Raw genomic sequence first — 114447 nt, forward strand, 5'->3', positions numbered from 1 at the left:
GACGCAGACCCATCTTCTAGCGATAGCTTACATGTAGAGGCCATCTTTCTTGCCTAAGGTATGCACCTTAGGCATCACATTCGGTATTAGCACCACTTTCGCGGTGTTGTCCCCAGCTAGAAGGTAGGTTGTCTACGCGTTACTCACCCGTTCGCCACTAGGAGTTATTGCTAACTCCCCGTTCGACTTGCATGTGTTAAGCACGCCGCCAGCGTTCGTCCTGAGCCAGGATCAAACTCTCCAAAAAATTGTATTCTTTGGAGCCTTTGATGGCTCGTTTGAATCGATTGTGTCTTTTTTGACTACGCTCCCGAGGAAGCGCAGCCCGCACATCTGGCTTAATTTTACCTACATTGTTCAGTTTTCAAGGAACACTGTCCGGCGTTTGACCGGATCTTTATGTTAACATATCCTCATCGGCTCTGTCAACACTCTTTTTTTTCCATCTTTGCCGCTGCTTGCCTCGGCTGGCCTTTTCGTCCAGCCCGCTTGCGGCGACTTTGTTATATTAACACGTCCCGCCGGGCCGTGTCAATAGGCATCTTTTGGTTTTTTGCGCCGTTTGTCCGTTTGCGGCGGCGCTTTATTAATATATCATACCGGCAGTTATTGCTCAACCGCCGTAGACGGCGATTATCGAAGAGGGGCGGCCGAATTTGTGCATGTGTTTACAGCTTTGATTATATGCTTGTATATGCTAAATTATGCTCTTGCTTGGATAATAAGTTAGCCTGCCATGTTGCAGGCAGGCTTGTCCTTACCAGAAGGTCCGCGGCATGATGCGCTCCAGGGGCCAGACAGGATTGCCGACGGCGTCGGCGGGACCAATTTGGTCGGCGATTTCCCGGACGGCCGAGGTGGCGACGACGGGAAGGCCGAGGATTCTGGCCGCTTCGGCGACGCCTGCTGCGCCTTTTTGGACGATTTCGACGGTGGTCTCTTCGGCCATGTGGGTGTTGTTGAGGAGGGCGTCGACCCTTCCCAGGGTGGCTACGTATTCAAGGATGTTTTCGACGGTGGAGGTGAAGGGCCGCGACATGTTGATGACGGCGATTATCTTGAGATGGGGGTTTTCGAAGGCGCCTTCGATGAGGTTGAAGATTCGCGCGCCGTGGACCCCATAGCCCACATCCATGATGATGTTGCCCGGTCGCCGGAGCACCCAGCGCATCGATCCTTTGATGACGCTGCCGGCTTCGCCGAGGCCTACGGTGTCGCGCGTTTCCCAGGCGACGACGTCGATGCCCATGGCCTCCAGTTCTTTTTTAATCGGGCGGATGGTGTATACGGGTTCGACGGTGTCGAGGTCGACGAGTGTGACCGGCAGGCCGCGACGGCACAGGTCGATGGCCCGGTTAACGGCGTTTTCGCTTTTGCCGCTGGCGTATTCGCCGACGTATGCTTCGATGATCGGTTCCATGTTGTCACCCCTTGTCCAGCGAAAGGGCACTTCATACCCGGGTTCGGTCCGGGCATCAAGTGCCGCGCGCGGTCATTTTCTTTAGTCTACCATACCGTCGCTGAAAAAACCAATCAGGCGATAAATAATTTGAAGAGGATGAGCAGGATGACGCCGGGTATGCCGAGGAAGCCGGCGACAAGGGCGGTGATAGGGTTGATGGCGATGGCGAAGCCGAAGTGGCCGCCGACGAAGTTGACTATCCACAGCATTATGCCGCCAATGATGGCGTTGTAGACGAGCTTGAGGATGAGTCTGATGGGCATGAGAAAAAGCCGTCCGATGAGGTAGAGAAGGAATATCCCGAAGACAAAAGCGATGATGACGTTCCAGTCCCAGGCAAGTCCGGGTATGCTCGGCATGCTCATTCTCCTTTCGGCAGATGCCTATTCCTATTGTAATCGAGATTTCCCGTCCTGTCATGCGCCGGGTTATCTTCCTTACAATATATCTACTGCACGTCCCGGGTATGCCAAAAAAACGAGGCTGTCTGAGTTTTTCAAACAGCCTCGTCCCTGTCAGCAGTATTTGTTGTTGGTGATTCCCTCGCTGCGAGCTTTTTTCAGAAGGTATATGTATTTCTTTTCCGCCGCCTGCATCAGGTAGACGGCATGGTCGACTAGGTCGCTGTCGGATACGGAGTTGTAATAGTGCTGGGCAGCCAGCCACTCCCGCCTGGCCTGTTCGACGATGTCGGCGAGGGCGGGCATGGGAGCGGCGGGGCACGGGTCGCTGTCGACGAGGTTGGATAGCAGCCGTTTCGTCCAGGAGATTTTCATATGTCTTCCCCTCCCGGTAATATTATTACCAGAAAGAGGGATATTTATTCCTGTTATTTGCTCCGGCTTTTGAGGCTACATTTCTCGGCGGTTTTCGAGGGCCTTGGAGAGCGTCACTTCGTCGGCGTATTCGAGGTCTCCGCCCACGGGCAGGCCGTGGGCGATGCGGGTGACTTTGACGCCGAGGGGCTTGAGGAGGCGGGCGGTGTACATGGCAGTGGCTTCGCCCTCCACGTCAGGGTTGGTGGCCATTATGACTTCCCGGACCTGGCTGTCGTTCATCCGGGCTAGCAGTTCCTTGAGGCGCAGTTCGTCAGGGCCGACGCCGTCAAGGGGCGAGAGCGAGCCGTGGAGTACGTGGTAGAGGCCGCGGAATTCCCGCGTTCGTTCCATGGCGGCCACGTCCTGGGGTTCTTCGACTACGCAGATGAGACCGGAGTCGCGCGTGTCGCTCCGGCATATCTGGCAGGGGTCGCAGTCGGTGAGGTTGAAGCAGATCGAGCAGTAGCCGATTTTCTCCTTGGCTTCAATGATGGCTTCGGCGAGGTCGCGGCTCTGTTCCCGGTCCATGGCTAGTACGTGGTAGGCCAGCCGGGTCGCCGATTTGGGCCCGATGCCGGGGAGGCGGCGGAATTGTTCGACCAGCCTGGCGAGGGGGGCGATATGCGGCATTTAAAACATCCCCGGTATTTTCATCCCGCCGGTGAGTTTGCCCATTTCCTGGGCCATCATGTCGTCAACTTTTTTGAGCGCTTCGTTGACGGCGGCCATGATCATATCTTCAAGCATTTCGAGGTCCTGGGGGTCGGCGGCGGCCGGGTCGATCTTGATGGACAGGATCTGTTTTTCGCCATTGACGACGATTTTTACCGCTCCGCCGCCGGCGGTGGACTCAAGGGTCCTGGTTTTGAGCTCCTCCTGCAGTTTGGCCATATCGGCCTGCAGCTTCTGCACTTTTTTCATCATGTTGGACATGTTGCCCATGTTGCCGAACATAATCAGACCTCCTCGTTCTTTTCTTGTTTGATTATTTTGCCGCCGAAGATCGCCAGAGCCTGGTCGAGGACCGGGTGCCCCTCGCCGGCGGGCGCGGGGGCGACGGGGGCGGTCGGGGCTGCGGACGGTTGCGGGACGGCTGGCACACAGCTTAGTTTCACCGGGTGGCCGGTGATCTGGGCGAGACTCTTTTCGACGATCTGGCGGTAGTCGTCCTTGTCGCTGCGCTCTCTGGCGAACGAGGATATGAATTGCACGGTCGCCTGGCTGTCGGTGAGGGATACGATATCTCCCTGGGATACGCAGGCGTGGACCGAGCGCTTGCCACCGGCGACGAGTTCTTTCAGGACGGCGTCCCAGACTTCTCCGGGGTTGGCGGCTGGCCTGGCTTCGGGCGGGGACAGTTTTGTCTCCGGAGCCGCGGGCTGAGATGCAGACTGCGAAGCAGGCTGCTGTATCGGTGCAGAAGCGGCCGGGGTCGGACGCGGCTTGGGGGGCGGTGGGGCCGGGCGGACCGGTCTGGGGTCTGCGCCGCCGGCAAGAGCGGCTTCGAGGGCGACGACCCGCTCGACAAGGGCGGCCAAATCGCTTTCGCCGCCGCGGCGGCAGACGGCTAGCAAGGCTATCTCGGCAGTGATGCGCGGCTCGGCGGTCCATTTGGCTTCGTTGGCCGCGTTCTGGAGCAGCTGGATCATCCGCACCAGTTCGTCGTGGCTGAAAAGGGCGCTCTGGGCGGCTATAACGGCCCGGTCTTCGCCGTATGTTCCGAGGTCGGCGACTTCGGGGGCGGCCTTGTAGAGCATGAGGCTGCGTGCGTGCTGAGCGAGTTCGAGAAGTAGTTGCCGGATGTCTTTGCCCAGGGATATGAGTTCCTCAAGGGTCAGCAGAACGGCGGAAGCATCCCGTGCCGCCATGGCCGCGGTCAGCTGCGCTATCCATTCGTGGCCGACGAGGCCGAGAAGCCCGCGGACGGCGTTGGCGCCGACGGGGCCCTCGCCGAGGGCGGTGCACTGATCAAGGATGCTGAGGGCGTCACGCAGGCCGCCATCAGCGTGCAGGGCGATGAGGCGCAGCGCTTCGGCGGAAATATCGAGACCGCTGTCGGCGGCGACGACGGCGAGGCGTTTTTCGATGTCGGCGACCGGAATGCGGCGGAAATCGTACCGCTGGCAGCGGGAGTGAATGGTGGCCGGTATTTTGTGCGGCTCGGTGGTGGCCAGCACGAACAGGACATGGGCAGGCGGCTCCTCAAGGGTCTTGAGGAGGGCGTTGAAGGCTTCCGCCGTTAACATGTGTACTTCGTCAATTATGTATACTTTGTAGCGTCCTTCGACCGGCGCGAACTTGACGGCCTCGCGGAGGTCGCGGATTTCGTCGATGCCCCGGTTGGAGGCGGCGTCGATCTCGAATACGTCCATCGAGTTGCCGGCGGTGATCCGCTCGCAGTTGGGGCATTGGTTGCAGGGCGAGGGGGTGGGCCCGTGAACGCAGTTGACGGCTTTGGCGAGGATTTTGGCGGTGCTGGTCTTGCCGGTTCCGCGGGGACCGGCGAATAGGTAGGCGTGAGCGACCTTGTTGGCGGCGATGGCGTTTTTCAAGGTGGTGTTGATATGCTCCTGGCCGATCAGGTTGTCGAAATCCTGCGGCCGCCACTGGCGGTAAAGCGCTACATAGGCCATGGTCAGACACCTCCATAACAGGTGAATAGATTCCACACGCGTCCCGGCATTCCCTTTTTCGACACCGGCGGCAAATAGAAGAAAAGCAGCCCCCTGGAGGCTGCCGCAATTGATAACATCGGCCCAAGGCAGCCGTCAGGCTCCCTCGCGGCACATAAGAATTGTCACTTACCGTTGCTTCCTTCCGGACCTGGCGGGGTTCATGAGTTCCTATTGCGCAAGACCCAACGGCTACCGTGGGCCGACCTTTGGTAAAGTGGCGGAGAGAGAGGGATTCGAACCCTCGGTACCTTTCACAGTACACACGATTTCCAATCGTGCTCCTTCATCCACTCGGACATCTCTCCGTGTTGGCGTAAATGACTTTTTTCATTATATATGAATTTAACTTGGTTGGCAATATGGCGGAGAGGGTGGGATTCGAACCCACGGTACCTTCCGGTACACTTGATTTCGAGTCAAGCACCATCGACCACTCGGACACCTCTCCGTATTTAGCGGCGGCAGATAATGACCGCCTTTTTGTCCTAGCCTTCTTTACTGCGTCTTTCCCGGAAGAACTGTTTCATCAAGGCCGCGCATTCGTCAGCCTTAACGCCGGCGAGGACTTCCGCCCTGTGGTTGAGAGCGTCGTTCCGGGCTACGTTGAAGATCGATTCCACTGCGCCTGCCTTGTAGTCGGGGCTGCCGTACACCAGCCGGTCGATTCGGCTCATGACGAGCGCGCCGGCACACATGGGGCACGGTTCTATTGTCACATAAAGCGTAGCGCCGGTCAACCGCCATCTGCCGAGTTTGCGGCAGGCTTCGCGGATAACGATGATTTCGGCGTGCGCGGTGGCGTCGTGCCACGTCTCGCGCATGTTATGGGCAGCGGCAATCACCTCGCCGTCCATGACGAGAACCGCTCCGATGGGCACTTCGCCGATGGCGTAAGCTTTGCGGGCCTCCGCCAGCGCCAGCTCCATATAATAATCATCGTTCGGCATCCGGTTCACCACGCTTTTGGAAAGCCTGGTGCGCCCGAGACGAATCGAACGTCCGACTCGCGGTTTAGGAAACCGCTGCTCTATCCCCTGAGCTACGGGCGCGTCATATTTTGGGTCGAGACTATTTAGAGTAGCGCCCGCAGGGACGACTACTCTACCGGAAGAATTATAGCACTCCGGCCCGGTGTTGTCAATAACGGTTATCCTGGCAATTTGTGGCGGGAGAAAAAAACACGGGCCAGTTATCCCGTGTCATGTCTGTATGTGGCCTGCCCGGGAGGATTCGAACCTCCGGCCTTTTGATTCGTAGTCAAACGCTCTATCCAGCTGAGCTACGGGCAGATATTCCCGCCTCGCAGGCAAAGTGGATTATAGCATACCGGCAACGGTGCGTCAAGTGACCGGCAGGCTGAGAGTTATTAACAACTCCCCGCCAAGTTCACCATAATCACACCAAAACGCAACTCGACTCACGTTTTTATCCACAATTGTCAGCGTTTTGTGGATAGTTCTGTTGATAACTTGGCGACAGAGCTATTTCGTCCCGTTCAGGAAGTCGGGACGGGGCGGCTCCAGTCCACATATACGCCGGTCTGCTGCCACAGCCCGGTGAGTGCAAGCTTGAGGGCAGCAAGGCTTTCCGTCGGGAAGGCGGTTCTTTCCCGGAAATCGCGCAGCGTGCGCTGCGCCTCCCGCAGCAGGTGTTCGCTGTGCAGGAAGGCTTCGACCGTTTTGCGGGTGACGGCGTCGGCCAAAACGACCGTGACTTTCTTTGTCTCGATGTCGTATTCGATGTATCCGCAGTCGTTGTCGTGGTGAATGGCTACCCGGTATTTTTCTCCCATCGTACATCCTTCCCTATTCGCGCAGTATGGCAGTATTAATTATACTTCCCGGGCCGGCGAATTCCTGCACGTTTACATATATTTTTTCCGCGAAGCCGATGTTTTAGAAGGAAAACCGGCAGGATTGCTCCTGCCGGCTGTGGATTTTTATCACTTACAGCTTGAATTCGCCGACCGGCTTGCCGGGAGTGATGACGTGAACGGCGCAGGCCAGGCAGGGGTCGAAGGAGTGGACGGTGCGGACGACGGCCAGGGGGTTGTCGGCGTCGGGCACCGGCAGGCCGACGAGGGCCTGTTCGAGGGCGCCCGGCTTGCCGCCGGCGTCGCGGGGCGAGGCGTTCCAGGTGGTGGGCACCACCGCCTGGTAGCGTTCGATGCGGTGGTTCCTGACGGTAATCCAGTGGCCAAGGGCTCCCCGCGGGGCTTCGACCAGGCCGACGCCGGTCGCGGCGTAGGGGATTTCGACGGGCGCTTCGCACGGTGCGCCGGGATCGAGTTCGTCGAGCCAGTTCGCCAGCGACTTGGTTATAAGGGCGGCCTCGAGGGTGCGGGCGACGATGCGGTCCATGGCGGATACGCCGGAGGTGTAGCGGCCGGCTATCCACATGCGGGCCAGCGGGCCGACTTCGCATACTTCGCCGCCATAGCGCGGCGCTTTGACCCAACTGTACGCGCCTGCTTTGCCGTACCTGGCGTTGGTGGCCGTTTTGTCGGGCGACCCGTCGGCGGCTTTGTCGTACCAGGAGTGGGCGGCGTCTTCGGTGACCTTGCCGATGTCGACGCCCGCCGGCTTGCCGCCGATGTAGACGCCTGCGCCGATGAGCTTGTCGCGGCCGTAGTCGTCGAGCGGGAAGGCGCCGTAGGAAAGGAAGTTGGCCGGGCCTTTGCCGACCTGGAAGTAGTCGCTGTAGGCGTTGGCGAGGAGGCGCGTATCCTCGGCATATTCCTTTTCCACGAACTGGGCGATTTCAGCCAGCAGCTTCCGGTAAGCGTCGATTTTGTCCTTTTGGGCGGTCATGGAGGTACCGCCGGCGATGATGGCCACCTGATGGGGCATCTTGCCGCCGAACAGGGCGACCATCTCGTGGCACTTGCGGCGGATTTCCAGGGCCTTGAAGTAATTGCCGACGAGGCGCTCGTTGGTTTCCTTATTGAGGCGGTAGTCGCCGGTGTAGTGGCGGGTGAAGGGGGCAATCGCCGGGAACTGGACGTAGTCGGGCAACGACAGGTTATAGAAGTGGATTATGTGGGACTGTAGGAAGTTGCCACCCAGGATGAGATTCCTGATTATGCGGCCATTCGTCGGCACCTGGACGCCGAAGGCGTCGTCGAGGGCAAAGGCGGCGGCGGTGGCGTGGCTGACAGGGCAGACGCCGCAGATGCGCTGGGTGATGTAGACGGCGTCGCGCGGGTCGCGGCCGGCGAGGATGGATTCGAAGCCGCGGTACATGGTGCCGGCGGCTTCGGCGGCCACTACTTTGCCGCCCTCCGCCATGACTTCGACCTTTAAATGGCCCTCCAGGCGGGTTACGGGGTCAATTACGATTTTGCGCATTATTTGTCACCCCCGATGATTTTGCCCTGGTGGGGCTGCGGCGACGGCGTGCCGGCAGGACCGTATTCGGGCATGCGCTCGAAGAAGGGGCTGGTATGGTCGGGGAAGCCGGGCTCGACGCAGGCGACGCAGGGGGCGTTGGCGGCGACGCACCAGCTGGTGTTGTTGTTGTATCGGCGGGTGGGGCAGTCGTTGTAGGCCATCGGCCCCTTGCAGCCGAGTTTGTAAAGACAGCCCTGCTCGGACAGGCGGGTGGCGAATTTACCCTCGTCGAACATCGGCCGGCGCTCGCAGAGGTCATGGACGCATTTACCGAAGAAGACGGTCGGCCGTTTGAGATGATCGAGCTCGGGCATGCCGTATTTGATGGCGTGGACGAGCGTGCCGAGCACACGGTCAGGGTGGATGGGGCAGCCGGGGACGTTGATGAGCGGCACGCCGCCGATTACGTCGCTGACGGCCTTGCTGCCGGCAGGGTTGCTGCCGGCGGCGGGGATGCCGCCGAAGGTGGCGCACGTGCCCACCGCGATCACCGCTTTGGCGTCGGCGGCCATCGTTTTGACCCATTCGGCGAAAGACACGGGTTTGCCGTCCCGTTCGCCGAGGGTGGAGTACATGACTTTGTCGCCGGTGGAGACCGAGCCTTCGACGATCAGGTAGTATTGCCCGGCGTATTGCTTTTTGACCGCTGGCAGAACGTCCATAGCCGGCTCGCCGGCGGCGGCCATGAGGGTCTGATGGAACTGGAGGCTGATGACATCGGTTAGCACCTTGCCGATCTCCGGCTGTACGCTGTTCAGCAGCGATACCGAACAGCCGCTGCACGAGCCGCCCTGCAGCCAGACGATGGGCGGCCGGCCGCCGGCGGGGCCGGCGAACGCTTCGAGGATTTCCGGCTTTATCGCATGGGTCAGGCCAAGCGCGGCTCCGGTCGCACCGCACAGGCGCAGGAATTCACGACGGCTTAAATTTCGCATCTTTTTCCCTCCTGGCGGCTATATGATGTAAAGGAGCGTCGGTCTGGTGCCGAAATCCGGCCTGAGCGGCTTGGCTTTAGCCAACTGTTTGGCGAATTCTCCCGTGGGGTTGTCGAGATCGCCGAAGTAGCGGGCCTTGGTAAGACAGGTGGCGACGCAGGCAGGCGCCTCGCCCTGTTTGACCAGCGACAGGCACAGGTTGCAGGCCTGGACAACACCCTCGTCTTTGAGGTAGGTGCGGGCGTTGTAGGGGCAGGCGGCCACGCAGCGACGGCAGCCCATACACTTGTCTTTGTCGATCATGGTCAGGCCGTTGCTGTCTTTGTGCGACGCGGTGGTGGGGCAGACGGGCACGCAGGGAGCGTCCTGGCAATGCTGGCACTGCAGGGGAACGATGACGTATTTGGGGTTCGGATATTTGCCTGTTTCCCGGTCCTCGAAGCGGATAAAAGCGTTGTCCGGCCCCAGTTCGTTCTGCATCTGGCAGGCGACCTGGCAGGCGTAACAGCCAATACACTTCTTGGCGTCGATGATCATCGCGTAGCGCGGCATGATTATTCACCCACCTTTCTGACGGTGACGAGAACTTCCATCATCATGGCGTGACCGGATATCGCTTCCGCCCGGGAGGGGGTGAAGTCGTTGGGGCTGATGCCGAAGCCGACGCCCGTCTTGAGGAAGGGGACTAAACGGCCGTAGCCGGCGGGAAGGTACGCGGCTTCGGGGTGGACGCGCTCGGTAACTTTGACCCGCACCCGCCCTTTGGCCTGCGGTGAGGCGACTTCGACAAGGTCGCCGTCTTTGATGCCCATTTTTTGGGCCCGGTCGGCGTTGATCCACAGCCGCTCAAGCCCGTCGCGCCTGGCGATGGCCAGCAGGTAGGGGTCACTGGCGGTGACGGTGTGGGACATGAAGCCCTGTTTGCCGTGGATGAGAACGAAGGTATCCTTGCCGGCCTTGGAGTAAGGCGGCTCCCACTGGGGAACGGGAGCGAAGCCGTGGTCGGCGAACGCTTTGCAGTAGAGCTCGACCTTCTTCGATTTGGTTTTGAAGCTGAGTGGCTTGGGAGCCGGGGCTTTGACCTTGATCGTACCTTTGACCCTGAGCTCGTCGAGCTTGACGCCCAGCGGCTTGATTATGGCGTTGGCCACGTCATCCTGAGTGAAGTTGAAATACTTGGCCGCTCCTATATAGCCGGCGAATTCGGTTACGATCTGGGACAGCGGCTTGCATTCGGAGTGGACGAGGCCGATGGCGGCCGTGCGCATCGTCACGGTCGAGCTGACGACGGCGGGCAGGTCCTCCCGCTCGGCCGGGCAGCACTCCGGAAGGATGTAGTGGGCGCACAGGGCGGTCTCGGACCATTTGACGTCGCAGACGACGAGGAGGTCGAGGGCCTTGTAGCCTTTGGTCAGCAGTTCGGGGCCCGGAGCGTTGCGGGCAACGTTGATGCGGTAGAGAAAACCGGCCTTGGCTTTGCCCTCGAGGGCCCGCTGCGGCATCAGGTGGACGATGCCCTGGCTGGTCTGGCAGAGGGGGAATTCGCCCTTGATGCCGGCGCCGTCGCAACGGGCAGCTTTGGGTTTGGGCGGGGCCGGATATTTTTTGGCATCGAGCGAGCCGGCCTTGGGGGGATTGGAGAACTTCATGCCGCCGTCCTTGCCATAGTTGCCGAGGAGGGCGTTGACGCAGGCGACCATGCGGAACATCTGGGTGCCGTTGGCATAGTTGCAGCCGTTGGGGGCTTTGTAGCCCTGCTCGATACAGCTGGCGGGCCGGTTGTTGCCGAGTCCGCGGGCGATGGCGTAGATGGTTTCGGCCGGGATGTCGGTCATCGTCGAGGCCCACTCGGGGGTGTACTGTTTCATCCCTTGCCGGAACTCGTCGAAGCCGACGCACCACTCGTCGACGAACTCCTTGTCGTAGAGGTTCTCGGCGAGGAGGACGTTGGCGATCGCCAGCAGGAGAGCGAGGTCTGTGCCGGGCCTGATGGGCACCCACTGGCTCGCGAACAGACAGGCGTTGCTGTGACGGGGATCGACGACGATCATGGTGACGCCGCGGGCGTGGGCCGCTTCCATATTGGCCGCCGTAGACGGCGAAAGGCCCTCGACGTAGTTGCGGCCGAGGAAAACGATGTACTTCGTTTTGCCGATGTCGGCGGTGGCCATGCCGCCGGTCGTCCATTTGTAGGCGACATCGCGGCCAGTGCTGCACATGGAGTGGTGGGACTGGATAGTGGACGAGCCGACTGCCGCCATCAGGCGCGGCCAGTAGAATTTATTGGTGGGGCGGGGATTATGGGAGAAAAAGACTTTCTCCGGGCCGTGTTCCTTGAGGACAGTTTTGAGCTTGGCGGCAATTTCGCCGTAGGCCTGCTCCCAGGTTATCGGCACGAAATGGTTGTCAGCGATGCGTTTCATGGGGTGAGTGATGCGGTCCTTGTGGTAGGCCATCGCGATGCCCGCATGGCCGCGGGCGCATATGCGGCCCTTGCTCTGGGAATGGTCCTTTTGGCCGGTCACCTTCCATATCCGGCCGTTTTTGACGTGCACCCACATGCCGCACGCCGCAGAACAGGTCTCGCAGAGGGACGGAATCTTGGTCACCGGAGCGGCATTGGCCTGTTTCATCCACTCGCCGATCGAAAAGACATCCCCCACCCCCACGGCGGCCGCTGTTGCTGCCGTGGCCTTGAGGAAGGTCCGTCTGGGGAACTTGTTGGCCCACATACTTGTTCTTCGCCTCCCGTCCAGTTTGTGAAACAATTCACTGAAATCGTTGATATATTTTCTGAAAATAATGTTTAAACTTTGTTTGCTTATTCCCCTCCCAAAAAATGCTTATACCTACATCGTATTAGCTTATGAACCTATAAAAATCATCTATCGTCCGGACGGCATCGGGTGGAGGAAACAAAAAAGGGCGCGTCAGCGCCCATGCAGGTCAAATGATAGAATTCTACCAGTAGAAGTTGGGACCCTCGCCGCCGTCGGCAACCTTGTCGCCGTTCATTACCTGTTCGGCCTTGGCGAGGTCGTCGACCTTCAGCACCACCCGCGCCTCCTCGGCGGCCGGGGCGGCGAAAGCGTAGACATACTCGATGTTGATGCCGGCGGCGGTAAGTTTTTGGACTTCCGCCAACAGGCCGCCAGGCTTGTCGGAAACCCGCATGGCCAGCACAGGCGTCGTTTTGACGGCGAGGCCCGCGCCTTTGAGCGCCTGCTCCACTAGGTCGGGCTCGTTGACCACCAGCCTCAGGATGCCGAAATCGGCGGTGTCGGCCACCGACATGGCCCGGAGATTGATGTTGTGCTCACCCAGCACGGACAGGACTTGCGCCAGCGTCCCCGGCCGATTTTCAAGAAAAACCGAGATTTGCTTGATAATCATGCTTGTCGCTCCTCCTTTACAGTTTGCGGTTGTCGATTACCCGTTTGGCCTTGCCTTCACTGCGCTCAATGCTTTTCGGGCCCACCAGCCGAACCTGGGCCGACACGCCGAGCACGCTGCCCAGGGCGGCTTCGATCTTGTGTTCCAGCGTTTCCAGCCGGCGCACCTCGTCGGAGAACATCGCCTCGGTGACTTCGACGAGAACGGTAAGTTTGTCGAGATTGTCCTCGCGGTCGACGATGAGCTGATAGTGGGGCGAGGTTTCGCCCAGGCCTAGGAGCACCGTCTCCACTTGGGAAGGGAATACGTTTACGCCCCGGATGATGAGCATGTCGTCGCTGCGGCCGAGCACCTTGCCCATGCGGACGAGCGTGCGGCCGCAGGCGCACGGTTCGTGGGTGAGTACGGTGAGGTCGCGGGTGCGGTAGCGGATCATGGGCATGCCTTCCTTGGTGATAGTGGTCAGGACCAGTTCGCCCTTTTCACCGTCCGGCAGCGTTTCGCCGGTCTGCGGGTTGATTATTTCAGGGTAGAAGTGATCTTCGTTGATGTGCAACCCGTCCTGGCACTCGCACTCGCTGGCGACGCCCGGCCCGATGATCTCGCTGAGGCCGTAGATGTCGATAGCCTTGATCGAAAGCCGCGCCTCGATCTCCTTACGCATGCGCTCCGACCACGGCTCGGCGCCGAAAACCCCGGCGCGGAGAGAGAGGTCCTTGGGCTCGAGGCCCATTTCGCCGAGCGTTTCGGCGATATACAGGGCGTAGGACGGGGTGCAGGCCAGCAGTGTGGTGCCGAAGTCCTTCATGAGCATTATCTGGCGGGCGGTGTTGCCGCTGGAAACGGGGATGACCGACGCGCCGACCAGTTCGGCGCCGTAGTGGGCGCCGAGGCCGCCGGTGAAGAGGCCGTAGCCGTAGGCCACCTGGATGAAGGATTGCCGGTTGGCGCCGGCCGCGGTGAGAGTACGCGCCATGACCTCCGCCCAGATGCCGATGTCGCGCTTGGTGTAGCCGACGACCGTCGGTTTGCCGGTGGTGCCGCTGGAGGCGTGGATGCGAACTATTTCGGCGAGCGGAACGGCGAATAGGCCGTACGGATAGTTGTCGCGCATGTCCTGCTTGGTGGTGAACGGCAGTTTCCCGATGTGTTCGAGGCTGGCGATGTCCTCGGGCAGCAGACCGGCCGCCTGCATGCGGCTGCGGTAGAAGGGCACCTGGCGGTAGGCCCTTTCGATGGTGTCGCGCAGCCTGGCCGCCTGCACGGCTGACAGTTCGGTACGGACCATGGTTTCTATCGGTTTATTCCAAAACAATTAAATCCCTCCTGCTTATTGGTTGAGCGGCTTCACCCGGCCGGCAGCGGCAGAGTGTCAGCGGCGTGTGGCATGACGGTGACGGTGTAGCCGCCGCGCCCCAGCCGGGCCTCGGCAAGCGCCAGGGCGACGTCGAAGTCGTCCGCTGGCGTCATGCCCGCTTTTTCGATGAAAGCCCTGTTTTCGGGCAGAGTAACGATTATGTGTTGGATGCGCCGGGCGTCGAGGCCGGTTTTTAAGGCCACGTAACCCGGCACGGTAAATCGTTCTCTGAGGGCCTGCTCCCGCTCAATTAGCGTGGGAATGTCGAACCAGCCGCTAAAATCGGGCGGTTCGGCGATATTGCGGCATTCCATGAAGGCGATGACAACGCCGCCCTCCTTACAGGCCGCCAGCGCGTTCTCGGTAGCTTTGGTGGCCTGGTAGAAGTTGATGTCCTTGGGATAGCCCCCCGCCGAGGCGATTACAAGGTCGGTCCGCTCGCGGACAGGAGCGCCGTAAATAGCGGCCACCCGTCGGCAGCCCTCTTCCCACGCCTCGCGCCAATGGCCGGCTACAAAGCCGGCGATGCCGCCCCCGGGCGCGGAAATGACGTTGAGCAGGAAGGCGGGAGCGAGCATGGCGGCTATTTCCGTCTGATCCTCGTGCAGCGGGTTGCCGGCCAGCCGGCCGCTGCCGCACAGGGGATTGACGCCGCCGCCGGGAGTCTCGCTCAGGCAGAAGCGGTGATTGGCCTGAATGGCGGCGTAGCTGGCGACCCCCGGAACGATGCTTTTCCGGCCGCCGGCAAAACCGGCCATGGGGTGGTAGGCGATGCCGCCGGTGAGGATGACCTTGTCGGCGGCGGCGACGTGGCGGCTGATTTCGGCCGCCACTCCCCGGGAGGTTGTGCCGAGACGGACGAAGTCGGCCCCGTCGCTGGCAAAGCTTTGTTCGATACGGACGCGGCCAACCACTTCCCGGCCGTAGGTCGCGGCGTTTTCCTCAGGGGTATGGCGGCGGTGGGCGCCCAACGCGACGACGAGGGTGATGTCGTCGTCGGGGACACCGGCGGCGTTGAGTTCGTCCAGCAGCGCGGGCAGGAAAAGGTCGTGGCGCAGCCCGCTGCGGGTCATGTCGCTGGCGACGACGGCCACGCGGTCGCCGGCCGCCACGACCTCGCCGAGAGGCGGCGCGCCGATGGGGCTGGCAAATGCCAGGCGCACAGCGGCGGCCACGTCGTCGACCGCTGGCGTCGGCCTGCCGTCGACCAGCTGGATTTGCCGCGCGGCCGGCAGCGAGATCACTGCCGCACCGTTACCGAACGGGAGGGAGAATTCCGTCATAAGCGCTACACTCCTGAGTTGAGAGAATAGAAAAACCCCAGGGGAAATTTCCGCGTGGAACTTTCCGCTGGGGTTTTTTGTACCCACGGTGTCGACCCTGACACAGGGTCTTGCGCCGCTCGGACCTGGCGCCGCCGCAGCGGCCGGAACCCTAGGCGCACTTCCATCAAGCCGTTGTATACATTATACATGTGTTCCATTATAGTATAAGTTTTCAAGCCGGGACCGTCAAGGGATGACGGGCAGATGACCGGGGAACGGCTATATGTTGCGGCGGTAAGCCGGCCTCAACCGTTTTTCGAGCGGCAGTTCTTCCCGCAGCGCGGCCTGGTGCGCCTGCTGAAGGAATTCGGCCTGGCAGCTCAGGGGCCTGGCTCGCTTGTCGGCGCGGCGGTAATTGCCGTCGTTCCTCATGGTGTACGCCTTCTGGTTGTCCTGCAGCATGAGGTCGAGGATGCTCCTGATGCGTTCTATGTGGGCGGGGGAATCCACCGGGAAAAGCAACTCCACCCGCTCGCCAAGGTTTCGGGTCATCCAGTCGGCGCTAGACAGGAATACGCGCTCGTCGCCGCCGTTGGCAAACATGAATATCCGGCTGTGCTCTAGGAACCGGCCGACGATGCTCCGTACGGTGATGGTTTCGCTGACGCCGGGGATGCCGGGCTTGAGCTGGCAGATGCCGCGCACGATCAGGTCGATCTTGACGCCGGCGTGCGACGCTTCGTAGAGCTTGCGGACAATTTCCTTGTCGACGAGGGAATTGATCTTGGCCACAATGCGGGCTGGTTTGCCGGCGCGGGCGAAGCTTATTTCGCGGTCGATCAGTTCGTAAAATTTCTGCCGGAGACTGATGGGCGCCACGGCAAATTTATTCCACACCGGCGGGTCGGAGTAACCGGAGATGACGTTGAAAAAGGCTGAGGCGTCGGCGCCGACCTGGTCGTTGGCCGTGAACAACCCCAGATCGGTGTACAGCCTCGCGGTGACGTCGTTGTAGTTGCCTGTGCCCAAATGCACGTAGCGTTTGATGCCTGAGGTCTCTTTTCTTACCACCAGGGCAATCTTGGCGTGGGTCTTCAGGCCGACGAGGCCGTAGATGACGTGGCAGCCAGCCTCTTCTAGCCGGCGGGCCCAGAGGATGTTGTTTTCTTCGTCGAAGCGCGCTTTGAGCTCGACCAGCACTGTCACCTGCTTGCCGTTCTCGGCCGCCTGGGCCAGGGCGGCGACGATGGGGGAGTCGCCGCCAACCCGGTAGAGGGTCTGTTTTATCGCCAACACCTGGGGGTCGACGGACGCCCGGCGGATGAACTCCACCACGGGAGCAAACGATTCGTAGGGGTGGTGAAGGAGGATGTCGCGCTCGCGGATGGCGGCGAAAAGGTCTTCTTCGCCGATAAGGTCGGCGGGTTCGGCGGGGGTGAACGGCTCGTAGCGCATGCGGCTGCACCCGGGAAGGTCGGCAAACCGCATGAAATAACTGGTGTCGATCGGGCCGCGGATTTCAAACACGTCCTGTTCGCCGATCTTAAGGCTGTCGACGAGGAACTCCCTAAGCGTGCGACTGGCCGTCCGGGCAATTTCCAGGCGTACCGTCTGGCCGCGCTTGCGCTGGCGGAGCGACTTCTGGACTTCGACGAGGAGATCGTCGGCTTCTTCCTCGTCGATGTCGAGGTCGGCGTTGCGGGTGATGCGGAACGGGGTGACGTCCTTGACGGTGTAGCCGTGGAACAGTTCGCCGCAGTAGGCTTTGATGATTTCCTCGAGAAAAACGAACCGCCGTTTCCGGCCGTTCACCGGGGTCTCGACTATCCTGGGCAATACGCTCGGCACCTGGATGACGGCCGTCTTGGCCTCGCCGTCCTGGCGGAGTTCGACCGCCAGGTTAAGGCTGCGGTTGAGCAGAAACGGGAAGGGGTGGCTGGAATCGACGGCCAGCGGCGTAAGAACTGGATAGATGGTGTTGTGGAAGTAGCGCTCCGTCCAGGCGCGGTTCTTCTCGGGCAGTTCGTCTATGGTGGCGAAGAAGATGTCCTCCTTCTCCATCTCCCGCCGCAGAACCTGCAGGTAGTTGTATTTCTTTTTGACCAGCTCTCTGGTTGCCAGCGATATCTGACGCAGTTGTTCCTCGACCGTCAGGCCGGCCGGGTCGTGTTTGTTTATTCCGTTTTCGAGTTGCCGCCGGAGGCCGGCCACGCGGATCATATAGAATTCGTCGAGGTTCGAGCCGGTGATGCCGATAAAGCGGACCCTTTCGAGGAGAGGGTTGCGCTTGTCCTGAGCCTCACGCAGAACGCGCAGGTTGAACTTCAACCAACTCAGTTCGCGGTTGAGGAAATATTCGGGATTATCGAACACCGCGTTCTCCTCCCTTTCGCACCAGGATCGGCCTGATGCCAAACACGTTCTCGAAGAATTCGGCCTTGTCGATGAAGGTCCACTCTTCCAGGGAAATGTCCTGTTCGGCGGAAACGGTGATGCTGACTTCTTCGCCGCACAGGGATATGTCGTGGACCGTCGCTTTCTGCATGTGGCTGCGGTCGACCGCGTCGGCCATTCTGATGATGGCCGCGAGTTTGGCCAGCGTTATGCGCTGTTCGGGCGCAAGGGCGGCGAAGTTGGCGTCGCTGAGGGATGGCGTCCCTTTGGAATGATAATAGGCGATATTGGCAATAAGCGCCCGCTCCTCCTCGGAGAAGCCGATGATATCCGAGGAGATGATTAGCCGGTAGGAGTAGAAATAGTGCCGCCGCAGGCTGACGTATTTGCCGATGTCGTGGAGGATAGCCGCGATTTTGAGCAGCAGGCGTTCACGTTTGCCAAGTCCGTGGTGCCTGACCATGCGGTCGAACAACAGCAGCGAGGTGTTTTCCACGCTGGCGGCGTGCCTGGCGTCGTGCATGTATTTGCGGCCAAGCGTATGCGCGAAACTGACGACCTGCCTTTCGACGACTTCCAGCCACTTGTCGCCGGCCTTGTCGGCGATATGGGAAATGGTGATGCCGTCGCCGAACTGAGCGCCGGATACAACGATCTGGGCGACGTTGCTCAGGTTGACTATCTGCTTGTAGAGAACGATAGTGGGCAGAACCATCTCCGCCCGGCTCTCCGAGAGGTCGAAGGCCTGCATGAGCTGAGGGAGGTTAAGCTGTTTGACCCGGTCGTAAAGGGCGAGAAATTCGTCGGCGCCGACATAGGATAGTTTGGCGGCTTCGTCCCGGCCCAGCATTTTGAGCAGCAGGCCGGTTTCGACCCCTGACAGCACGAGGTATTTGATCTTATGCTGGTTGAGTTCTATTTCGACAAGGTCGATAGTGCTGTAGATATACTCGGTGAGCGCCTGGTAAAAATGAGCCGAGTCGCGCTGGTACTTTTCGAAGCTTTCCTTGATGCGCAGTGCGCCGATATGGATATTCTGCTGGTACTGAAGCACTCCGGCCTTATACAGTGTGAAGGAAAGTCCGCCGGAGGATATATCGACGAACAGGATGCCCTCCTGCTCGGCGGTCAGACCCTCGGCTTCGATGGCGCGAAAAAGGGCGATGTATTTGTGGTACATCTCCTGGAGCATATCGACGACTTCCAGGGTCAGACCTGTTTTCAGCCTGATCTGGTCGATGATGTATTGCTGGTTGTCCGCTTCGCGGATGGCGGTGGTGGCCAGCAGCCGGTAATCCTTGACGCCATATTCCTGGAGAATGCGCCGGTAGCCTTTGAGCAGCTCGCAAAGCCCCCTGACGGTGGCGAAGCTGACCCTGCCTGTTTTGAAGGTTTCTTCGCCGAGTGTGACCTGGGAACTGGCCCGCTCGACGATCCTCATATCCGCCAGGGAAGTGTATTCCACTATCTGCAGGCTGACCTGCTCCGAACCGACGTGCATGACGCCGAAAAAATTAGACATGTTGTTGCCTCCAAAAACTTATTTTATAAATTTTCGGATGATAGTGGCCGAAATCCTTTTTCCTGGCTGAAGGTTATGTTAATTTAATGTAAAGTCAGCTGGAGCGAATTTGTTTTTCCCTGAGCGGCAAGGTTTTTGCAAAAAAAGCCGAATACTATGGTGGGGAGTGATAGATAATGACGGAAAGAATCGCCATCATCGACCTCGGGTCGAACTCCGCCCGCCTTATCGTAATGCATATCTACGCCAACGGCGCCTATAACCTCGTCTATCATCAGAAGGAAACTGTGCGGCTCAGCGAGGGCATGGGCAAGTCGCATACCATCCGCCCGGACGCGGTCAAGCTGGCAGTCGAGACGATGCGGACATTCGCCCATATGTGCCTGCTGTTCAATGTGGACAAGACTTTGGCCGTGGCTACGGCCGCGGTGAGGAGCGCCAAGAACGGCCCGATGCTCGTGGAACTGATCGAGTCGGAAACGGGTATTCGTCTCGAATCGATTACCGGGCATGCCGAAGCGCATATCGGTTACATAGGGGTCATCAACACAATTGATGTCGATGACGCCGTCGTTTTCGACCTGGGCGGCGGCAGCACCGAACTGACGCTGATCCGCGGCCGTGAACCCAAGAAGGTCGCCAGTCTGCCCTTCGGCGCCGTCAACCTGACCGAACAGTTCGCCACCCAGGACCGGATCACCGATTTGCAGTTGGAAAAGCTCCGCAGCTATATTATGCACCATCTGGAAAAAAACCCGTGGCTAAAGGATGCCGGCCTGCCGCTCGTGGGCGTGGGCGGCACGGCCCGCAATATCGCCAAGATGGACCAGAAACGGAAGAATTACCCTTTCAACAAGGTCCACAATTACCGCCTCGGCGATATATCCATGACCGATCTTTGGCGGGGCCTGACGATGGCCGATTACAAGCAACGGCTCAAGATTCCCGGACTGAGCGGCGAGCGGGCCGATATAATTGTGGCCGGCTCCACCATCGTCAAGTGCCTGTTTGACTATACCCGCGCCAACAGGCTGATTGTAAGCGGCTGCGGCTTGCGGGAAGGCCTCTTCCTTCGCCACTATCGCACCCGCGCCGGCCAGCCTGAGGTGATCGAGAACATTCTCCTGCACAGCACGAATAATATGCTGCTGTTCTATAAGGGCAACGCCCCGCACGCTTACCATGTCGCCGCGCTGGCTGAAGCCATGTTCGACGGCTGGCAAGACCTGCACAAGCTCGACGACCGGGACCGCCTTCTCATGAGGGTGGCGGCCCTGCTTCACGATATCGGTATAACGATCAATTACTACGATCACCAGCGTCATAGCGCCTATCTGGTGGAGAATGCCCGCCTGTTCGGCCTGACCCACCGCGAGCAGATGCTGACTGCGGTGGTGGCGGGGTGGCATGAGGGCGCGACTGCCAAGTACATGCGCAACCGCTTGTATACTGAGTTTCTCGACGACACTGACTGGCAGAAGGCCCGGAAGTTGGCGCTGCTGCTGGCGCTGGCCGAAAGCCTCGATACGACCCAGATGGGAGTTGTTACGCAGGTGAAGGCCAGCCTGAGGCCCAAGACCGCTCACCTGCTGATGACGGTGGGCGGGCAGGGGGCGGCGATCGAGATTCAGGAAGCGGAGCGACACCGCAAATGGTTCAAAAAGGAGTTCGGCGTCGAAATCGCCTGGCAGCAAACTCCGGCCGCGTATCGCTAGCCCTATCGGGAGGAATAATGGCTTCACTATTGACCACAGCCAACAGCCTGAACCTCATTAGACGCTTCGTGAATCAGGTTTTCCCGCTGGTTGACCGCGAGCTGTCTTATTGGCGGCACAGGGCCGCCGGCGCCGAGCCGGAGCTGGCCGTCCAGGCGCTGGCCAGCATCCGGGACAAGCGGTTCCACTGCCAGGGAGGCGCCATTTACAGCCTCTACCCAGGGGTGAATACCAGCCGCTTCGTCAGACTGATCGTCGCCCTGCAGACGATCAGCGATTATCTCGACAACCTTTGCGACCGTGCGGGAGTCGCGGACGAGGCCGCTTTCCGGCAGCTCCATCTGGCGATGACCGACGCCCTCGACCCGGACGGGGAACCCCGAGACTACTACCTGCACTATCCGCTGAAGGACGACGGCGGCTACCTCGCGGCCCTGGTGGCGGCCTGCCGCGAAGAGACCGCCCGCCTGCCGGCGTACGGCCTCGTGAAGCCGGCCGCGCTTAAGCTTGCCGGCCTTTACAGTGAGCTGCAGATTTATAAGCACCTCGACCCCGCGGTGCGGGAGGCGAAGATGCTCGCCTGGGGCGAGCGCCACCTGGCGGCCTATCCCGGCGTGACTCTGTGGGAGTTCGCCGCCGCCACCGGCTCGACCCTGGGGATGTTCATGCTGTGCGCCCTGGCCGCTAACCCAGACCTGACGGCCGCCGAGGCGGAAGCGACCTGCGCCGCTTATTTCCCGTGGATCTGCGGCCTCCACATCCTGCTCGACTATTATATCGATCTCGCCGAGGACCATTGCCACGGAGACCTGAACTTCGTCGCCTATTACCGGAGCCCGGACGAAATCGTCGCCCGCCTGACCATTTTCTGGCGACAGGCCCTGGAGCACGCCGGCCGGCTGACCCAGCCGGGCTTCACGACAACAGTCGTGCACGGCCTGCTGGCTATGTACCTCTCTGACCCGAAAACCCAGGCGCCGCTGGAAAAAAGGGTGAAAGCGGCTCTTCTCGATACCGCAGGCGGCTATGCTCGTCTGCTCCACAACCTCTGCCGGCTGCTCCGCCGCCAGGGAATACTTTGACGCCGCCGGTCGCCGGCGGCCGGCATGCCGAGGGAGGAAACACGCATGGATAACTGGCCTGAATTCATCAAACAGCATTTTATGACCGTTCCCTTTGTCCGCTTTCTCGACGCCGCCGTAGTCGAAACCGGGCGCGGCCGTTCGCTTATTACCGTCCCGCTGCGGGCAGAGTTCGCCAATTCGTACGGCATGACCCACGGCGGCGTGGTGGCCGCCCTCGTCGACATAGCTGCCGGCATTGCCCTCCGTACCCTGAAGGTGCGGGTGGTAACGGTGGAAACGACGGTGAACTACTTCCTGCCTGTAGCCACCGACGACACGCTCAGGGCCGAAGCACGCCTGGTACACGAAGGCCACAAACTTCTCCACGCCGAGGTCGATGTCGCGAACGGCGAAAATACGCTGGTGGCCAAAGGTCGGGCGGTGTTCTACATCACCGGCGAGGATACGGGAGAGTATTAGAAAACCCGGACGGGATATCCCGTCCGGGTTATTTATACGGTGCGAACAGCCATTCAGACCCCGGATGCCAGGAGCACCTAAGGGCGCGTACGCTGCGTACTAGTAACATACGCCAGCAAACGCCCGCCGGAACAACGCATATGGGGATTATCAACGACTGCTTTGTTATGGCTTCGGAGTCTTGGCGGCCTCCTTGATGATCGCCACTACCAGTTCGGCGGTTTTGTACAGGTCGTCTTCCTTGATGAATTCGGCCGTCGTGTGGACTTTGGACATTCCCGTACCCAGCACCGCCGACGGTACGCCGTAGGCATTGAAGAAGTTGGCGTCGCTGCCCCCGCCGGTGGCTTCGAAGACGGGCGTAAGACCGATGCTCTCCGCCGCCTGTCGGGCCAGCGCGGCCACCGGCATGTCGGCGGTCAGCACATACGGGGCGTAAGCGGTCTTTACGGTGACTTCGGCCTTGGCGCCGTTGGCTGCGGCCACCTGCTCGAAGGTGTCTACCATGTGCTTGGTTTGGGCGGCGAGCTTCTCGCGGTTGCGGCTGCGGGCCTCGCAGGCGATTTCCACGTAGTCGGGCACGATGTTGGTGGCCTGACCGCCTTTGATGATGCCGACGTTGGCGGTCGTTTCGTCGTCGATCCGGCCCTGGCGCAGCTCGGCCATGGCTTTGCCGGCCACGACGATGGCGTTGACGCCCTCTTCGGGGGCCACGCCGGCGTGGGCGGTCTTGCCGCGGACTACCACCTTGATGCTGTTCTGGCCGGGGGCGGCGTTGATTATCCGCCCGGGAGCGCCGCCGGAGTCGAGAACGTAGCCGTAATCGGCCTTCAGCCGCCCCCGGTCCATGTTCTTGGAGCCGTTGACGCCGCCTTCCTCAGCCACGGTGAATACCACCTGGATGTCGCCGTGGGCGGCGCCGGTCTCGCGGACGACACTGAGCGCTTCAAGGATGCCCGCCACCCCGGACTTGTCGTCTGCCCCCAGGATGGTGTCGCCGCCGGAGGTTATCACCCCGTCCTTAAGCTGCGGCTTGATGCCGGCGCAGGGTTCGACGCAGTCGAGGTGAGCGCTCAGCATGACAACTGGCGCGGTCGCGACGTTCCCTTTCAGGTAGGCTATAACATTGCCGCAGTTGCCGCCGATGCGGCCGCCGACATCATCCTCATCCACCGCGCACCCCAAGGCGGCCAGCTTGGCCTTGACCACGTCGGCCACTTCCCGCTCGTCCCTTGTCGAGCACTTGATGCTGACCAGTTCGAAAAACTCGGCCAGCATTCTTTGTTTATCAACCACCGTCCATCGCCTCCCCTTACAGTCTGTTCTACTCTTTAGGCGTACAAAGGGTCCGTTCCTGCATCATGACGCCGCACCGCCACATATTTTTTCCCGCAGGGGAAAAACTAGCGCCAGCCGCCGATTAACCGCCGAGGAGCGGATCGAATGATAAAAACCGTAGCTCTCCAGCATCCCGCGACATTGCTGGCCGAAACGCTGGCCGCCAAAGGGTACAGGGTTATAAGCCTCCATGAAGCCGTCAGCCATCGTATTTACACCGACGCCATTCTATACTCCGCCCGCCGGGCGGAGACAGTGCCCGCTTTCCACAGCGGCCTGGAGACCGTCGACATCAGCGTGGGGCACCGCGGTGAAGAAACTCTTGGCGATACCCTGCCTGGCGCTATTATGCTCAACATCGCCGGGCTGCATCCCGAGCAGGTGGCGGCGGAGTTGGAGGCGCGCCTCCGTCACCGCCCCTGGCGTACATAGCTTTATCCCTGATAAATTTTGGGGCGTCCCTCCGGGGCCGCTTTTTATTTTTCTTTTTTCGGCATGAGGCGGCCGCGAGTGATGGCCCCTTCGCCGAACTTGTCCTTGAGGTGGTCGACGGCGACCGAGGCTTTGAGTTTTTTGTCGTCGTCGGTAGCGAACAGGCTGGTCTGGCTGCCGTAAACCTGCAGGTTGGACAGCGTCACCCCCAGGAGGCGCACTCCCTCCGCGAGCTCGATGTCGGCCATGATGGCCTGGGCGGTTTCGTAAATGGTGTCGCCGAGCAGGGTGGCTTCGCCGAGAGTGCGGCTGCGGGTGATGGTGCGGAAGGAGCCGAAACGGATTTTGACCGTTACCGTGCGCCCCGCGTAGCCGGCCTGACGCAATCGGCGGCCGACCTTCTGACTGAGGGCCAGCAGACACGTGCCAATGTCGTCCCGCGAGCGAAGGTCTTCGTCGAAGGTGACCTCGTTGCCGATCGATTTGGGCTCGTGTTCGGGAACCACCGGCCGGTCGTCCTCGCCCCGCGCCAGGCGACGCATTTCGCCGGCCTGCTGGCCGAAGTGCCTCCTCAGGATGACTTCGTCGGCGTCGGCGAGTTGCCCGATGGTATTGATGCCGATTCCTTTCAGCAAGGCGACGGTTTTCTCGCCGGCTCCCCAGAGGCGGGATACGGGCATGGCCCTCAGGAAGGCTGCGATTTCATCGTGACGCACAACCACCAGTCCGTCAGGCTTGCCCCAGTCGGACGCCAGTTTGGCGAGAAACTTGTTGGGAGCCACGCCGGCCGAGGCGGTAAGGGCCAGTTCGTCCCTGATCTTCGCCTTTATTGCGGCCGCGATATCCTTGGGGTCTTTATAGAGCCACTCCATGCCGGAGGCGTCGAGGAAAGCCTCGTCGAGCGACAACGGTTCGACGAGCGGCGAAAAGGCGGCAAGGATCGCCCGAATCTCGCCCGCCACCCGCGTGTACTTCCGGTGGTCGCCAGGCATAAATACGGCGTGGGGGCAAAGGCGCCGCGCCTCAGACATCGGCATGGCCGAGTGGACACCGAAGCGTCGCGCCTCATAGGAGGCGGTGGAAACGACCCCGCGCGGGCCGACGCCGCCGACGACAACAGGCCGGCCGCGGAGGGCGGGGTCGTCCCGCTGCTCGACGGCGGCGAAAAAGGCGTCCATATCGACGTGGATTATCCAGCGCTGCATGCTTTCACCGCCCGGTTCCGCGTATTTCCGCGCGTGCGGGGCAAAAAAATTCACACCTGTCCAACGCCGGCCCGGTGTGAATTTTTCCTACTATTATAATAGAACGCGTGTTCTAATTTGTAAAGACGGTTACGATACGTAGTAGTCGTGGCCACCTAGGGACGACTTGGGGACGGTTACGGGATCGAGCGCCTGAAACCGGGTGGTCTCCAGGATCTTTAGCTCGTCGCCAAGCTTGCTTAGCTGGTTGTGCAGCAGGGTTTTGGTGTAACCGAGGTCTTCCAGCCTGGATTCGGCTTCCTCGAGCTCCTTCATCTTGGTTTCGTATTCCTTGTGCAATTCCACGATTTCCAGCCCGCTCCGCACATTCATGCCGATGCCTCCGTTCGTCGCACTATTCCTGTATAGAATAACCCGGCTCACGGGGAAATATTCCAGCCGGACGGAGAGGCGCCCAAAAGCGCCCGGTGCAGGAAACGCCGCCTGGCCGTCCCAGTCATGGGCCTCTTTTCGTTACCCACTGGTATTTCTTGCGCGGCCGGCCCACCTTCCCGTAGCTGCTCGACACGGTGAGTTCCCGGCGGCTCTGAAGGAACTGCAGGTAGCGGACGATGGTCTGATAGGCGAGGCCGGTGCCTTCGGCCACTTCCTCGGCCGAGAACGGTGCAGCGGCGCCGCCGCAGAAGGACCGCACCAGGCTCAGGGTGGCGTCGTTGATGCCCTTGTCGCAGACTGGCGCCAGTTGTTCCTGCTGCTGCCGCATCTGTATATGGACCTTGATCCTCGCCGCCAGGTCGGCGATTTTTATCGGTTTGTTAGCGAAGTCGTTCGCGCCGGCGTCGAGAAAGCGGTCGGCGATTTCTTGCCGCTCGTCGACGGTCAGGACGATGATCGGCACGCCGCGGTCCTGGGTCCGGATCATTTCCACGGTCGAGAGGCCGTCGAGGCCGGGCATATGGTAGTCGACAAGAATAAGATCGGGCTTCAGGCCACAAACCTTGGCCGCCGCCCTCCGGCCGTCGCTGTCGGTTGTCACCCGCCAGCCGTAGGTCCTGCCGATCGCCTCAAGGGTGAAGAGTATGTCCTGGTCGTCGTCGATCGCCAGGATGGTGACCGCTTTGTCAGTCATTGCCCGCTACCTCCGGAAGGGTAATGATTACGCGCGTCCCTTTGCCGTCCGCGCTGTCGATGACGATCGTGCCGCCGTTTGTTTCGACAGTCTCGCGGACGAACGGCAGCCCGAACCCGGACGAATTCTTGGTGGAAAACCCCGGCTCCCAGACGAGGCGCGACTGGTTGACGGGAATTCCGAAGCCGTTGTCGGTTATCTCAATGACCGCCTGGCAGTCCTTCGCCGACAACCGGATTCTGACCTGCCCGTCATCCCGGGAAACCGCCTCCATGGCGTTTTCCAGCAAGTTGACGATCGCCCGCGACATTTTGATTTTGTTGACCGCCACCGCCGGCGGCAGCCCGACGGCTTCGATGCAGAAGCTGCGCAGGCCGCTCAGGCCGGGTACGTGGGCGGCGGCGTATTCGGCGAGTTCCCGGCTGCTGATGACCTGACGGGTGTCGTCGCGCAGCAGCTCGCTGATCATGCTGCTCATCTTGTCGCTGGCTTCGACGATCCGCGCGGCATACTGCCGGTTCGGCTCGTCGGCGACCGTGACGGTCAGCACCCCGGCTAGTCCCTGGATAGAGGTGAGCGGTGTTTTGAGGTCGTGAACGAGCGACTGCACCTCCCTGAGGGATCTGTTTTCCAGCGTTCTGAGCTTGAGTTCGCTGTCGAGGCGTACCTGCTCGGCGACCTTGAGTTCTTTGGTGTAAACGCTCAGCAGGCGGGCGAGGATGAAGGAGTTGGCGGTGCAGATGATGAACAGGGCGATGCCGGTGATGTTGAGTATTTCCTCCGCCTCGAGAAAGGCGGCGATTTTTTTCAGATCGGTGGAAATCTCGCCGCGACCGAACCAGTAACCGCTCAGAAGGGGCACGGTGTCCAGCCACTCCACCCCGAACAGCAGGAGTGCCAGGACGAGGATTTTGTGGAATACCTTGCGGGTCATGTTCTCCAGCCGGCTCATGAGGAAGATGGCGAGCGTGAGGCTGATGGCGGGGATGCCGAAATCGTAGGCGATGCCGTATATGAGCTTGATCGCCTCATAGGCCGCCGGGATGACAGCCAGCGGCAGGACGTAAAGGAGGTAGCGGTGCGCGCCGGCGCGGAAGACGCCGAGCCCCTGGGCAATCAGGAGCGTGCCGATGTATATGGGCAGGGCGCGGAGGGTGTTGAGCGCGACCAGCTTGAGGGAGGCGGTGAGCAGGGCGCCGCTGCTGGCCTGGAGGACGCTGCGTTCCAGCAGGGGGATGATGCCGAACCCCTTGACGCTCAGGACCGCCGGGGCCAGGAGTCCCAGGAGGATGAGCCCCAGCCCGGAAAAGATGTGGGGATAGTTTATCATTTTCAGCGACACGGTCCGCGCCACCACTCTTTCCTGCGCCCGCCGTACCACAGCGCCCAGACGGCGGCGGCCAGCCAGACGACGGTCGCCAGGCGGGTGGCCGCCGGCACGGTCCGCGTGTACATAACGGCGCTCGTGCCCGGGGGATTATCGGCTTCGATGCCGTTGGCGGCCGCCAGTTGGCCGATGTTGAGGAAGTGGATCACCGGCCGGTTGTTGTCGACGAAGGGGGCCGCCAGTCCGTCGGCGACCCGGCGCAGCGGACTATAGCCGGCGGTGAGGGCCTGCCGGAGGGGCGAGTCGTGGCCCCGGCGGCCGAAGATGACGTGACTGCCGCCGACGTTGACGAGCGCGACGGGCAGTTGCCCATCCCGCCGGTAGGCCGCCAGGCGCAGCGCCACCGCTTCGTCGAGGTCGGCGGGCCGCATCTCGGACACCCCGGTCCGCCTGATGGCCGCCCTGGCAGCGGCAACGCCCTCGGGGGTCAGGCCGCCGCCGACATCGCCGACGCCGCCGACCGAGGCTGCCGCTGACCGCCACGGCCAGATGCCGCCGGCGACTAGCGTCTGCTCGATATCGAGCCAGGTGTAGTCCGGGTCGCTGGCGCCCCAGGTGGAGGAGCCGACCGAGCTGGTTATTACCGGCTCGGCGCCGATGGCCTGGATGGCGGCAAGGACGGCGATGTTGACTGCCGGGAAGGAGCCGGAGAAATTGACGGCCACCCGGTCGCCCGGCCCGATGCCGGCGGCCAGCAGGTAGCGTACCGCGAGGGCGGCGGAGTCGGGGTGGAGGGACAGTTTTTTTGCGGCAAGCGGGCCGAGGGTGGTGGTAATCGCGGTGTATTCCGGACCGATAAGCCGGTCGCCGACGGCCGCCTGCGCCCTGACGGCGGTCGCCACGGCGGCGGCCATGGCTGGGTAAGCGGCATCAGGCTCGTGCCTGACCGTGCCCCGGGCGATCGCGAGCAGCAGGAAGCTGGCGAGCACCAGCAGCGCGAAGCGATGACGGCTCACCACAGCAGCCCCTCCCCCGCCAGCGAGGCGAGCGCGGTCAGCGCCACGGCCAGCGCCAGGGCAAGGGCCGTGGGCACGATCCCCTGACGGGCGAAGTCGCGGGCGATCAGCCCAGGCACGAGGTAGCCGATGACCAGCAGGCCCCAGTCGAAGTGGCCGCCGCCGCGGGTGACGAGCATCGCTCCCTGGCCGACGAGCATGCCGGCGAGGATGTAGACGGCGAACTGGCGCCGGCCGTAAAGGAGCAGGCGCCTTTCCAGCAGACGGCCGGCAGCCAGCGTGACGAGCGCGGCGGCGACCGTACCGGCGAGCCAGACCGGGTGGCCGAGGAAGAGGGCAAGATAGCCGGCGACCACGATGCCGCCGGGGGAAAACCCGGTCAATTCGGCGGTGAGGAGCGAGACTACGATGCCGATGAACAGTACATGCATATCAGCTGTTCACTCCTGCTGTCCGGCAATCGAGAAAACTCTCCAGACCCTGGACGTTGCCGGTCGCGAAGATTGTCAGCCGTCCGCCGCCCGCCGCGCCGGCGAGGTCGGCGGGACTGGCCGGGCGGGCAATGACGCGGATGTCGGCGGCGGCGACGCCCTGACTGATAAGCTGACGCCTGGCGAACGCGCCGTCGCCGGTGACGAGATAAGGGCCGCGGTGCAGGGCGGCGAGCGCCGCGGCGAGCTGAACGGTGCGGTATTTGCGGTCAGGCCGGCAGTTCAGCAGGATGACTGGCGCCCGGCCATCGGCGTACCGCTGCCACAGGATGCTGGTCGATTCGGGGTCGTTGGCAGCCAAGGCATTGACTAGGGTTATTGTCCGATCGGCGGCCGCATATTCGCTGACGGTGACATTACCGGGGTCGGGGCGGGCGGACCGCATGCCCCGCAGGGCTACGGCGCGGTCGACGCCGGCCAGCTCGCACACCGCCAGGGCAAGGGCGACGTTTTCGGGGAAAGCCTCATACGGAAACGCCGCGATGTCCTCAGGCGGCACATCTTCGGGTGCGGCCAGGCGCACCGAGCCTGCGGGGGCAACGCCGGCGACGGTCAGAGCTGCCATTGCGGTTGGGGTGGTGACGAGCGTGCCCAGCCGGGGGATGGCGCCTGCCAACGCCCGGGCGACATCCGGCCCGCCGCCGGTCACTTCCTCGTGATCGGGCCTGACGGTGGTGATGACGCCGATGTGGGCTTTGACGAGCTTTTCCTCGACAAAACGCTGCAGCTCCGGCCGTACGGCCATGCACTCTACGACGACGGCCCCGGCCCCGAGGTCGGCCGCCTCGGCGATGAAAGGGACGAGTTCGCGGATGTTGGCCGGCCCCCTTCTCGCCATGGGACGCTCGCTGCCGTCGGGCAGGATGACGCGCGCGGCCGATCCGGTGGTCTTAGCGACGACGGTTTGCCCCCCAGCCCTAAGCCCAGCGGCGATCAACCGGGCGACCGACGATTTGCCGCGCGTGCCGTTGACATGGATGCGCAGCGGGATGCGGCCGAGGTTGTGCTCGTGCCGTAGCCGTTCCGCCGCGTAGTAGCCAACGATCAGGAGGAAGATGGCGAGCGCCGCGAGGTACTCGCCGGCGAAACCGGTCACTCGGCGTCAACCCCTTCCTGGCGGAGGAGGCTGCGGACGATGGCAACGTGCTGGGCGGCGCGCTCCTCAAGCGGCTGCCGACCGCTTGTCTCCACGGTGAAAGCGGCAAGGCCGAGGACGGCGCCGGCGTGGTAGGCGGCGCTGCCGGGGATGGGATGGGCGCCGAAAGCGAACTTCTTCACCGGCTCGGTGATAAGGCCGTTGATATCGTCGATGGCTGTCAGCGCCATCTCAGCGCTGCGGTCGTTGGCGGCGAACAGGAGCATCTGCCCGAGGGAAGTATGGTCGAGGCGGTGGAAGGTGCGGGCCTCGTGAAGATCGATGAGCAGGGAAACGCGGTATTTAGCGGCAAGCGCTTCGACCGCGGCGGCGATCCGTTCTGCAGGCGTGCCGTCCGCGCGGCCGGGGTAGGCGCGGTTTATGTCGCCGATTTCCGGCAGGGTCCGGATGCCGGCGCTCAGGGCCAGCTTATTGACCCGGGGGATGACGATTAGGGTTCCCCGGCTCACCGCGAACCGGCAAACCTGTTCCGCGGCCAGCGATCCCGCCGGCTCGTTGCCATGCACGCCGCCCATGACGAGGGCGGCGGGGCCGGGAGCGGCGCCGCGGCTGACGTAAACCTCGGTGGCGTAAGGCGTCCCCGGGAGCAGGAGGAATTGCTCCTGCGCAGCGGCGGCGGCGGACGTTAAGAAGACGAGCAGCAGCAGCACGATCAACGGAATGCGCATTTTTCCACCTCTTAGAAAAAATTCCCCGTTTTTTTCCATTCCCCTGCCAAAGTCTGAAAACAACAAGAGGAGGGAGCCGGAACTCCCCCCTCAGCGGGCGATTGTCTAGTAGCCGAATGCCTGGCCGAGTCGCCGGGGATCGGCTGCCCCGTGAAGGCGGCCGTCAGGCAGGATCATGATGCCTTGGGCGCCGCCGAAGTAGAGAGACAGCTCGGGCCGCAGGTTGACCTTGTGGCCCCAGCCCATAAGCTCGTTGACGGTCGCCTCATCGATGGGCTTTTCGAGCTGGGCGACCGAAGCGTTGGGGTTATACATCCGCGGATCGTTGATGGCGGTTTGCAGGTCCATCTTGAAGTCAATCACGTCGATGATGATCTGGGACACGGTGGTGATGATGCGGGGCCCGCCCGGGGTGCCGAGGGTCATGAACGGTTTGCCGTCTTTGAGGACGATGGTCGGCGACATGCTGCTGAGCGGCCGCTTGCCGGGAGCGGGGGCATTCACCGAGGCGGGGTTGTTGGTGACGAAGTCGTCCATCTCGTCGTTCATCAGGATGCCGGTCCCGTCGGGAACCACGCAGGCTCCGAGGAAGTCGTTGATCGTCTGGGTGATGGTAATCATGTTGCCATCCTTGTCGATGATCGAGAAGGAGGTGGTGCTGCCGGATTCATATTTGCCGGGGTCTCCGGGCTTGATACCGTTATTGGCGGTGTCGGGCGAGATCATTTTGGCCCGCTCGGCGGCATACTTCTTGCTGACCAGCCCGGCCATCGGCACGTTGACGAAGTCGGAGTCGGCCATGTAGCGGCCGCGGTCGGCGTAAGCGAGCTTCTGGGCCTCTATGAAGGTATGATGGAAAGCGGTCGAGGTGCGGCCCATTTTGGCAACATCGAAGTTCTCCATGATGTTGAGGATGTTGGCCAACGTCAGGCCACCGGAAGACGGGGTCGGCACGGTCACGAGGTCGTAACCGCGGTAGGACGATTTTACGGGTTCGCGAAGCTTGGCCTTATAAGCGGCCAGGTCGGCTTTGGTGATCCAGCCGTTGGCGTTTTTCGCGTAGTAGGCGGCAAGCTTGTCGGCGATTTCGCCTTTGTAGAATACGTCGGCGCCGCCGGCGGCGACTTTCTTGAGGGATTCGGTCAGTTCGGGGTTCCTGAGGACATCGCCCGCCTGCAGCGGGATGCCGTCCTTGAAGTAGATATTATGGAACCATTCGCGCGACGGCGAGTACTTTTCCAGGCGGCTCATCTGGTCGCCAATGATGCCGGAGAGGTTCTTGGAAACCGGCAGGCCTGCTTCGGCTTGCGCGATAGCCGGGGCCATGAGTTCGGCCCACTTGAGGGTGGCGAATTTTTGGTGGATCATTTCCATGCCGCGCAACATTCCGGGCACGGCGGACGCGTAATAGCCGGTTACGGAGGCGTTGTCCTTGACTTTGCCCTTCTCGTCCAGCGCGTACATGTCCGGGGCCGCCTTGGCCGGCGCCATCTCCCGGTAGTCAACCATGTAGGTCTTTTTTTCCTTGGCCACGTAGACGATGGCGAAGCCGCCGCCGCCCATGCCGGAAGCATTGGGTTCCACGACGTTAAGCATGAAGGCGGTGGCAATGGCGGCGTCGAAGGCGTTGCCGCCCTGCTTGAGGACTTCCACCCCTGCCTGGGCAGCCAGCGGATGCGCCGCTGCCACCATGCCATGTGTGGCGATGAAGTCGCGTTTTTCCGCGGCATACGCGGTGAGGCTACAGTTGCCTACGATGCCGACGGTGAAAACGGCGATCATCAGCCATGCGAGGATGTTGAACTTCTTGCCCTTCACTTGAGTTAACCTCCCTCGTTGTTTTATAAGAAGGCGCCTACGCCTTTCCTGACAATTTCGCCGTAAGAGGGGACACCGGTGATAACCACCGCCTGGCGCGGGTCCTTTTCAAAGGCGTCGCGGATCAGCACCATGGTGGCGGCGACGTGGCGGGCGACCCGCAGGCTGATGGGCTGACCGTTCTTGTCGTACGGGATGAACAGCCGGCCGAGCTTGGCGGCCCGCGCGTACATCCGGTCCTGGCCGGTAAGCACCAGCGCTTCGTCGGTGGCGCCCCGCAGGCGTCCCTGGGCGGGATTGGCGGTTTCCATCAATACGGCCATGGCGGCGGTGGCATCGCCCCATTCGCGGTGCGATAAGCCGCGCAGCGATTTGGGGGAAGGCTCGAGGGCGATCTTGATTTTATCCATTTCCAGGTCGAGAACGGCAACCGCCGCTACGTCCATGGCCCGTTCATGGGCGACCATGGCGTTTATGACCGGGTATTCGGGCGAGGCTTCGTGCAGATCTACGGCCAGGCCGATTTTCTCTTTGCGGATAAGCTGGACGATGCCGTAGGCGATTTTCTCGGTGAGCGTGCCGTCCGGGCGGCCCGGATAGGCCCGGTTGAGGTTGCGGGTCTCGCTGCCGGACAGTCTCTGTCCGGAAGCGGCGTGCACGTAGATATCGGGGTCGGGCCACTGGTGGACGGGGTTGGTCGCCCGCGACCCGTAGCGGAACGTACGCTCGCCGCCGGGCGTCTTCAAGGTGATCCGCTGCGGCGACCCTTCGGAATAGTCGTTATGGGTAAACCCGCTGGCGTTGGCCTGGGGGATGACGATCAGTTTCCCTTTGGCCGGACGCGCCTTTTCCACCAGCAAAATGGCGCTTAGATAACCTGAGGGTTCGTTGGGATGGGTACCGCCGACGACGAGCACGGCGCCGCCGGGTTTGCCGCTGTCGAGTACATATACCGCCGTGTCGCCGGGGGTGTTCCGGAGGCCGGGGAAATAATCGCCCAGCATTTTGACCGCGGTAACGCCGGGGCCGCTGTTGACGGTGTCGGCGACATGCATGGCGGTGAACCGGGGCGTGACCGCGATGAGTATCGCGACGACGGCCACCAGCAGGGCGAGGGCCGTTTTCTTCGTTCCTACCATGGCTGGCCCCTCCTTACACGAGCATGAAGGCCCGCAGCACAAGGGGAATGAGAACCAGTGCGGCGTTGGCCTGCCATTTTATTTCCTTCTGGGAGAAAAGCTCCCAAACCACAAGCAGGGCTACAAGGACGACAATGAGCCGGTAGACGAGAGTTATCATCGCTTTCCCTCCTACAAGACGAGCTTGCCGATCGGGTCGGCGTACATGATCATCAGGATGCCGATTATGATGGCGACAAGCGATGGCAGGATAAGCGGCTTCACGATCCGCAGATAGTTTTCTTCCCCCACCACCTGGGCGGCGATGACCGCCGTTAGCGCGACCGGCGGCGTAAAGCTTCCCATGGCGGCGATGAGCGACAGCCCCGTGGCCGTGACGATGAGGTTCTGGCCGAGGAAGGCAAGGATGAAGGGTACCCCGAGAATGCTGGCGGCGCCGAAAACCGAAATGCCGCCGAACAGCGGCAGGCTGACGGCGATGCTGGCGAGCAGCAGGTAGGACGGCAGACTGAGGCTGCCGACGGCGATATAGCCCCTTACCCCGGTCAGGGTAATGATCTGCAGCAGCATGCCGACCCCCATGAGTATGCCGATAACGGGGAGGATTTCCCTCACCCCGTCCCGCGCCGCCTGGACCAAGGAAAACTTCCGGCCGACGAACAGGCCGGCGACGCTGCCGAGCATAAAGGTGAGTGGCAGCCGCGGATCGGGAAAGATGCCGGGCAGAGCTTTGGGGCCGATCATGAGAACGATGATGAGAACCAGGGGCAGATAAAGCGCCCAGCCGCGGCTGGTGTCGGCATCGCCGAGTTTGTCGACCAGCGCGACGAGGTCGGCCTTCCGGGCGTAGCGGTAGCCGAGGAAAATGGTCGACAGCACCGCCAGCGGCACGATCACGAGCAGGAGTATCAGGTCGAAGCCGACGTACGGCATGTCGATGCCGCCGCCGATGATCATTATGACGATGTTGACCGGCGGAGCGATCATCCCGTATACCGAGGCCATGGCGATTATCGCCCCCGCGATGTGCCGCGGCATGTCCATGCCCAGCAGCACCGGGGCGAGCAGCACGCCGGTGCTCAGCACCGAAGCGGTGCATGAACCGGTGATGGCGCCCGGGAACATTATTATCAGCGTGAGAACGGCGAGCATCGCCAGCGGCGACTGTCCGAACCGGGAGGTCAGGTCGCGCGTCAGGCGCTCCAGCAGTCCGTTCTGCTCGATCACTTTCATGAAAACCATCGCCGTGATGAGAACAAGCGAAACGTCAATATAGCCGAACATGCCCTCAACGAGATGCCGCAGGGGCAGGCCCTGACCGGCCGCGACGGCCAGGGCCGCGCTGGTGGCCGCCAGGGAGAGGCCGACCGGCAGCTTCAGCCAGAGAACGCAGGCCAGGAAGACGGCCAGCATGACGGCGACGAGCATTATTTCCGTCATAGTGCAACCCCCATCAACCGTAACCGGGCAGGATTATTTGAACGCCGCTTTCAGGAACCCGCCGGCTTCCCCGACCGTACCGGGATAATCGACGGGGATGCTGTCGCCGGCGATCTGGCCGAACACGTTGTCCTGGTTGCCGTCGGCGACAACGATCATATAGTCGGCCTTGGGAGCCGCCGCCCTGATGAAGCGGTCGGTGAGGTCGCCGCGCCGGGCCTCGCCGCCGACGTGCATGACCACGATGGCAATACCGGCGCTTTTGGCGGCCCCGATCAGAGCCTGGACGCGCTGTTCTTCCTGGTCGGGGTTGATGCCGGCGGCACCCAGCCCCTTGGAGCTGCCGCCGACGACCAGCACTGCGGTTTTGTAACCGGAAACGGCGTCCGCGCCGGCGAGGGAGTCATAGGTAAAGTTAAGACCCCCGCGTTGGGCGAGAACGCGCACCATCTGCCCGTCGGCGCTCTGGCCGACGCTGGTGATCAGCAGCGGCTGCTCGTATTGGGCGCCTGAAAGGCCGGCCGCCGACGCGGAACCGGCGAGGGCGAAGACGACGGCAAAGACGAGGCCAAGCACGGCGAGGGTCTGTAATCTGACTTTCATTGCTGCATCCTCCTCAAAAAAAGGTTTTCCCTGTTAACACTTTGCCACATTCCGATAAATCCCTATTTTTTCTCATATTTATCTGTTCCCGTATAATGTATTCATCGCTTTTCACCGCAAATGCCGGCTTGGGAAAAAAACAAAGCCGCCCCAAAGGGCAGCCGAAAATACAGGTATGATTGTCGCGTAAAGAAATCAGTTCGCGGACGGCAGCTCCGCCTTGCTGATGTACATGTCGATTTTGCCGTCGGCACCCTTCCTCAGCACCAGTCGACCGCGCACCTTCCACCGCTCGGTGTCGAAGTAGATCTTGTTGTCGTTCGTGTCCCAGCGCATCGCTTTTTCCTGCTGTAATTCCAAGGCGTGCATACACTAACCTCCATCTCCCCCATCGGGGTGATGGAATTAATTGGCTTTATGCAGCCGATAATCCTGCCAACTTTGGTATGCATTTTCTAGGCCTCCGGTCCTATTTTTGTGTTATCACTCGCCTTGCCCCAGCGCGGCAAAAGTGATATTCTGGTTGCGGAAAAACATCGCCCGAAGGAGAGACCCGCCTTGGAAACCGCCGTGCTCGACAACCTTTATCGTTGGTTTTCAGCCTATGTGAAAACTTTTTACTGCGATGACCCCGAAATACAGCCGAAAGTCCTCCAGAAGGAAGAACACAGCTTCCTCGTCGCCGGGCTGAGCCGCAACCTGGCGGGCAGCCTCGGCCTTGACGCCGCCGAGACCCGGCTGGCGGAAGCCGTCGGCCTGTGCCACGATGTCGGCCGTTTCAGGCAAGTAACCGTCTACCGCACATTCCGCGACGCCGATTCGGTCGACCATGGCCTTCTTGGGGTGGAAGAAATGACTGCCGCCGGCATCCCCGACCGCCTCAGCCCCCGCGATTGGGAGGCGCTCGCCTTCGCCGTCCGCTGGCATAATGCGGCCGCCCTGCCCGACAATCCGGACCCGCGCCTCACCCTCCACGGCAAGATGATCCGCGACACCGATAAGCTCGACATCTGCCGGGTACTGCCACCCGCCCCGCCTGCGACGGGTTGCTCGCCGAAGCTTGAAGAGGATTTCCTGGCCGGCAAACTGCTGTATTACGAAGACATCAGGACGGCCGACGACCGCAAGCTGGTGATGCTCAGTTGGCTGTTCGATATCAACTTCGCCTGGACGGGGCGGGAGATCGCCGCGCGCGGCTACATCGACCGGCTGCTCGCCTCCCTGCCGCCGTCGGCGGCCATGCCGGCCATAAGGGAAAAGATCGATGTCTTCCTCGCCAGGCTTGATACCCGTGAAGGTCGCCGTTAGAAAGGAATTCTCCGCCGAAGGGCGAAATAAGCATACAATTTGCCGTGCCGAAAGGGGGCGCCATGCTTATCAAAGTAACCGCCGCAATTATCGTTAAAGACAACGCCATCTTCATCGCCAAGCGGGGCCCCGAAGGGAGGTTCGCCCACCGCTGGGAATTTCCCGGCGGCAAGATCGAGCCCGGGGAAAGCCCTGAGGACTGCCTGAGACGGGAAATGGCGGAAGAATTCGCCATCGACGTCCGCGTCGGCGAATTTTTCACCGAGAGTCTCCATACCTTCCCCGGCGGCGAAATACTCGTCTTTGCCTACTTCTGCCGCTGGACCGGCGGCGATATCCGCCCGGTCGAGCATGAGGAGTACCGCTGGGTGGCTGCGTCCGAGCTGGGCGGGTACGATTTTGCCCCCGCCGACGTGCCGATTGCCGCAAAGCTGATGCGCGAGTTCCCCGGAACAACCGCAGCTACGGAGAAGTGATCTCCATGTATCTCCCAGGGGGCTTAAACCCGCCCTTCGCGAGGTTGATGGTGGAAAGAGGCGACCCCCACGAGCGGGGAGCCTGCTTCCCTCTGGAGCCTGACAGAGTAATCCTCGGCCGGAGCACCGCGTCGTTTTGTCCCGACCTTGCGTTCGCCAGCCTTCTCGTATCCCGCCGCCATTGCTGCCTCGAGCTGCGCGACGGCCGGTGGACGGTCCGCGATTTGGGCAGCCGCCACGGCACGACGGTAAACGGCCGCCCATTAACCCAGGGCCCGTCGGTCCTGACCTCCGGAGACAGGGTAGGCCTGGCGGCTAATGTGGTGCTGCTCCGTTTCTCGCTCGCCGAAGAAGCCGAACAAACCCTGACCTTTGGCGATACCCGGCCGGTTAACGGTCCGCCCCGGCGGGAGCAAGTCGTCGTCGATACGACCCGGAAGGCCTTAATCGTCGCCCAGGCGGAGGTGCCGCTGTCGGTCAAGGAGTGGCGCCTGCTGGAGCTTCTGTACGAACACCGCAACGAGCTGGTACCCTACGCGGTCATCTGGCCGGCGGTGTGGGGCGAGCGCGCCCTTCGGAACGGGATACCCGACGTGGGACCCGACGAGCTTAGCCTCCTCGTATACCGGCTGCGGCGGAAACTCGGCGCTTGCGGTGATGTTCTGAAGACCCGCCGCGGGCAGGGCATTATTTTGACGGTCTGACAGGCGCCGGCTCCTTGGGAGCGACAGCGCCCTTTTTTTGTTCTGTAAGGAAACTGTAAGCCTGCGGCTATTTTTTCCCCGGTCGCCGCCGCGTAGAATAGAGGCAGAACGCGACAAGGGGGAAAAAGATGAAAAAGATACTGTGGTTTTTGTGTGCGCTGCTGCTCGCCTACGCGACAGCGGCCGCCGAGGCTTCGCCGGCGGTCGAAGTTCGCGACGACCTGGGGAAATACTTCCGGGGTTATACCGGGACGATGGTCATTTACGACCAGGCGGGCGACAGGTATGTCGTCTACAACGAGCCGCAAAGCCGCAAGCGGCTGTCGCCGTGCTCGACCTTCAAGATTTACAATTCCCTCATCGGCCTGGAAACAGGGGTGCTGGCCGCCGAAGACGAACAGACCCTCGTCAAGTGGGACGGCACGCGCCACTCCATCGAGAGCTGGAACCACGATCAAACGCTGGCGTCGGCCACCCGGAACTCAGTGGTCTGGTATTACCAGAAGCTGGCGGCGCGGATCGGCGAGCAGAGGATGCAGGAGCACCTTGACGCCATCGGCTACGGCAACCGGGATATCTCCGGCGGCCTGACGACCTTCTGGCTGCGGTCGTCGCTCAGGATTTCGGCCATGGAACAGGTCGAGATGCTCCGCAGACTGTATTCCGGCGAGCTGCCGTTTGCCCCGCGAAATGTGGCGGTGGTAAGGAAGAACATCACCTTGTCCGCCGACGGGAAGACGCCATTTATGGGGAAAACCGGGTCAGGCTTCGAAAATGGCCGGTGGCTGCTGGGCTGGTTTGTCGGCTGCGTGGAGCGGGATGGCAACCGCTATATCTTCGCCGTCAATATCGAGGCCCCCGACGGCGCGAGCGGCGGCGCGGCGCGAAGAATAGCCGAGGCCGTTCTGAAGGATTTCGCCATCCTGCCATAGACAGCCCGGCACCAACAGAATAAAGACTTCCGGGTTGCCCCGGAAGTCTTTATTTCCTATTGCTGTCGCTCCATCGTGTACGTGTTTGTCGCGACGTTGTATGACAGCCAATCGGTCTCTATCTGCCGGCCGTTGTCGTCGATTTTGACATTGTCGCGGAAAATGCCCTGTTTAGTCTGCCAGTTGAAGTCGGCCGCGTCGGCGGTTATGTAGACGCCGCCCCGCTTAAAGGTGACGCCGCCCTTTATCGTGGCGCTGTTCTGGGGCCCGTTTACGTACACGCTATCGCCAGTGAAGTAGGTGTCGTCCTGTTTGAGGGTGATGCCGCCCTCGCCCCAGACCTCGAGCGTCAGCACCTTGACCTTGGCCTCGCCGGCGGTTATTACGCGGTTGTTGGTTTCGACGGTGACGTTGCCTTTCAGGATATACATGCCCTGGGCGAAATCGAACGAGGTGTTGTCGGCTTTTATGACCGGTTTGGCGGCGTGGGCGGTGGCGGCGAAGCCGAAGGCCAGGACCGCAACGGCCAGGAACAGGATAAGTATGTTTCTCATGGGTTCTCCTTTTTGCCAGAATCACTGTTTTCGCTTGTAAGTTCCCTGCTTTGCCCATGTATCCCTCTAGGAATCATTTGGAAAATTTCTTAGCAACTTACCATAGCGGTGGCGAGGCCGCCCTGCCCCGTTTCCCGGAACTCAGGCGCCATAGCCCTGCCCGTTTCCAGCATGGCGGCGATGACCCGGTCGAGGTCTTCCCAGTGTCGGGCAACGAGTTCGCTTTTGGCAATCAGCCAGGCGTTGTATGCCTTGACCGCCCCGAAGGCGTTCCGCTCGATGCAGGGCAGCAGAACGTAGCCGCCGACCGGGTCGCAGGTCATGCCCAGATGGTGTTCCAGAGCGATGGTGGCCGCAATTTCGGTGACTTCGAAGGGAGACCCGGTGGCATGGGCCAACATTGCTGCCGCCATCGCCGAAGCGACGCCGATCTCTCCCTGACAGCCCACCTCCGCTCCGGCGACACTGGCGTTATTCTTGCACAGGAAGCCTATCAGCCCGCCGGCCAGCAGCCCCCGGCGCATTGCGTCGCGGGGAAGCTTGAGATGGTTGCGCATATAATAGACAATCGCCGGCATCGTTCCCGCGGAGCCGAGCGTCGGCGCGGTCACGGCAAGCCGCCCGGCGGCGTTGCCTTCGGAGACGGCCAGGGCGTAGCTGCTTAGCAGGCCCATGAAGCGCTGGTCGGCCTCCGCCTTCAACGACCGTTCGTAGATCAGCTTCGCCTTGCGATAAAACTCGAACGGCGCCGGCAGCAGGCCCTCCTCGCTGAGTCCGAGGCGCACCCCCTTTTCCATCGTTTCCAGCACCTGATCGAGATGGGCGTTTATCTCCCGCTCGCCGACCCCACGGATGGCCATCTCGTTGGCGACCATGATTTCGTCGAGACTTTTGCCGCTCTCCCGCACGATTTCCCTGACCCGCGTCATGCTCCCGTATGGGTAAAGCGGCGCGCCTCGGTCTTCGGCCGGCTGGCCCTTCCAGGCAAAGAAGCCGCCGCCGGTGGAATAGTACTCCCGTTCGCAGACAACGGCACCGTCGGCCGCAAGCAATCGCATCACAACGGTGTTGGCGTACGGAAACTCGTGCCGGTGTCTGTCCCAGACGATGGTCGCGCCGCTAAGCTCAAAGCCCACGCCCCGAATGGCGATGACGTACTTACGCGCCGGGTCCTGCAGTTCATCCATCAGTCGAGTGTCACACGTCTCAGGCTTCTGCCCCATGAGGCCGGCGAGAATGGCGCGGTCGGTGCGGTGACCCTTGCCGGTGGCGCTCAGGCTGCCGTACAGGCGGGCTTCGATCCGGGCGCCGCGGCGGAGGGCGTCCTCCGGCAGGCCTTCAAGCACCGCGAGAAAGTTGTTGGCGATCCTGAGCGGGGCAACCGTGTGGGAACTGGACGGGCCCGGGCCTATTTTGAACAGCTCGGTCAGCGTCGTGCCGATAACCCCGGTGGGCGGACCCTTATAAGACTTTTCGGGAGAAAAGCCGGGGAGGGCCGCGGCCGGTATCCCCCTGGCCCCGGCGGGGTGAATGTCGACCGCCACCCCGCCGGCCAGGGCCGACATCAGGGCAAGCTTTAGAAAGTCGCGCCGTTCCATGGAAATCAGCTCCTATTTGCGTCAATCATTTTTTCTTTCGCGATGTTCCGACATTTTCCTCCTCTGGCACGGACGAAGCCTAATTCATCTATGCCTGTCGGAACGGTCGTACTTCCCGATAGACCAGCAAAAGGCCATCGGCACTTCTGCCGATGGCCTTTTGCTGGTCGGGCTGTGTTGCTGACAACACCGTAACCGGTACTTGGTTAGGAGCTTGCGCGTCTCACGGCTTCCAACAGTATCGCCACTCCTTGGGGAAGCGCGTCTGTGTCGAAGGTCATGTCGGGATGATGAAGGCCCGGGGTGAGATTGCAGCCGAGGCCGATGTAGGCGCTCCTGAGGCCGGGGATCTTTTGGGTGAAGTAGTGGAAGTCTTCGCCACCGGGAGTGATAATGGGGGCGAGGAGGCCGGCTTCGCCAAGGACGGCGCGGATGGCCTCGCCGGCGATGGCGGTAAGACCGGCGTCGTATTCGGCGGCCGGGACGCCGCCTCTGATCTGGACGTCGGCGGTGGCGCCGATGGCGGCGGCGGCATTTTCGATGGTTTGGGGAAGTTTGGCGAGCAGCGCGTCCATGGCGGCGTTGCTTTGGGCCCGAAGGTCGAAGGCCATTTCGGCGAGGTCGGGAATGGCGTTGAGGGTGGGGCCGCCGGCATGGAGTTTGGTGGTTTTGACCGACCAGGAGTCGGCGGGGTTGAGGTGGATGGCGTTGATGGCGCCGACCACAGCCGTGGCGGCGTCAATGGCGTTAATGCCGAGGTGGGGCCGGGCGCCGTGGGCCGGTGCGCCTTTGATGGCGGCGGTGGCGATGTATGAGGCGCCGTGATACAGGGCCGGGGTGGCCTGGCCTGATTTGGCTTCCTGGATGGGACGCAGGTGGATGCCGAAAAGGATTTCGAGGTCGTCGACGGCGCCGGACTTAATCATGGAAAGAGCGCCATCCAGTTTTTCTTCGGCGGGCTGGAAAACAATCTTAAGTTTGCCTTTGGCGGGCGGCTTCTCGGCGAGGACTTCGGCGGCGGCGAGGACCATGGCGCAGTGGGCGTCGTGGCCGCAGGAGTGGACGCATTTTTCCACGCCGTCGACGGTGTGGGCGAGAGCGTCCATATCCGCCCTGAGGCCGATGACGGGGCCGGGGACGCCGCTGTCAAGAACGCCGGTGATGCCGGTGCCGCCGATGCCGGTGCGGATCTGGTAGCCGGCTTTGCCGAGTTCGGCGGCGAGGTAGGCGGCGGTTTTGTGCTCATTGAAGCCAACCTCGGGGATGGCGTGGAGGGTCTGGAATATTTCTTTTACCCGGGTGGTTATGTCCATTGGAAATCCTCCTGTTCGGGTTTATGGATCAGGCTACGAACCGCATAATGAGCATGGCGATGACGGCGTTCATGACCGAGATGCCGAAGAGCATGGGGTAGTAGCGGGTTTGAACGCCGGCGGTGCCGAGGAGGCGGCCCATGTACTGGATCTGGGCGCCCATGAGGATGATGGCGGGAAGGAGGATGGTGACGTGGGTCGCGGAGAGGATTTTGCCGGTGTAGAGCGAGGCGGCGACGCCAATGCCGCCTCCCATGGAAAGCCAGGCGCCCATAAGGACGGTGACGGCTTCGCCGGGAAGGCCGAAAAGGGCCATGACGGGGCCGAATACCTTGCCGAGTATGGTGAGGAGGCCGGTGACCTTGAGGATCTGGATGAGGGCGAAGGCCATGAGGACGTTGGGGAGTATGCTGCTTATGCCTACGTTCCAGCCTTTGCGCGCGCCGTCGACGAATACGTCTACGATGGTTTTGGTTTGCATGGTGATCAGTCCTCCTTAGCGAAGCGCTGCAGATAGAGTCGCATAACGTTGGCGCCGAATATCTTCATGACGAAAATAACGACGAGGGGCAGGATGATGGGAACGGTGAGGAAGGGGAAAAGGGCGGCGCCGCTGGAGAGGTAGTTGGTGACCGTACCGCCGGCGGAGAACTGGAAAGCGCAGAATACGGTCTTTTCCTTTTCTGTTATGTAGTCGGTTTCACGGAGCATTTTGGTCATGCCGGCGCCGGCGTCGGTGCTCTGCAGACTGGTGACAAGGGCAAGGCCGGCGATGCCGGGAATGCCGAGAAGGGGGCGAAGGATGGGGGTTAGGAGCTTTTGGCCGGCTTTAAGGCCGCCGAGGTGGTCGATGACTTCGACGACGCCGAGGGCAAGCATGACGGCCGGGATGAGGCCGAGGGCGAAGAGGAAGCCGGCGCGCGCGCCGTAGCCGCCCTGTCCGGCGAAGGTGGCTTTGGCGGCGTCTTTCATTGTGCCAAAGGCTCCGTTGATGGTGTTAAAGTCGAAAGCGGCAACCCAGCCGGCCTTCTTGGCGAAGATGCCGGAAAAAAAGACGATGGCGAGGATTAGGGCCACGTAGCCGTACCAGGGTACCTTGAGATCTTCGACGATGGAGCTTTTTTTGGGGTCTTCGGACATTTTGCTGCCTCCTTGTTATGTTGTGTGCGGAATCTTGGTGAGAACGGACTGGGTCAATCGGCGACACGGATCCTGTTTTCCCGCAAATAGGAGTAGATTGTGTACTTGGTATTACCCATGTCTTGCGCCAGGGCTTCGATGGACCCTTTAAGAAGGAAAAAGCCTTCCCGGTCGAGCCTTTCGACAAGCTGAATCTTTTCCAGCTTACTGGCGTAGGCGAGGGGTTTGCCGAGATACTGGCGGGCCCGGCGGAGGCCTTCGCCGATCAGGTCGTCGAGCCGTGAGGGCTGGCCGGCGGCGGCGGGGAGGTCGGCGGCGGGAACGCCGTCGGTAAGCCGGGCGATCATGTCTTTAAGGAGCTCAGCTTTGGTTAGGTCGTAGTGGATTGCCAGGTAACCGGCCAAATCCCCGTTGGGGGTGGTGAGCCGCATGAGGCAGGAACGCAGGCGACGGCCCGTGTCGGTGTTTGAAAGGTAGTTGGCCACATAGCCAACGCCTTTTTGCAGGATGTCGCCGATGGCGGCCCGGTCGGCGACGGGGGGGCGGTCGGCTGCGGATAGGCCGACGAGCTGCCCGTTGACAACTTCGACCACCTTCCCCGGCTGTTCGCCGTCCGCCGAATACAACACGATGCAATATTCGGGGCCGAGCATGGCGGCAAGGCCGCGGACAACGGCAGTGAAGCTCCCGTCCCCGGTATGCGGCGTCGGCATATAATGTCACCTCCTTTTGGAAAATTAGGGAGTGGCATGCAGTTCCAATATACAAAAATATTTAATTTACTGTCAATATTTTATCGTAATATTTTGATAACAAAACAAATATTTTCTTGCAGCGCGAAGCTAGATGTGCCTGTCAGTCATTCCTTCCCGCAGGGGGCCCTTACAGACAAAAAGGCTCCCGCCCGTTTCCGGGCGAGAGCCTTCAGTTCATAAGTGTGGCGGAGTGGGTGGGATTTGAACCCACGCACGGTGTAACCCGTCTAACGATTTAGCAAACCGTCCTCTTCAGCCACTTGAGTACCACTCCGTAGCTAACGCTGCCAAAATATTGATCCCGCCGCCAGATACGAGTGGCGGAGGGGGTGGGATTCGAACCCACGGTCCCTTGCGGGATCACTGGTTTTCAAGACCAGCTCCATAAACCACTCGGACACCCCTCCGTGTCCGGCACATATTGTATTATAACAAAAGGCCCTTACCATGTCAATAAAGCCTTGCTGGGAATTTCGGCCGCCACGTTTCGCCGGTAAAAGCGGCCGCCGCGGGAAAGAATATAACCAGGCCGGAGTATTGACTAATCAGCGCCGCGAGGGTATAGTTTAGAAGTATACGGCTCCCAGAAGAAAGGCGGGTGAGAAATATGGATGTAGACCAGTGTAGCGACAGATCATCGCCGTTTTCGCGAAAATTCAGGGGAATATCCATATTTCTTGCCTTTAGTTACGCAAGATAGGATGGCTGTTTCCCGCATGAAGGAGGGAACATCCATGCTGCGCATTTACAAGACCAACTGCGAGGCGCTCCGCGAACTTTCCCTGGCATCACTGGAAAAAGGAGCCTGGTTGAGCCTCACCGCTCCCGATGCCGATGAACTGACCGCTGTGGCCGATCTTACCGGCGTCCCCCTCGACGCCCTCAAGGCAGCTCTCGACGAGGAAGAGCGCTCCCGCGTGGAGATCGAGGACAACTATATCCTCGTCATCACCAACGTCCCTACCTTGCGGGACAGCTACAGCTACGACACTCTGCCGCTCGGCATCGTGCTGACCAAGGACCATTTTATCACTGTCTGCCTGGAAAGTCACCAGGTGCTGGAGGAATTCGCCGCCGAGGGGCCGCGGTCTTTCTCCACTTACAAGAAAACGCGCTTCCTTTTCCAGATTCTTTATAAATCGGCGCTGCTGTATCTTAAGTATCTCAAACAGATCAACCGCCGCACCGACGAGATCGAGCGCGATCTCCGCCAATCGGTGAAAAACCAGGAGATATTCCAGCTCCTTGAGCTGCAGAAGGGCCTGACCTACTTTACCGCCTCGTTACGCTCCAACGGCATCGTGCTCGAACGGTTGCTCCGCCTGCGCTCCAACAAAGAACTCCAGCATCTGATTGCCCTGTACGAAGAGGATGAGGATCTGCTGGAAGATGTGATTATCGAGAACAAGCAGGCCATCGAGATGGTTGAGATGTACAGCCATGTCCTCAGCGGCATGATGGGGGCCTTCACGTCCATCATTTCCAACAATCTCAACCTGGTCCTTAAATTCCTTGCCGCCGTTACCATCCTGCTGGCGATTCCGACGATGGTCGCCAGCTTCTGGGGGATGAACGTCGATGGCCTTCCCTTCAGCGGTGAGAACGGCTTCCTGGCCGTCGTCCTCATCGCCGTGGCCGCCGCCGTTATCAGCGCCTACGGACTGTGGCGACGCGGCCTGCTGTGATTGATACCGACAGCCTCCGGCGAATATTCGCCGGAGGCTGTCGTCGTTTTTCCCTGTCTGATTCCGGTTATTGCTGCCAGGGCTGCTCGCCGGCCCGGTCGCGCTCTTCCCATCCCCGGTAGTCATTCTGCTCACCTGGGCGGCGGTGGCTGCCGGCGTAGCGGATACCGGCGAATTCGGCCAGCTCCCTATCGACGGTCACAAGGTCGCCTCGGTCCAGTTCGCTGAAGGCGTTTTTGCCGGCCGCCTGCACGGCCAGCTTCATCTCGGCGGTGCAGGAATCGAGGAAATTGGCCAGATGCCGCGCCGCTTTTTCGATGTCGACCTTGTCGTTCATCTTGCCGTCATAGAGGGCGAGCTGCGCCGGCGGCGCCTGCGGCAACACCTTGACCACCTGGCTCTGCAGAGCGGCCATCAGCGCGATGGTACCGATGTAGACGGCGTCGGCGCCCAGGGCCAGCGCCTTGAGGAAATGGCCCGGCGTGACCAGGCCGCCGGCGATGATGAGGGTGAACTGATCGCGCAGCCCGTTCTCGACCAGCCAGTCGACCGTCCGCACCAAGGAGTGGAAGGTGGGCAGGCCCATGTCGTCCTCCAGCGTGGGCGGGGCCGCCGACGTGCCGCCCTCCGCGCCGTCGATGACGATGTAGTCGGCCCGGGTCTGGGCGATGACCGCCAGTTCGTATTCGATATAATCGCTGCCGGCGATTTTCACCCCCACCGGTACATCGTACTGTTCTTTCATCGTGTTGACCATCTTGATGATGTCCCGCGTGCTCTCCTTGCCTGGCATGCGTGCGTTTACGGCCGTATCCTGGCCTTTTTCAAGCCGCCAGGCGCGTCTTAGGTGCTCGCCGATTCCGTCGTGGCGGATGGGTTCCTCCACCGCTCCGCCCCAGGCCCCCTGGCCGAGCTGGATCTCGATGGCGTCGAGACGGCCAAGCTGCTCGGGGCCGCTCAGCCACCCGCCGCGGTTGTACTGGCCGATAAGGTATTTGGCGCTGTCCCGCTCCTCGTCGGTCACCGCCGACTCGCCCGTGTTCGTGGCCGTCCCGGCGAGCGACGCTCCCTTGGCCAGGGCCATTTTCATCTGCAGGCTGAGGGAACCGCCGTACGACATGCCGGTGATGAGGATGGGGATGTCGAGCCGCAGCGGCTTGGCGGCCCGCGGTCCGATCACCGTTCCGGTGGTTATTTCGAGCGTGTTTGTCGTGGGCAGCTTGAAAAGCTGACAGGGATTCAGCAGAAGCTTGTTCCATGGCGACAACACAACCGGGCTGCCGAGCGGCCTGCTGATCGTCGTGCCCAGCTCAGCGCGGATGCCGGCCTCGATTATCCCCCGCGGGGTGAGTTTCTCGGCCACTGTCGCCAGCAGGAAGGGGTTGTCCTTGTAGTCTTCTGTCAGCATCTTCACCGTCGCCTCGTCAAACATCGGGTCCAGCATCTTCATCATCAGCATGCTCATCAGCATCGTCGGCACCTCCCGCTTTTCCTGCCAATAGTGTTGACGCCATAGGGCGGTTTTAACCGGCGCCTTGCATAAATCGGGGACCGCCGGCCACAATAAACGTGAGAAAAACGATGCGAGGTGCATGCATGAACACACTTAAATTCTGCGAAACCAATCTCAACATTCACGAAAGCATGGCGAAGGTGGCCGATAAGGCCAAAACCGAGTTTACCAATGTCGATATATCCACCGAGCCTTGTCTCGGCCATTGCGGCCAGTGCGCCGAAATGCCGATCGCTCTTGCCAACGACCAGCTCGTCAGCGGCGACACCACCCATGTGCTGTTTGAGCGTGCCAAAAACATCATCGGCGAGCGGGAGGTAGCCGCCCCGAACGTCAGAAAGTAGCAAACCGGCCCGCATTTTCCCGCCACGACAAGACCCCGGACTGTTTAGTCCGGGGTCTGGCCGTTCGCCAAGGCATCCATTTTTATAGTCCGGCGGTTCTTTTTCCAGTGATGAAAAAGGGGTTAATACAATATTTGGCGACGAAATAACATAAGACAACCGCACAAGCGGCTACGGAAAAATATTTGAGCCAGATATTCACCGGCAGTTTCCGCACCATATAGGCCAAAGGGATTACTATGCACTGATGGACATAGTAAATTGCATACGAATTGGCGGCCAGCCCACGCCACAGGCTGGCGTCGCTGCCGGCGGCCCTGGCGAACAAGGCGATCAGGGCCATCGCGGCGGAAAGGCAGAAGTTGGCGTAGACGAGCGCATGACCGGCTTTGAACATCACGGGGATGTCGGCCGTCAGGGTAAAGGCCACGCGGTAAGCCAGAAACACGACCAGCATCAAGGCGGCCGCGGGTCCCCAGTAAAGCAGGCTCGGCCTGTAGCCGTCGCCGTCGAACCAGGCGTTTTTCCACGCATATACCCCAAGGCCGAAGTAGCAGAAATACAGGCCAATCCTCACCGGCTGAATCATGAACAGGTATTTGCAGTTCACCCAGGCGTCAGACCAAAAGAACAGGTTGGCGAAAAAGAAGGGCGCCGCCGACAGCAAGGCAAAAAGCGGAAAAAAGCGGACCGGGGGGTTATTAACCGCTGGCCGCCGCGCGAAGTATGCGGGCGTAAGCCTGTACGCGACAATCAACAGCGCGAAAAACAGCGCCAGTATTCCCAGAAACCAGTAATGAGCCTGCTGATAATACCTTCCGAAAAAGTCGTTGATCCAGAACGAGACATAGCCGGGCGGCGCACTAGTGCGACTGAAGACGGCGCTGTAGGCGACCGCGGGGGCGATTACCAGCACGCCGAACACCCAGGGCAGAACGATGCGCCACAGTTTATCCCGCCAGAATCCCCCCGTTCCCTTCGTGAGCAGGGCCGGAAGCGCGAAATAGCCGGCGATCAGAAACATGACCGGCATGATGAACACGTCGGTCGCGAGAATGAACAAGTCGAAAAACCCGCTCTTGCGAATATCGTTCCACATACCACCAGTCGAGATTCCAGGTGGTGTAGCCCATGGCGACGTGGAACACTACCACCAGGAGAACAATGAAGGCCCGCAGGTTGTCGAGGAAGTATATCCTTTTTACGGTCTGAGGAAACGCGTCCATGGCTGATCAGCCTTTCTCGCGACTATTTCCCGCAGCGGCGTTTTCAACCGGCAGCCGCTTCAGCCCATCATGCCTCCGGGAGGTTCCTCCCGCGCGGTCATGTCGCGGCTGGCCACCACATCTACGCCCAGTCCGAGAATGTCGGCGACGATGACATCCCCCTCCCTGACCGGCGCTGATACGGCAACGGTCGACAGGCAGCCGGCGCAGGCCATTATTTTGTCCTTGGGCAACGGCTGGCGGGAAACTACGGGCAATAGCGGCAGCCGTCCGCCGCTTATCCTGACGGTGCTTGTCAACGTCCTTTTCGGCGCCGTCACTTCCTCGCGAGCGTAGTCCTGCCCGCGGGGGCATGAAAAACCCGCCATCCCGGTTATCTTTCCGTCGGCAATGCTTACCTCGCCTACGCAGCTAAGCGGGCAGACGATGCAGCTTATCCGCCGCTTTTCTTCCTGTTTATTCACCCTGTTCACCACCTTGCCGCCGGAGAACGACCGTGACGACGTCGCCGATTGCCCGGAGCTTATCGGCCGGAATGTCGGCCACCACCATTTCTCCCGGTTTGGCCACCGGCAGCACCCGTTCCAGCAGCAACTCACTGTTGCTTAACAGGCGGAGCGTAACCCGGCGTTCGGGTCTGGCGACCCGCATATACAGGCGGACGGGGGCGGTCCGGACGTCGTCAAGCCTCACGACCTGCGGCACGGCTGTCCGTACGCCGTCGGACGCCATTATCCGGGCCAGGCGGCCGACCGAGGAGGACAGACCGCACGCGTGGCGGGCGGCATATTTGCCGGCTGTTTCGCCTTCCTCGGATACGAAGTCAACCAGGTCATGCACATGCACGACATTGCCGGCGGCGAAAAAACCGGGCAAGCTGGTCTGGCGCAGCTGGTCGACCACCGGGCCGCCGGTCAGGCCATCCATTTCGATCCCCAGATCACCGGACAACTCGTTTTCCGGAATGAGCCCCACCGACAGCAGCAGGCAGTCGCATTCCAGGTCGAACTCGCTGCCCGGCACCGGCCGCAGGGCGTCATCCACTTTGGCGCAGGTTATGCCGGTGACGCGGTCTTTCCCGTGCACGCCAACAACCGTGTGTGACAGATGCAGGGGAATGCCGAAGTCTTCGAGGCACTGGACGACGTTACGGGTCAGGCCGTTGCTGTAAGGCATGATTTCCAGCACCGCCTTGACGTCGCAGCCTTCCAGCGACAGTCGTCTGGCCATTATCAGGCCGATATCGCCCGAGCCTAAAATGACGATCTTTTTGCCGGGCAGATAGCCTTCCATGTTGACCATCCGCTGAGCCGCCCCGGCGGTGAAAACTCCGGCCGGGCGGCTGCCGGGTATGCGGATGGCGCCCCGGGTCCGCTCGCGGCACCCCATGGCGAATACTACGGCGGCGGCGGTAATTTTCAGCAGGCCATCCCGGGGGTTGACAGCCAAAATCGTTTTGTCGCCCGCCACCGACAGCACCATCGTGTCCAGCAGGACGGCGATGTTGGGCCGTTCCCCGACCATCCGGATATACCGTCCTGCGTAGCCCGGCCCGGTCAGTTCCTGCTGAAAGCGGTGCAGCCCAAAGCCGTTGTGGATGCACTGCTGCAATATGCCGCCGAGCTCCCTGTCCCGTTCGATGACCAGCACCCGCAGCGCTCCGTTGTCGCTGGCGCTCACCGCTGCGGCAAGGCCGGCCGGTCCGCCGCCGACGACTACTACATCATACGCCTGTTCAATCATCGACTATCCACCTCACAAAGCCTGGGGATCTTATCGAAGAATAGGTACGAGCCGACGGTATCCTTGCGTACCGCCGTTACGGGGAGGCTCAGCTCCCGGGCGAGAATGGCGGTCACCCGCGGCCCGCAGAAGCCGCCCTGGCAACGTCCCATGCCGGCCCGGGTGCGGCGTTTTACGCCATCCACCGTGCGAGCGCCGCATACGCTGTGGATAGCCGCGACAATCTCTCCCTCCGTGATCGTCTCGCAGCGGCAGATAACCCTGCCATACAGCGGGTTTTCCCGGATAAGCGCCTGCCGGGCGGCGGCGTCAAGCTCGCTGAAAAGCACCCGCGGCGGGTTGACCGGGTTGAACCGGCGGTTGGGCTTCATTTCCAATCCAAGGTCTCGCAATACGGCGGCGACCCTTTCGGCGATGGCCGGGGCGGCCGTAAGGCCAGGCGACTGGATGCCGGCGGCATGGACAAGCCCGCCGACCGCCGGCGATGGCCCGATGATAAAGTCACCGCCGTCGGCGACGGCCCGCAAGCCGGCAAACTGGGTAATCGACGCTCCTACCGGAATGCCGGGCACCAGTTTTTCGGCGCCGGCGACGATTTCCGCCAGACCGGCGGCGGAAGTGTCCACGTCATCGGCGTCCCGGCAGTCCAGTGCGTTCGGGCCGACAAACATATTGCCATGGACGGTCGGTGAAACGAGTATTCCTTTGGAAACCTTCGTAGGTGTCGGGAAAACGACGGTTTTCACCAGGCAGCTCGCCTTCTTGTCGAACAGCAGGTATTCGCCTTTGCGGGGCTTAATGCGGAAGCTGTCGTCGCCCGCCAGACGGCTGACCGTGTCGGCCCCGACCCCGGCGGCGTTGACGACGAACCTGGCAGCGATAAAGCCATGCGGCGTGTGCACCCCGGCGATTCTGCCATCTGTCACGGCGATGGCCGTCACCGGGCATTCCCTGATGATCTTTACGCCGTTCAGGGCGGCATTTTCCGCAAACGCCAGCGCGGCGCCGAAAGGCGAAATTATCCCCGCGGTGGGCGCGTGCAAAGCCCCCAGGGTCTGCTCCGTGAGGTTCGGTTCGATGTCGAGGACCTGTTCGCGAGACAGTATCTTAAGGCCAGGGACGCCGTTTTCCCCGCCGCGACTGTATAGCTCGCCGATGGCGTCCATTTCCGCGGCACTGGTCGCCACCACCAGCGAGCCCGTAAGCTTTAGCTCCAGGCCCAGATCAGCCTGCAGTTGGCGGAACAATTCATTGCCGCGAACATTGAGAAGCGCTTTTAAGCTTCCCGGTGAAGCGTCGAAGCCGGCGTGCAGGATGGCGCTGTTGGCTTTGGTCGTTTCCATTGCGAGGTCGGGATGTCTTTCCAGCAAGAGGACGTTTAGGTCGTATTTCGCCAGTTCCCTGGCGATAGCCGCGCCGACGATCCCCCCGCCGACGATGATTACGTCCGTTCTATCATTGCTTGGCAAGTTATCACCTCTTAACTGTTTGCCCTATTCCCGGAAAAAAGCGGAGATGGCCCCCCGGGTTGGTTTCCCATTCCCGAGAGACCACCCCCCCGATCCTATTCACCATTCAGTTGAGTTTCGGTCCCGGTGTCAGTCCTCCCAGTCCACGGAGCGCGTTACGGCCTTTTGCCAGCCCCTGTAAAGCTTAACCCGAATGGCCTCATCCATAGCGGGAGTGTACCTGGTGTTGAGCTTCCAGTTCTTCACGAGGTCGGTGCGGTCGTTCCAGACGCCGACGGCCAGTCCCGCCAGATAAGCCGCGCCCAACGCAGTGGTTTCGGTGATTTCGGGGCGGTCGACCGGCACGCCCAGGATATCGGCCTGGAACTGCATGAGAAGGTTATTGCCCACGGCGCCGCCGTCCACTTTCAGGGCCTGCAGTTTTATCCCCGAATCGGCTTCCATGGCGCCAAGCACGTCCTTGGTCTGGTAGGCCAGGGATTCGAGGGTGGCGCGGATAATGTGCGCCTTGCCGGTGCCGCGGGTCAGGCCGAGGATCGCGCCGCGCGCCTTCATATCCCAGTAAGGGGCGCCCAGGCCGACGAAGGCCGGCACGACATAGACGCCGTCGGTGTCGGCCACTTTGGCTGCGAAGTATTCGGAGTCAGGCGACGTCTCGATGAGCTTCAGCCCGTCGCGGAGCCACTGCACGGCCGCGCCGGCGATGAATATGCTGCCCTCCAGCGCGTATTCGACCTTGCCGCCCAGGCCCCAGGCGATCGTTGTCAGCAGGCCGTTCTTCGATTCATATAACTCGCTGCCCGTATTCATCAGCATGAAGCAACCCGTGCCATAGGTGTTTTTGGCCATCCCCGGCCGGAAGCAGGTCTGCCCGAACAGCGCGGCCTGCTGGTCGCCGGCGGCGCCGGCGATCGGCACCGAGGCGCCCAAAAAAACGCCGGGGTCGGTATGACCGTATACCTCGCTCGACGGATAAACCCTGGGCAGCATCGAGGCCGGCACTGTCAACTCCTTGAGGATCTCTTCATCCCACTTGAGGCTGCGGATATTGTACATCAGGGTGCGGGAGGCGTTGGAGTAGTCGGTAACGTGCACTTTGCCGCCGCTGAGCTTCCAGATAAGCCAGGTGTCGATCGTGCCGAACAGCAGCTCGCCCTTTTCCGCCTTGGCCCGGGCGCCCTCGACATTGTCCAGTATCCACTTGACCTTCGTTCCGGAGAAGTAAGCGTCGACAACCAGCCCGGTTTTTTGCCGGAACGAAGCTTCGAGACCTTTCGCCTTCAGGTCGTTGCAGATGTCGACTGTCTGCCGGGACTGCCAGACGATGGCGTTGTACACCGGTTTGCCGGTATTCTTATCCCACACCACGGTCGTTTCCCGCTGATTGGTGATGCCGATCGCGGCGATGTCGCCGGCATTTATGCCGGCCTTCGCCACAGCTTCGGCGGCAACACCGATCTGGGTGCTCCAGATTTCGTCGGCGTTATGCTCCACCCAGCCGGGCTTGGGATAGATCTGCGTGAATTCTTTCTGCGCCACTGCCACGATGCCGGAGGCGTCGTCGAAGATAATCGCCCGTGAGCTGGTAGTGCCTTGGTCGAGGGCCAATACGTACTTTTTCGCCATTTGAATCACTCTCCCGTGTTTTTTCCCGCCGCGAACAATACTTACGCCAAACCGAGACCCCTCGCGATGAAGAAGGCCAGGGCGCCGCCAACGAGCGGCCCGACAACGGGAATCCAGGAATATCCCCAGTCGGAACCGCCTTTGCCGGCGATCGGCAGTATGGCGTGGGCGATCCGCGGGCCCAGGTCACGGGCGGGGTTGATGGCATAACCGGTAGGGCCGCCGAGGCTCAGGCCCATAGACCAGACGACGATGCCCGCCAGATAGGGCCCCACGCCGGCGGGAATCGACCCGACCGACTTCGCGCCCATCGTGAAGAAGACCAGGCAGAGCATAGCGGTGCCGATGATCTCGCAGATAACGTTGCCGACCGGATTGCGGATTGCCGGCGCGGTGCAGAAGACGCCGAGCTTGAGGGCCTGGCTTTCGGTCGCCTCCCAGTGCGGCAGATAGGCAAGCCATACGACCACGGAACCGACGATAGCGCCGGCCAGTTCCGCGCCCATCGTGACCAGGGCATGCGCGGGAGTATACAGGCCGGCCATGCATCTCGCCAAAGTCACGGCAGGATTGAGGTCGGCGTTCGGAGCCCCGGTGGCGACGGCCGCGAACACGCCCATCGTAACCGCGAAGGCCCAGCCTGCGGTTATCACTATCCAGCCGCTGCGTTCCCCTTTGGAGTTCTGCAGGACCACGTTGGCGACAACGCCGCAACCTAAAATGATTAGGACCATCGTGCCAAAAAATTCGCCAAGCAGATTTGTCATACCGATACATCTCCTCATTTTATTTTTTTGTCTCCGGAAATATTCCTAATTTCTCCTCAGCTTTGCCGCGATCACCCCCTAAAAAGAAAACATCCAAATTGAACCCGGGCGCATTGGCGCCCAGCCACAATTTGGACATCTCTTCATCTCTGGTCCGACGGTATTCAGCTATGCACTATATTCATGAGCTAAGGTTCCACAGTTCACGCTTGCTGGTGCTTATGGCGCAGATGCCGTTGCCGATCGCCCTGGAAACGTCTTCGGCGGTGCTTATCAGACCGCCCGCCAGCACCGGCAGGCCGGTCACCCGCGTAAGTTCCACCACCGCCGCCACCGGCACCGTTCCCGGCAAAACCTCGACCGCGTCGGGCTTGAACGACGACAGCAGGTTGATGCCGGTCCGGAGCGCCTCGGAATCCATCAGAAACAAGCGTTGGATGACAATCATCTTTTCTTCGCGCGCAATTCTGCCCAGGTGGGGCTTGGTCGTGATTATCGCCTTCACCCCGGACCGGGCGAGAAACCTGACGCCGACTTTATCCTTGCCGAGCCCTTCGATCAGGTCGAGGTGAACGATGACCAGCTTTTTCGCCAGCCTGGCCTTGTCCAAAAGCGCCGGCAGGGTAAAGATGTCGCCGAACAACAGGATTATGCTCGGTGAAGTGACGTGCGAAAGCGCGAACTCGAAGTCCCCTTTATTGCGAGCCGCCGGAATCACCGGCCCGTCGCACAGCATCCCGACTATATCTCTTGACACCGATACCATCACCTTTTTTCCTTTGTTCTCGAAAACCGCGGCAAAAAAGGATGGGAGGAGAATAAAAATAAAAGCCAAAATTACGCCCTGGAGCAGTCTCCGGGGAGTAACTCGGACTCTCTTAATTCTCCAGTCCAAATTATATTCCAGTATACCTCTGTTATTTCCATATATATCCTTAAATTCCTGCATCGCCCATAAAGAAAATTGCTACCCGCCATCGTCATTCCCTCCGCTCCGAATGATCGCCCAGGGTTTCCGCCAAAAAAGCGCGGATCTGTTCGCCGTCGTTCAGCAAAAGCGCTTCCGCAGCCAGTTCTTTCGCTCCCGCGGCGCTTATGCCCCTGATTTTTTCCCTGACACGCGGCAGTGCGGTGGAGTTCATGCTCAGTTCGTCAACCCCCATGCCTACGAGCAAAGCAGCCGCCAACGGGTCGCCGGCCATTTCGCCGCACACCCCCGCCCAGATGCCGTTGTCGTGGGCGGCGCCTATGACATCATTAACAAGTCTGAGCACCGCCGGATGGAAGTGATTATACAGCCCCCGGACTCTCTGATTGCCCCGGTCGACGGCGAGGGTATATTGGGTCAGGTCGTTGGTCCCAATGCTGAAAAAATCGCATTCCCCGGCAAGCCGGACCGCCGTCACCGCGGCCGCCGGCGTCTCGACCATGATCCCCAGCGGAATGTTCCCGGCGAACGCCTTGCCCTCGCGTTCGAGCTCGCCGGCCGCGTACGCCAGGTATTCCCGCGCCTTTTTTATTTCGGCGGCGCTGATTATCATCGGCAGCATGACGGCCACCTTGCCGTAAGCGCCGGCCCGCAAGACGGCTTTTAGCTGAGCAACGAATACTTCGGGATGGTCGAGGGAGATGCGGATGGCCCGCCACCCGAGAAAGGGGTTGCTCTCCCGGCCGAAGTCGAGATGCGGAAGAGGCTTGTCGCCGCCGACGTCGAGCGTCCGGATGATGCATAGATGCTCGCCGCATTTCTCGGCGACGGCCCGATAGGCCGCGAACTGTTCTTCCTCGGTCGGAAAACTGTCCCGATCCATAAACAGAAACTCTGACCGGTACAGGCCCACGCCTTCGCAGCCCAACTCGACGGCGCGGTCGATGTCCCGCGGCGTGCCGATGTTCGCCGCCAGTTGCACCCGTACGCCGTCCGTCGTTACCGCCGGCAAAGCTGCCGCCGCGAGGTCGAGCGCGCGCCGTTGCCGTTCCGCCTCGATACGGTCGGAAAAACGGCGGAGATCTTCCTCGTCAGGCTCAACCACCACTTCACCGGCTGTCCCGTCAATCGCCACCAGCGCCCCCTCCGGCAACTTGTCCCCGGAAAGGCCGACAACGGTAGGGATGCCCCTTGCTTTGGCGATTATAACCGCATGGGAAGTCGTGCTGCCATGCTCGAGAATCAGTCCTTGGGCCGCGTCGCCGGCCATGTCGCTCAGAACCGACGGCGGAATATCCCGGGCGTATATGATGCCCGGTTCGCCATCGAGGGCATCGTCGCGGACGTCGAGCAAAATCCCTGCTATGCGGTTGCCGATGTCGAGAACGTCGGCGCCCCGTTCGCGCAAATAATCGTCGTCCATGGCGGCGAATATGTTCGCGTATTCCTCGGCAGCCTCGATTACCGCTTTCGGGGCCGGAAGCGAACCGGCTATTTTACCGAGCACCGTCTCCTTCAAGACAGGGTCGCCAAGCATCGCCTGATGCGCCTCCATGATGGCGAGCTGACTATTCTCCCGCGCTTTCCGGGCGCGTTCGCTTATTCTTCCGATCTGGTCCGAGGCATTCTCAAGAGCCGCCAGAAATTTTGCCGCTTCCCTGGCTGGATCCTCGGCGATATAACCATTCAGGCGCTCCGTCAACTCCCGCGCATACCGCTTCACTTTGCCGACGGCGGTGCCGTCCACCGCGCCGATTCCTTTCAGAATTGCCGCCATTCCCCGTACCTACCCTTCGCCAAAATTGCCCTCAATCAAGGCAACCAGCGATTCCAAGCACTCTTTCTCGTCCTCGCCGTCAGCAGTCACGGTGATTTCCGCGCCATAATTAAGCCCCATGCCCATGACAGACAAAATGCTTTTGGCGTCAGCCACTTTATTGTTGCCGATTATCGTAACCTTGCTGCTGAAACTTGCCGCCTTCTGAACAAACTGCGCTGCCGGCCGGGCGTGCAGGCCCGTCGGGTTGGAGATCTTCAGCACAGCCTCTATCATCTTCATCAATTCCTTCCGCAATTTCCAAAGTGACAGGATGCACCTTGCGCCGCCGTTCCCGTTTTTTTCGCCGGAAACGGCGGCGGCCGGTTTTAATGCTTGTAAATCGGCAATAACGCAATTGTCCGGTCTGTGGCGGAAAGCTTTCGCCTTCGTCACTTCTTGTGCAGTTCGCGCGCGCCTTCCGCAGTCGCCGCCACTTCCGTCAGGTCACCGCCCAACGAGGCTTGGACAGCAGCGCTGATAGCGCCTTCGACAACAGGCGCATCGGCGATCCGCACCCGCATACGGGTATCCTCGTCAAGTAGCTCCAAGGCCGTCTCGGTGCTCAATATGGCGCTGCCGAGGTCGACCAGGACAACCACCCCGTCGCCGAGATCGGCTTCCTTGATCGCTTCGTATATTTTGACGGCATCCGTGCCGATAACCCCTTCGCCCGCGCCACCGGCGGCAACGATCTTCTGCCCGGGCTTTGCCATCTGCACGGCCATGTCGCGGATTCCCTCCGCGATTTTCGCGCTGTGTGAAACGATAACGATACCTACCATTTAGTTCTCTCCCGATTCGTATTGCCGGCAAAAATCAGCCAGCGCCTTCAGGATGATGAAGGATGAAGTGGCGCCGGGGTCCTGGTGGCCGATACTGCGTTCGCCGAGATAGCTGGCCCGTCCCTTGGTTGCAATGATGGTCTTGGTAAAGGCTACTCCTTTGTCGGCCGCCTCGCACGCCGCGTCCAGACACTCCACCAGCGGCCTACCGGCCTTATACCGGTCGGCAAACGCTTCTACGGCCGGCTCCAGGGCATCAAGCATCGTCTTTTCGCCGCGAACGGCCTTGCCGCGTTCTTTGATGCCGTTGATTGCCGCTTCCAGCATTCTGATCACGGCCGCACCGTCGATAGCGGCGCCCTGGGCGGTGCCGGCCGCCCGCAGGAAAGCGGTGCCGTAGAGCGGGCCGGCAGCGCCGCCGACGGTCGATATCAGCGTCATGCCCGCTGTTTTGAGCACTGTGCCGACATCGGCGTCCGGCGGCAAAGTCCTCGCTTTCGCGACGACAGCGTCAAACCCGCGCGCCATGTTGATGCCGTGATCGGCGTCGCCGATAGCGGCATCAAGGCTTGTTAGATATTCCTTGTTCCTGCCGATCGCCTCGCTTACCGCTTCAAGTGCTGATATTGCCACGCTCAAATCGCTTACCTCCCTGTCAGAACTGGACAAACGCGGGCGTATCCGCCGGTGCGAGCAGCAGCTCCTTCAACTCGCCGTCCAGTTTAAGCACCGAAATCGAAAACCCGGCCATTTCCAAAGACGTCATGTAGTTGCCCACAAAGGTCTTCACAGTTTTAGCCCCTTTGCCGGCGAGCATTTGCGCCACTTTGCGACTGACAATATAAAGCTCCATTGTAGGCGTGCCGCCAAGGCCGTTTACCAGCACGGCGACCTCTTGCCCGGCCGCGACCGGACTGTCGGCCAGAATCTTTTCCATCAGATGGTCCACGATCTCGTCGGCGGAGCGAATAGCCTCCCGGTGCGTCCCCGGTTCACCGTGAATACCCATGCCGATTTCGATCTCGTTTTCTGCCAGCGTGAAGCTCGGTTTACCGGCGGCCGGAACGGTGCAGGGCGCCAGCGCCATACCCATCGACCGCACGTTGGCGACGACCTTTTCCGCCACCCGCTTGACCTCGGCCAGCGTGCCGCCGGCTTCGGCCTTGGCGCCGGCGAGCTTATGCACGAAGACCGTGCCGGCTATGCCGCGGCGTCCGGTTGTCCAGGTGCTGTTTTCAACCGCAACGTCGTCGTTAACGACAACCTTTTCGACCTGGATGTTTTCGGCCTCGGCCATTTCGGCGGCCATCTCGAAATTCATGACATCCCCGGTGTAGTTCTTGATGACCAACAACACGCCTTTGCCGCCGTCGACCGCCTTAACGGCCTCGAATACCTGATCGGGGGTCGGCGACGTGAAAACCGCTCCGGCCACCGCGCCGTCGAGCATGCCCCGCCCGACGAAACCGCCGTGGGAAGGCTCATGGCCGCTGCCGCCGCCGCTTACCAGCGCCACCTTGGCGGAGGGACCGCCGGCCCTAGTCAGCACGTTGAAACCCTGCACCCGTTTGACATATTGCGGATGGGCCGATACAATGCCCTCCAGCATTTCTTCCACGACCTGCTCAGGGTGGTTGATTATTTTTTTCATCGCTTTACCTCCTGACATCTCTGTTTGACAAAGCGGCTATCTGCCGACAATCCGACAATCCCCCCCGTCCGCCAGCGTTAAAGCCGTGACGCCCTGTATTTTCGATCGCCATTTATTACTGCACGAAACATACCAACAAAGAAAATGGCTTAAACAAGCCATCAGCAGGCAGCCAGCCCCAACGGATAGACTAGTAAAAAGTATCAAGAATTGGATAACTCTTGATACTTTTTACCAGCACTCATACTTTTTCCCAGGTCGTCATTTTCTCCAGCCCGTATTTACGAGCCTTGGTCGCGACCGTCTTATGGGTAAGCCCCAGGGCTTTGGCCGCCCTGTTGAACGTACCGTACTTGCGCAACGAATTTTCGATGATAATTCGTTCATAGGCCTCCCAGGGCAACACCGTATCGCTGCTGACGAACGCGCCCGGCTCTTCGACCGCGGCGTAAAGCTCCTGCCGCAGGTAGATAGGCAGGTCGTCGATGCCGATATACGGCCCCTCCGCAAGGGTAATCATCCGTTCCATAATATTTGCGAGCTCGCGGACGTTGCCCGGCCACCGATACTTGATCAGCACCTCCAGCGCATCGGGCTTTATCCCCCTGAGTTTCTTATTCTGTTCGGCACATATGCTCCTGAGGAAATGTTCCACCAATAGGGGTATATCTTCCTTCCGCTGCCACAGCGGGGGCAACACAATCGGGATAATATTCAGGCGATAGTACAAGTCTTCGCGAAATTCGTCGCCGGCGACCATCTTCTCCAGATCCCGGTTGGTGGCGGCAATTATCCTCACATCCACAGAGATCGTCCCTTCACCGCCAACCCGCTGAAATTCCTTTTTCTGCAGCACCCTGAGCAGTTTCGCCTGCACGCTTTTCTCCAGATCGCCGATTTCATCCAGGAAAATAGTCCCTTTGTCGGCAAGCTCGAAGCTCCCCAGTTTCCTTTTTACCGCTCCGGTGAAGGCTCCCTTCTCATGTCCGAACAGTTCGCTTTCCAGCAGCGACGTGGGGATAGCGGCACAGTTGACGCGAATGAACGGCCCTCTGGCTCTGGGGCTGGCAAAGTGGATGCCCTCGGCGACCAGCTCCTTGCCTGTGCCGCTTTCGCCGCGGATTAAAACCGTCGAATGCCCTTCGGCGGCTTTCGCGGCAATCGCCAGCGCGTCCAAAACGATTCCGCTCCTGCCGACGAATTTGTTAAAAGCGAGCGACGGCTTTTTCGCCCGCCTCAGTTCCTGCTCCAAATATTCGGCCCGCGCCGTAACCTCGTTCAGTTTATCAACAATAGCCTGCACTTCGGACATGTTTTTCACTACCGACACGACGCCGGCGACCTCGTTGTCGATCACAATGGGATTTACGTTCGCGACGATCGTTTGGCCGTTCGCCTTCCGGCTGATGCTGCCCAACACGGGCTTCCCGGTCAGCAGCGCCTTGGATCGCGCCCCGAGCGGCGAAATATGGGCTATATTCCGGCCGATAAGCTTAGCGGCCGGTGTTTGCGTGATCCTTGTATAGGCCGGGTTGACATATGTTATAATGCCCTTTTTGTCGACGACGCATATCCCGTCCTGCACCGACTCCAGGATAAGATGCAGCCTTTCCTTCAGTTCCTTCACTTCCCGCAGCTCGCCGGTGACATTTTCCAGGGACGATATATCCTCGAAGATCGCCACGGCGCCCTTTGACTGTCCGTCCACGACGAGCGGGGTACGGTTGGTGATTATGACCGCTTTTTCGATAACCTGGCGCGAGCCGAGCTCAGGCACCATCGTCTTGCTAACGATGTGAAGCCTGGTATGGGGTATTACCTCGCAAACGTTTTTCCCGATTGCTTTATCGGCCTTGATCGCCATTATTTTTTCCGCCGACGGGTTAAATACGGTGATAATGTCGTTCTCATCGGTAACGACTAGCCCGTTGGCCATGCTGTTGAAGACGAGCTCGGCAGTAAACGCGTTATTCTGCAAAACGTTATCGACTTTGCTGATCGTTTCCGAATCGCTGATCAAAAAATCGCTTTCGAGAAATTCGACCATTTCGGCTACAGCGGTGCTCGCCATCGGCCCTTTTCCCGATACGGATATCTCGTCGCCGACTTTGACCCGCAGCGCGACGATGGGTATCAGGCTGTTCGCCAGCACCGGTTCATGACTGCGAATCTGAAAATATAAGGTGGCGCCGTATTTCTCCTGAAGTTCGTGCGATTTTTGAACAACCATGGCCGCCACCCTGGCGTGAAGACCCTTGCTATGCCTGATTACAGCCTTTTGCATCGCAAAACACCTTCTAAATTATGCCATCTCCTTACCCTCCTTCTCTCAGCAAAAACGAAATTCCTTCCGGACGACCGGAAATTGCTCATTGGCCGAGCAAAAGAAGCATAAGCCCGCCGAGCGGCGACTTATGCTTCTTCGTTTATGATTTATGAGCCTCATTGCCTGCGGCACTCGCGATCCGAGACTTAGCGGATTTACCGCGTACGCGCCACCATCTGCTCCAGCCATTCGCGGATCTGCGGCTGGGACGCGTATGCGCCACTGATCTTGATGCTCAACACCCGCATTTTTTCCTCCGCAACGAACCAAGCGTCGTAGGTCACCACCGGGGCCACGTCGCGACCCAGTCCGGCCCCGTGCTGATGCGTGATCTTCCACCAGTAAACCGTACCGCCGCTGAACGGTTCCCGTTCCATAAAGGCGATTGTCCTCGCTTCGCTGCGCTGCCCGCGCTCACCGACATCCTGTTCGGCCTCTTCGGTATAACGCTTGTTCCCGGTCCGGTAAAAGGGATCTTTATATCCCCGGTGAAAATATTCCAGCTCAGTCGTCTCCAGGCCTTGATAGAACTGGCGGTTAGGAACATTATTCGGTCTTGTCGCCCGGAAACTGGTCTCAACGTACATTCCCGCGTCCAACATATTTTGTTCGCCGATCATAAACCCCTGCGGACATATTTCCTGCGGATTGGCAAGCGCCACCGCCGCACTTAGCGCCACAACGGCGACCGTTACGATAAACGATGCGCCGATTTTTTTCAGCATACAAATCCCTCCGTTTTCTGCTTTTCATCAAGCACCGTCAGTTGGCGAGCAAGCTTTTCAGGGCAGTCCAGTCAATCTGACGCAAAACCGTTTGGACCCGCGCGGGGTCAGCACGCACGATAACGACAACTGACTGGATTCGGGTCGGGGGCAGACCTAATTTCAGGTCAGGCGTTTGCCCGATGTATTGACTTACGCCGTCCTCCCAAAAGCTGCCTAAAAACACGTACGTGCAGCCTTCCTGCCAGCCTTGTTCGCGAAAAAACTCGCCTTCGGTCCGCAAAGCCCACGCCCCGGCAACCGGCGGATCGGCCGCAGCCGCCGTCGCGGGCAGCGAAATATGGGTGTTGACCCACACGTCTATCGCCAGCGTGGTATCGTGCGGCCTGTTCTGGATGCTGATTTCGTCTTCCTGTTGGGCCCGGGCGTTATTTATTGCCTCCATCCTTTGGCTTACTTTATCCAACTCTTCGCTAAGCTGCCGAACGCCGGCCTCGTCGCCCCGCTCGACGGCTTTGCCCAGTTCCGCGCTTATCCGTTCCAGAGCCTTAAGCAGTTTATCCTGCTCGGGATTGGGTTTTTGGCTATTGTCACCCAGCTTCCGTGCGGCGGCATCCTGCGCCTCTTTTTCCCGGGCGGCGTCCTTCCAGGCGATATGATAATCCGCCCCCAGATAATAGCCTTGATCCACAGACGGCGACACCCATTTAAGTTCTTCAATTTTTGTCTTTTCCACCAGGCTCCAGCCCGGTGGTCCGGCGGGAAGCGCCCTGGCCGCCGTATTCATGACACGCGCGTAATAATCCTTTTCCGCCGTAGTTGCCGGCCGGTTTCCGCCGTCGGCACAGGCCACGGCACAGAGCCCGGCAAGGCAAACGGTCAGCATAAATATTACGTACAGCCTTAAACCGGCCAGCCCCTTCTTTTTGGCCACTATCGTCACCCGATAATCCTCCCGGTTCACCCTATCTCTTCACCAGTTCCACGCGGCGGTTTTTCGCCCGTCCCTCATCAGTCGCATTATCGGCAACCGGTTTTTCCTGACCATACCCCACCGCTTGGAGACGATCGGCGGCAATGCCCTTTTGCACCAGGGCGTCCATTACCGCGTTGGCGCGCTGTTCCGACAGCGTCTTGTTGCCGGCTGCGTCGCCGACATTATCGGTATGCCCTTCGATAATCAGCCGCAGACCGGGGTTTTGAGTCAGCAAGACGGCTATCTCATCAATAACGGACTGATGTTCCGGCTTAACAGCCGCTTTGCCTGTATCGAAGTTTATATACAGCGGCACATGTCCGTTATTATTCAGCGCGGTAAGCAGATCACTGGCTTTGACGTCCTGACGCAGCGCCTCTTTGGCAACGATGGTCACGCGGTATTCTCCGCTAGTCGCCACCACGACCTCCAACCAGACTTGCTTGCCGCCGCTCTGCATCCTGGCGGTAAGAATCCGCTCGTCGGCTTCCTGGTACAGCACCTTTCCGCCCTTGCTGACCGCCGCGTTAGCATAGTTGCGGATTATTTGTATGGCGGACGGCGGGTTGTTCTCGTCTTTGGGGGCATATTCGACTATATATTTTTTGCCCTCGACCTTGACTTCATTATCCGGAATGACGAAGGTATGGGAATCGTACTCCTGCTGTGAACTTTCGGCAACATAATAGTTAGGCATCCGGGAAAAATAAGGCGCGTCTTTTCCGTTATCCTGGTTTGCGAAAGCTACCGCCATCGGGAATAACGCCGCCAGGAGCACAAGCAAAACTTTCCTTAATATCATCCTACTTTCCCCTTTCAAAAAAAGTATTCTTAAAAGTTACCAACATTTTAAGAATACCAGGTTATTTCCGGGAGCAATTTTTCATTATTGCCGTATGTTTTATTGATATTGTCCTATTGCGCACCCTACGATCGTTTTCGGTACTCCAGCGGCGAAACGCCTATTTTCCGCTTGAATACCGTAGAAAAATGACTGGAATTACCAAACCCGCAAAGATAAGCAATCTCGGTTATCGATTTGCCGCCTGCTTTTAGCAGGCGGCAAGCCTCTCTAATCTTGATCTCCATCAAAAACTCGTACGGAGTCTTTCCGGTCTGCGCTTTGAATATCCGGATGAAATAATACGGGCTGAAGTTCGCCATCCGGGACACTTCGTCCAGCGAATACTCCTGGTTATGGTTTTCCTGAAGAAAAGCGATTACGCGGTTGATGCTATCCCGTTCATAATAGGTGCGCCGGTTCTCCGACGACGGTAAATTGTGTTTGATCTTGCGGAACAGTTCCACTATCAGTTGGACGCACAGACTTTCAATAACAAACTGATAACCCAGTTGTTTACTGTTTGTTTCCGTAATGATCGACTGCATAATAGCTCTTAGTTCATAATCATAAAAAAACTGTTCGTAATCGAAACATATCCCCGGCTTGCCGTATGTCTGGCGAGCCATTTCCTGCAAATACAGCCGATCCACCTGTATTGCGCAAAAGGTCGCCGCACTCAGCGGAACAACGTTTTTATGTTCCTGATCCGGATTGATGGCGATCATTTTGTGGATCTCGATGTTCTTCTGCTTTTTCTCCACTTGGAATAAGGGCGGGGCCGAAAACGCGACATCAAACTCATAGCTGCTGTGAGCATGACTCCAGACAGGTATTTCGGTCGGTTCTTTGCATACGAAAACCCCGACCTTTTCACTACAAAAAATATCGAAGTTGTCCATCGGAGGGTATGGCCCGTCGCCAAGCAAATGCTTGTATCGTTCTGGCATGCACTTCACCCGCGCAATCGTAACTATATTTATTAGTTTCGTTTATCTTTACTTGTTTCCTTTCATAATCCTGAATTTAGCAAACCATTGATAGTGCCCCGCTGTTCTGCATCATTTGCAAAGTGGGCGTTATAAAGAAAAAAGACTTCGGAGGTAGTCCTCCGAAGCCTTGATACATCTGGTGGAGACGAGGGGGATCGAACCCCTGACCTCTTGAATGCGAGCCAAGCGCTCTCCCATCTGAGCTACGCCCCCATGTGCCAAAACAGTCTAGTAGTATTGTATAACAGCGCGCGCCAATTTGCAAGCCAAACCTATTCTGTCAACTCGGCCAGCGCTTTCTCTTCTGCCGGGATGCGCACGGCCAGGAGAAGCCAAGCGTTCATAAGGCCGGCCGCCAGCGCCGTTAGCCAGGCGCCGAAGATGAGCGGCCCGCACAAAAGCTCGACCGTCACCGCCAGGTAGTTCGGATGCCGCAGATAACGGTAAGGGCCGCGTCGGACGGGCGGGATGCCCGGCAGGACGAGAATGCGGGTGTTCCAGCGGTGGCCGAGGCTGACGATGCACCAGTAGCGCAGAATCTGGGCGGTAAGAAAAAGGGCGGTCCACAGCGGCCAAAGGACGCTGGGGCCGCCGCCGCGCATGAGCGCCTCCGCCAGCCAGCCGGCCAGCCAGCCGGCATGGAGGGCGACGAACAGCGGATAGTGCCCGGCGCCATGTTCGCGGGCGCCCCGGGCGAGCAGCCAACGTCGGTTGCGGCACGCCAGGACGAGCTCGGCGAGGCGTTGGACGGCAACCGCGGTCACCGCTGCCGTCAGCCAGCCTACCACCGGAACAGCACCTGCTCGGCGCTGAACCCCGGCCCCAGGGCGAGCATAGCGCCATAGCGGCCCGCCGGCGGCGTCTCGCGCATAAACCGCTCCAGCACGAACAGCACCGAGGCGCTGGACATGTTGCCGTAGTCGGCCAGAACCTCGTAGGCCGCCGTAAGCGCCGCCGCCGGCAGACCGAGGCTGTCGGCGTACGCGTCGAGCACTTTGGCGCCGCCGGGATGGACGACAAAGTGGACGATATCTTCCGGCGCCAGCCCCCACTCGCGGCAGGCCGCGGCCGCCAGCCCGGGCAGGTAACGACGGATAAAGGCCGGGATGTCGCGGGAAAACCTCACCTTCAGGCCGGTGTCGATCAAATCCCAGCCCATGATGTCCTCGGTGTCGGCGAACAGGGTGCTGCGGGCGCCCAGCAGCTCAGGCCCCTCACCGTCGGCTGTTATCACGGCGGCAGCCGCGCCGTCTGCGAAGATGCCCGCCCCCACCAGGTTGGATTTGGAAAAGTCGTTGCGCTGGAAGGTGAGGCTGCAAAGTTCGGCCGCCACCAGCAGTACGGCGCGGCCGGGCACACCCGCGGCCAGTTCCGCTCCCCGCGCCAGCCCGGTGACACCGCCGGCGCAGCCCAGGCCCCACACCGGCAGGCGGGCGGCGTTGGGCGAGATGCCCAGCCGCTGGATAAGTTTGGCGTCTAGAGTCGGCGTGGTAATGCCGGTGGACGAGACAAAAATCACCAACCCCACATCGGCGGCCGCGACGCCGGCGCGTTCGAGTGCCTGCGCCGCGGCCGCGACAGCCATCTCCAGGGCGATTTCCCCGAAGAGAAGATTGGCTTCCGCGAAGGAGTGCTCGGCCGCGTACCAGGCGAGCGGCTGAGCAAGGTGCCGTTTGGCGATGCAGGCGTTGTCGAATACCGGCAGCAGGCGTTCAAGGTGGTCGAGCTTCTCCTGAAAAAGGAAGGCGGCGAATTCCTTGACGTCCTGCTGCCGGACGGCATAAGGCGGTACAGCCAGCCCCACCGCCCGCACCCTCGGTCCGGACATGAAACCACCCCTTCTCATAATCGTTATCATACACTATGAGCAGGGGTGGTAAAAAATTACTCTGCGAGAGTAGCGGCTGCTTCGGCGGCAGGCAGTTCCTGGACCGTCTTCAGCTTGCGTTCGATGGTGCGGGACTTCTGGGCCGCCGTCTCGATGGAGTTTGAGGCTTCCTGAAGCTTTTTCTGCGTCTTCTCCAGCATCTCGCCGAAGCGGCCAAACTCGGTCTTTACCGCCCCCAGCAGCGCCCACACCTCGCTGGAGCGTTTCTCCACCGCCAGCGTCCTGAAGCCCATCTGCAGGCTGCTCAGCAGCGCCGTCAGCGTCGTCGGGCCGGTTATCACCACCCGGTAGTCGCGCTGCAGCATATCGCAAAGGCCGGGCCGCCGCAGCACCTCGGCGAACAGGCCTTCCGCCGGCAGGAAGAGGATGGCGAAATCGGTGGTATGGGGCGGGTCGATATATTTCTCCCGGATGGCCTTGGCCTCAGCCTTGATTCTGACTTCCAGGCTGCGGGCAGCGTCTTCCGCGGCGAGCGGGTTGGCCTGCTCCTGCGCGTCGAGGAGGCGTTGGTAGTCCTCCTGGGGAAATTTGGCGTCGATGGGCAGCCACACCGTCCCCTCGTCCTTGTCCCGCCCCGGCAGGCGAATGGCGAATTCCACCCGTTCGGCGCTGCCCGGCTTCGTGGCCACATTGCGGGCATACTGCTCCACGGTCAGCACCTGCTCCAGCAGGCTCGCCAAATGGATCTCCCCCCAAATGCCGCGGGTTTTGACATTGGTAAGCACGCGTTTTAGGTCGCCCACGCCGGACGCCAGCGACTGCATTTCGCCCAGCCCCTTGTGAACAAGTTCGAGCCGTTCGCTCACCAGGCGGAAGGACTCGCCCAGACGTTTTTCGAGAGTGGCGTGCAGCTTTTCGTCAACCGTCGTCCGCATCTCCTCCAACTGCCGGTTGTTATCCGCCTGCAGCAGCTTTAACCGCTCCTCCACCGTCTCCCGCAGCCGCTCCAGTTTGTGTTCGTTGCTTTGGGTCAGCGCCAGGAGTTGGCGGGAAAAAGCGTCCATCTGCGCAGTCTGGAGGGTGGCGATATCCGCCATGCGGGCCTGCACCGAGTCGCCGAATTGCCGCAGAGCCTCGCCGTTCTCCCGCCGGCTGAGAGCAATCTCCTCTTTCACCGCCCGTTCCAGCCGCTCCTGCCCCTCCCGGCCGCTGCCGCCGCGGGCCAGCCCGAAGGCCAGCAGAGCGAGCGCGGCGATGTTGAGCCCCAGAGAAATAAGCAGCAGTTTTTCCAGCATAGGTTATCCTCCAAACATTTGTTCTAGTATTATTCCTCTTCCACAGCCGCTTTTCCTCCAGCAGCGGAAACAAAAAAGCTTGCAGCTTTGCTGCAAGCCTTCGACAACCGTTATAATCCCATGGAAAACTTTTTGTAGCCCTCCGGCAGGTCGAACAGGGAGGGGTCCGGTTCGCCGGCCTTGACGTTGCGATATTCCTGCCACCACGAGCCGTCCTCGGCGGCCGTCTTGACGGGGAGCAGCGAGTCTTTCGCCAGCCATTGCAGGAAAGAGTGGCGCTTGCCGTCGGTCTGGACGGTGATGCGATACTTGTCGGCTACCATTCCGTTTACCGTTTCCGTACCTAGCAGCGTCCGCTCGACTTCGCCTGACAGTGTCTCGCTGCTGGGTACTACGTTCTCCGGCCGGAACTGCTGCTCCATATACATCTTCTCGGACGGCATCAGCAGCCAGACAACCTTTCTGTCCATCCGGGTAATGGTTGCCATCCCGGCTGTTTCAAAGCGCATTTTCTCCCCGGCGACATAGATCTTCCCCTGCATGGTCTGATTGCCATGGGCAGAGACGATATCGGCACTGAAACCTTGGGAAGCCAGCGCTACCGACATCGTCCCGCACAGCAGCGCCGCCGTCATAATCAAGCATGCCCAAAACCGAACTCTCATTTGATCATCCTCCCGCTGTAGTACTATAGATGGAAAAGTTCGGTAAAAAAGACCATTTCCCTGCCGCCGCCGCGGAAAATGCGCTGACTTGAGCTTGAGGCGGGATAGCCCGTCTGCCGCCGGCTTATATTAATCTCAAAGGAGGTCGTAAACCATGCCCGAGGAACGAACCATCATCGCCAGTTTCCCCTCCAGCAGCAAAGCGCGGACAACCGCGGACGCCCTCGCCGCCGCCGGACTCGCCGATGTTCACATCCGCCGGAACAGCCGCTATGGCGTCTCCCAAGACCCGTATATCAACGACCCCATTTCCCACCAAGCCGAATCCCTAGCCAGCCTCGTCCTTTTTTCCACAAACTCGCCCAACGACGAAAACCAGGCCACTAAGGTGCTGATGGACGCCGACCCCTCGGTGAGCGGCATGAGCGCCCGCGGCTACGGCATGGCAGGGGGCGCCGCCTTTACACTGGTGGCTTTTGTTCCCGAACCGCGGGTGGACGAGGCGGTTGGCATTATCAAGGCTAACGGCGGCGATGTTTAGGCGCGAGCCCGGACAGCGCGTCCGCACCAGTCGACGCTGAGAAACATAACTAGAGCAGGGGGTGTTTTCCATCAATAAACCATCGATCAACCAAGACTACGGGCCCAACAATCCTGAACCGCTGGCCATGAAAGACTCGGCCATGGTGCGCGACCCTGTACGGGATTCCCTGCACGCCGCGCTTGAATACATCGACGGCCCTATGAACGCAACGACACCCGAGTCCTGATAACGTGGGCGGGCGGAAGGGGGCGCCACCGCCGCCCTCCCTTTATCTTCTTCGACAAATCACGACAAAAAATTTCTGGAAAATAATTTCTTGCTGAGTAATCTTTTTAAGACAAATTTTGCAGGATTTATGACGATTTTGGCGAATAATAGCTCTTACCAACAAATAACTGCCACTACTCGGACAGAAGGAGGGAAGAAGGTGTACGAACCGGTCCGCGGCCCATCCAGGGTTGCCAGGCTTAAAAAACGTAAAGACGGCGGCAAGCTCCGCTTCTGCGGCAAAGCGGTTTTCAGCCTGACGGTCGCCCTCGTTCTGACACTGATGATTCCTGCCGTCCCCGACCTTCACAACCCCTTCGCCCCCGGAATTTTTTCCGCATCAGGCCACCAACAGCCGCCGCCATCGCCGCCGAAGACCGAATACGCGATCGTGTACATAAGCGGCGCCGTCACCAACCCCGGAGTGGTAAAGGTCCCGGTCGGAACCACGACGGGCGATATCGTCAAACTGGCAGGCGGATTAGCCGCCGGAGCCGACAACGGCAAGCTCGAACTGATGAAACCCGTCCAAGACGGAATGCACATCCATATCAATAAGACGACAACTCCAGCCAAAGCTGCTTTAACTCAGGCAAAGAAAAGATAAGAACGGATAGGCGTTGAGCCGATCCGTTCTTTTTTTCGGCTACAACCGCCCCGACAGCCACAGGAACTGGAGCGGATACACCACGAGCAAGTATACGGCGGTCGTGAGCACGAAGGAGGCCATGGTAATGTGAACGTTGAGACGGTGAAGCTTGACGGCGACAACCGACAGAATTGCGGTGGGGGTGCTGGCCGTAATCAGCAGAGTGTTGACCGCCACCGGGTCGCTGAGCACCAGCGAGCCGATGGCATACGACAGGACGGGTGTGATTACGAATTTGATGATATTCAGATCGAGGATGCTCAGCCAATACTGCCGCATTTCCCGGAAATCGACGGAGTAGCCCACCGGGATGAGCTGCATCCAGGCGCCGATATGGACGAGAGGATCGAAGACCGCGCCCGCCCACGCCGGCCTGGGGATACCGCTGTAATAAAGCCACGCACCGACCAATAGCCCGAGGGCGGGAAGTTGGTTGCGGCTAAAGATGACCGACGCCACCGAGATTCCCGCTCCCCCCCACCGGCCGCCCTGGGCGTACCAGCCGGCGAGCGGAAAGCAGAATAGGAAGAGGTACAGCGTGGCTAGCAGGGTGATCAGCTGCACGTAGGCAAAGCCGGTCTCGCCATAGATGATGAACGCCGACACTCCCCCGAGGGTTAGGGTGTTGGACATCATCGCCGACATGACATAACTGCCCTGGTCGAGGCTGCTGGCGTATTTGGCCTTGGCGCGGAAGAAAGCAAGCGCACCGGGAATTACGCTCAGCACAACCCCCAGAACGGGCAGCCAGATCAGTTCCGCGTCCAGCCGCGTAGCCCAGAAACCGAGAAACGCGAGGACGGGGTAGACAAACATGATTCCCCAGGTCATCATCCGCTGGAAGAATTCGTCGTCGAATTTCGTCTGCCGGCGGCACATGTAGCCGACCGCCAGCGGCAGCAGCAAATCGAAAAAGAAATATATTATTTTCGAGCCGATATCCATACGGGCGAAAAATCCCCTTCCCGGACCACCATGTTAACCCGTTCCCAGCGGTGAGCCGCCAGTCCCGGCGTGCGTCTAGCCTTCTCGTTCGCGCAGGCTGGCAATGATTTCTTCGATCTCCGCCCTGTGTTCGGGCGGCGCGTAGACCGCTCCCCAGCCCTTCTGGGTCTGGAACAGGCCGTCGTAGGCGACATCATGATACGACTTGAGGACATGAGGTATCCGGCGTTCGGCGAGAATCTCCCCCAACAATTGCGCCTCGAACTGGTTTTCAACGACTGCGATCTTCTCGTAGCTTTCCATCCGCCAACCCCCTTTGCGTATGGTTACATTATACCAGACCAGCGGCGGAAAAAAACCGGGCAAAGGAAAAGCCCGCCTGGATGGGCGGGCTTGGGGAGAGCGGCCGGACCGCTAAGCGAAGCTTGCCAACGGCCGACTAGTAGCGGCGGGCGCCGATATACCGCTCTGTGTAGTACGCCTCGTCGAGCTTTGAAACGGTAACCTTTTTAGCCCCCGAGCTGGCGTGGAGGAACTTGCCGTCGCCCATGTAGAAGCCGACATGGGAAGCGCCTGGCTTGTAGGTGGTGAAGAAGACCAGGTCGCCAGCCTGCAGCTTGTCCTTAGCGACCGGCGAACCGGCGGCGAATTGCTCGGCGGCGGTACGGGGAATAGTGACGCCGTTCTGCTTCATGACGTACTGCGTGAAGCCGGAGCAGTCAAAGCCTGCCGGAGTCTCACCGCCCCAGACGTACGGGACGCCCATATACTTCTGGCCTGTAGCGATGATCGCGTTAGGATTCGCGCTCGGTGCCGCCGGAGTCGTGCTGAGGCCGAGAACCTTGCCGATATCCGTGTCACTCCCGGAACCGCCCAGCAACTTACCGAACAGCAGCCCGAGCAGGATGTTGAACAGCCCGCTGCCGCCGCTATCACCGCCCAGCAGGTCGGAAAGCGCCGCGGCATGAACGACGGTAGCCGGGGCAAAGAGAGTGAAACTCATTGTCAGCAACAGGAGCAGGACAACGGAAAGCTTGTGACGGTGCATATCCCGACCCCTCTTTTCTATGCAAGATTAGACCGGCCGTGCCGGCAGCACTCATTATAGCACATGTAAATATATTATGTAAATCTATTCGCCACAAACAAAGCCCGCCTTCCGCCCAAGGGTAAAGCGGGCTTTGACACGCTCATTTGTACTTGCACGCCCGGCCGTTCAGAACGCCGCGGATGGGGTATTGTCAACGGCCGATTACGCCTGGAGGCAGCGGACGATTTTTTGCTCGGCATGCTCTCCCAACTGAATGCATTCGCCGTCAGATGTCCTGACAGTGAGCCGGTCCCACGAGATCCAGTCCATAAAGATCACTTCCGCCAGCCGGCCGTCGCTCAGTTCTACTGTCGTACCGACGAAGTAATCCTTGAGATTATTGAGGAAGATCGTGCACATCGAGGCGTCCAGCTTGTCGAACATATTCTCGAACAGTGTTTTGATGACATGGAAGGGGGTCATCTTCAAGCGGTAAATCCTGTCTGAGGTCATGGCGTCATATATGTCGCTGATGGCGATGATCCGGGCGCTCGGCAGAATGTTGCCCCCTCGCAGACCCCGCGGGTAGCCGCTGCCGTCGAGGCGTTCGTGATGCTGCCACACGCCGGCGAGAACGTCCCCGGCGAGCACCTTGGCCTTTTTCAGCATCTCGTAGCCGTATGCTGAGTGCTTCTGCATCACTTCCATCTCGGCCGGCGTAAGCTGGCCGGGCTTATTGAGGATTTCCAGCGGCACCATCGCCTTGCCGACATCGTGCAGCAGCCCGGCCAGCACCATGTCGCGCATACGTTCGCCGTCGTCTCCCAACCAGCGGCTCAGCACGCCGGAGATGATAGCCACGTTCACCGAATGCTGAAAGGTATAGTTGTCGACGTCGCGCAGCGAATGGAGGTACCCCAGCGCCCCGGGCGTCGCCGTCAGGGTAAGGAGGGCGTTTTCCGACAAGTGCTGCATCTTTTTCAGGGGCACTTCCTCAAAGTAGCGTATCTGGTCGAAGGCGTCCCTGACCATGGAGACGGTCTCTTCATACTTGGCGTTGAACAGCATGCGCTCCGACAGCCGTTTTTCCCTGACCTCATCGCCAACGGCTTCGTCTTCGAGGATAATCGCGCTGTCGAATCCCCACGCGGCCAGGAGCCTTATTGTCGCTTCGGTAAACACGGTACCGGCGCTGAGCATAACCTTGCCGTCGGCGGATAACGCATCCGTCCCGAGCACCATCCCCGGTTTGATCTCACCGACGACATATCTCCTATATTTAAGCGCCACAGGATAGCCCCCTGTTAATCGACTACTAGCATAATCTAATTTTAGTATATTTCTGACAATTGCCGGGCATATCCTTCTTCTTGATTACAAAATCGGCTATAAAATGCCACATTGCGACACCGGCTCAATCCGCAGCCGGCCCTCGCCGGTGCCTGGCGGCCAGGGCACGCAGCCGGGAGGCAAGGTCTCCCTCCCGGTAGCCGGCCGGGCAACGCCACTCCCAGTTGCCGCCGACCGTTCCCGGCCTGTTCATCCGGGCCGTCCCGTTAAGGCCGAGGATATCCTGCATCGGTACAATAACCAGTGCCGACCGGCAGCTATAGGCCAGCTCCACCATCCGCCAAGAAGCGTCACCCCGGCCGAGATAGCGGTCGACGCACGCCTGGCCGGCCGCATCGCCGCCGGCCAGCTCCTCGTGCCAACCGCGCACAGTGTCGTTGTCGTGGGTGCCGGTATAAACGACGGTGTCAGGGCCGCAGTTAAGCGGCGCAGGGTCGCCCTGCCCGTCGCAGGCGAAGGAGAACTGCAGCACCTTCATGCCGGGAAAGCCGCAGCGCCGCCGGAGAGCCACAACGTCCGGCGTTATCGTGCCGAGGTCCTCGGCAATAACCGGCAGCTTGCCGAGCCGCCGCTCCAGGGCTGCGAACAGGGAATATCCCGGGCCTTTGACCCACCTGCCCTGTTCGGCGGTAGCCGCCCCGGCCGGAACGGCCCAGCCGGCGGCGAAGCCCCGGAAGTGGTCGATGCGGACTACGTCCACCAGGTCAAGCGTGTTGGCGAGGCGATCTTGCCACCAGCGGTAATCCTCTTTGGCCATCTCGCGCCAGTCGTAGAGCGGGTTGCCCCATAGCTGCCCGGTAGCGCTGAAGTAGTCGGGCGGCACGCCGGCCACGGCCGTCGGGCTGCCGGCGGCGTCAAGGCGAAACAGGCGGCGGTTGGCCCACACGTCGCTCGAAGAATGGGCGACAAATATGGGCAGGTCGCCGATAATCCTCACGCCGCGCGCGCGGGCATGGCTCCTGAGCGCCCCCCATTGCCGCCGGAAGACATACTGCAGGAAAACGTGGTAGTCGATCTCCGCCGCCAGCAAGCAGGCGTAGCGGGTGAGCGCCGCCGCCTCGCGGCCGGCGATGTCGGCCGGCCAACGTTGCCAGCAGGCGTCGTCGAAATAGCCGGCCAGTGCCATATACAGAGCGTAGTCGTCCAGCCAGGCGGCGTTTGCACGGCGGAAAGAATCGTAGTCCTCGCCGGCGGCGAAGCGGCCGAAAGCCAAACGGAAAAGCCTCTCCTTATACACCCGGACGGCGCCGTAGTCAACCCGGCCGTCCGCCCCGTCGCCAAGGCCGCTTTTTTCGCGGGCGGCGGCGACCTCGGCGGCCGTGAGCAGGCCATCGGCCTCCAGCGTATCGATGTCGATAAGCAGCGACTCGGCGGCAAAGGCGGACACGCTTTGGTAGGGGGAATTGCCGCGGCCGACGGGGTTTAAAGGCAGTATCTGCCAGTTGTCCTGTCCCGCGGCGGCGAGAAAGTCGACGAAGGCGCGGGCTTCCGCCCCCAGGCCGCCGATGCCGTGGACGGACGGCAACGAGGTTATGTGGAGGAGTACGCCACACCCGCCCCGTTCCCGGCCGCCGTCGCTCACCAGCACCCGCCCGCCGAAGGGCTCGAGCGTCAAAGCGCAACAGCCGTCGCCGGCCGCCACCTCAGCCCCGTCGTCGAGAGCATCGAACAACAGGCCGCTATACCTGCCGCCAAAGTCGACCTCCACCCGCACCGCCCTCTCGCTGCGGTTGAGGAGGACGACGGCGATATCCGCGTCCGGCGGCTGATCGCCTTCCTGCCAGCGAATATAGCCGAACGCGTCCGGATCAGGGGCGAGGGGCAACCAGCCGCCGCCCTGCAGCACGGGATAGCGGTTACGCACAGCGATGACCCGCCGATACCAGGCCGTAAGGCCGGCGTCTTCGCGGCCCCAGGGAAAGGTCCGCCGGTTGAGCGGCTCGGCGTAGCCCTCCAGCCCGGCCTCGTCGCCGTAATAGACGCACGGGACGCCGGGGAAGGTCATCTGCCAGAGGGCAAGCAGCTTCAGCCGCCGCACCGCCAGCTCCCGTTCGCCGGGCCCCAGACGCTGCCGCCGTTGTTCACTGAAGGCCACGTGTTCGGGTTCCTCGTAGCCGCCCAGCAGCGTAAGGATGCGCGGCACGTCGTGACTGCCGATGAGGTTGAGCGCGGCGAGGAAATTCTCGCGCGGGTAGTTTTCATAGAGGCTATACAGTGTCTGCTTTGTCGCTTCCGCATCCTGGCGGCCGAGGAGGAAATCGATCGCGGCGCGACGGAAGGGGTAGTTGGTGGCGGCGTCGAGCTCGTCGCCGCGAAAATAGCCCCGGAGCTCCCCATAGCTGACCTTGCGGGAGGCGTCCTCCCACACTTCGCCGATAATCACCGCCTCGGGGTCGGTTTCCTTCGCCGCCCGCCGCAAAGTGCGGATGAATTCGTCCGGCAGCTCGTCGGCGACGTCCAGCCGCCAGCCCTTGGCGCCCAGCCTGAGCCAGCGCCTTACGACGCTGTCCTCGCCACGGGCGATAAAGTCCTGGTAGGAAGGCTCGAGTTCGTCGACGGCCGGCAGGGCGTCCACCCCCCACCAGGATTCGTAGTCGTCGGGGTGGCGGCGGAAACGGTACCAGGGATAGTAGGCGGAGGCGGTCGACTGATAGGCGCCCGGCCCGGGATAGCGGCCCTCTTTGTTGAAATATATGCTGTCGCTGCCGGTATGGCTGAAGACGCCGTCAAGGATGACGGCCATGCCCAGATCGTCCGCCCGGACGCATAACTCGCGAAAAAGGTCGTTGTCGCCGAACATGGCGTCGATGCTGGTGTAGTCGGCGGTGTCGTACTTGTGGTTGCTGACCGCCTCGAACACCGGATTGAAGTACAGGGCGCTCACGCCCAGGTCCTTGAGATATGTCAGCTTGGCCATCACCCCCGCGAGGTTGCCGCCGAAAAAGTCGTAGGCAAGGATGGCGCCCGTTTCCCGCTCCCGCACATATACGGGGTCATCCCGCCAACAAGCGTGGATGAGGCTGCCCGGTTTGGCGTTCTTCACCCGTCCGCCGGGGTTGCCGTTATAGAAGCGGTCGACGAAGATCTGGTAAACGACCGCGTTCTTGTACCACGCGGGTGCGGCGGCGCCGGGCAGATGGACGGTGATCTGGAAGGACGGCGGCGGCGAGGAATATACCGCCCCGGGGCCGCCCAGCTGGCGCTCGTTGTTGCCATAGTAATGCTCTTCTTCACCGGCGCGGACGACAAAATAATACCACACCAACCCAGGCTCGCCAGGAGCGGCCAGAGCGGTGCGGTAGTGTCTTTCGCCGTCGGCTTCGTCGCGCGGCGTCATGGGTATAAGCTCTTCCCCACTGCCTTCGCGCCAGGTACGCAGCAACACCGCATCGACCCGGCGGTCGGCGGCGACCGCCAGGCTCAGGTCGATGACGGTCCCGCAGGCAACAGCGCCGAAAGGCCTCCGGAACAGGGCGGTATGGGAATCGTGATACAGCCAGTCGCGCGCCATCAAACCGCCTCCTTCACTCACCGATCGGCACCGGCCGGATGTTCCAGATGCCGACCGCGTATTCGCCGACGGTGTGATCGCTGGAGAACTGCCCCGACCGGGCGATGTTGACGGCCGCCATCGCCGCCCACGCCCGCCGGTCGCGAAACCTGGCGTCCACCCTCGCCTGGGCGTCCAAATAGGCCGCAAAGTCCTGCAGTTCGAAGAAATCACCCTTGCCGTGAACGAGATAGTCGTAGAGCGGGCGAAACTCGTCCGGTCCGCCGGGCAGGCTGCCGTCGATCAGTTGCTCGGTCACCTGCCTGACGCGCGGGTCGGTCTGATACAGGTAGCGGGGGTTGCACTGGTCGTTGGCGCAAATCTCGATGACCTCTTCGGCCTTGAGGCCGAAGATGAAAATATTGTCGTCCCCTACCGCATCGCGGATTTCGATGTTGGCGCCGTCGAGCGTGCCGACGGTGACCGCCCCGTTCATCATGAATTTCATGTTGCCTGTGCCCGACGCCTCCTTGCTGGCGGTCGAGATCTGCTCGCTGACGTCACTGGCCGGGATAATCATTTCGGCCAGCGTCACCCCGTAGTTCTCAAGGAAGATAACCTTCATCCTGCCGTTTATCGCCGGGTCGTTGTTGATTACCGCCGCCAGCGCGTTGACGAGCTTGATGACCTTCTTGGCCAGCAGGTAGCTGGGGGCCGCCTTGCCGGAGAAGATGAACGTCCGGGGCACGATATCGAGCCGGGGATTCTCCTTGAGACGGTTATACAGCTCCATGATCCGGAGCGCGTTGAGGAGCTGGCGCTTGTAGACGTGGATGCGCTTCACCTGGGTGTCGAATATCGATTCCGGGTCAAGATCAAGTTCGTATTTGGCCTTGACGAACCGGGCCAGCGCCGCCTTGCGGTCTCGCTTTATCGCCGCCAGTCGCTCCTGGAAGGGGGCGTCGGCGACGAAATACTGCAGCCGGTTAAGATCGGTGGGATGCCGCATCCAGCTCGGTCCGATGGTATCGGTGATAAGCGAGGCCAGCCCGGGGTTGGCCTTCATCAGCCAGCGCCGGTGGGTGATGCCATTTGTCTTGTTGTTAAATTTGTAGGGGGTGTACTGGTAGAACAGCTTCATGCAGTCTTTTTTGAGGATTTCGGTATGGATCTTCGCCACGCCGTTGACGCTGTGACTGCCGGCTACCGCCAGGTGAGCCATCTTGACGAAGCCATCGGCGGTGATGGCCATGGCGGCGATCCTGTCCCAGTCTCCGGGGTAAAAATGCCACAGGTCATGGCAGAAGCGCTCGTTGATTTCGTGGACGATCTCCCACAGGCGCGGCAGCAGACTCTGGAAGATGTCGATCGGCCATTTCTCCAATGCCTCTGGCATGATGGTGTGGTTGGTATAGGAGATGGTGCCGGTCGTCAACTGCCAGGCCTCGTCCCAGCCCAGACCCTCTTCGTCCATGAGAATGCGCATCAGTTCGGGCACGGCCAGGGCCGGATGGGTGTCGTTGATATGGATGGCAACCTTCTCCGGCAACAGCCGGATGTCGCCGTGCTTGCGCCTTAATGTCCGCAGGATGCTCTGGATGCCCGCCGACACCAGAAAATACTGCTGCTTCAGCCTGAGCAGACGGCCCTCATAGTGGGTGTCGTCGGGATAGAGGATCTCGGAAATGGCCTCCACCGAGTACTTGTACTCCACCGCCTTGAGGTAGTTTCCCTGGTTGAAGGAGGCGAAGTCCATCTCGCCCTCGGTAGGCTCTGCGCTCCATAGCCTGAGGGTGTTGACGGTATTGTTTCCGAAGCCGAGGATGGGGATGTCATAGGGGACGGCCAGCACCGCCCCGAAGGAGCCGCCGAACTCGACCCTGACGGCCTTATCGATCTTGCGATATTCCCATATATTGCCGTTTTTGAGCCAGTTGTCGGGGTGTTCGACTTGGTCGCCGTCGATGATCTTCTGCTCGAACAGGCCGTACTTGTAGCGGATGCCGCAGCCATGGCCGGGCAGCTCCAGAGCGGCCAGCGAATCGAGAAAACAGGCCGCCAGCCTCCCGAGGCCCCCGTTGCCGAGGCCGGCGTCATGCTCCTGGTCCTCAAGCTCGGCGTAGTCGACACCCAGCTCGGCCAGCGCCTCCACCCATACGTCGCGGACGCCCATGCCGCGGAGATAGGTGTCGAGCAGGCGTCCGAGGAGAAATTCGATCGAAAAGTAGTAAACCTGCTTTTCCCCTTTGGCGACGTACTGCTTGTTGGTGTTGACCCAGCGTTTGCCGATATAGTCGCGGACCAGGCTTCCCAGGGCGGCGTATTTGTTCTGGGCCGACGCCTCCTCGAGACTTTTGCCGTGGAGAGCCTGTAACCTTTCGATAAAGGCGGCCTTGAACTCTTCCTTCTCTCTAAGCATCTCTTTCCCCCGCAATAAAACGTCATTATGCATCAGTTCAGTTTTTCGTAAACCGCCACATACTCGGACGCCGAACGCCGCCAACTGAAATCGGAAGCCATCGCGGCCTTAACGATCTGCGGCCATACCTCGCCGTCGCGGTAGAAATCCATGGCGCGGCGGAGGGTATAAAGCATGTCGCCGGCGTCGGGATGGGTGAAACTGAAACCGTTCCCTTCGCCAGTATATTCATTGTACGGCTGAATGGTATCCTTTAGGCCGCCCGTCTCCCGCACCAGCGGCACGCAGCCATAGCGCAGGGCGATGAGCTGGCCGATGCCGCACGGCTCGTGAAGCGACGGCATGAGGAAGAGGTCGGCGGCAGCATAGATCTTATGGGCCAGCGCCTCGTCAAAGTAAATATTGGCGGACAGCTTGCCGGGGTGGCGGTGGCCGGCCACCCGGAACATGCTCTCGTATTTGTCCTCACCCGTGCCGAGAACGACCACCTGCGCGTCGGCGGCAAGCATCTCCTCCAGCGCGGCGGCGATCAGATCGAGCCCCTTGGCCCACACCAGCCTCGATACGATGGCGATCATCATCGCCTCCGGCTTGGCCTCGAGGCCGAGGAACTCCTGGAGCTTGGCCTTGTTGGTCTGCTTGCGGCCGATCGAGCGCCGCGTGTAGTTAAGGTATACGAGCTTGTCATGGCCGGGATCGTAGACCTCATAGTCGAGGCCGTTCAGGATGCCGGTGACGTCCGCCTCGCGCTTTCTCAGGATGCCGTCAAGCTGCCAGCCGCCTTCGGGGGTAAGGATTTCCCACGCGTATGTGGGGCTTACGGTCGTCACCGCATCGGCGAAAACGATGCCACCTTTGAGGTAGTTCACCCTGCCGTGGAATTCCAGCCGGTCGTCGGTCAGGTACTCGCCTTCTTCAAGCGCCAGCAGGTCGCCGAGCACACTTTTTTCGAACACGCCCTGATACTGGATGTTGTGGATAGTGAGCACCGTCCGCAGCTTATGGTGCGGTGTGCTGCCTCGGTAGTGAGCCTGGAGCAGCACCGGCACCATGGCGGTGTGCCAGTCGTGGCAGTGGAGGATATCGGGCGTAAAATCGAGATAAGGCAACACCTCCAGCACCGCCCGGCAGAAGAAGCTGAACCGCTCGGCATCGTCGAGGAAGCCGTACAGCCCCTGGCGGCGGAAGTAATATTCGTTATCGATGAAGTAATACACGAGACCCTCGTGCTCCAGCCGCTCGATGCCGCAATAGAGCCTCCGCCAGCCGAGCGTAACCTCGATGTGGCGCACGTGGACCATCTGTTCCACCCACGCGGCCGGGATGTCGCCGTACTTGGGCATGATGATCCGCGCATCGACGCCCTGCCGCGCAAGTTCCTTGGGCAGCGAGCCGGCGACATCGGCCAGGCCGCCCGTCTTCACGAACGGCACCGCTTCGGCGGCGACGAACAGCACCTTTTTGCCTGTCATACTTTCATCCCCTTCTCGATGACCATCACGTAGTTCTTGTCGCCTATGAGCCGCTTGGCGGCCGAGATATGAACATCCTTGTCGCAGATGACGTTTTCCAGCACCGCGTTGGGACCGATTTCGCCTTTCTGCATGATGATGCAGTTATTGACATATGCGCCGCGGTGGACCCTGACGCTGCGGAACAGCAGGCTGTTTTCCACCCGGCCTTCTATTATGCAGCCGTTGGCCACCAGCACGTTGCTGGCCGCCACCTGGTCGCGGTAGTTGGCCGGCGGCTCGTCTTTGACCTTGGTATAGACGGGGCCCGATTTAAGAAACAGATCCTGCCACACCTCGGGCTGGAGCAGATCCATATTAGCGCGAAAATAAGCCTGGACGGAGTTGATCTTGGCCATGTAGCCGGTAAAGGGGAAACCGTAAACCCGGAGCCGGCCGAGCCGCTTGACGATCCCCTCCTTGACGAAGTCGTATTCGCCGTGGGCGACGCAGTCTTCGATGATTTCGAGCAGCAGCGATTTGCGCATGATAAAGGTCTCGAGACATACGGGGCCGCCGGCGATGCGACCTGTGGACACCTGCATGTCGGTGACGCGGCCGCCGTCGTCGACCTTAACCAGCGTGGCCAGCGAATACTGCTTGCCGGGCGCGGGCTGCTCCTCCTTGTATATTATCGTTATATCGGCCTGCTTTTCGAGATGATAGCGGAACGCTTCCCGATAGTCGGTATTATAGACGGTGTGGCTGCCGGCGACGATCACATACTCCTGGCTGCTGCGCTGCAGGAAGTCGACGTGGTTATGGAAATGCTCCAGGTCGCCCTTGTAAATGCTGTTGGAATAGTGAGTATGATCGGGCGGTGGCAGGATGAAAAGGCCGTCGCGCTTGCGGGCCAGGTCCCACTCCTTGCCTGACCGCAGGTGGTCCATTATCGAGCGGGCCTTATGCTTCACGACGATGCCGACGTTGACAATGCCCGAGTTTACCATATTGGACAACACGAAATCGACGAGGCGGTACCGGCCGCCGAAAGGCACCGCCGCCAGCGGCCGCTGGCGGGTAAGCTCCTTCAGCAGTTCCTCGTTCTCGTGGAGGTTGATGAGTCCCAGTACATTTTTCATTTTCGTCCCTCCTTGCCGCCGCGCCGCGGCTTCTTATTCCACAACCGCGCCGCGCGGGATGAGACTGTCGGCGCCGACGCGGGCCCGCTCGCCGACCACCGTGATCGCCTCCGCCGCGGCGTCGCCGGCCAGGCCGATCTGGCAGCCGTCGCCTACGACGGCGTCCTGGCCGACGATCGCCTGCTCGATAACCGTATTCGCCCCGATCCGGACCCCCTCCATTATTACCGAATCCCTGATGACCGCGCCGGGACCGACGTGAACGCCGGGAAAGAGCACCGCGTTTTCCACCTCGCCGAAAATGCGGCAGCCGACACTGGCAATAACCCGCCTGGCCTTGGCGCCCTCAGCCACGAAATGGGGCGGCTGGGTGGGGTTGATCGAAAAGATGCGCCAGCCCGGATCGTAAAGGTCGAGCGCGGGACGGTCGCTCAGGAGGTCCATATTCGCCTCCCACAGACTCTCGACCGTGCCGACATCCCGCCAGTAGCCGTCGAAGGCATAAGCCATCATCTTGCGGCCACTTTCCAGCATGGCGGGGATGACGTTTTTGCCGAAATCGTGGCTGGAGGATTTGTCTTTTTCGTCCAGCTCCAGGTACTTTCTCAAAACCTTCCAGGAAAATATGTATACCCCCATCGACGCCAGGTTGCTCTTGGGCTGCTTCGGTTTCTCGGCGAATTCGGTGATGCGGCCCTCCTCGTCGGCGTTCATGATGCCGAAACGTGTGGCCTCCTTCCACGGAACCTCGATAACGGCGATAGTGGCGTCGGCCGCCGACTGCTTATGAAAAGCCAGCATGCGGGAGTAATCCATCTTGTAAATATGGTCACCGGACAGCACGATCACGTACTGGGGGCTGAACTGTTCGATAAAGGTGGCGTTCTGATGGATGGCATTGGCGGTCCCCTGGTACCATTCGCCGCCCCGGGCCCTCACGAAGGGAGGAAGGATATGCACCCCGCCGGTGTTGCGGTCCAGATCCCACGGAGTGCCGATGCCGATATAATTATGCAGCTCGAACGGCTGGTACTGGGTAAGGACGCCAACCGTATCGATGCCGGAATTATGACAGTTGCTCAGCGTGAAATCGATCAGACGGTATTTGCCGCCGAACGGAATCGCCGGTTTGGCCACCGTCTTGGTAAGCACGCCAAGACGGCTGCCCTGCCCGCCGGCGAGAATCATGGCCACGCATTCCTTGTGAAGCATCTTTTCTCCTCCTTACTCCTCGCGCATCGCTTCTCTCTTTATATAGACCGTAGCCAGCGGCGGCACGGTCAGAACGACGGAGAAGGGCTGACTGTGCCAGGCCTGCGGCTCGGCGCGAAGCTCATCGTTCGTCACCCCCGAACCGCCGAACTCGGCGCGGTCGCTGTTCAACACCTCGCGGTAAGATCCCGCCTCCGGCACACCGATACGGTAGCCGTGACGGACGACGGGGGTAAAATTGGTAACCACGACCGTATGTTCGTCGTTGTCGGCCCGACGGAGGAAGCTTATCACGCTCTGCCGGCTGTCGTGGCAGTCGATCCATTCGAACCCCCGCCAATTATCATCGTTTTCCCACAGGCAGCTGTCGTCCCGGTAGAAGCGGACGAGCTCACGGGTAAAACCGTGCAGCTTGCTATGCAGTTCATATTCCAAAAGCAGCCAGTCGAGCCCGCGCCCTTCGTACCACTCGCTGAACTGGCCGAACTCCCCGCCCATGAACAGCAGCTTCTTGCCGGGATGGGCCATGAAATACCCGAAAAAAGCCCGCAAATTGGCGAACTTCTGCCAGTAATCGCCCGGCATCTTGTCTAGCAGCGACTTCTTGCCGTGCACCACTTCGTCATGGGACAAGGGAAGGAGAAAATTCTCGGAAAAGGCATACAGCAGGGAAAAGGTCAGCAGGCGGTGCTCCCACTGGCGATGTATCGGATCAAGGGAAACGTAGCGGAGCGTGTCGTTCATCCAACCCATGTTCCATTTGTAGTCGAACCCCAGGCCGCCCAAATACACAGGCCGGGATACGAGCGGCCAGGCGGTAGACTCCTCGGCGATCACCAGCGCCCGCGGATAATAATAATGGACCGCCTCGTTCAGTTTCTTGAGAAAGGCTATCGCATCCAGGTTTTCCCGGCCGCCGTGCTCGTTCGGCAGCCATTCGCCGCCCTCCTGCCGTCCGTAGTCAAGGTAGATCATGTTGGCCACAGCGTCCACCCGCAGACCGTCGATATGGAATATATCGAACCAATACATAGCGTTCGATATCAGGAAACTCCATACCTCCGGCTTGCCGAAATCGAAGTTTAGCGTGCCCCAGCCTTGATTCTCGGCCCTGGCCGGCCACCCGCTCTCGAACAACGGGCTGCCGTCGAACATCCTGAGGCCGTGGTCATCCTTGCAGAAGTGCCCCGGCACCCAGTCCAGGATAACGCCCAGGCCCTTCTGATGGCAGCGGTCGACGAAGTATTTGAAATCGTCGGGGCTGCCGTAGCGGCTGGTCGGGGCGTAGTAGCCCGTAGCCTGATATCCCCAGGAAGCATCGAACGGATGCTCGGCAACCGGCAGCAGCTCGAGATGAGTGAACCCCATGTCGGCAGCGTAATCGCTCAGCTCGTCCGCCAGTTCGCGGTACGAATAGAAGCTGCCGTCCGTTTTGCGCCGCCATGAGCCTAGGTGCACCTCGTAAATGGCCATCGGCTTATTGACGCCGCCGGTGAGCCGTTCGCCACCCTGCCACTGGCTGTCGCCCCACCGGTAGCCGTCCAGCCCGAATACGCGCGACGCGCTGAGCGGTCTCACCTCGGCCCAGAAGGCGTACGGATCGGCTTTTTCGCGCACATCGCCGGCGGCGGATACGATCTGGTATTTGTATAAAGCCCCCGGCTCCAGTCCGGGAACGAACAGCTCCCATATGCCGGAAGACTTAAGCCGGCGCATTTTGTCTTCGCCGCTCCAGCCGTTGAAGTCGCCGACCACCATCACCTCTCTGGCGTTCGGCGCCCAGACGGCAAAACGAACTCCTTTCACCCCCGCCCTTTCCCCCTGCTGCGCGCCCAGCATCCGGTAGCTGCGGAAATGGCGGCCTTCATGGAAAAGATATCGGTCATAACCGCTGATTGCCTTAAGATTGCTCATCAGAACTCCCCGTCTCTTTGGATTTGGTCAACAGGGATAATTTTACCCCATCGATTCAGAAAAATTTTGCCGAAACACGGTAATCAACAAAAAGAACCTGCCAGGCGTTGCTGGAAGGTTCCCTCCTCTTCTCCGAATCTCGTCAGGCGTGCGCAGACCAATGCCAAGGGGCAACGCTTGGACGGGGTATTCAGCTTCTTCGCCCCGGCATCAGGCGACCGACGGCGATTACTCGTTTCTATCTTCTTACTTCTATCTTCTTACTTCTATGATAACAGCACCGCTTCCAACCTGTCAATTATCGCCAGTGTCGGGCGGCGTAAAGCCCGCCATAGCGGCCTTCTGGCGAAGATAAGCTATCTGGAGCACTGTGGGGATTATTTTTCGATACGCCGGGCCGGCGAGGTCGATCGCCACGACTACGATCCCCAGAATAACGCCAAGCGGGCCCAACAACACATTCAGCCCCCCCGAAACCAGCCCACCCAGCGCCTCGGCTCCGGCCTGGCGGGCCGCCGCCACCGCCACGATCCGGGCGATGTTCCACGCCACCAGATAGCTTATTGTCGGCATAAAATTCACGATCGTGCCTTCCACCAGCAGCGTGCTGATTTTCTCGGCTTCCACACCCTGCCCGGCAAATAGCTGTTCTATGGGCTCGCGCTCGGCAGGCGACATCTTTTTCCAGGCGCGGGTAAAAATCACCCCGAGGATTCTCTTCTCTACCGCCTCTTCGTCCTCTTCCGGAGACCACTCGACCTTCATCTTGGCGGCCACATCGCGGACGATATCAAGATACTCCGCATCCCTGCCCAGCAGGTGGGCGATGGTATTCGAGCCGTTGTAGCGGATCCTCGCCACAAGCTCCTCGCACGTTATTTCCCCCGTGTGCTCGCCGAAGTTGTACTCTTTCAGAAGGCCAAGGTCGCCCGGATCTGTCCGGGCGAAGAGCTCGCACAGCCTTTCTGACGAGCGACGCAACAACTCTTTCCCGCTCATCGTAACCACCCCCCTTGACAAAAATATTCCCCGCCGTTTGGCGGAAACCCTCCTTTCTTACTTACATAAGGGCCCCGCGCACGCGCGGGGCCCTTATGCCGTCAACGGCTCTGTATGAGGAACAGACCAGTAGTGGGGTGAAACTTGACAATTTTATCAGGATAAAACCAGGTCTCTTCGCCGACAAGCCGCACAATACTCAACGGCTCTCCCCAGGCCAGCCTAACCTGGTCCGGTACCATGCCATCCTTCACGACCCCGGCGTTTATAGACGCCCAGGCCTGGTCGTCCCAGGCGAAAAGCAGCCGCGGATCGGTCTCGAACAGTACGGACTCCCACGGCTTGGCGGTCGGCCAGAAGCCGCGCTGCACGTTCGTCAGGCTGTAGGCGATGGCGATATAGCCCTTCCGCTTGTCAGCGGTCGACACCACCAGCCAGATCGGCTCATCGGCATCGATGCCGGCGATCACGTCCTCGACAGTCAACGGTTCGTTGATTTTGACGCGGATAGTGCCGGGTTCCTCCTGATAGGCCGGAATGGCCAGCCGTTTTGAAAACACCACCTTGGCGGCGAAATGTTTCTTCGCCGCCGCCAGATCGTCGGCCGGCACCAGATGCTTCGCCTGACCGCCCAGGGCCTTGATTGTCAAACCCTCTCCGCCGCCCTGGATACGGAAAAAGATCTCGTAATCATTGACAGGCGGACCGTCCTTCAGAGCCGGCAGCTTTTTGACCGTTACAACTTCCAGTCGTTTGCCCTCAAGCCAGTCCGCGCGAATATTGCCCCCCGCGGTAAACAGCTCCGGGCGTGGCGCTTCCAAGGTGAAAGCATAGCCTTCAGCCTTTTTGCCGCGTTCCAGCGGCAACACAACGAATACCTTACCCACCCATTGCTCCACCGGCTGTGCGGCGTCCGGCGCCGCAGCACCCCAGGCCTGCCCGGCGCCCAAGCCCGCCAACAGGATAACGAGGAAAGCCGCCAGCCCTACTCGCCACTTTTCCACTAGCGCACCCCCATTTCCATTATTTTACCAATTATATTTGACGTCTTTCAGCCATAATCCTGCCACCGAATTGTAATCAAATAAACCCTCCGTGTCATACAATATACCGACAAATGTATTGTTCTATGAATTGTCCCCGGCCTCCCCGGAAGGCTCAACCGGGTCGCCGGCTCCAGCCTTCCCAGCACATGAAAGGAGGTCCCTTATGAAAAAACTCCTTGGCTTGATTACCATCGCTATCCTGCTTTCGTTCGCCACGGTCTCGGTCGTGTGGGCGAGTCCGGCGCTAAACAACGATAAGGCCCACCAGCGGGGCGAGGAACAGCGGAAAACGGCCAAGCAACCGACCGGCGAAAAACATCGCAAACCTTCCGGCAAGGAAAACGTCAAATCGCCCCCGGCGAATAACCACAGTCGCATAAAACCGAATCGCCACGATCGTCCCCCCGTGAAAGCAGGCGGGCAGAAACCGGCCAACCGCGGGCGCGACAACGACAAGCACTACAACCATAAGCCCCAGGGGCCGGACAAAGTCGCAAAAAAACCCGCCAACGACAAGCATCGTATTGCGCCCGATCATCGCCGCCCGGCAAAAACTTACGACAAGATCGGCCCACCTGCGAACCGCGGTCGCCATGACGGGATAAGACACGAACAGCCCAAGCCCCGTCCCCACACAATTCACCGGGGCCACCCAACCGGCGGCAGCAATATCCACCGGCACCACAGCCGGCATCGGTATTGGCCGGACAGCGGCGACTGGCACCGCCATTTTCGCGACTGGTCCTGGTTCATTTCCCACAAAGTACGCGGTTTCGGCGCCTGCTACGCCGACGACCGCCGCGATCGGGCACTCTATATCCACTTCGAGCCGCAGGACGACAACTATCTCTATATGCTCGAATCGCGCTACGGCCACTACACCTACCGGGCGCGACACCGCTGCCATGGCGGGGACGGCTGGTGTCACTACTGGTTCCGCGGCGACAATATCATTGCCTTCTTCCGGGGCGACGACGGTTACTCCCATACCTTCGTCTGGCGACGGGACGAAGTGGAGAGCCACGCCCTGGCCATCGGCATCATCACTCCCGGGCTGCGAATAATCTACGGCAGCTATGACGCCGACATGCCGCCCGACCTTGCGGACGGCTATACCCGTGAAGTGCTGTGGGCCGTGGTCGACGACGAATAGTGACGATAGCGAGCTCCGCGACAACGGAGCTCATCTTTATTCGTTTTATTTTATATTTATTATTTTAAAATAATTATTGTTATTTATTTCATGTTCTGCTATAATTAAGTCGAAGGACGGAGATGGGGCCACCAGATCAAACGTTTCCCTGCACGAGTCCCCCTCCATATAAGTCCATCTCCCCTTCATTAACATCTCCCAAAGGAGGTCGCCGCCATGGTCTGGATGATGCTTCGACCCGTCACCCACTGCAAGGAAGGCTGCCAGCCATAGTCCCGGGCAAGACGGTAAAAGGCCCGCGGGTAGCCACAAAGCCCCGCGATAAAAAAAGGGAGGCTCACGAGTGAGCCTCCCTTTATCTTGCCACCGGCCATTGATAACACCCGTCCGCTGCGCGTCCTCGCGGATGCCTTGCATACGGGCAATTCTGAACGGCCTCAAGTTATTATCGTATGCTTATTCCGATTTGGTCTGGGTAGCCGCAGGCGCCGGCACCGCGACCATATCCTTCGCGGCCAGTTCGTCCAGCGTCCTGTTGGCGGTCTCCCGGCCGAGGATGAATATGTCGGCGGCGATTATCGCCAGCACGGCGGTGAACATCATAAACACCGTCGGGATCTTGTCCGGGCCGGTCATGATGGCGCCGACGACGATCGGGGCGATAATGCCGCCCGTGCGGCCGAAGGCCGCGGCCCAGCCCACCCCGGTGGCCCGGGCGTAGGTCGGGTACTGTTCGGCGGAGTAAGCATGGGTGATACCCCAGGCGCCAAGGTTGAAGAAAGAGATCATGCAGCCCCAGAAGATTATCCAGGTGACGGATGTGGCGTTGCCGAACATGTAGGCGGCGACAGCCGTGACAGCCAGGAAGCTCCCCAGCGTCGCCCTGCGGCCGATCTTGTCCACCAGATAGGCGGCGGCGAAGTAGCCGGGGACCTGGGCGCAAGTCATCCACATCATATATTCGAACGATTTTACCAGATTAAAGCCGCTTTTCACCAGCAGGGACGGCAGCCAGGTGAACATGCCGTAGTAAGCGAAGACGATGCCGAACCACAATATCCACAGGCAGACGGTGCGGCGGACAAAGGTCGGACCCCACAGGTCGAAGAAGCTGATCTTCTTGTCTACAGTGACCGCCGGGATCTCGGACGGCTTAGGCGGCTCGCCCACCGGGATGCCGAGCTCGCGCTCGATCTTGGCCACCTCTTCGTGGGCTTCTTGGTAGCGGCCCTTGCTGACAAGGTACATTGCCGACTCGGGCATGATCTTGTAGATGTAGACCACCAGCAGCGCCGGCGCCGCGCCGATAATGAACGCCAGCTGCCAGCCGAACTTGGGAATGACCGTGTAAGCGAGCAGCGAAGCAACCAGCCAACCGACCGCCCATGAACAGTTCTGGAGGACCAGCATCTTCCCGCGATGCTTGGCGGGAGCGTATTCGCTCATCATGGCGTTGGCTACCGGCGGCTGCCCGCCGACCCCGAAGCCGACGATGAAGCGGAACACCAGCAGCGATTCGAGATTCCAGGAAAAGGCGCACAGTGCCGTGCCGACGCTGTATATGGCCAGCGTCACCGCGAACATCGCCTTGCGACCGATGCGATCGGCCAGCGTCCCGGAGAAGATGGCGCCCAAGCACATGCCGACGAGGGCGGCGCTGCCGATGTAGCCCATCTGGACCGGGGTAAGGTTCCACGACCCGATCATCTTCGCCAGCACGAAGGCGATCAGCGCCGTATCCAGGGCCTCGAAAGCAATGCCTGATCCTATTAGCACCAGTAACCGCCAGTGGAATGAACCGAGGGGAAGATTACTCACACGTTCGGAAATACTCGCCATTATATTCCCTCCTTTTATTAATGAGTGCAACAAACCGGCCCGATCAGCCGGCCGTACCAGCCCGGCGCTTCACCTCCTTGGCATCGTCCGCCGCCCTGTTAACAAGGTATTGTTGGGCGATATCGCGAGCGTATTCGCGGATGGCCGGCGTACCGGCCATCGTAAGCGGCGTCGCGGTGATCCGTTCGCGGAACAGCACGACCTCCACCTCAGGCAGCAGTATCTGCAGGGCGATGGCCAACGGCATGCCGTTTTCGAGAATCTCCATGGCATGCGAATTGCCGACGATAAAATTCATACCGAGCTCCTCGGCCTTCGCCACCAGAGGATGGTCGGCGTTTACCCGGCTGATCGACGCCAGCACGGTGTCCGCCTCCGGAAAGCGGCTCTTGACCTGAGCCAGATGCTCGGCCGTAAACCCGGTGTGGGGAAAAATATGAATGATCGTGCCCACCGTGCTCTCCTTGGTCCCAACCAAAATGCGACCGCCGGTGGCCACGTTCGTCTCCACTATCGCGTCACAGCCGCGCGCCCCGCGTTCGGCCATCAGCATCCGTTTCTCCTCGTCCATCCCCATGAAATAATCAAGGCGGCCGATGATATCTCCCAGGGTATTCACCCCTTTAAGCGCCCGGCCGACAAACAATATGTTTCCAGGCACGCCTCCGAAGGCGATATCGGCATGAATGGCCTGATGGCCGTGAATGAAGGCGATCCCGGGGTGCAGGCCGTGGAACGCCTCATGGAGCTCGAACACCGCCACGCCGTACAAACCCAGGTACGTCCTCATGGTAACCCCGCCAGTATTGGCTGCCTCGGCCACCGGATGGTGGGCAATGATGGCGTCGACCCCCGTGGCCCCTGCAAGCTCGATGTTGCACTCCGTCAGCGTCATCGTCACGGCAATCTTGTTAACTTCCGCCTCCGGGTCGCCGCAAACCAGGCCCGGCGTTTCCAGGCACGCCTTGCCCGGCACATCCGACGACTTGCGAATAACGAATTTGTGGCTGCCGCTATAAATATCCTCCGTGTCTTTAACGCACCGGCCACCGGTGATCCTGTCGAGCGCCTCAAGCACATCCCTTACCTTTGCCACCCTGATGCCTCCCTTTTCTTCGTCGTCACCCGCCCGACCGTTGCCGCCAAAACAAAAAAGCTACCGCACCGGCTATGACGTTCGCGCAAACGCTGCTTTCCGCATGCGCGGCCGCCACTCCGAAAAAAGCGGTAGCTTTCGGCTCTCCTTGTGGAGCTCCTACGACCAGACCGGGGCTATGGATTTTCTTAATAGCCGCTCATCGTTGATGAGCTTAATTCTCTTATTCGCTGTGTGGTGAAAAATTCCTTTTATCTCACAGAATAATTAAAATATTTTTTTACCGGGCTGCTACTTCCTGGTGCTTGCGCATAAACGACTCCTCCACGATAATCACCGTCACCGCCAGTTCCTGATCGGGATCGTAGTCTTTCATAACGCTCAACACCGGCATCTTGAGCTGCTCGGTAAGAGCCGCCTTCAACCGTCTCTTGAACTCATCGAGGATCGCCACATCGGTGTTACGGGTCGTCATGCGCTCCAGCTTGTCCAGCGCCGCCAGGGCCGGGACGCGTTTATGGTCGGCGGTAATGATGATTTTATCCTCAGAAACCAGTACCCGTTGCTTTCTTAGGCCGGTACCGAATATGCTGATATTAACGTTATTGTTAACTCGCATAACTTCCTGCCTTAGATCCATCACAACCGCCATCAGCCAGCACTCCCCTCCGTGCCCAAAAACTGTCACATAATATATACTCCCCGCTTGCGATAAGTCCTGCATCACAGCAACGACATTATCGGGACAGCGTCTGGGCAAAGAAAACAATAAAAGCCGCACTGAAAAAAACAGTGTGGCTTCTTTGCCGGCGTCAGACATTGTTGCTATTTAATTTTTTTATTCTACGTTACGCAGAAAATTCCTTCCGCCTTCGGAGCCAATTTGTTCGAGAATCAATTCCGCCCAGTAATCCGGCCCCTTATAAGACAGGAAATTCAGTTTGCCGACCGCCAACGCCCCGAGCTGGGACTCCTCCACTATTGCCGCTGCCCTCGCCAGCGGAATGCCCGCCCTGCGTGCCAACGCCTCCGCGACATACCTTCTGAACACGCTCCGGTGATCCAACGATACCGCCTCCATCTTTCGGACTACAAGGGCAGTATATGCGCCTTGCAGCTGCAAAAGACCGGCGGAAAATTCCTGATATTCAACTGCGGAGTGGGAGAAAATAACCTCAGGAGGTGAAGCCGGTGCCAGACAAAGCCGTTCCGCAGGCAACCAAAGACACGGACAAAACCAAAGTGACCGGCAAACGCAACTTCGAAGTCGAAATACCAGGCACACCCGGTATAAAGTCCAACTATCGCCAAACGGTAAGGGAAGAAGAATAACGCCGAAAGGCTCCGGAAATCCGGAGCCTTTCGGCGTTACAAAAGAAGGCCCCGCATCACTGCGAAGCCCGCGACCCTTGTCCTCCACGTCTCAAATTTCAATTTTAACCATTACGCCAGACAACCCAAAACCATTTTGCTCGCGAGACTTTTCATTTTCGCACCCTGTTTTTAGTGCACTTTGCACTAAAATTTATAGGCAATCTCAAAATATGGTCCTGATTGCTTGAATTGCGCCTTACTGCCATCCGAACTTTTTTCTTTAACATTAAGGTCGAAAACACGATACGCCGCTTTAACGCTGAATTGTTTATTCGCCTGGTATTTCAGCCCGGCCTCGGCATCGTAAAAATACCCGTACTTCCCTAACGGCAGACCGCTGATTTCGCTAAAAAAGCTCACACCCCTGCTGGCTCCCGGATTTGTCTCCAACCTGAAACCGATTGTCGGGACAACGCCGCGAAACTGCTTTCTTTTGGTCACCGTATTGCCGGTACCGGCATCCCGGCCGGTGATTGACGCATCAAAACTAAACACCTTGATATCAATCAGCCAGTCGGTGGCAATCGCCTGTGACCTGGTAATCGGCCTCAGCCATGTAAGCCTGCTGTAATACACATCGAGATCGGCAGCAGCCGAAGAGCCGGCTTGGTATACAACGCCGCCCCAAGTAATATCGTAACCCAGTGTTTTCGATCCCTTAAAATCCCATTCGGTATAAGATAATCGCAGGCAATCGTTAAGCCAAAGCCTGTACTCCGGAGCGTTTTTGTTGCGCACACCTAGGTCTTTTTTAAAGGAAACGTCGCGTGCACCTATGCCGTTAAGCACATAGTGGGCGTTAAACTCCAGCGATGGTTTAAAATAACCAACCTCAAGCGCCATCATCTTCTTCTCCGGCGCCCCGTCTTTCTTCTCCGAGGCCAAGGCCACTCCGCCCATGGCAGCGATTGACGCGATAATTAGTGCGGTTATGCATAGTTTTTTGTTCATCTCGTTCTTCTCTCCTCATCAACGATACCCGAATGTTTGAAAAGCTTATATCAAAACCAACCGTTGACAACCGCTGTTCGACTGACCTTCCCTTTACAGGACAGAACAGGGGCATCCGGCTTGGTCGATACTAAACATATTCCCCAAGGAATTGTTACATCCTGCCAAATTATCGCATGTTTTGACATAATATTCGCTCGGTGGACCTGAAGTAACGCAAAGGTAGCAGACGCTATCACTTCAGACTGTTTGCCAGTCCAAATCCGGTCCTTGTCCAGTTCAACCATTTGAGCAAAGTTGGCATTTGTATCATCGCATTTCCTAGTGGAACGACATCGCATTTAGCCGCTTCCGTCTCGGCATAACGCTCACCGCCAGCAAAAGATCAAGCCAGATGTAGTTCGTATTCTACATCTGGCTTGAAAAATTGCCCAAACCAACGGCCAGAATATCCTATCGATGGTACAAGGCCGCCTCATTATAGGCGTTGATCAGTCCGCCTCATTTGCTGACGCTTGCGCTTATATCGATAGCAGAGCCATCCTCCGTAAACTTGTAGAGCGCAGCCGTATCTTTTTTGCCGGTGGTAATGACCACAAAGGTCCTGGTGGCATCCGGGTAGTCGGCGTTGTGGTCGATCCACGTTCCGGAGTTCAGGTAGTACTTACCGTTGCCCATGCCCCGATAAACGGGCACATGGGTATGTCCAAACACGACCACGTCCACTTTTTCGTTCGGGTTTTCAAGGTACTGCGCCTTAGTTTGCCTGAAATAGTATTCCCAGTCCGTGGCGCCGGCTACCGCCTCGATAAAGCTGTTCGGAACCTTGACGTTATTGATCTTTTGGCGCTCGCCCCATGTGCGCTGGACATTTTTGAACAGCACTGGCGCGGAAATAGTTCCGTCCTTCTGCTGCGCCGGGAAGAAATCAAGAAAAGTATACGCATTGTCAAACCCGGCGATGCGCATATCGAATATCTTCTCGTCAAGGCCCTCGTTGGGCGTCATCCGCGCGGAGATTTTTTTGAGAAGCGAATAATAAAGATAAGCGCCATACTGATCCGTATCGTTCTTATCCGGCACGTCAGTTACTACGGGCAGTTTCTTCTCTACCTTCGGGCGACCCTCCAGCACCCAGGTTGCGGCATAGCGGGCGTAAAAATACCCTGCAGGCAAAATGGTATTGTCATTGCCGCACAGTTCCGCGTTGGTGACCGTGTCCGGCGCGGAACACACGTCGTATCGGTGACCGTGTTCGATTACGATCTCGTTTCGGTCGCCTGTGTAATAAGCGCCAAGCCCGTTGGCATCCCTGGCCTGAACGATGTTAGGAATCGCTTCCTGCAAGATGCTGGCCTCCAGCAGCATATCATGATTCCCTATAACGTAAACCAGCTTTATTCCTTTCTTGGTCACATTGTTCAACTCGTCGATCACGGCCTGATTGTTGGCAATCACTTTCTTATAAAATTGCCGTTCATCCGTGTAGCTCGGATAATAGACCGGCAGAAACCACTCGTCCAGAAAATCACCGGCGATCACCAGTTCGCGCACATCCTTGGTGCTTTGCAGGCGCTGCAAGAATTCAATAAGCCGCTGACGGTTTTTCAGCGTTTCGGTATAGCGGTCATCGATGCCGAGATGGATGTCGCTTATAACGACGATTTTGTCTCTTGTACCGCCGGCATCCCATAAAGCGGCGGCGCCCTCCGGCGCGGAGGCTCGCGCGCCGGTATTCCACGAAAATCCAGTGGTGAACAAAGAAATCGCCATGCTAGCCACCAGCAATAAAGAGAGAATTTTTGCTTTCATGTTCATTTCCTCCAATGATTCCATATTGTCGACCGGTAGTCAGCGTGGAGATACTCAAGCTACTTGTTGGTAAGCAACCGCCTTTGTGACTGCGTGTACGTTTCCTCGTGTTCGCGAGTTTCCATTGGATTGCCTATCTCCCTAATAACTACATATAAATGTCGATATTAGAAATATTTAGAGGTATACAAGTCTTGTTCCTGCCAACTGTTTACAATAATGACAAAAACATTGCATTGACACAAAATAAGCCTATTCTAAGCCCATCATAGATGAGATAAAAGCGACCTCCGGGTAATTTGCACTGAACCCCGGCCAATGGACACAGATAAAAAGCCCTATCGTAGGATTAGATGAGATTACGCAAACTGGCGTCGTTTTTCGAGCGGCGTCAGTTTTGTTTTGAGTTGAATACGCTCGTGGTTGTAGAAAAAAATGTAGTTATCAATAAGCTGACGCGCCTGATCGACCGTCTTTGGCTTATGCCGCCGGATACACTCGGTCTTAAGGATGCTGAAGAAGTTTTCTGCCGGCGCGTTGTCATAGCAGTTTCCCCGCCTTGACATGGACGGAGTAATGCCGTAATTTTGAGTTAGGGTGAAATATGCCTGGGAAGTGTATTGAAACCCCTGGTCACTGTGGAGGTGCAACTCTGCAGTGACCGCTTCTTTTGCCTTGGCTTGCCGAACGGTTCGCAGAACCAGGTTGACCGACTGCTCGGTTCCAGTCTGGTAGGCGACAATACTGTTGTCAAACAGGTCGCGAATCATGGATAGATACAAGGTTCCCTGCGGCGTCTGGATATAGGAAACATCCGTTACCCATTTCTGATTAGGTTTGATAGCTGTGAAATCGCGGCCGAGGATATTCGGATACCGGTGCAGTTGACCGCTCATCTGCCGGTACTTTTTTCTGCGCCGGATTTGCGCCAGCAACCCGTACTTGTTCATGATGCGCAGCACCGCCTTATGGTTTTTCTTAATGCCTCGCCTCTCAAGCCATATCCCCACACGCCTATAACCGTAAGTTCCATTAGTCTGCCGCTGGCATTTTTGAATCAAGGCGGCCAACTTCTCCTCGGCGGATGACCGGTCTTTCCGTTTGAGATACGCGTAGTAGCCGCTTCTTGATACCTCAAAGAAATTACACATGACCGCAACCGGATGCTTGCCGGCATTTTGCGCTATGGCTATGTACTTAACCTGTGCTCTCACATCCTTCCAGCAGCGTGAAGAAAAGACCGGTATAGTTCCACTTCTCTTTCAAGTTCCCGTATCCGCAGCTCCATCGCGTGGTGTGCAGTTATCGGGCTTTTTCTGGGGCGGCCTTTCTTCTTGGGGGATGCCGGAAGGGTGGTCTGTCTCCGATTGTACCGGTTAATCCAGTTCTTGATTTGTACTTTTTCAAGACCCAAGGCATCTGCTATCTCCCGCCTGGTTCTTCCATCTTGTCGCATTTGCAGGATAATCCGCTCAGCCGATTGCATATCTGTCCATTTCCGTGACATACAAAACCTCCTATCGTAGTTATCCTACAACAGGAGGCTTTTTTGCTCAATGTCCGTTTTTTCGGGTTCAGTTCAATTCAGGAGGCTCAATCTTTCTTTGCGCAAGCTATTGCGGAACCAGCGGCCTCTTTAATGTGAGTGATTGCTTTTCTATGTATACAGCTATCCGAATTGTCCCTGTCGAATCCTAAAAACCGTGTTAGGTAACAATTTAGGCAGCAACTTTTAGACCAATGCTAAGTAAAAGTAACTCAGGCTACCGCTAAATCATTTCATTTTAGCCAGTACCACTTTACACTATCCGTTTTATATCATTCCAAATCATTTTGGGCATCAAAAACAAAAAAGCCTCGCGAGTACAACCTCGCGAAGCCTCGTGTTTCCTGGTGGGGCATGCTGGTTTCGAACCAGCGGCCTCTTGAATGTGAATCAAGCGCTCTCCCGCTGAGCTAATGCCCCAAAGACAATGTGTTGTGAGCTTGTCCCTTCGACCAATAAGTCATCGGTCTTATATCTGATAGTATACCCCCTAAGGGGGGCGATAATCAAGTGTAGAATTTTTTTTCTTGTCTTGCATAGTAATGGAAATTACGATCCCGAGGGTTTAAGAACCGCTTACTTTTCAAGCTCCCGCCGCACCTCTTCGGCTATTCTTTTCATTCTCGCCGCGTGTTCTTCGCGCGTAGAATGATACTGCGGCAAGTCCCATTCCATGACGTTGAGGCTATCCACAATACCGGGAAGCACATCAAAAGGAAGCGACAACAAAAGCAACCCTTCCGGGAACAGGCCGCGCGCCTTCATCCCGTGGTGCAGCCCGGTAACCATAAGATTAACCTCGCCGTGAACGTAAGGATACATATACAGCCATGCGCACCCCGCCACGGTCGTTCCCCTGGCGGTCCAGCCGGCCCCGTTCTTATAGCCCGCCGCTCTAAGCACCACTTCCGCCTGACTGGGCCTGGCGGTAACAATTAGCAGGTCGGGATCGAAACACAGTTGGTTAAGAGGGGCAAACGCCACGAAGTTGACGCTGCCCTCCGCCAGTCGCGGCATTTTACCGTAAATTCTCCTGTTTGCCCGGGCATCCTCGTATACACCCAATTTGGGGCCGATCATCCCGCTCTCAAAAACAGGGTCAGGCTTATCCATCCCCAAAAGGATCGGCCCCACCTTGCACTCGTGCTCGTCTTTGGTCGTATAGAACGGGCGCCCGTCCTGCGCCTCCTTCAGCATTTGGCAAAAGGCCGCCTTCTTATCAAGCCGCTCCAGGCCGTCCGGCCTTGTCAAAAGAAACTTTACCCCTACCGGCTGGTGCTCGAACCCAAACCGTTCAAAAATAGTTAAATCAATCCGTCCTTCCATATAAACCTCCCGTATGACAACCTTCAGTAGCCGGACCTGCCTGGGCAGCCTGATCATTCTTAGCCGGCAGTCCTCGGAACGGTCATCAACTCGATCCTTGTAACGTGATATTTCTCCGTGAGCGGAGACTCCTCCTCCCATATAATACCTGTTATCTTTTTCATGCCCCTTCAGTCAGCAAAAAGACCTTGCGCCTAGGCACAAGGTCTCATAACAAAGTTTCGCCGCCACTCCTCCGCGAGGATACGAGGACGTCACATGGCCCGCTTGTCGATGACCCGCCTGGCCTTGCCTTCGCTGCGCTCGATCGTCTTCGGGGGCACCAGCCTCACCAATGGGCTGAGGCCGGTTGCCGCCTTCATCCGTTCCTGGACCCTGTGCTCGGCGGCCCGCACCGCCTCCGGCGAACCGTCGACCAAGCCATTGGCCTTCTCGACCAGCACGGTGAGCTTGTCGAGGCTGCCCTCGCGCTCAACCAGCAGTTGATAGTGGGGTGTAGTTTCACCGAGGCTGAGAAGCACGTCCTCGACCTGTGAGGGAAAGACATTCACGCCGCGAATGATGAGCATGTCGTCGCTCCGCCCCAGCACCCGGTCCATGCGGGTCTGGGTCCGTCCGCAGGCGCACCGCTCCCGCCGCAAGGCGGACAGATCGCGGGTGCGGTAGCGGATCATCGGCAGACCTTCCTTGGTCAGGGTGGTGATGACTACTTCGCCCTTCGCCCCGTCCGGCAACACCTCGCCGCTCTCCGGGTCGATGATTTCCGTGTAGAAATGATCCTCCTGGATGTGGAGACCATCGTGGGCGGAGCACTCGCACGCCACTCCGGGACCGATGATCTCGCTCAGGCCGTAGACGTCAAACGCCTTGACGCCGTAGGTCTCCTCGACCTGGTCGTGCATGCTGTCGGACCACGTCTCCGCACCGCAGAAAATCGACTGCAGCGCCGTATCCTCGGGTTTTACGCCCATCTCCCGCATCGTCTCGGCCAGATGCAGCGAGTACGACGGCGTGATGATCATCGCCGTTGTGCCGAAATCCTTCATCAGCATGACCTGACGGGCCGTGTTGCCCCCCGAGATCGGCACGACCGATGCGCCCACCAACTCGGCGGCGTAATGAAACCCCAGCCCGCCGGTGAACAGCCCATAGTTGACCGCCACCTGGAAAATTGAGCTGTCCGTCAGCCCGCCGGCCACCAGCGTCCGAGCCAATACCTCGGCCCATACCCCCAGATCGTTCCGGGTATAAGCGACCACCGTCGGCCGGCCGGTCGTGCCGCTTGAGCAATGCACCCTGACGATTTGTTTCATCGGCACGGCCAGCATCCCGTAAGGATAAGCGTCGCGCATATCCTGCTTGGTCGTGAAGGGCAGCTTGCTAATATCGGCAAGAGTGCGGATATCCTCCGGCTTTACCCCCTTGGCTTGCATCTTGGCCCGGTAGGACGGCACATTATGATAAGTCCGCTCGACAACCTTGCGCAGGCGGGTAAGCTGCAGCTCCTCGATCTGCGACCGGCTGCCCTGTTCCATCGTTGCATTCCAGATCATGCTTTCTCCTCCTTCGTAACAACAGCCGTCTTCCCGGCAAACAGCCTCATAGCCGGGAAATAAAGCACCTGGGCGACAACGCAGTTCACCGCTCCCACCGTCAGCACCACCGGCATCATGCCGTAGACGTAAACCTGCATCGGGATGCTCATAACAATCTTCGTGACGGTGATGAATACGAAGCCGCTGGCCAGAGTGCCGATGAAGGTGCTCACCGCCGGCTGGAGGGTAAGGCCGAGAACTTTCAGCCGACCGGTAAGGCCGGCCACGAGAGCGCACGCCACCGCGCCCACCGGCTCACTGATGAGATTGGCGTACGGAAAGATCGCCTTCGATGTCACCATACACACCACTCCGGCCACCAGGCCGATGCCAGCGGCCTGCTTAAACCCCGGCCGAACGACGAGGATGGCCAAGCAATACATGGCAATAAGCCAGTTGGGAGTGATGCCTGCTATGCTCGGACTGACAAGCCGCAGAATTACGCCGATAGCCAGCAACAGCGCCGTTACCGCAATCCCCCTGGTGTTGCCGCCCGTTTTCTCCACGCGTACCATTTCCTGATCGTTCCGGTTTTCCATTTGTATTCCTCCCGCTTTTATAAAGTAAAATAAAAGACCCGTCCCCAGCCAGGGACGGGTCATAACCCGTGGTGCCACCCAAGTTAGCCGCAGAGCGGCTCACTCTTCCGGATGCGGGCCAAATCCCGCTATCCGCTTCCCTTTAACGGGGGAATTCCGACGGCGCCTACCCCGCTCGCGCGGCTCGGGCCGTGTCTCCCGGGTCCATTCGCCATGCCGAGCGGTGCCAACCTCACACCATCGTTGGCTCGCTGCGACTCTCCTGCATGGATACTACTCCCGATCCTCGACTTCGCATATTCGGTTGCCTACTAAGTCCTACTTTGGAGTCTGCTGCAGAACTATCGATAAAACCGCATTGCCACGATCATCGCCGTGCCGGCCGCCAGCGTGGCCAGCGTCAAGTAGTCGCGGGCCCCGAAAGCGATGCTGGTGCCGTAACTCCCGGCCCGGCTGGCGCCGAAGCCTCTCAGCTCCAGGCTCATGGCCATCGTTTCCGAGCGGGCCACCGACCGCAGCACCAGCGGCTGCACGATCGTCAGGTAATTCTTCAGCCTCCGGGCCACGCTCCCCCGGTTGGAATAACCCCGGCAGGCCTGAGCCTCCTGCACTGCCTTGATCTCGGCCAACAGGTCGGGGATGAAGCGCAGCGAGGCCGTCACCATGAAGGCGTATTCGTAAGGTACGCGCAGCTGACGCACCAGCGAGGCGGTAAGATCCTGGATGCGGGTGGTGGCCAGCAGGAGGATGAACAGGCCGGTCATCATCGCCATGCGCAGGCCGACGACCGCCGAAAACTCCGCCTCCGCCCCCAGCGCGTACTGCATGGCCGCAAGCCCCGCGGCGAAGATGCCCAGGCTGCCCAGCGCCTTGTAGCTTCCGGCCGGCACCCGCGCCAGGGCGAACATCGCCAGCAGCGCGGCCGCCAGCAGCGCCAGGGCCGCGGCCGAATCAAGCAGCATCGCCCACAGCGACACGAGAAAAACCATCGCGAGTTTCGTCAGGGGCGCCGTCTTACGCATACAGTCTCCTCCTCGTCGCACAGATTTCGCCGCACAATTCCTCCGGCACGACCGATCCACTCATTACGCCATGGTCCTTAAGTCCTCTGGCCACCTTCGCCGCCGCCGGCTCGCGAAGGCCCCAGGCGCTCACGTCGGCTTCCCCGGCGAACAGCTCGCGCACGCCGCCGTCGAATACCACCCGGCCGGCGGTCATCACCACCGCTCGGTGCGCATAGCGGGCCAGAAGCTCCATATCGTGCGTGACCAGCAGGATCGCCATTCCCTTGGCGTTCAGCCCGGTCAGCAGCTCCATCAGCGCCGTCTTCTCGCGCGCGTCCTGCCCGCTGGTCGGTTCGTCGAGGATCAGCAGCCGCGGCGACAGTGCCAGCGCCGACGCGATCGCCAGGCGCTGCTTCTGCCCTTTGGACAGCGTCCGCGGGTAAGCGGCGGCCAGCGCCGCAAGGCCGGTAGCCTCCAGAGCCGCAGCGACCGCCTCCCTTACCTCGCCGGCGGAAAACCCGAGCTGCTCGGGTCCGTAGGCAACCTCCTCCGCCACCGCATCGCGGAAAATCTGCCTGTCCGGATTCTGGAACACATAACCGACCTGGCGGGCAATCACCGCCGTCGCGCTCCCGGCCGTTTCACGGCCATCCAGCATTATCTTGCCAGCCGCCGGCCGCAGCAGACCCATTACCAGCCTGGTCAGCGTCGTTTTGCCGCTGCCGTTGCGGCCGGCGATGGCCACGAATTCGCCCTCGCCGACCTTCAGACTCGCGTCACGGACGGCGTATCGCCCAGCTTTATAGCAATAGCTCACATTTTCGATCTCAAGCACTTTTCGTCCCCTCCCGGTGCCGGGCGCCGATAAAGCCGCCCAACTCCTCCACCGCCTCGCCCGCGTGCCGCCAGGGAGCAAACCCGGCGTCCAGCCGGTCTTCCAGGCCGAACTTGAGCTGCCACAGCGGCGGCACCATCGCCGCCAGATCCTCCCGGCGAGCGATCAGCGGCAGCACCTCCTCCGGCCGTCCCTCGCAGGCCACCCGTCCGCTGGCCAAGACCACGATGTTATCGGCGTAAGCAAGCACCCGGGCCAAATCGTGCTCCACCACCAGCACCGTCATGCCGTACTCGCGGTTGAGAAGGGCCAGCAGTGCGTATAAATCCTCGGCCCCTTCAGGGTCGAGAGCCGAGGCCGGTTCGTCCAGCACCAGGATTCCCGGCCTGGTCGCCAGCACCGAAGCGATCGCCAGGCGCTGCTTCTGCCCGCCCGACAGCGAGCCGACCTCCCGGTCCTCCATCCCCGCCAGCCCTACCTGAGCCAGCACCTCGCCGATCCGGCGGGCGATCATGCCGTGCTCGACGCCGCGATTCTCAAGCGCGAAAGCGACCTCCTCGGCCACCGTCATCGTCACCAATTGACTCTCGTAGTCCTCCAGCACCGTGCCAACATGGGCGGAAAGCTCCCCCATACTGCTGCCGGCGGTATCCAGACCCGCCACCTTGACGCCGCCCGCCATGCTGCCGCCGAAGTAATGAGGCACCACGCCGCACGCCGCCAGACAAAGCGTCGTCTTGCCCGCGCCGCTCGGTCCGGCCACCGCCGTGAACGAGCCCCGGGCCACGGTAAGGCTGACGCCGTCCAGCGCTTTCTCGGCGCCGTCGTATGCATAGCTAAAATTCTCGAACACCATTGCCGTCATCGTCAAACCTCCCGCCCAAAATATAAAAACCCCACGTCCCGGTGAAGGGACGAGGGGTTAACCCGCGGTGCCACCCTAATTGGCCGCCTGAGCGGCCCAGCTTTACATGGTACGGGAGCCAAGCTCCGATACCCGCTTCCCGTTAACGGAGGAAGATCCCGACGGCGCCTACCCCGCGGCTGCGGATCGGACCGTATCTCCCAGGCCCATTCGACATGTCGAGCAGTGCCAAACTCCCACCACCGTTGGCTCGCTGTAACCCTCTTGCCATGTGTACTCTTCCTGGTCATCGATGCTAATATATGTATTTTGGTATGAGTATAGCAGACCGGACGCGCCCTTGTCAACACATTTTCCCCCACTCCGCAAATACACGGGACGGGTATGGGGCAAACTACTCACGCGGAGGTGTAATCATGGAAGGAATAATATGCGCCAGCTGTCACTCCTGGCTGACCATTGACACGGGCGCGTGTCCCGGCTGCGGCTGCCCCGTCGTGCTTGAAGGCGACAACAAGAGCGTAATCGACCACCTGCAGCCCAACTGCCTTATCCATCGGTACGAGGGGTCCGACATGCTAGAGCCGGCGGCCATCGTCAAGGAAGGCAAAACCAACATTAAAGCCGCCACCCGCCTCAAAGAGTACGCCCAACCCGTCACCGTTCCCAAAAACAAGGTCTATGCCTTCGATCAGAACATTCTCGGCAGCATCCAGGCCCTCAGGAACGAACGCACCGCCACCATCAGGAGGTATGACGAGCAAATAGCCAGTCAGTGGCAGCAGCTTAAACCTTATAAACCAAAATAGGGGAGCCGCTGATAAGCCCCCATCTACGTTGCCCCCGCAAGGGGGAGGCCGCCGTTCTAAAGCGCTTAAGCGCCAAGAACGGCGCACTTGGTCCTGCGGGAGCGCGCTCGCCGTACACCCCGAAGTACTGTCTCGCGCGCTTCCTCGGCCCGCCTAGTATCTGTGGATTTCTAAGCGGCTCCGGCAAAACAATTTAAAGGCCGGGGAAAAATCCCCGGCCTTTCGTGATGCTTATTTTCCGCAACCGCACGAGCAAGAAGGAGCAGCGGCTTTGTCCCATTCGGCGCAGGCCGCGCCCACCGCCGCACCGGATTGGACCGGTACGCCCAGGGCGTTGAGGGCCCGTTCCACCGACGACAGCGTCTTCACGATCTCGGTGATGCAGACGTTGCCCATATGGCCGATACGGAACGCCTTGCCCTTGATCTCGCCCAGAGCGCCGGCCACGACAACGCCGTAGTCCTCCATCTTGGCCCGGAAGGCGGCGCAGTCCACCCCGGCGGGGTAATAGGCAACCGTCAGGGTCGGCGCCAGCGCCGCGGCGGCCGTGACCGGCTTTACGCCGATCGCCGCGAGACCGGCCCGCACGCTGCGGCCGATGCGATCGTGGCGGGCATAGCGGTTCTCCAGCCCTTCGGCCAAAATGATCTTGACCGATTCGTTCAGCGCCAGGATCAGATTGACCGGCGGGGTGGCGAAATATGTGGACGGATTATCCATGATCGGCAGCCAGTTCTTCCAGTCGCTATAGTAGGTCGGGACGGTGCCCAGCGCCTCGCGCCGGGCGAGAGCCTTGGCGCCGATAGCCACCATCGTCAGGCCGGGCGGCGTTCCGAAGGCCTTCTGGCAAGTGGTTACGATCATATCGATGCCCCAGTCCTTCATCGGCTCGGGGATGCCGGCACTGGCGCACACGCCGTCAAGGATGAACAGGGTATCGTACTTTTTGGCCAGTTCGCCCACTTCCTTGGGCTGGGCCATGACGCCCGAAGAAGTATCGACATGGGTAAGGGTGATAGCGGCGTACTTTTTCGCCGCCAGCTTTGCCTCGATCTCCGCCAGCGGCACGCGCTCGCCCACCGGGCAGCTTAATACGTCGGCCTTGATGCCGAGCGCCTTGGCCACCAAAGCGTAACGGTCGCCGAACACCCCGTGGGTGACGACGAGAATCTCTTCGCCGGCCCTTACGGTATTTATCAGCCCCATCTCCATCGACAGCGTGCCGGCCCCGCCGACGACGATCATCTGCTCGGCCTGGAAAATGGTTTTGAGGCCTGCCAGGCACTCCTTGTAAGCCTTCACAAAACCGCCATAGGTATGACCGTACGTCTGGGTCGCCATCGCCTGCCGGATGGGATCGGCCACCGGCGTCGGCCCGGGAATCATAACCAGCGGATCAGTTTTAATCATTGAAATCGCCCCTCTCAATAACGTTAGTCTTAAAAAAATACGGTGCCGGCCGGCAAAAATCCTGCCCCGGCGGCATTCCTTTCTCGCATAGCCGCTATGCCTTTATCCGAACATCCGGCGGAATTAACCGCCCTTGCCGGCAATATACTTTATTAGTTTGCACTGGAGGGACAGCATGGCTTGGCAGCGCATAACCCTCACCCTCATGGCCGTGTTCATCGGCATATGTCTGGTATTGCCGGCCGCGGCCGCCGCCCCGCCGCAGATAAAAGCGCGCGCCGGCGTGCTCATCGACGCCAAAACCGGCGAAGTACTGTTTGAAAAGAATAGCCGCGACCGCAACGCGCCGGCCAGCACCACCAAGATTATGACCGCCATTCTCGCCATCGAAAACGGTCGGCTTGACGACCCGGTAAGGGTCAGCCTCCGGGCGGCCGCCACCCGGGGCTCGTCCATGCACCTCTACTCAGGCCAGATCCTCTCTTTGCGCGAGCTTATCACCGGCCTGCTGATGCGCTCGGGCAACGACGCCGCCGTCGCCATCGCCGAACACCTGGACGGATCGAGCGATGCGTTCGTCGCGCGAATGAACGAGCGGGCCCGCACCCTCGGCGCCACCGACACCCACTTTCGCAACCCCCACGGGCTTAGCGCCCCGGGCCATTATTCCTCAGCTTACGATCTTGCGCTCCTGGCCCGCTACGCTCTCGCCGACCCGACCTTCGCCGCCATCGTCGGCAGCAAGGAGATCAGCATCGAATGGCTCGACCGGCGCGGACGCGAAAAAGACATCAACCTCCGCAACACCAATAAGCTGCTCTGGATGCTCGAAGAAGCGGACGGAGTGAAAACCGGCACAACCGGCGAGGCAGGACCCTGTCTGGTCTCCAGCGCCACCCGCGGCAACCACAAGCTCATCGCCGTCGTCCTCCACGACCATTCCCGCTGGTACGACTCGATGCAGCTTCTGAAATACGGATTCGACAACTACGATTTATACGACTACGCCGACCAGGGCGCCCTGATCGCAACCCTCCCCGTAGAACGCGGCCTCGCCGCGACAGTCGACGCCGTCGCCGCCGGCCCCGCCGCCCTCGTCGTTCCCACCGCCGACTACTCGCGGGTTACGGTAGAGGTCGACCTGCCGAAAACGATAAGGGCCCCGGTATACCGGGGCCAGAAAATCGGCGAAGTTGTCTTTTTCGTCGACGACAAGGCGAAAAAAACGGTCGATCTTGTCGCCAACTGTGAAGTCAGCGAACGCACCCTTGTTAAAACCTTCCTCCGCGGCCTGCTCCACACCTTCCGCCTGCTGGCAGGCTGGGGAGTGCTATGACGGCTTGCGGTAAAAGAAAGGCAGATAGTGTTGAAAGCCGATCTCGCGGAAATTAAGGATCGCCTCGGTACCACCGACGAAAAAGACCCCACCTGGCTTCAGGGCGGCGAAGAACCGGCGGTAGAGGGCATCCTTGGCCTCCTCGGTGAAATAGATGACCACGTTGCGGCAGAGTATCAGGTCGAAACCGCTTTCAAACTTGTCGAGCAGCAAATTGTGGCGCTGAAACTCCACCATCGCTTTGACTTCATCCTTGACAGCGTAACTGTCGCCATTTTTGGTGAAATACTTCTCCAGCCTCTGCACCGGAATATTTTTCAGTTCGCCGGACGCGTAAACTCCCTGCTTGGCCTTGGCCAGCATCTCCACATCCAGATCGGTCGCCAGGATGCGGTGGCGGACCGCGGGAGCCTTCTGCAGCAGGATCATCGACAGAGAATACGGCTCGGCGCCCGTCGAACATCCGGCGCTCCAGACATTGAGCCGCGAACTGCGCGCCAGGAGATCGGGAACAACCTTTTCCTCCAGCTCGACAAACTTCTCCGGCGTGCGGAAGAACTCGGTCACGTTGATTGTCAGATAATCGATGAAATCCTTATAAATCTTGGCATTGCCCTCAAGAAGCTGAAAAAAGGCCATATAAGTCGAAACGCCGTGACGGTTCATCAGGTTGGTTATCCTGCGCTGCATCTGCGCGGGCTTGTACTGGTTAAGGTCGATGTTGGATTTTACGAACAATTTCTGCTTAAAAAGCTCCCAATCGTCCAGTGCCATACTGCCTCCATACTTTTATCTTTTAATCGGATCAAAAGTTCTTATCTCGCCACCGGATCGTTCGGTACGGAGAATGACGATATCCACCCGCCGATTTTTCGCCCTGTTCTCTTCCGAAGTGTTGGGATATAGCGGCCGGTACTCGCCGTAACCCAGCGAGGCCAGGCGTTTGGGGTCGACGCCGTGCTTGTCTATCAGATAGCGCGTAACCGCTATCGACCGGGCTGCCGACAGTTCCCAGTTTGAAGGGAACCGCACCGTATTGATCGGCAGATTGTCGGCATGGCCCTCGATCCGCACATAGCGCGCGGCATTCTTCAGCGCTTTGCCGACCGCGTCCAGCATGCCCAACGCGTCCTGACGCAGCTCGGCGTCGCCGAGGTCGAACAGCACGTTATCCAGGAAGCGGATCGTCAGTCCGCGTTCGTCGACAACGAACATAACCTTTCGCTGATCCTTGACATTCGCCTGCACTTTGCGGATGATATCCTGAAAATCTTCCGTGTCCTTGCTGCCGTCCAGGCTGACGACCTGTTCGACCGGCTGGGTACCCTGCTGGGTATAAATGAGACTGGAAGCCGAGCCCTCGGTCCGGAAAGCCACTGCCAGGGAATTCTTCAAAGCATTGAATTTGGCCACATCCGCCTTGCTCATTGCGTACATGATGACGAAAAAAGCCATCATCAGGGTGATAAGATCAGCATAGGTCAATAGCCAGCGCATCATGCCGGCCGCATCGTGACCTCCCCCGCCGCCGCCTCCGCCGCCGCGTCTTTTGGCCATGTCCCCACTCCTTCAGTCGCCTTCGAAGTGTCTATACATAATAAGTGCCTATGTTTGGTTTTCTTCGACAACACTCTACATTTTTCCTACAAGAAATATAAGCGGGGTGGTGAAAATTCACCACCCCGTCTACGGCCGCTTATTCCAGCCTACCCCAGCGCTTCGGCCAGCGGCGTGTACTTAAGTCCGAGAGCATCGGCGACAGCCTGATAGGTTACCTTGCCGTTCACGACGTTGACGCCCTTGGCAAGACCGGGATTATCTATAATCGCCTGCTTGTAACCCTTACTGGCGATCTGCAGCGCGTAATCGATGGTCGCATTGGTAAGCGCGAACGTCGACGTACGGGCCACCGCTCCCGGCATGTTGGCCACCGCGTAGTGTACAACGCCATGCTTTACATACACGGGGTCGCTGTGCGTGGTAACGCGGTCGATAGTAGCCACCGAGCCGCCCTGGTCGATGGCGACGTCAACAATCACCGAGCCCGGCTCCATCGCCTTGACCATCTCCTCGCTAACCAGCTTGGGCGCTTTGGCCCCCGGCAGCAGCACCGCGCCGATCAACAAGTCGGCCTTGCGGACCCAGCACGCGATATTGTAGCTGTTGGACATGATCGTCATTACCCGGCCGCCGAACAGGTCATCGAGATAATTGAGCCGTTCGATCGACTTATCGATAATCGTTACCCTGGCCCCCATGCCCACCGCCATCTTGGCGGCGTTGGTGCCGACGCCGCCACCGCCGATGATGACGACCTGGGCCGATTCTACCCCCGGCACGCCACCGAGAAGGATGCCCTTGCCCCCCCACTGCTTCTCAAGAAACTGAGCGCCGATCTGCACCGACATCCGGCCAGCCACTTCGCTCATCGGCGTCAACAGCGGCAGCGACCTGTGGGGGCCCTCGATCGTTTCATAGGCGATGCCGACAACCTGCTTGTCGAGGAGCGCTTTCGTCAACGCAGGCTCGGGCGCCAGATGCAGATATGTGAAAAGAATCTGCCCGGAGTGGAAGAGATCATACTCTGGTGCCAACGGTTCTTTGACCTTCATAATCATCTCGGCGTCGTCGAACAGCTTGCGCTTGTCGGCAACAATCGTGGCCCCCGCTTTTTCGTAAGCCGCGTCGCTGATGCCGCTGCCGAGCCCCGCGCCGGCCTCCACCATTACTTCGTGGCCGGCTGCTTTAAGAGTCGCCGTGCCTGCGGGGGTGAGAGCCACCCGGTTTTCGTTATTCTTGATTTCCTTCGCAACCCCGATAATCATCTTTATTCCTCCCGCTAGCTTGAATGTGCTTAACACGATTAAAGGATGCAAATTTCATGCCAGCACACAGAGGCGACGGCCGGGCAGACTTTTTGCCCGCGTTGGAAACAATAGTTTACAATTTCGGAATCATTTATTTCCGCCATGGTACCGTTTGTTACCAGACCAGCGCGTAAAGCGACCCGCCCCCTTCACGGTGGCGGGTCGCACTATCCCTTATTCTCGCCAGGCGGCGATCGTCTGCGCGGCGTCGACTTCGCCTACGGCTCCATCGAGGATGACCAGCCGCGGCCGCGAAGCCACCGCCAGCGGCGGCCCGTCCCACACCACCAGATCGGCGTCCATACCGGCCGCGATGCGGCCCACCCGCTCGCCGACCCCAAGGATGTCGGCCGCCTCGGCCGTTATCGCCCGGAGCGCCTGCTCCTCCGACAGACCGAACCGCACCGCCAGCCCTGCATATACGGGAAGAAAAGCCGCCGGCAGCACCGGATGGTCGCTCATCAGGGCGAACCTGACGCCATTGGCGGCGAGCACGGCCGGCGCGGCGAAGCTGCGATCCTTGAGCTCGAGCTTGCTGCGGGTAGTAAGGTTTGGCCCCACCACCAGTCTTGCTTGCCTCGCCGCCAGCAGCTCGGCGATATTATGTCCCTCGGTGGCGTGCTCTACGATCACCTCCACGCCGAACTCGGCAGCGATCCTGAGCGCAGTGACGATATCGTCCGCCCGGTGGGCGTGAGCCCTGAGCGGCATCTCCCCCCGCAGCACCCTGGCCACCGCCTCTAGGCCGAGATCGAATCTCCAGTCCTTCTCGCCGGCGCGGGCCACATAATCCTTCGCCTTAAGCAGCGTCTCCCGCACCAGGGCAGCGGTAGCCATCCTCGTTACGGGAGCCTTCTTCTGCTCTCCGTAAACCCGCCGGGGATTCTCCCCGAAGGCGATCTTGAGCCCGGCGTGGCGCTTGAGCAGCATCTCTTCCGCCGACGCGCGGCGGCGGGTCTTGATGATGCTGCACTGGCCGCCCACCGGGTTGGCGCTCCCGGGAGCCACCATGACCGTCGTTACTCCCCCGGCTACAGCGTCGGCCAAACCGGCGTCGTCAGGGTTGATGGCGTCCAGAACGTCCATCTCCGGCGTCGTCGGCCTGCTGGTCTCGTTGACTTCCTCCCCCGCCCAGGCGTAAGCCTCGGTGTATACTCCCAGGTGGGTGTGGGCGTCGATGATCCCCGGGGTAACATACCGGCCGGCCGTGTCGATAACGGTCGCCGCCGCCGGTACGGCCACGCGCTCGCCGACAGCGACAATCTTGCCGCCTTCGACCAGCACCGTGCCGCCCGGCAGGGCGGGGCCGGCCATCGTCAGCACCGTTCCTCCCGTCAAAGCCAGCATCTTAATTCCCCTGCCGGCCGGCGGCGGCCTTTTTCGCCGCCACCCGGCCGCGCAGCCAGTCGAACCAGCCCTCAAGGCCCTCGCCGGTGCGGCAGGAAGCCGGAATGAGCGTTATCTGCGGATTGATGCTCGTAATGTCCTCGGTAGCGGCAGCCAGGTCGAAACTAGTATAAGGCAGCAGGTCGATCTTATTCACGACGACCGCGCCGGCCTGCTTGAAGACCAGCGGATACTTGAGCGGTTTGTCCTCGCCCTCGGTAACGCTCAGCACCGTCGCCTTCATATCCTCGCCGATGTTGAATTCGGCCGGGCAGACGAGATTACCGACATTTTCGATTATCAGCAAATCGAGATTCTCCAGGTCGAGCCTGTCCAGGACGCCTTTGACCATGTTGGCGTCCAGGTGGCAGCCGCCGCCGGTATTGATCTGCACCACCGGCACCCCCTGACGGGCGATGCGGTCAGCGTCCTTGTCGGTAAACAGGTCGCCCTCGATAACCGCCATGCGCAGCTCGTCCTTGAGGGCTGCGATCGTCCGCTCCAGGAGCGAAGTTTTTCCCGAGCCCGGCGACCCGAGCAGATTCAGCGCGAAAATACCGCGGCGGGAAAGCTGTGCATTCACCTCGGCGGCGAGTTGGTCGTTCTTGTCGAGGATATTGGCCATAACCTTGATTTCCACTATTCCACCTCCAAATGTTCCACCCTAAGTTCCCGCCCGGAGACGATCTCCACCCCCGCCGACCCGCATCCGGGGCACAGGAAACGGAACCGTTCCACCCGGAATTCGCGGCCGCAGTCCCGGCAGCGGCCAACCAGCGGCAGCACTTCCACTTCGAGCTCGGCCGCCGCCGCCGCCGTTCCCGCCGCCAGCGCGGCGAAGCAAAAGGTAAGGGCCTCGGGCTCGACCTCGGTCATCTCTCCTACCTGCAGCTTGATGCGGGCCACGGTCGCAGCGTCGTTCTCGGCCGCCGCCGCCAGCGCAATATCCAAAATCCCCTGGGCGATAGCCATCTCATGCATCAAAACAGTCCTCCAAATCCGCGATGATCAAGTCCGCGACCCGCCCGGCCGCAACCGCCACCGGCGGAGACAACTCAAGCCCCGGGTCCATGCCGGCAGGTTCGACCCCGTAAATAACGATAGGCGGCAAGCTGGCCGTCCGGGCCAGGAGCGCGAGGGTCTGTGGCAGGGTGAAATCGTGCAGCGAAAAACCGGGCGAAGTCTCCGCCTGGCCTAGATCGGCCGGCGTCAGGCGGTAGACGGAGCCAGGCTCGCCGCCGCCGGCCAGAGCGTCGACGATGATAATCCTGCCCGCGTCCAGCAAAGAGCCCAGTATCTCCAACGACGCCACGCCGCCGTCGACCGCCTCCGCGCCGCGAGGCAACCCTCGCTCCGCCAGAGAGCGCACCACATGGATACCCACCCCATCGTCGCCCATCAGCAAGTTGCCGAAACCGACAACAACCGTACGTTCCACCATTTTCCTCCGCCCGCCATCGGTTATTTCCCGGAAATGTACAATGAGCCTTTGTAACTATTAGCGCATTACAGGCGCATTTCCTGCCGGGGGCGCTGTGTGCAACCGCAGCGGCCTGTAATAATCTGTCGCCGGTGCCGACACAATATTCGCCTTCTTCCGCACGCAATCCCCGACTCACCGCAGAACCCCCGGGGTTCGTGGCGATTCCGGGAGGATTTCTTGCGTCCGGAGCCGAAAGTAATTACAGGAGGCGATAATTGTACCCGAGGCGGTGATAAAAAATGCATATGCCGTTGCTACAGATCGACCTGTGGGAAATGACCTTCGAACTGCTTCAGGATCTCGCGGTCATGTACACAGTAATCACTTTAGTTATGCAGAAATATACCGCCCAAGGGCTCGACCGGCGACGCCGGACTGCGCGCCTCGACCTTCAGGCCGTCCTCTTCTTCTGCCTGCTGGCCGCCTGTGCCATGCTTCTCAAAGTTGAACTCGTCCCCTCCCAGGGCATCAGGTTCGACCTGCGGCTGGCTGTTCTTACCCTGGCGGGCGTCTACCTAGGCCCTGCCAAAAGCGCCGTCGTAGCCCTCTTC

110 protein-coding genes, 8 tRNA genes, 1 rRNA gene, 1 other RNA gene and 1 other annotated feature (2 of these 121 only partly in view) are annotated in these 114447 nt (G+C 60.0%); of the genes, 17 read left to right on the forward strand and 103 right to left on the reverse strand.

Features of this window, described 5'->3' with window-relative positions:
* The 23 genes from Q4T40_17295 to Q4T40_17405 form a co-directional block, all read right to left on the reverse strand.
* Window positions 1-247, reverse strand: a 16S ribosomal RNA gene (locus Q4T40_17295) (it extends 1307 nt beyond the left edge of the window).
* A 510-nt stretch (window positions 248-757) separates the two neighbouring features.
* Window positions 758-1420 carry a hypothetical protein gene (locus Q4T40_17300; protein MDT8903000.1) on the reverse strand — a complete coding sequence of 221 codons (663 nt, stop codon included), beginning with the start codon at window positions 1418-1420 and terminating at the stop codon, window positions 758-760.
* A 113-nt stretch (window positions 1421-1533) separates the two neighbouring features.
* Window positions 1534-1821 carry a pro-sigmaK processing inhibitor BofA family protein gene (locus Q4T40_17305; GenBank protein ID MDT8903001.1) on the reverse strand — a complete coding sequence of 96 codons (288 nt, stop codon included), beginning with the start codon at window positions 1819-1821 and terminating at the stop codon, window positions 1534-1536.
* A 156-nt stretch (window positions 1822-1977) separates the two neighbouring features.
* A complete protein-coding gene (locus tag Q4T40_17310) occupies window positions 1978-2238 on the reverse strand; it encodes a DUF2508 family protein (protein ID MDT8903002.1) in 261 nt (86 codons plus the stop codon).
* Between the two features lie 75 nt (window positions 2239-2313).
* Complete coding sequence (gene recR / locus Q4T40_17315; GenBank protein ID MDT8903003.1) at window positions 2314-2910, reverse strand: recombination mediator RecR; 597 nt, start codon at window positions 2908-2910, stop codon at window positions 2314-2316.
* Complete coding sequence (locus tag Q4T40_17320; protein ID MDT8903004.1) at window positions 2911-3234, reverse strand: YbaB/EbfC family nucleoid-associated protein; 324 nt, start codon at window positions 3232-3234, stop codon at window positions 2911-2913.
* A gap of 2 nt (window positions 3235-3236) precedes the next feature.
* Window positions 3237-4913, reverse strand: coding sequence for a DNA polymerase III subunit gamma/tau (gene dnaX, locus Q4T40_17325; GenBank protein ID MDT8903005.1), 1677 nt, complete (start codon window positions 4911-4913; stop codon window positions 3237-3239).
* A 130-nt stretch (window positions 4914-5043) separates the two neighbouring features.
* An RNA gene (gene ffs, locus Q4T40_17330) (signal recognition particle sRNA small type) lies at window positions 5044-5143 on the reverse strand.
* A gap of 27 nt (window positions 5144-5170) precedes the next feature.
* A tRNA-Ser gene (locus tag Q4T40_17335) sits at window positions 5171-5260 on the reverse strand.
* 55 nt (window positions 5261-5315) lie between these two features.
* Window positions 5316-5403 (reverse strand) — tRNA-Ser (locus tag Q4T40_17340).
* A 37-nt stretch (window positions 5404-5440) separates the two neighbouring features.
* Window positions 5441-5902 (reverse strand): tRNA adenosine(34) deaminase TadA, encoded by a 462-nt coding sequence (gene tadA / locus Q4T40_17345; protein ID MDT8903006.1) that lies wholly within the window; start codon window positions 5900-5902, stop codon window positions 5441-5443.
* Window positions 5903-5928: 26 nt separating this feature from the next.
* Window positions 5929-6004 (reverse strand) — tRNA-Arg (locus Q4T40_17350).
* 163 nt (window positions 6005-6167) lie between these two features.
* Window positions 6168-6244, reverse strand: a tRNA-Arg gene (locus Q4T40_17355).
* Window positions 6245-6450: 206 nt separating this feature from the next.
* Window positions 6451-6747: a hypothetical protein gene (locus Q4T40_17360; protein MDT8903007.1), complete on the reverse strand. Its 297-nt coding sequence runs from the start codon at window positions 6745-6747 to the stop codon at window positions 6451-6453.
* A 154-nt stretch (window positions 6748-6901) separates the two neighbouring features.
* Window positions 6902-8302: a nickel-dependent hydrogenase large subunit gene (locus Q4T40_17365; protein ID MDT8903008.1), complete on the reverse strand. Its 1401-nt coding sequence runs from the start codon at window positions 8300-8302 to the stop codon at window positions 6902-6904.
* The gene (locus Q4T40_17370; protein MDT8903009.1) at window positions 8302-9279 is read right to left on the reverse strand and encodes a hydrogenase small subunit; all 978 of its coding nucleotides are present in this window, start codon (window positions 9277-9279) and stop codon (window positions 8302-8304) included. The genes Q4T40_17365 and Q4T40_17370 overlap by 1 nt, the downstream gene beginning before the upstream one ends.
* A gap of 18 nt (window positions 9280-9297) precedes the next feature.
* Window positions 9298-9831 carry a 4Fe-4S dicluster domain-containing protein gene (locus Q4T40_17375; protein MDT8903010.1) on the reverse strand — a complete coding sequence of 178 codons (534 nt, stop codon included), beginning with the start codon at window positions 9829-9831 and terminating at the stop codon, window positions 9298-9300.
* A 2-nt stretch (window positions 9832-9833) separates the two neighbouring features.
* The gene (locus Q4T40_17380; GenBank protein ID MDT8903011.1) at window positions 9834-12011 is read right to left on the reverse strand and encodes a molybdopterin-dependent oxidoreductase; all 2178 of its coding nucleotides are present in this window, start codon (window positions 12009-12011) and stop codon (window positions 9834-9836) included.
* A 229-nt stretch (window positions 12012-12240) separates the two neighbouring features.
* Window positions 12241-12672 (reverse strand): ACT domain-containing protein, encoded by a 432-nt coding sequence (locus tag Q4T40_17385; GenBank protein ID MDT8903012.1) that lies wholly within the window; start codon window positions 12670-12672, stop codon window positions 12241-12243.
* A gap of 16 nt (window positions 12673-12688) precedes the next feature.
* Window positions 12689-13987, reverse strand: a complete 1299-nt coding sequence (locus Q4T40_17390) for a phenylacetate--CoA ligase (protein MDT8903013.1) — start codon at window positions 13985-13987, stop codon at window positions 12689-12691.
* Window positions 13988-14019: 32 nt separating this feature from the next.
* Window positions 14020-15312: a nickel-dependent lactate racemase gene (larA, locus tag Q4T40_17395; protein ID MDT8903014.1), complete on the reverse strand. Its 1293-nt coding sequence runs from the start codon at window positions 15310-15312 to the stop codon at window positions 14020-14022.
* A 261-nt stretch (window positions 15313-15573) separates the two neighbouring features.
* The gene (locus tag Q4T40_17400) at window positions 15574-17667 is read right to left on the reverse strand and encodes an RNA degradosome polyphosphate kinase (GenBank protein MDT8903015.1); all 2094 of its coding nucleotides are present in this window, start codon (window positions 17665-17667) and stop codon (window positions 15574-15576) included.
* Window positions 17657-19210, reverse strand: a complete 1554-nt coding sequence (locus tag Q4T40_17405) for an HD domain-containing protein (protein ID MDT8903016.1) — start codon at window positions 19208-19210, stop codon at window positions 17657-17659. The genes Q4T40_17400 and Q4T40_17405 overlap by 11 nt, the downstream gene beginning before the upstream one ends.
* Window positions 19211-19386: 176 nt before the next feature.
* Between Q4T40_17405 and Q4T40_17410 the strand changes: the two genes are divergently transcribed.
* Genes Q4T40_17410 through Q4T40_17420 form a run of 3 tightly spaced genes read left to right on the forward strand, consistent with a single transcriptional unit; the run spans window position 19387 to window position 22469 of the window.
* Window positions 19387-20925: a Ppx/GppA phosphatase family protein gene (locus tag Q4T40_17410; GenBank protein ID MDT8903017.1), complete on the forward strand. Its 1539-nt coding sequence runs from the start codon at window positions 19387-19389 to the stop codon at window positions 20923-20925.
* Window positions 20926-20942: 17 nt separating this feature from the next.
* On the forward strand, window positions 20943-22007 hold the full coding sequence (locus Q4T40_17415; protein ID MDT8903018.1) for a tetraprenyl-beta-curcumene synthase family protein: 1065 nt from the start codon (window positions 20943-20945) through the stop codon (window positions 22005-22007).
* Window positions 22008-22052: 45 nt separating this feature from the next.
* Window positions 22053-22469: a PaaI family thioesterase gene (locus tag Q4T40_17420; protein MDT8903019.1), complete on the forward strand. Its 417-nt coding sequence runs from the start codon at window positions 22053-22055 to the stop codon at window positions 22467-22469.
* A 165-nt stretch (window positions 22470-22634) separates the two neighbouring features.
* On the opposite strand, the gene Q4T40_17425 is transcribed toward Q4T40_17420, so the two are convergent.
* Window positions 22635-23765, reverse strand: coding sequence for a M20/M25/M40 family metallo-hydrolase (locus Q4T40_17425; protein ID MDT8903020.1), 1131 nt, complete (start codon window positions 23763-23765; stop codon window positions 22635-22637).
* Window positions 23766-23912: 147 nt separating this feature from the next.
* On the opposite strand from Q4T40_17425, the gene Q4T40_17430 reads away from it, so the two are divergent.
* On the forward strand, window positions 23913-24239 hold the full coding sequence (locus Q4T40_17430) for a hypothetical protein (GenBank protein MDT8903021.1): 327 nt from the start codon (window positions 23913-23915) through the stop codon (window positions 24237-24239).
* 44 nt (window positions 24240-24283) lie between these two features.
* Here Q4T40_17430 and Q4T40_17435 read toward each other — a convergent pair whose 3' ends face one another.
* From Q4T40_17435 to Q4T40_17500, 14 genes are all read right to left on the reverse strand, one after another.
* The gene (locus Q4T40_17435) at window positions 24284-25444 is read right to left on the reverse strand and encodes a DNA polymerase IV (GenBank protein MDT8903022.1); all 1161 of its coding nucleotides are present in this window, start codon (window positions 25442-25444) and stop codon (window positions 24284-24286) included.
* 129 nt (window positions 25445-25573) lie between these two features.
* Entirely contained in the window at window positions 25574-25816 is a 243-nt protein-coding gene (locus Q4T40_17440) for a hypothetical protein (protein MDT8903023.1), read from the reverse strand.
* A 124-nt stretch (window positions 25817-25940) separates the two neighbouring features.
* Entirely contained in the window at window positions 25941-26573 is a 633-nt protein-coding gene (locus tag Q4T40_17445; protein ID MDT8903024.1) for a response regulator, read from the reverse strand.
* Window positions 26566-27915, reverse strand: coding sequence for a HAMP domain-containing sensor histidine kinase (locus tag Q4T40_17450; GenBank protein ID MDT8903025.1), 1350 nt, complete (start codon window positions 27913-27915; stop codon window positions 26566-26568). Before Q4T40_17450 ends, Q4T40_17445 begins: the two co-directional genes overlap by 8 nt.
* The gene (gene pgsW, locus Q4T40_17455; protein MDT8903026.1) at window positions 27906-28919 is read right to left on the reverse strand and encodes a poly-gamma-glutamate system protein; all 1014 of its coding nucleotides are present in this window, start codon (window positions 28917-28919) and stop codon (window positions 27906-27908) included. The genes Q4T40_17450 and pgsW overlap by 10 nt, the downstream gene beginning before the upstream one ends.
* On the reverse strand, window positions 28913-29347 hold the full coding sequence (locus tag Q4T40_17460; GenBank protein MDT8903027.1) for a poly-gamma-glutamate biosynthesis protein PgsC/CapC: 435 nt from the start codon (window positions 29345-29347) through the stop codon (window positions 28913-28915). The genes pgsW and Q4T40_17460 overlap by 7 nt, the downstream gene beginning before the upstream one ends.
* Before the next feature lies 1 nt (window position 29348).
* Window positions 29349-30503: a poly-gamma-glutamate synthase PgsB gene (gene pgsB / locus Q4T40_17465; protein MDT8903028.1), complete on the reverse strand. Its 1155-nt coding sequence runs from the start codon at window positions 30501-30503 to the stop codon at window positions 29349-29351.
* Window positions 30500-31231 (reverse strand): succinylglutamate desuccinylase/aspartoacylase family protein, encoded by a 732-nt coding sequence (locus Q4T40_17470; protein MDT8903029.1) that lies wholly within the window; start codon window positions 31229-31231, stop codon window positions 30500-30502. The genes pgsB and Q4T40_17470 overlap by 4 nt, the downstream gene beginning before the upstream one ends.
* 105 nt (window positions 31232-31336) lie before the next feature.
* The gene (gene ggt / locus Q4T40_17475; protein ID MDT8903030.1) at window positions 31337-33049 is read right to left on the reverse strand and encodes a gamma-glutamyltransferase; all 1713 of its coding nucleotides are present in this window, start codon (window positions 33047-33049) and stop codon (window positions 31337-31339) included.
* A 23-nt stretch (window positions 33050-33072) separates the two neighbouring features.
* A complete protein-coding gene (locus Q4T40_17480; GenBank protein ID MDT8903031.1) occupies window positions 33073-34188 on the reverse strand; it encodes a succinylglutamate desuccinylase/aspartoacylase family protein in 1116 nt (371 codons plus the stop codon).
* Between the two features lie 13 nt (window positions 34189-34201).
* Entirely contained in the window at window positions 34202-34348 is a 147-nt protein-coding gene (locus Q4T40_17485) for a hypothetical protein (protein MDT8903032.1), read from the reverse strand.
* Between the two features lie 11 nt (window positions 34349-34359).
* Window positions 34360-35628, reverse strand: coding sequence for a TRAP transporter large permease subunit (locus Q4T40_17490; protein ID MDT8903033.1), 1269 nt, complete (start codon window positions 35626-35628; stop codon window positions 34360-34362).
* A gap of 33 nt (window positions 35629-35661) precedes the next feature.
* Entirely contained in the window at window positions 35662-36231 is a 570-nt protein-coding gene (locus tag Q4T40_17495; GenBank protein ID MDT8903034.1) for a DUF6305 family protein, read from the reverse strand.
* A 195-nt stretch (window positions 36232-36426) separates the two neighbouring features.
* Window positions 36427-36600, reverse strand: coding sequence for a hypothetical protein (locus Q4T40_17500; GenBank protein ID MDT8903035.1), 174 nt, complete (start codon window positions 36598-36600; stop codon window positions 36427-36429).
* 189 nt (window positions 36601-36789) lie between these two features.
* Between Q4T40_17500 and Q4T40_17505 the strand changes: the two genes are divergently transcribed.
* The 4 genes from Q4T40_17505 to Q4T40_17520 all read left to right on the forward strand — a co-directional run bounded on the left by Q4T40_17505 (window position 36790) and on the right by Q4T40_17520 (window position 39651).
* Window positions 36790-37539, forward strand: coding sequence for an HD domain-containing protein (locus Q4T40_17505; GenBank protein ID MDT8903036.1), 750 nt, complete (start codon window positions 36790-36792; stop codon window positions 37537-37539).
* A gap of 62 nt (window positions 37540-37601) precedes the next feature.
* Window positions 37602-38015, forward strand: a complete 414-nt coding sequence (gene mutT, locus Q4T40_17510) for an 8-oxo-dGTP diphosphatase MutT (protein ID MDT8903037.1) — start codon at window positions 37602-37604, stop codon at window positions 38013-38015.
* A 5-nt stretch (window positions 38016-38020) separates the two neighbouring features.
* Complete coding sequence (locus Q4T40_17515) at window positions 38021-38719, forward strand: FHA domain-containing protein (protein MDT8903038.1); 699 nt, start codon at window positions 38021-38023, stop codon at window positions 38717-38719.
* 128 nt (window positions 38720-38847) lie between these two features.
* Window positions 38848-39651 carry a penicillin-binding transpeptidase domain-containing protein gene (locus Q4T40_17520; protein MDT8903039.1) on the forward strand — a complete coding sequence of 268 codons (804 nt, stop codon included), beginning with the start codon at window positions 38848-38850 and terminating at the stop codon, window positions 39649-39651.
* 56 nt (window positions 39652-39707) lie between these two features.
* On the opposite strand, the gene Q4T40_17525 is transcribed toward Q4T40_17520, so the two are convergent.
* The 8 genes from Q4T40_17525 to Q4T40_17560 form a co-directional block, all read right to left on the reverse strand.
* On the reverse strand, window positions 39708-40205 hold the full coding sequence (locus tag Q4T40_17525) for an OstA-like protein (GenBank protein ID MDT8903040.1): 498 nt from the start codon (window positions 40203-40205) through the stop codon (window positions 39708-39710).
* Window positions 40206-40294: 89 nt separating this feature from the next.
* Window positions 40295-41803, reverse strand: a complete 1509-nt coding sequence (locus tag Q4T40_17530; protein ID MDT8903041.1) for an L-serine ammonia-lyase — start codon at window positions 41801-41803, stop codon at window positions 40295-40297.
* Between the two features lie 206 nt (window positions 41804-42009).
* Window positions 42010-43116, reverse strand: coding sequence for an amidohydrolase (locus Q4T40_17535; GenBank protein ID MDT8903042.1), 1107 nt, complete (start codon window positions 43114-43116; stop codon window positions 42010-42012).
* 28 nt (window positions 43117-43144) lie between these two features.
* On the reverse strand, window positions 43145-43597 hold the full coding sequence (locus Q4T40_17540) for a YjiG family protein (protein MDT8903043.1): 453 nt from the start codon (window positions 43595-43597) through the stop codon (window positions 43145-43147).
* Between the two features lie 5 nt (window positions 43598-43602).
* Window positions 43603-44256, reverse strand: coding sequence for a nucleoside recognition domain-containing protein (locus Q4T40_17545; protein MDT8903044.1), 654 nt, complete (start codon window positions 44254-44256; stop codon window positions 43603-43605).
* A 53-nt stretch (window positions 44257-44309) separates the two neighbouring features.
* Window positions 44310-44969, reverse strand: a complete 660-nt coding sequence (locus Q4T40_17550) for a helix-turn-helix domain-containing protein (protein ID MDT8903045.1) — start codon at window positions 44967-44969, stop codon at window positions 44310-44312.
* A gap of 225 nt (window positions 44970-45194) precedes the next feature.
* Window positions 45195-45285 (reverse strand) — tRNA-Ser (locus Q4T40_17555).
* A gap of 44 nt (window positions 45286-45329) precedes the next feature.
* Window positions 45330-45418 (reverse strand) — tRNA-Ser (locus Q4T40_17560).
* 327 nt (window positions 45419-45745) lie between these two features.
* Between Q4T40_17560 and Q4T40_17565 the strand changes: the two genes are divergently transcribed.
* Entirely contained in the window at window positions 45746-46696 is a 951-nt protein-coding gene (locus Q4T40_17565) for a magnesium transporter CorA family protein (protein MDT8903046.1), read from the forward strand.
* 67 nt (window positions 46697-46763) lie between these two features.
* Here the strand turns inward: Q4T40_17565 and Q4T40_17570 are convergent, their stop codons facing one another.
* The gene (locus Q4T40_17570; protein ID MDT8903047.1) at window positions 46764-48167 is read right to left on the reverse strand and encodes an FMN-binding glutamate synthase family protein; all 1404 of its coding nucleotides are present in this window, start codon (window positions 48165-48167) and stop codon (window positions 46764-46766) included.
* A gap of 125 nt (window positions 48168-48292) precedes the next feature.
* Here Q4T40_17570 and Q4T40_17575 point away from each other — a divergent pair, with 125 nt between their 5' ends.
* Window positions 48293-48553, forward strand: coding sequence for a DUF1450 domain-containing protein (locus Q4T40_17575; GenBank protein ID MDT8903048.1), 261 nt, complete (start codon window positions 48293-48295; stop codon window positions 48551-48553).
* A gap of 82 nt (window positions 48554-48635) precedes the next feature.
* Here the strand turns inward: Q4T40_17575 and Q4T40_17580 are convergent, their stop codons facing one another.
* The 22 genes from Q4T40_17580 to Q4T40_17685 all read right to left on the reverse strand — a co-directional run bounded on the left by Q4T40_17580 (window position 48636) and on the right by Q4T40_17685 (window position 70212).
* A complete protein-coding gene (locus Q4T40_17580; protein ID MDT8903049.1) occupies window positions 48636-49652 on the reverse strand; it encodes an acyltransferase family protein in 1017 nt (338 codons plus the stop codon).
* 186 nt (window positions 49653-49838) lie between these two features.
* Window positions 49839-50243 (reverse strand): DUF1667 domain-containing protein, encoded by a 405-nt coding sequence (locus Q4T40_17585; GenBank protein MDT8903050.1) that lies wholly within the window; start codon window positions 50241-50243, stop codon window positions 49839-49841.
* Window positions 50236-51522: an FAD-dependent oxidoreductase gene (locus tag Q4T40_17590; GenBank protein MDT8903051.1), complete on the reverse strand. Its 1287-nt coding sequence runs from the start codon at window positions 51520-51522 to the stop codon at window positions 50236-50238. Before Q4T40_17590 ends, Q4T40_17585 begins: the two co-directional genes overlap by 8 nt.
* Complete coding sequence (locus Q4T40_17595) at window positions 51519-52991, reverse strand: NAD(P)/FAD-dependent oxidoreductase (GenBank protein ID MDT8903052.1); 1473 nt, start codon at window positions 52989-52991, stop codon at window positions 51519-51521. Before Q4T40_17595 ends, Q4T40_17590 begins: the two co-directional genes overlap by 4 nt.
* 129 nt (window positions 52992-53120) lie before the next feature.
* On the reverse strand, window positions 53121-54617 hold the full coding sequence (glpK, locus tag Q4T40_17600; protein ID MDT8903053.1) for a glycerol kinase GlpK: 1497 nt from the start codon (window positions 54615-54617) through the stop codon (window positions 53121-53123).
* Between the two features lie 41 nt (window positions 54618-54658).
* On the reverse strand, window positions 54659-55384 hold the full coding sequence (locus tag Q4T40_17605) for an MIP/aquaporin family protein (protein MDT8903054.1): 726 nt from the start codon (window positions 55382-55384) through the stop codon (window positions 54659-54661).
* Between the two features lie 181 nt (window positions 55385-55565).
* Window positions 55566-56141 carry a glycerol-3-phosphate responsive antiterminator gene (locus tag Q4T40_17610; GenBank protein MDT8903055.1) on the reverse strand — a complete coding sequence of 192 codons (576 nt, stop codon included), beginning with the start codon at window positions 56139-56141 and terminating at the stop codon, window positions 55566-55568.
* Window positions 56142-56364: 223 nt separating this feature from the next.
* Window positions 56365-58089 carry a phosphoenolpyruvate--protein phosphotransferase gene (gene ptsP, locus Q4T40_17615; GenBank protein ID MDT8903056.1) on the reverse strand — a complete coding sequence of 575 codons (1725 nt, stop codon included), beginning with the start codon at window positions 58087-58089 and terminating at the stop codon, window positions 56365-56367.
* Window positions 58090-58098: 9 nt separating this feature from the next.
* Complete coding sequence (locus Q4T40_17620) at window positions 58099-58365, reverse strand: HPr family phosphocarrier protein (GenBank protein MDT8903057.1); 267 nt, start codon at window positions 58363-58365, stop codon at window positions 58099-58101.
* 155 nt (window positions 58366-58520) lie between these two features.
* Window positions 58521-58913, reverse strand: coding sequence for a dihydroxyacetone kinase phosphoryl donor subunit DhaM (dhaM, locus tag Q4T40_17625; GenBank protein ID MDT8903058.1), 393 nt, complete (start codon window positions 58911-58913; stop codon window positions 58521-58523).
* Entirely contained in the window at window positions 58914-59552 is a 639-nt protein-coding gene (gene dhaL, locus Q4T40_17630; GenBank protein MDT8903059.1) for a dihydroxyacetone kinase subunit DhaL, read from the reverse strand.
* A gap of 16 nt (window positions 59553-59568) precedes the next feature.
* The gene (dhaK, locus tag Q4T40_17635; protein MDT8903060.1) at window positions 59569-60564 is read right to left on the reverse strand and encodes a dihydroxyacetone kinase subunit DhaK; all 996 of its coding nucleotides are present in this window, start codon (window positions 60562-60564) and stop codon (window positions 59569-59571) included.
* A 241-nt stretch (window positions 60565-60805) separates the two neighbouring features.
* Window positions 60806-62848, reverse strand: coding sequence for a sigma 54-interacting transcriptional regulator (locus tag Q4T40_17640; protein MDT8903061.1), 2043 nt, complete (start codon window positions 62846-62848; stop codon window positions 60806-60808).
* A gap of 197 nt (window positions 62849-63045) precedes the next feature.
* Entirely contained in the window at window positions 63046-63615 is a 570-nt protein-coding gene (locus Q4T40_17645; GenBank protein ID MDT8903062.1) for a hypothetical protein, read from the reverse strand.
* 37 nt (window positions 63616-63652) lie between these two features.
* A complete protein-coding gene (locus Q4T40_17650; GenBank protein MDT8903063.1) occupies window positions 63653-64558 on the reverse strand; it encodes a hypothetical protein in 906 nt (301 codons plus the stop codon).
* Window positions 64559-64580: 22 nt separating this feature from the next.
* On the reverse strand, window positions 64581-65393 hold the full coding sequence (locus Q4T40_17655; GenBank protein ID MDT8903064.1) for an OmpA family protein: 813 nt from the start codon (window positions 65391-65393) through the stop codon (window positions 64581-64583).
* Between the two features lie 125 nt (window positions 65394-65518).
* A complete protein-coding gene (locus tag Q4T40_17660; GenBank protein ID MDT8903065.1) occupies window positions 65519-66382 on the reverse strand; it encodes an AraC family transcriptional regulator in 864 nt (287 codons plus the stop codon).
* A 179-nt stretch (window positions 66383-66561) separates the two neighbouring features.
* Window positions 66562-66637 (reverse strand) — tRNA-Ala (locus tag Q4T40_17665).
* Between the two features lie 59 nt (window positions 66638-66696).
* On the reverse strand, window positions 66697-67212 hold the full coding sequence (locus tag Q4T40_17670) for an isoprenylcysteine carboxylmethyltransferase family protein (GenBank protein ID MDT8903066.1): 516 nt from the start codon (window positions 67210-67212) through the stop codon (window positions 66697-66699).
* Entirely contained in the window at window positions 67206-68252 is a 1047-nt protein-coding gene (locus Q4T40_17675) for a 3-oxoacyl-[acyl-carrier-protein] synthase III C-terminal domain-containing protein (GenBank protein ID MDT8903067.1), read from the reverse strand. The genes Q4T40_17670 and Q4T40_17675 overlap by 7 nt, the downstream gene beginning before the upstream one ends.
* 56 nt (window positions 68253-68308) lie before the next feature.
* Window positions 68309-69547, reverse strand: coding sequence for a DNA recombination protein RmuC (gene rmuC / locus Q4T40_17680; GenBank protein MDT8903068.1), 1239 nt, complete (start codon window positions 69545-69547; stop codon window positions 68309-68311).
* A gap of 110 nt (window positions 69548-69657) precedes the next feature.
* The gene (locus Q4T40_17685) at window positions 69658-70212 is read right to left on the reverse strand and encodes a DUF4412 domain-containing protein (protein MDT8903069.1); all 555 of its coding nucleotides are present in this window, start codon (window positions 70210-70212) and stop codon (window positions 69658-69660) included.
* Between the two features lie 154 nt (window positions 70213-70366).
* On the opposite strand from Q4T40_17685, the gene Q4T40_17690 reads away from it, so the two are divergent.
* Window positions 70367-70753 carry a hypothetical protein gene (locus Q4T40_17690; GenBank protein MDT8903070.1) on the forward strand — a complete coding sequence of 129 codons (387 nt, stop codon included), beginning with the start codon at window positions 70367-70369 and terminating at the stop codon, window positions 70751-70753.
* Between the two features lie 430 nt (window positions 70754-71183).
* Window positions 71184-71630, forward strand: a complete 447-nt coding sequence (locus Q4T40_17695; GenBank protein ID MDT8903071.1) for an SLBB domain-containing protein — start codon at window positions 71184-71186, stop codon at window positions 71628-71630.
* A gap of 39 nt (window positions 71631-71669) precedes the next feature.
* On the opposite strand, the gene Q4T40_17700 is transcribed toward Q4T40_17695, so the two are convergent.
* The 12 genes from Q4T40_17700 to Q4T40_17755 all read right to left on the reverse strand — a co-directional run bounded on the left by Q4T40_17700 (window position 71670) and on the right by Q4T40_17755 (window position 88628).
* On the reverse strand, window positions 71670-72617 hold the full coding sequence (locus Q4T40_17700) for a transporter (GenBank protein MDT8903072.1): 948 nt from the start codon (window positions 72615-72617) through the stop codon (window positions 71670-71672).
* Window positions 72618-72692: 75 nt separating this feature from the next.
* Entirely contained in the window at window positions 72693-72920 is a 228-nt protein-coding gene (locus tag Q4T40_17705; protein MDT8903073.1) for a hypothetical protein, read from the reverse strand.
* A gap of 136 nt (window positions 72921-73056) precedes the next feature.
* A complete protein-coding gene (locus Q4T40_17710) occupies window positions 73057-73665 on the reverse strand; it encodes a C40 family peptidase (protein MDT8903074.1) in 609 nt (202 codons plus the stop codon).
* A 204-nt stretch (window positions 73666-73869) separates the two neighbouring features.
* Window positions 73870-74937 carry an HD-GYP domain-containing protein gene (locus Q4T40_17715; GenBank protein ID MDT8903075.1) on the reverse strand — a complete coding sequence of 356 codons (1068 nt, stop codon included), beginning with the start codon at window positions 74935-74937 and terminating at the stop codon, window positions 73870-73872.
* A 124-nt stretch (window positions 74938-75061) separates the two neighbouring features.
* Window positions 75062-78508 carry a 4-alpha-glucanotransferase gene (gene malQ / locus Q4T40_17720; protein ID MDT8903076.1) on the reverse strand — a complete coding sequence of 1149 codons (3447 nt, stop codon included), beginning with the start codon at window positions 78506-78508 and terminating at the stop codon, window positions 75062-75064.
* A 13-nt stretch (window positions 78509-78521) separates the two neighbouring features.
* Complete coding sequence (locus Q4T40_17725) at window positions 78522-80906, reverse strand: glycogen/starch/alpha-glucan phosphorylase (protein ID MDT8903077.1); 2385 nt, start codon at window positions 80904-80906, stop codon at window positions 78522-78524.
* 32 nt (window positions 80907-80938) lie between these two features.
* Window positions 80939-82378 (reverse strand): glycogen synthase GlgA, encoded by a 1440-nt coding sequence (gene glgA / locus Q4T40_17730; protein MDT8903078.1) that lies wholly within the window; start codon window positions 82376-82378, stop codon window positions 80939-80941.
* Window positions 82375-83499 carry a glucose-1-phosphate adenylyltransferase subunit GlgD gene (glgD, locus tag Q4T40_17735; protein ID MDT8903079.1) on the reverse strand — a complete coding sequence of 375 codons (1125 nt, stop codon included), beginning with the start codon at window positions 83497-83499 and terminating at the stop codon, window positions 82375-82377. The genes glgA and glgD overlap by 4 nt, the downstream gene beginning before the upstream one ends.
* A gap of 33 nt (window positions 83500-83532) precedes the next feature.
* Window positions 83533-84711, reverse strand: coding sequence for a glucose-1-phosphate adenylyltransferase (locus Q4T40_17740; protein ID MDT8903080.1), 1179 nt, complete (start codon window positions 84709-84711; stop codon window positions 83533-83535).
* 12 nt (window positions 84712-84723) lie between these two features.
* The gene (gene glgB / locus Q4T40_17745) at window positions 84724-86625 is read right to left on the reverse strand and encodes a 1,4-alpha-glucan branching protein GlgB (GenBank protein ID MDT8903081.1); all 1902 of its coding nucleotides are present in this window, start codon (window positions 86623-86625) and stop codon (window positions 84724-84726) included.
* A 294-nt stretch (window positions 86626-86919) separates the two neighbouring features.
* The gene (locus Q4T40_17750; GenBank protein MDT8903082.1) at window positions 86920-87624 is read right to left on the reverse strand and encodes a hypothetical protein; all 705 of its coding nucleotides are present in this window, start codon (window positions 87622-87624) and stop codon (window positions 86920-86922) included.
* A gap of 101 nt (window positions 87625-87725) precedes the next feature.
* On the reverse strand, window positions 87726-88628 hold the full coding sequence (locus Q4T40_17755) for a hypothetical protein (GenBank protein ID MDT8903083.1): 903 nt from the start codon (window positions 88626-88628) through the stop codon (window positions 87726-87728).
* A 205-nt stretch (window positions 88629-88833) separates the two neighbouring features.
* Here Q4T40_17755 and Q4T40_17760 point away from each other — a divergent pair, with 205 nt between their 5' ends.
* Window positions 88834-89823 carry a hypothetical protein gene (locus tag Q4T40_17760; GenBank protein ID MDT8903084.1) on the forward strand — a complete coding sequence of 330 codons (990 nt, stop codon included), beginning with the start codon at window positions 88834-88836 and terminating at the stop codon, window positions 89821-89823.
* A 456-nt stretch (window positions 89824-90279) separates the two neighbouring features.
* Here Q4T40_17760 and Q4T40_17765 read toward each other — a convergent pair whose 3' ends face one another.
* The 4 genes from Q4T40_17765 to Q4T40_17780 form a co-directional block, all read right to left on the reverse strand.
* On the reverse strand, window positions 90280-91662 hold the full coding sequence (locus Q4T40_17765) for an MFS transporter (protein MDT8903085.1): 1383 nt from the start codon (window positions 91660-91662) through the stop codon (window positions 90280-90282).
* A 43-nt stretch (window positions 91663-91705) separates the two neighbouring features.
* Window positions 91706-92758: a Nif3-like dinuclear metal center hexameric protein gene (locus Q4T40_17770; GenBank protein MDT8903086.1), complete on the reverse strand. Its 1053-nt coding sequence runs from the start codon at window positions 92756-92758 to the stop codon at window positions 91706-91708.
* Window positions 92759-93038: 280 nt separating this feature from the next.
* Complete coding sequence (locus Q4T40_17775; GenBank protein ID MDT8903087.1) at window positions 93039-93410, reverse strand: Na-translocating system protein MpsC family protein; 372 nt, start codon at window positions 93408-93410, stop codon at window positions 93039-93041.
* 186 nt (window positions 93411-93596) lie between these two features.
* On the reverse strand, window positions 93597-93824 hold the full coding sequence (locus tag Q4T40_17780; protein ID MDT8903088.1) for a hypothetical protein: 228 nt from the start codon (window positions 93822-93824) through the stop codon (window positions 93597-93599).
* A 125-nt stretch (window positions 93825-93949) separates the two neighbouring features.
* On the opposite strand from Q4T40_17780, the gene Q4T40_17785 reads away from it, so the two are divergent.
* Window positions 93950-94090 carry a hypothetical protein gene (locus Q4T40_17785; protein ID MDT8903089.1) on the forward strand — a complete coding sequence of 47 codons (141 nt, stop codon included), beginning with the start codon at window positions 93950-93952 and terminating at the stop codon, window positions 94088-94090.
* Between the two features lie 186 nt (window positions 94091-94276).
* Here the strand turns inward: Q4T40_17785 and Q4T40_17790 are convergent, their stop codons facing one another.
* The 10 genes from Q4T40_17790 to Q4T40_17835 form a co-directional block, all read right to left on the reverse strand.
* Window positions 94277-95083 (reverse strand): hypothetical protein, encoded by an 807-nt coding sequence (locus Q4T40_17790; GenBank protein ID MDT8903090.1) that lies wholly within the window; start codon window positions 95081-95083, stop codon window positions 94277-94279.
* Between the two features lie 501 nt (window positions 95084-95584).
* On the reverse strand, window positions 95585-96895 hold the full coding sequence (locus Q4T40_17795) for a metallophosphoesterase (GenBank protein MDT8903091.1): 1311 nt from the start codon (window positions 96893-96895) through the stop codon (window positions 95585-95587).
* A gap of 359 nt (window positions 96896-97254) precedes the next feature.
* Entirely contained in the window at window positions 97255-98109 is an 855-nt protein-coding gene (locus Q4T40_17800; protein MDT8903092.1) for an IS3 family transposase, read from the reverse strand.
* 677 nt (window positions 98110-98786) lie between these two features.
* A tRNA-Val gene (locus Q4T40_17805) sits at window positions 98787-98861 on the reverse strand.
* A gap of 156 nt (window positions 98862-99017) precedes the next feature.
* Window positions 99018-99767, reverse strand: a complete 750-nt coding sequence (locus tag Q4T40_17810; protein MDT8903093.1) for a DUF169 domain-containing protein — start codon at window positions 99765-99767, stop codon at window positions 99018-99020.
* A 254-nt stretch (window positions 99768-100021) separates the two neighbouring features.
* Window positions 100022-101320, reverse strand: a complete 1299-nt coding sequence (locus tag Q4T40_17815) for a phenylacetate--CoA ligase (GenBank protein MDT8903094.1) — start codon at window positions 101318-101320, stop codon at window positions 100022-100024.
* The gene (locus tag Q4T40_17820; GenBank protein ID MDT8903095.1) at window positions 101317-101901 is read right to left on the reverse strand and encodes a tryptophan transporter; all 585 of its coding nucleotides are present in this window, start codon (window positions 101899-101901) and stop codon (window positions 101317-101319) included. Before Q4T40_17820 ends, Q4T40_17815 begins: the two co-directional genes overlap by 4 nt.
* Before the next feature lie 341 nt (window positions 101902-102242).
* Window positions 102243-102923 (reverse strand): energy-coupling factor transporter transmembrane component T, encoded by a 681-nt coding sequence (locus Q4T40_17825; protein ID MDT8903096.1) that lies wholly within the window; start codon window positions 102921-102923, stop codon window positions 102243-102245.
* Window positions 102916-103740, reverse strand: a complete 825-nt coding sequence (locus Q4T40_17830) for an ABC transporter ATP-binding protein (GenBank protein ID MDT8903097.1) — start codon at window positions 103738-103740, stop codon at window positions 102916-102918. The genes Q4T40_17825 and Q4T40_17830 overlap by 8 nt, the downstream gene beginning before the upstream one ends.
* Window positions 103733-104605: an ABC transporter ATP-binding protein gene (locus Q4T40_17835; protein ID MDT8903098.1), complete on the reverse strand. Its 873-nt coding sequence runs from the start codon at window positions 104603-104605 to the stop codon at window positions 103733-103735. Before Q4T40_17835 ends, Q4T40_17830 begins: the two co-directional genes overlap by 8 nt.
* A 42-nt stretch (window positions 104606-104647) precedes the next feature.
* Window positions 104648-104904 (reverse strand) — a binding site (T-box leader).
* 117 nt (window positions 104905-105021) lie between these two features.
* Here Q4T40_17835 and Q4T40_17840 point away from each other — a divergent pair.
* Entirely contained in the window at window positions 105022-105414 is a 393-nt protein-coding gene (locus Q4T40_17840; GenBank protein ID MDT8903099.1) for a hypothetical protein, read from the forward strand.
* A 231-nt stretch (window positions 105415-105645) separates the two neighbouring features.
* On the opposite strand, the gene Q4T40_17845 is transcribed toward Q4T40_17840, so the two are convergent.
* Complete coding sequence (locus Q4T40_17845; protein ID MDT8903100.1) at window positions 105646-106824, reverse strand: alanine--glyoxylate aminotransferase family protein; 1179 nt, start codon at window positions 106822-106824, stop codon at window positions 105646-105648.
* Window positions 106825-106999: 175 nt separating this feature from the next.
* Between Q4T40_17845 and Q4T40_17850 the strand changes: the two genes are divergently transcribed.
* The gene (locus Q4T40_17850) at window positions 107000-108160 is read left to right on the forward strand and encodes a D-alanyl-D-alanine carboxypeptidase family protein (GenBank protein ID MDT8903101.1); all 1161 of its coding nucleotides are present in this window, start codon (window positions 107000-107002) and stop codon (window positions 108158-108160) included.
* Here Q4T40_17850 and Q4T40_17855 read toward each other — a convergent pair.
* The 7 genes from Q4T40_17855 to Q4T40_17885 all read right to left on the reverse strand — a co-directional run bounded on the left by Q4T40_17855 (window position 108155) and on the right by Q4T40_17885 (window position 113854).
* Window positions 108155-108934 carry a protein-glutamate O-methyltransferase CheR gene (locus Q4T40_17855; GenBank protein MDT8903102.1) on the reverse strand — a complete coding sequence of 260 codons (780 nt, stop codon included), beginning with the start codon at window positions 108932-108934 and terminating at the stop codon, window positions 108155-108157. The genes Q4T40_17850 and Q4T40_17855 overlap by 6 nt on opposite strands.
* Window positions 108935-108949: 15 nt before the next feature.
* Complete coding sequence (locus Q4T40_17860) at window positions 108950-109717, reverse strand: OmpA family protein (protein MDT8903103.1); 768 nt, start codon at window positions 109715-109717, stop codon at window positions 108950-108952.
* A gap of 149 nt (window positions 109718-109866) precedes the next feature.
* Entirely contained in the window at window positions 109867-110985 is a 1119-nt protein-coding gene (gene ald, locus Q4T40_17865) for an alanine dehydrogenase (GenBank protein ID MDT8903104.1), read from the reverse strand.
* Between the two features lie 216 nt (window positions 110986-111201).
* Window positions 111202-112374 (reverse strand): amidohydrolase, encoded by a 1173-nt coding sequence (locus Q4T40_17870; GenBank protein ID MDT8903105.1) that lies wholly within the window; start codon window positions 112372-112374, stop codon window positions 111202-111204.
* 1 nt (window position 112375) lies between these two features.
* Window positions 112376-113053, reverse strand: coding sequence for a hydrogenase nickel incorporation protein HypB (gene hypB, locus Q4T40_17875; protein ID MDT8903106.1), 678 nt, complete (start codon window positions 113051-113053; stop codon window positions 112376-112378).
* Complete coding sequence (gene hypA / locus Q4T40_17880) at window positions 113053-113394, reverse strand: hydrogenase maturation nickel metallochaperone HypA (protein ID MDT8903107.1); 342 nt, start codon at window positions 113392-113394, stop codon at window positions 113053-113055. Before hypA ends, hypB begins: the two co-directional genes overlap by 1 nt.
* Window positions 113387-113854 carry a hydrogenase maturation protease gene (locus tag Q4T40_17885; protein MDT8903108.1) on the reverse strand — a complete coding sequence of 156 codons (468 nt, stop codon included), beginning with the start codon at window positions 113852-113854 and terminating at the stop codon, window positions 113387-113389. Before Q4T40_17885 ends, hypA begins: the two co-directional genes overlap by 8 nt.
* Before the next feature lie 281 nt (window positions 113855-114135).
* Here Q4T40_17885 and Q4T40_17890 point away from each other — a divergent pair, with 281 nt between their 5' ends.
* On the forward strand, window positions 114136-114447 hold the beginning of the coding sequence (locus Q4T40_17890; protein MDT8903109.1) for a diguanylate cyclase. The gene runs 858 nt beyond the window's last position; 312 of the gene's 1170 nt are visible here — the first part of the coding sequence; it begins with the start codon at window positions 114136-114138; its stop codon lies off the right edge, out of view.

It is taken from the genome of Selenomonadales bacterium 4137-cl, assembly GCA_032334055.1.
GTDB lineage: Bacteria > Bacillota > Negativicutes > Sporomusales > UBA7701 > Anaeroselena > Anaeroselena agilis.

Excerpts from the sequence above, each read along its gene's own strand:
- Q4T40_17300 (MDT8903000.1), bottom strand. The coding sequence starts at position 1,420 with ATGGAACCGATCATCGAAGCATACGTCGGCGAATACGCCAGCGGCAAA.
- Q4T40_17305 (MDT8903001.1), bottom strand. The coding sequence starts at position 1,821 with ATGCCGAGCATACCCGGACTTGCCTGGGACTGGAACGTCATCATCGCT.
- Q4T40_17310 (MDT8903002.1), bottom strand. The coding sequence starts at position 2,238 with ATGAAAATCTCCTGGACGAAACGGCTGCTATCCAACCTCGTCGACAGC.
- recR (MDT8903003.1), bottom strand. The coding sequence starts at position 2,910 with ATGCCGCATATCGCCCCCCTCGCCAGGCTGGTCGAACAATTCCGCCGC.
- Q4T40_17320 (MDT8903004.1), bottom strand. The coding sequence starts at position 3,234 with ATGTTCGGCAACATGGGCAACATGTCCAACATGATGAAAAAAGTGCAG.
- dnaX (MDT8903005.1), bottom strand. The coding sequence starts at position 4,913 with ATGGCCTATGTAGCGCTTTACCGCCAGTGGCGGCCGCAGGATTTCGAC.
- tadA (MDT8903006.1), bottom strand. The coding sequence starts at position 5,902 with ATGCCGAACGATGATTATTATATGGAGCTGGCGCTGGCGGAGGCCCGC.
- Q4T40_17360 (MDT8903007.1), bottom strand. The coding sequence starts at position 6,747 with ATGGGAGAAAAATACCGGGTAGCCATTCACCACGACAACGACTGCGGA.
- Q4T40_17365 (MDT8903008.1), bottom strand. The coding sequence starts at position 8,302 with ATGCGCAAAATCGTAATTGACCCCGTAACCCGCCTGGAGGGCCATTTA.
- Q4T40_17370 (MDT8903009.1), bottom strand. The coding sequence starts at position 9,279 with ATGCGAAATTTAAGCCGTCGTGAATTCCTGCGCCTGTGCGGTGCGACC.
- Q4T40_17375 (MDT8903010.1), bottom strand. The coding sequence starts at position 9,831 with ATGCCGCGCTACGCGATGATCATCGACGCCAAGAAGTGTATTGGCTGT.
- Q4T40_17380 (MDT8903011.1), bottom strand. The coding sequence starts at position 12,011 with ATGTGGGCCAACAAGTTCCCCAGACGGACCTTCCTCAAGGCCACGGCA.
- Q4T40_17385 (MDT8903012.1), bottom strand. The coding sequence starts at position 12,672 with ATGATTATCAAGCAAATCTCGGTTTTTCTTGAAAATCGGCCGGGGACG.
- larA (MDT8903014.1), bottom strand. The coding sequence starts at position 15,312 with ATGACGGAATTCTCCCTCCCGTTCGGTAACGGTGCGGCAGTGATCTCG.
- Q4T40_17405 (MDT8903016.1), bottom strand. The coding sequence starts at position 19,210 with ATGTCTAATTTTTTCGGCGTCATGCACGTCGGTTCGGAGCAGGTCAGC.
- Q4T40_17410 (MDT8903017.1), top strand. The coding sequence starts at position 19,387 with ATGACGGAAAGAATCGCCATCATCGACCTCGGGTCGAACTCCGCCCGC.
- Q4T40_17415 (MDT8903018.1), top strand. The coding sequence starts at position 20,943 with ATGGCTTCACTATTGACCACAGCCAACAGCCTGAACCTCATTAGACGC.
- Q4T40_17420 (MDT8903019.1), top strand. The coding sequence starts at position 22,053 with ATGGATAACTGGCCTGAATTCATCAAACAGCATTTTATGACCGTTCCC.
- Q4T40_17430 (MDT8903021.1), top strand. The coding sequence starts at position 23,913 with ATGATAAAAACCGTAGCTCTCCAGCATCCCGCGACATTGCTGGCCGAA.
- Q4T40_17435 (MDT8903022.1), bottom strand. The coding sequence starts at position 25,444 with ATGCAGCGCTGGATAATCCACGTCGATATGGACGCCTTTTTCGCCGCC.
- Q4T40_17440 (MDT8903023.1), bottom strand. The coding sequence starts at position 25,816 with ATGAATGTGCGGAGCGGGCTGGAAATCGTGGAATTGCACAAGGAATAC.
- Q4T40_17445 (MDT8903024.1), bottom strand. The coding sequence starts at position 26,573 with ATGACTGACAAAGCGGTCACCATCCTGGCGATCGACGACGACCAGGAC.
- Q4T40_17460 (MDT8903027.1), bottom strand. The coding sequence starts at position 29,347 with ATGCATGTACTGTTCATCGGCATCGTAGTCTCGCTCCTCACCGCCGAA.
- Q4T40_17470 (MDT8903029.1), bottom strand. The coding sequence starts at position 31,231 with ATGCGCATTCCGTTGATCGTGCTGCTGCTGCTCGTCTTCTTAACGTCC.
- Q4T40_17480 (MDT8903031.1), bottom strand. The coding sequence starts at position 34,188 with ATGGTAGGAACGAAGAAAACGGCCCTCGCCCTGCTGGTGGCCGTCGTC.
- Q4T40_17485 (MDT8903032.1), bottom strand. The coding sequence starts at position 34,348 with ATGATAACTCTCGTCTACCGGCTCATTGTCGTCCTTGTAGCCCTGCTT.
- Q4T40_17490 (MDT8903033.1), bottom strand. The coding sequence starts at position 35,628 with ATGACGGAAATAATGCTCGTCGCCGTCATGCTGGCCGTCTTCCTGGCC.
- Q4T40_17495 (MDT8903034.1), bottom strand. The coding sequence starts at position 36,231 with ATGAAAGTCAGATTACAGACCCTCGCCGTGCTTGGCCTCGTCTTTGCC.
- Q4T40_17500 (MDT8903035.1), bottom strand. The coding sequence starts at position 36,600 with ATGCACGCCTTGGAATTACAGCAGGAAAAAGCGATGCGCTGGGACACG.
- mutT (MDT8903037.1), top strand. The coding sequence starts at position 37,602 with ATGCTTATCAAAGTAACCGCCGCAATTATCGTTAAAGACAACGCCATC.
- Q4T40_17515 (MDT8903038.1), top strand. The coding sequence starts at position 38,021 with ATGTATCTCCCAGGGGGCTTAAACCCGCCCTTCGCGAGGTTGATGGTG.
- Q4T40_17520 (MDT8903039.1), top strand. The coding sequence starts at position 38,848 with ATGAAAAAGATACTGTGGTTTTTGTGTGCGCTGCTGCTCGCCTACGCG.
- Q4T40_17525 (MDT8903040.1), bottom strand. The coding sequence starts at position 40,205 with ATGAGAAACATACTTATCCTGTTCCTGGCCGTTGCGGTCCTGGCCTTC.
- Q4T40_17530 (MDT8903041.1), bottom strand. The coding sequence starts at position 41,803 with ATGGAACGGCGCGACTTTCTAAAGCTTGCCCTGATGTCGGCCCTGGCC.
- Q4T40_17535 (MDT8903042.1), bottom strand. The coding sequence starts at position 43,116 with ATGGACATAACCACCCGGGTAAAAGAAATATTCCAGACCCTCCACGCC.
- Q4T40_17540 (MDT8903043.1), bottom strand. The coding sequence starts at position 43,597 with ATGCAAACCAAAACCATCGTAGACGTATTCGTCGACGGCGCGCGCAAA.
- Q4T40_17545 (MDT8903044.1), bottom strand. The coding sequence starts at position 44,256 with ATGTCCGAAGACCCCAAAAAAAGCTCCATCGTCGAAGATCTCAAGGTA.
- Q4T40_17550 (MDT8903045.1), bottom strand. The coding sequence starts at position 44,969 with ATGCCGACGCCGCATACCGGGGACGGGAGCTTCACTGCCGTTGTCCGC.
- Q4T40_17565 (MDT8903046.1), top strand. The coding sequence starts at position 45,746 with ATGCTGCGCATTTACAAGACCAACTGCGAGGCGCTCCGCGAACTTTCC.
- Q4T40_17570 (MDT8903047.1), bottom strand. The coding sequence starts at position 48,167 with ATGCTGATGAGCATGCTGATGATGAAGATGCTGGACCCGATGTTTGAC.
- Q4T40_17575 (MDT8903048.1), top strand. The coding sequence starts at position 48,293 with ATGAACACACTTAAATTCTGCGAAACCAATCTCAACATTCACGAAAGC.
- Q4T40_17580 (MDT8903049.1), bottom strand. The coding sequence starts at position 49,652 with ATGTGGAACGATATTCGCAAGAGCGGGTTTTTCGACTTGTTCATTCTC.
- Q4T40_17590 (MDT8903051.1), bottom strand. The coding sequence starts at position 51,522 with ATGATTGAACAGGCGTATGATGTAGTAGTCGTCGGCGGCGGACCGGCC.
- glpK (MDT8903053.1), bottom strand. The coding sequence starts at position 54,617 with ATGGCGAAAAAGTACGTATTGGCCCTCGACCAAGGCACTACCAGCTCA.
- Q4T40_17605 (MDT8903054.1), bottom strand. The coding sequence starts at position 55,384 with ATGACAAATCTGCTTGGCGAATTTTTTGGCACGATGGTCCTAATCATT.
- ptsP (MDT8903056.1), bottom strand. The coding sequence starts at position 58,089 with ATGGCGGCAATTCTGAAAGGAATCGGCGCGGTGGACGGCACCGCCGTC.
- Q4T40_17620 (MDT8903057.1), bottom strand. The coding sequence starts at position 58,365 with ATGATAGAGGCTGTGCTGAAGATCTCCAACCCGACGGGCCTGCACGCC.
- dhaM (MDT8903058.1), bottom strand. The coding sequence starts at position 58,913 with ATGGTAGGTATCGTTATCGTTTCACACAGCGCGAAAATCGCGGAGGGA.
- dhaK (MDT8903060.1), bottom strand. The coding sequence starts at position 60,564 with ATGAAAAAAATAATCAACCACCCTGAGCAGGTCGTGGAAGAAATGCTG.
- Q4T40_17640 (MDT8903061.1), bottom strand. The coding sequence starts at position 62,848 with ATGCAAAAGGCTGTAATCAGGCATAGCAAGGGTCTTCACGCCAGGGTG.
- Q4T40_17645 (MDT8903062.1), bottom strand. The coding sequence starts at position 63,615 with ATGCTGAAAAAAATCGGCGCATCGTTTATCGTAACGGTCGCCGTTGTG.
- Q4T40_17655 (MDT8903064.1), bottom strand. The coding sequence starts at position 65,393 with ATGATATTAAGGAAAGTTTTGCTTGTGCTCCTGGCGGCGTTATTCCCG.
- Q4T40_17660 (MDT8903065.1), bottom strand. The coding sequence starts at position 66,382 with ATGCCAGAACGATACAAGCATTTGCTTGGCGACGGGCCATACCCTCCG.
- Q4T40_17675 (MDT8903067.1), bottom strand. The coding sequence starts at position 68,252 with ATGTCCGGACCGAGGGTGCGGGCGGTGGGGCTGGCTGTACCGCCTTAT.
- rmuC (MDT8903068.1), bottom strand. The coding sequence starts at position 69,547 with ATGCTGGAAAAACTGCTGCTTATTTCTCTGGGGCTCAACATCGCCGCG.
- Q4T40_17685 (MDT8903069.1), bottom strand. The coding sequence starts at position 70,212 with ATGAGAGTTCGGTTTTGGGCATGCTTGATTATGACGGCGGCGCTGCTG.
- Q4T40_17690 (MDT8903070.1), top strand. The coding sequence starts at position 70,367 with ATGCCCGAGGAACGAACCATCATCGCCAGTTTCCCCTCCAGCAGCAAA.
- Q4T40_17700 (MDT8903072.1), bottom strand. The coding sequence starts at position 72,617 with ATGGATATCGGCTCGAAAATAATATATTTCTTTTTCGATTTGCTGCTG.
- Q4T40_17705 (MDT8903073.1), bottom strand. The coding sequence starts at position 72,920 with ATGGAAAGCTACGAGAAGATCGCAGTCGTTGAAAACCAGTTCGAGGCG.
- Q4T40_17710 (MDT8903074.1), bottom strand. The coding sequence starts at position 73,665 with ATGCACCGTCACAAGCTTTCCGTTGTCCTGCTCCTGTTGCTGACAATG.
- malQ (MDT8903076.1), bottom strand. The coding sequence starts at position 78,508 with ATGGCGCGCGACTGGCTGTATCACGATTCCCATACCGCCCTGTTCCGG.
- Q4T40_17725 (MDT8903077.1), bottom strand. The coding sequence starts at position 80,906 with ATGCTTAGAGAGAAGGAAGAGTTCAAGGCCGCCTTTATCGAAAGGTTA.
- glgA (MDT8903078.1), bottom strand. The coding sequence starts at position 82,378 with ATGACAGGCAAAAAGGTGCTGTTCGTCGCCGCCGAAGCGGTGCCGTTC.
- glgD (MDT8903079.1), bottom strand. The coding sequence starts at position 83,499 with ATGAAAAATGTACTGGGACTCATCAACCTCCACGAGAACGAGGAACTG.
- Q4T40_17740 (MDT8903080.1), bottom strand. The coding sequence starts at position 84,711 with ATGCTTCACAAGGAATGCGTGGCCATGATTCTCGCCGGCGGGCAGGGC.
- glgB (MDT8903081.1), bottom strand. The coding sequence starts at position 86,625 with ATGAGCAATCTTAAGGCAATCAGCGGTTATGACCGATATCTTTTCCAT.
- Q4T40_17750 (MDT8903082.1), bottom strand. The coding sequence starts at position 87,624 with ATGAGCGGGAAAGAGTTGTTGCGTCGCTCGTCAGAAAGGCTGTGCGAG.
- Q4T40_17760 (MDT8903084.1), top strand. The coding sequence starts at position 88,834 with ATGAAAAAACTCCTTGGCTTGATTACCATCGCTATCCTGCTTTCGTTC.
- Q4T40_17765 (MDT8903085.1), bottom strand. The coding sequence starts at position 91,662 with ATGGCGAGTATTTCCGAACGTGTGAGTAATCTTCCCCTCGGTTCATTC.
- Q4T40_17775 (MDT8903087.1), bottom strand. The coding sequence starts at position 93,410 with ATGGCGGTTGTGATGGATCTAAGGCAGGAAGTTATGCGAGTTAACAAT.
- Q4T40_17790 (MDT8903090.1), bottom strand. The coding sequence starts at position 95,083 with ATGAACAAAAAACTATGCATAACCGCACTAATTATCGCGTCAATCGCT.
- Q4T40_17795 (MDT8903091.1), bottom strand. The coding sequence starts at position 96,895 with ATGAAAGCAAAAATTCTCTCTTTATTGCTGGTGGCTAGCATGGCGATT.
- Q4T40_17810 (MDT8903093.1), bottom strand. The coding sequence starts at position 99,767 with ATGGAAGGACGGATTGATTTAACTATTTTTGAACGGTTTGGGTTCGAG.
- Q4T40_17815 (MDT8903094.1), bottom strand. The coding sequence starts at position 101,320 with ATGATCTGGAATGCAACGATGGAACAGGGCAGCCGGTCGCAGATCGAG.
- Q4T40_17820 (MDT8903095.1), bottom strand. The coding sequence starts at position 101,901 with ATGGAAAACCGGAACGATCAGGAAATGGTACGCGTGGAGAAAACGGGC.
- Q4T40_17825 (MDT8903096.1), bottom strand. The coding sequence starts at position 102,923 with ATGCGTAAGACGGCGCCCCTGACGAAACTCGCGATGGTTTTTCTCGTG.
- Q4T40_17835 (MDT8903098.1), bottom strand. The coding sequence starts at position 104,605 with ATGACGGCAATGGTGTTCGAGAATTTTAGCTATGCATACGACGGCGCC.
- Q4T40_17840 (MDT8903099.1), top strand. The coding sequence starts at position 105,022 with ATGGAAGGAATAATATGCGCCAGCTGTCACTCCTGGCTGACCATTGAC.
- Q4T40_17845 (MDT8903100.1), bottom strand. The coding sequence starts at position 106,824 with ATGATTAAAACTGATCCGCTGGTTATGATTCCCGGGCCGACGCCGGTG.
- Q4T40_17850 (MDT8903101.1), top strand. The coding sequence starts at position 107,000 with ATGGCTTGGCAGCGCATAACCCTCACCCTCATGGCCGTGTTCATCGGC.
- Q4T40_17855 (MDT8903102.1), bottom strand. The coding sequence starts at position 108,934 with ATGGCACTGGACGATTGGGAGCTTTTTAAGCAGAAATTGTTCGTAAAA.
- Q4T40_17860 (MDT8903103.1), bottom strand. The coding sequence starts at position 109,717 with ATGGCCAAAAGACGCGGCGGCGGAGGCGGCGGCGGGGGAGGTCACGAT.
- ald (MDT8903104.1), bottom strand. The coding sequence starts at position 110,985 with ATGATTATCGGGGTTGCGAAGGAAATCAAGAATAACGAAAACCGGGTG.
- Q4T40_17870 (MDT8903105.1), bottom strand. The coding sequence starts at position 112,374 with ATGCTGGCTTTGACGGGAGGAACGGTGCTGACGATGGCCGGCCCCGCC.
- hypA (MDT8903107.1), bottom strand. The coding sequence starts at position 113,394 with ATGCATGAGATGGCTATCGCCCAGGGGATTTTGGATATTGCGCTGGCG.
- Q4T40_17885 (MDT8903108.1), bottom strand. The coding sequence starts at position 113,854 with ATGGTGGAACGTACGGTTGTTGTCGGTTTCGGCAACTTGCTGATGGGC.